Raw genomic sequence first — 85,746 nt, forward strand, 5'->3', positions numbered from 1 at the left:
GACCTTATCCAACTCCCCAGGTGTCACACACCATCAACGCGGCACAGCCCCGCAGGACACGCCACCAGCGCGTACACCTGACCAAGCACTACTAGTCCCGGGTCATGTCGACGAAGCGCGAGTAGTGGCCCTGGAAGGCCACCGTGATGGTGGCGGTGGGGCCGTTACGGTGCTTGGCGACGATCAGGTCGGCCTCGCCGGCGCGCGGGGACTCCTTCTCGTAGGCGTCCTCGCGGTGGAGCAGGATGACCATGTCGGCGTCCTGCTCGATCGAGCCGGACTCGCGCAGGTCGGAGACCATCGGCCGCTTGTCGGTGCGCTGTTCGGGGCCACGGTTCAGCTGGGAGAGCGCGATGACCGGGACTTCCAGCTCCTTGGCCAGCAGCTTCAGGTTTCGCGACATGTCGGAGACCTCCTGCTGGCGGTTCTCGGCCCGGCGGGAGCCGCCGGACTGCATCAGCTGGAGGTAGTCGATGACGACCAGCTTGATGTCGTTGCGCTGCTTGAGCCGGCGGCACTTGGCCCGGATCTCCATCATCGACAGGTTCGGGGAGTCGTCGATGAACAGCGGCGCCTCGCTGACGTCCGGCATCCGGCGGGCGACCCTGGTCCAGTCGTCGTCCGTCATGTTCCCGGAGCGCATGTGGTGCAGCGCGACCCGGGCCTCGGCGGACAGCAGGCGCATGGCGATCTCGTTGCGGCCCATTTCGAGCGAGAAGATCACGCTCGGCAACTTGTTCTGGATCGAGCAGGCGCGGGCGAAGTCCAGTGCCAGGGTCGACTTGCCCATGGCGGGGCGGGCCGCGATGACGATCATCTGGCCGGGGTGGAGGCCGTTGGTGAGCTGGTCGAAGTCGGCGAAGCCGGTCGGGACGCCGGACATCTGGCCGTTGCGGGAGCCGATCGCCTCGATCTCGTCGAGGGCGCCCTCCATGATGTCGGCGAGCGGCGCGTAGTCCTCGTTGGTGCGCTGCTCGGTGACGGCGTAGATCTCCGCCTGGGCGGCGTTGACGATCTCGTCGACGTCGCCCTCGGCCGCGTAGCCCATGCCGGCGATCCGGGTGCCGGCCTCGACCAGGCGGCGCAGGACGGCGCGCTCGTGGACGATCTGGGCGTAGTACTCGGCGTTGGCGGCGGTCGGGACGGAGTTGACCAGGGTGTGCAGGTAGGAGGCGCCGCCGACGCGCTGAAGCTCGCCGCGCTTGGTGAGCTCGCCGGCCACGGTGATCGGGTCGGCCGGCTCGCCGCGGGCGTACAGGTCGAGGATCGCGCCGTGGACCATCTCGTGCGCGGGCCGGTAGTAGTCGGCCGGCTTGAGCACCTCGACCACGTCGGCAATGGCGTCCTTGGAGAGCAGCATGCCGCCGAGGACGGACTGCTCGGCGGCGAGGTCCTGCGGGGGGACGCGCTCGAAGCCGTCCGCACCGCCCTGGCCCTCGTCGTCGCCGCGGCGCTGCCAGCCGCCCCCGCCCTGCGAACCCTCGCGCTGGGAGCCGCTCCGGCCGCCCTTGCCGCCCTTCTGGAAGCCACCCTCGCGGCCGCCGCCCTCGCGACCGCCGCCCTCCCGATTGCCGTCCCGGCCGCCACCGTTCTGGCCGCCGCCGTTCTGGCCGGAGCGGCTGCGGGAGACCGGGAGCCGGTCGCCGGGCCCGTCGGGGAAGGGTGCGCCGTCGAAGGCTCCGGCCGGGAAGGGGTCCTCGGCGGTCTGCCAGTCCTCCTCCGGCGGCGGGGCGTCGTGGTCGTCGTACTGGGGGCCGGTCACGCGTGTTCCCCGATCAGCGAGTGGTGCGAGTTGGAGCGGGCCTTGCCGGTGGCTGGGTGGAGCGGAGCCGCTCCTCTTTGTACGCCACGGCACCGACAAATCGGACGCCGGGGCGGGTGGGAGTGTCGGGCGGAGAGCCCACGCTAAGGCGCCGGGAGCCGTTCAGCCAAGGTGGTTATCCACAGGGGGTGTGGACGACCGGCCCTGGGCTGTGGAGAAGTGCCGCAAAGCTGTGGACACCCCTGTGGAAGGCCCTGTGGATAACCAGACCATCTGTCCACCGTCAACCTGCTGACCAGGTATTACCTCTTACCGGGCCTGTGCATGAGAAATTCTTCACACACAGCCGGACGCCCGCGGGCACGGAGCGTACCGAGCACCTCGCTCAAGAATTCGAGTAATGACCACCTGCCACTAGCAGTCATTACCTGTGGATGAGTAGCCTGGAGCCCATGACCGCCCCTCCCGCAGCCCCGACCCCCTCCAGACGCCGGCACGACCGGGAGATCCTCGCACTGGCCGTCCCGGCCTTCGGCGCGCTGGTCGCCGAACCGCTCTTCCTGATGGCCGACTCGGCGATCGTCGGCCATCTCGGCACCCCGCAGCTGGCCGGGGTCGGCGTCGCCGCCGCCGCGCTGTCCACCGCGACCGGCGTGTTCGTCTTCCTCGCCTACGCCACCACCGCCGCGGTGGCCCGCCGGATCGGTGCCGGGGACCGCCGCGGCGCCGTCCAGCAGGGCGTCGACGGCATCTGGCTCGCCCTCGGCCTGGCCGTCCCGGTGGTGCTGCTCACCGTGCTGCTGGCCCCCTGGGCGGCCGACGTCCTGGGGGCCTCGGAGACCGCCGCCCCCTACGCCGTGACGTACCTGCGGATCAGTGCCCTGGGCATCCCCGCGATGCTCATGGTGATGGCCGCCACCGGTGTGCTGCGCGGCCTCCAGGACACCCGCACGCCTCTGCTGGTGGCGATCGCGGGCTTCGCCGCCAACATCGGCCTGAACGCCGGCCTGGTGTACGGCGCCGGGCTCGGGGTGGCCGGCTCGGCCTGGGGCACGGTGCTGGCGCAGACCGGGATGGCCGCCGTCTACCTGGTCGTGGTGGTGCGCGGGGCGCGGCGCGAGCACGCCTCGCTGCGGCCGGACGCGGCCGGCATCCGGGCCAGTGCGAGGGCGGGCGGTCCGCTGCTGGTCCGGACGGTCAGCCTGCGCGCGGTGCTGATGATCGCCACCGCGGTGGCCGCCCGGCTGGGCGACGAGCAGGTGGCCGCGCACCAGATCACCATGACGCTGTTCAGCTTCCTGGCCTTCGCCCTGGACGCCATCGCGATCGCCGGCCAGGCGATCATCGGCCGCTACCTGGGCGCCGAGGACGTCCCGGGCGCCAGGGCCGCCACCCGCCGGATGGTCGAGTGGGGCATCGGCTCGGGCGTGCTGCTGGGCCTGCTGGTGGTGGCCGCGCGCCCGCTGTACGTCCCGCTGTTCACGCCCGATCCGGCGGTGCAGGGGCAGTTGGACACCGCCCTGCTGCTGCTCGCGCTCAGCCAGCCGGTCGCCGGCCTGGTCTTCGTCCTGGACGGGGTGCTGATGGGCGCCGGGGACGGCCCGTACCTGGCCTGGGCGGCGATCGCGACGCTGGTGGTGTTCACCCCGGCGGCGATCGCGGTGCCGGCCACCGGGACGGGGCTGGCCGGGCTGTGGTGGGCGATGAACCTGTTCATGCTGGTCCGCGCCGCCTTCCTGGTCGGGCGGGCGCGCGGCGGCCGCTGGCTGGTCACCGGGGCCGTCCGGAGCTGACGGCGCCGGGGCCGGATGCGCCGGAGCACGACCGAGGGCCGGACTCCCGGAGGAGTCCGGCCCTCGGGCCACTGCTACGGAACTCAGGCAGCGACGACGGCGACGTCGAGGTTGGCCTGAACGTCGGCGTGCAGCTTGACCGAGACCTTGTGGGTGCCCACGGTCTTGATCGGCGAGGCGATCGCGACGGCGCGCTTGTCCACGGCCGGGCCGCCGGCGGCCTTGATGGCCTCCACGACGTCGGCCTGGGTCACCGAACCGAACAGACGGCCGGCGTCACCCGAGCGAACGGCCAGCTTGACCTGGACGCCCTCGAGCTTGCCCTTGACCTCGTTGGCGGCCTCAAGGGTCTGGATCTCGTGGATCTTGCGGGCGCGACGGATGGCGTCGACGTCCTTCTGGCCACCCTTGGTCCAGCGGATGGCGTAGCCACGCGGGACCAGGTAGTTGCGGGCGTAGCCGTCCTTGACCTCGACGACCTCGCCGGCGGAGCCGAGACCCGGCACCTCGTGCGTGAGGATGATCTTCATTACTTGGTCACCCTCTCTTAGCGCGCGGTGCTGGTGTAGGGCAGCAGCGCCATCTCACGGCTGTTCTTCACGGCCGTGGCGACGTCACGCTGGTGCTGGGTGCAGTTGCCGGTGACCCGGCGGGCACGGATCTTGCCACGGTCGGAGATGAACTTCCGCAGCAGGTTCGTGTCCTTGTAGTCAACGTAGTTGACCTTGTCCTTGCAGAAGACGCAAACCTTCTTCTTCGGCTTGCGAGCAGGCGGCTTCGCCATTGTGTGCTCCATTTGGGGTTCACGGCCCGGCGGGCGTCCTCAGGACGCCGACGGCCGGGCCGCACGAAATCTGTCAGCTCTTAGAACGGGGGCTCTTCCGAGAAGCCGCCACCGGACGGGGCACCCCAGCTGCCGCCGCCCTGCTGGCCGCCGGACGGAGTGCTGGACGCCCACGGGTCGTCGGAGGGGCCGGACTGGCCGCCGCCGCCGGAGTTTCCACCCCAGCTGCCGCCGCCCTGCTGGCCGCCACCGCCGCCCCAGCCGCCCTGTTGGCCGCCGTTGCCGCCGCCCTGCTGGCCGCCGAAGCCGCCACCGGGAGCGCCGGACCGGTTGGCCCGGGTGACCTTCGCGGTCGCCGAGCGCAGGCTCGGACCGACCTCGTCGACCTCGACCTCGAAGACCGTCCGCTTCTCGCCTTCCTTGGTCTCGTAAGACCGCTGGCGCAGTCGGCCCTGCACGATGACGCGCATGCCGCGCTGAAGCGACTCGGCCACGTTCTCCGCCGGCTGCCGCCAGACGTTGCACGTGAGGAAGAGGCTCTCGCCGTCCTTCCACTCGTTCGTCTGACGGTCGAAGGTGCGGGGGGTGGACGCGATACGGAACTTCGCGACCGCCGCACCCGACGGGGTGAAGCGCAGCTCGGGGTCGTCGACGAGATTGCCGACGAGGGTGATGACGGTCTCGCCTGCCATGGTGGTGATGACCTCTCGGGAAGATGTCCGTTCACCGCTGTTTCACGTGAAACAGCGGACGCGAGCTACCCGAGACCCGAAGGCCTCAGAGGTGGCTCAGTGGGTGTCCGGGCGCAGGACCTTGGTCCGCAGAACCGACTCGCTCAGGCCCATCTGGCGGTCGAGCTCCTTGACGACCTCAGGCGTGGCCTTCAGGTCGATGACCGAGTAGATGCCCTCGGACTGCTTGTTGATCTCGTAAGCCAGACGGCGACGACCCCAGGTGTCGACCTTCTCCACCTTGCCGCCGGCGTTCCGGACGACGGTGAGGAAGTTCTCGATCAGGGGGGAGACAGCGCGCTCCTCGACCGAGGGGTCGAGGATGACCATCACCTCGTAGTGACGCATGGGTAACCCACCTCCTTTGGACTCAACGGCCACGGTCTCTCCGTGGCAGGAGGGTTGTGCAGCGTCGGCACCGGAGCAGTGACGACACCGGCCACCGTAGCGGCCGGGTCCGACAATCGGGCCCCGCTCACCCGACAGGGTGGTCGCCCGGAAGAGGGCGCAAGGGGGCACAACTACACCAGTGCAGACGGCACAGCCTACCCGCACCCGTACGGCCGAACAAAACGCATAGGGGTTGTGAGACGGGCCCAACCGCCGCAATCTGGACGGAACGGGATTCCTGCCCGTTCGTCTCCACGCCAGGAGGTGGGACTCATGGCCCAGTCCGTCCACCGCATGCCCGCGCTCACACTGAACACCGACGGCCACCCGCACCCCCGCGAGAACGCCCTGGTGGGCCTCACCGCCGTACTGGGCGTGATCGCCTTCGCCACCTCGTTCTTCCACAACCTGCACGTGCTGACCTCGTGGACCGGCCTGTTCGGGATCTTCACGGGGCTGCTCGGCATGTTCGTCTCGGTCACCACGGCCGAGCGCTTCGTGCTGATGATCACGCTCGGCGCCTCCGCCATCGGCTTCTACCTCGGCATCGCCCGCGGCGGCCTCTGGGGCTGAACCGCCCCGGTCGCACCCGCTCCGGAACCCTCGGCGCCCCCGTGGCGTATCTGCAAGGAGACAGGTACGCGACGGGGGTGCCGTCGTGCCCGCAGCGGCGGGTGCCCGGGCCCCGGACGATAGGGTCAAGCCCGAGAACCTGGGGCCCACCGCAGCCCGACCGACGAGGAGCACCGAGCAATGAGCCTGCGCCTGAGGACGATCACCCGCGAGGAGCACCTCGCCTTCATCAGGAGCCGCGCCTCGGCCAGCCACATGCAGGTGCCGTCGTGGGGTGACGTGAAGGCCGAGTGGCGCTCGGAGTCGATCGGCTGGTTCGACGAGGCCGACCAGCTCGTCGGCGCCGGCCTGGTGCTCTACCGGCAGCTGCCCAAGCTCAAGCGCTACCTCGCCTACCTGCCCGAGGGCCCGGTCATCGACTGGTTCGACCGGGACCTCGACCGCTGGCTCTCCCCGATGCTGGCGCACCTGAAGTCGCAGGGCGCGTTCTCGGTGAAGATGGGCCCGCCGATCGTCATCCGCCGCTGGAACGCCCCCACCATCAAGGAGGCCATCGCCGGCAAGCAGGCCAAGCGCCTGCGCGACGTCGAGGCCGACTGGTACGAGGCGCGCGCCTTCGAGGTGGCCGACCGGCTGCGCAAGGCCGGCTGGCTGCAGGGCGAGGACGGCGGCGCCGGCTTCGGCGACGTCCAGCCGCGCTACGTGTTCCAGGTGCCGCTGGCCAACCGCTCGCTGGACGACATCCACAAGAACTTCAACCAGCTCTGGCGCCGCAACATCAAGAAGGCCGAGAAGAGCGGCGTCGAGGTGTACCAGGGCGGCTACGACGAGCTGCCGATCTTCCACCAGCTCTACCTGGTGACCGCCGAGCGCGACAAGTTCACCCCGCGCCCGCTGTCCTACTTCCAGCGGATGTGGAAGGCCCTCACCGCCGAGGACCAGAACCGGATGCGGCTCTACATCGCCTACCACGACGGCGAGCCGCTGGCCGCGACCACGATGCTGGTGGTCGGCGAGCACGTCTGGTACTCCTACGGCGCCTCGGCCAACCACAAGCGCGAGGTCAAGCCGTCCAACGCGATCCAGTGGCGGATGATGCGCGACTCCTACGCGCTCGGCGGCGGCGTGTACGACCTGCGCGGCATCAGCGACACCCTGGACGAGAACGACCACCTGTTCGGCCTGATCCAGTTCAAGGTCGGCACCGGCGGCCAGGCGGCCGAGTACCTCGGCGAGTGGGACTTCCCGCTCAACAAGCTGCTGCACAAGGCCCTCGACCTCTACATGTCCCGCCGCTGAGGAGGCTGACCCGATGACGCTGTCGCTCTACCTCGACACCGAACGCTGGCGCACCCACCAGCGCTCCGTCCTCGCCGAGTTCCCCGGCCTGGTGCCGGTCGCCAAGGGGAACGGCTACGGCCTGGGCAACCACCGGCTGGCCGAGGAGGCGACGCTGCTGGGCACCGGTGTGCTCGCCGTCGGCACCGCGTACGAGGCGGCCGACGCCGCCGAGTGGTACGGCGGCGAGCTGCTGGTGCTCACCCCGTACCGGGTCGGCGAGGAGGCGCTGCCGCTTCCGCACGCCCGGGTGATCCGGACGGTGGCGAACCTGGACGCGCTGCGGGCGCTGCACGGCGCCCGGGTGGTGGTGGAGTGCATGACCTCCATGCGCCGCCACGGGGTGAGCGCCGCCGACCTCGCGGGCGTCGCCGCCGAGCTGGACGGCGTCGCCTTCGAGGGCCTCGCGCTGCACCTGCCGATGGACCGGCCGGACGGTTCCAGCCCCACCGAGGAGGTCGTCCACTGGGTGGAGACCGCCCGGGCGGCCGGGGTGCCGGTGCACACCGTGTACGTCAGCCACCTCGGCGCGGCCGGCATGGAGCAGCTGGCCCAGCGCTACCCGGACATCGTCTTCCGGGCCCGGATCGGCACCCGGCTCTGGCTGGGCGACCACGGCGCGCTGGAGGTCCGGGCCACGGTGCTGGACGTCACCCCGGTGCGGAAGGGCGACCGCTACGGCTACCGCCAGCACCCGGCGCCGACCGACGGCCACATCGTGGTGGTGGCCGGCGGCACCGCGCACGGCATCGGCCTGGAGGCGCCCAAGTACGTGCAGAGCATGGCCTCGCGGGCCAAGGGCATCGCCCGGGCCGGCCTGGCGACCGTCAACAAGACCAAGTCGCCGTTCCACTGGGCCGGCAAGCAGCTCTGGTTCGCCGAGCCGCCGCACATGCAGGTCTCGCTGCTGTTCCTGGACGGGGAGACCAAGCCCCCCGCGATCGGCGAGGAGCTCGGCCTCCAGGTGCGGCACACCACCACGCACTTCGACCGCGTGGTGGACCGCTAGGGCCTGTCCGGCTACGCCTTCTCGGCCGGCTCCGACGGTTCTGGCTCGTCCAGCCACTGCTCGGAGCCGGCCGGCGCGTATCCGGCGTAGCTCTCCTCCTCGCGCAGCGTCCGGGCGGTGCCGAGCACGAACGCGTCCGGGGCCCGGTCGAGCACCCCGCCGGACGGGTCGTCGCTGCCGTCCCAGCGCACCGGGTCGCGGTCCGGCTGCAGGACGTCGCGGACCACCATGACCACCAGGTAGAGCGTGCCCAGCAGGTGCAGCACGACCGCGAAGTGGTACCAGGCCTCGCCGATCCCGTGCTGTTTGGGCCCGGTGACGAAGCCCAGGTGGGACCAGATGCCCAGGGTGTACAGCACCTCGCAGGCCTGCCACATCAGGACGTCCCGCCAGCGCGGCCGGGCCAGCACCGCGAGCGGCAGCAGCCAGAGCGCGTACTGCGGCGAGTACACCTTGTTGACCAGCACGAACAGGGCGACCACCAGGAAGGCCAGCTGCGCGAAGCGCGGGCGGCGGGGCGCCGAGAGGCCGAGCCACGCTATGGCCAGGCAGCCGAGGACCATCAGCACGCCGATGTAGAGGTCGAGGTCGGCCAGCCCCGCACCCCGGCTCTGCATCAGGATCAGCCAGAACGAGCCGTAGTCCTCGGCGCGGTGTTTGCTGAACACGTAGAAGGTCGACCAGCCCTGCCAGTTGACCGCCATGATCGGCAGGTTGACCAGCAGCCAGGAGCCGACCGCGCCGCCCAGCATCACCCGGAACTCGCGCCACTTCCCGGCCCGCCAGCAGAGCACCAGCAGGGGGCCGATCAGCAGCACCGGGTAGAGCTTGGCCGCGGTGGCCAGACCGATGAAGACGCCCGCCCAGCCGGGCCGGGAGCCGGACCACCAGGCCATCGCCACGGCGGCCAGCGCGACCGCGAGCAGGTCCCAGTTGACCGTGCCGTTCAGCAGCAGGACGGGCGCGAGCGCGAACAGCAGGGCGTCCCAGGGGCGGCGGCGGTGGGTGCGCGAGAGCGCCACCACGGCGACCACCGCGCAGGCCATCAGCAGCCCCGCGTTGATCGCCCAGAACCACCGCTCCTGGTCCTGCGCGGTGCCGGCACCGGGCGTCAGCCAGGCCGCGACCTGCATGAACAGGCCGGTCAGCACCGGGTATTCGAGGTACTGCAGATCCCCCGAGGTGCCCGGGATGCGGTCCACGTACGGGTGCAGCCCGGCCGAGAAGCCGCGGCCGGAGAACAGGTGCGGGATGTCGCTGTAGCAGGCGTGGATGTACTGCGGCGAACCGGGCTGGAACCAGGCCTGGTTGTAGCAGGGCGCCTTCTGCACCATGCCGAGCACCGAGACCACGATCACCGCCAGCGCCAGGAAGCGCGCCGGGATCCACCAGGAGACGCCCAGCAGCGCCCGGCGGCCCGGCGGGCCGCCGATCACCTCGCTGCCGGCCGCCGCCACCGGGTCCTCGTCGGCCGGGACGACCACGGTGTTGACCGGCGGCGCGGCCGTGGCGACGGCCGGCCCTGCGGCGTCGCCGGGCCCGACCGGGCCGGCGGATTCGTCACGATCGCTCGACGTCATGCCGGACATCCTGCCGCACCGGCCCCACCGGGACGAGGAGGACCCCGCACCGGGCCCGGCCTCCGTCGCCCGGCGGCACGGCGAATCATGACGAAACGGCGGTGACGGTCCTCCGGGGAGGGCCGTCACCGCCGTTCGGTTCATCCGCTCAGCGGGTCGTGGTCAGGGCAGCAGCCCGTTCTGCCCTCCGCTGGTCGAGGACGGTGTCGGCGGCTTGCCGCTCGGCTTGCCGCTCGGCGGCGGGGTGTCCGTCGGCGGCGTCGTGGGCGGGCCCGTGTTGCAGCCGAAGATGCCGCAGGTGCCCGTCGGACCGGGGCTGGTGTGCGTGCGCGTCGGCGGCTGGCTCGGCTGCGTGCCCGGGCAGTCCACACCCGGGGCACAGGCCGGGCTGGACGCGGGCGGCTGCGGCTGGTTGTTGCCGGTCGGCGGGGGCTGGTTGCCGCCCGGCTGGGTCGTGGGCGGGGCCGACGGGGTGTCGCTCGCCGTCTGCGAGGGCGTCATCGTCGGCGAGACCGGGGCGCCGGAGGAGTCCACCTCCGTGCCGACCGGCTGCGGGGTCGGGAAGTCCATCTTCTTCTCGTTGGCCAGCGCGGCCTTCATGTACCGGGTGAAGACGTCGGTCGGGATGTCACCACCGTGGATGGACTCCTTGCCGCCGGTGCCGTTGAGCGACAGCCGCTCGTGCTTGCTCGGGTCCTCGCGCCACATCGCGACGCTGGTCACCAGCTGCGGGGTGTAGCCGACCCACCAGGCCGACTTGTTCTGGTCGGTGGTACCGGTCTTGCCGGCCACCGGGCGGCCCAGGGTCTTGGTCTTGGTGCCGGTACCGTTGCTCGCCACGTTCACCAGCACGTCGGTGACGTTGTCGGCGACGGCCGGCTCCAGCGCCACCCGGGGGTCCTTCTTGCCGAAGCCCGGGCGCTCCTTGCCGTCCACCTCGACCTTGGTGACCGAGTAGGGCTCGGTCTCCTTGCCGCTGGCCGCCAGGGTGCCGTAGGCGGTGGCCATCCGGATCGGGCTGATGGTGGAGGTGCCGAGGGCGAAGGTCGGGGTCTTCGGGTCGGCGAAGCCCTCCTTCTTGATGCCCATCTGCTCAGCGATGTTGGCCACGTTCTGACCGCCGACGTCCTGGTTGAGCTGGACGAAGGGGACGTTGTACGAGAACTGCATGGCCTGCCGCAGCGAGACGTAACCGCGCTTGCCGGCGTCCTCGTTCTTCTGCCGGTAGGGCTTGCCGTCGTCGCCGATCACCAGCGAACCGTCCGGCTTGCGGATCTCGGACATGTCGTCGGACAGGTAGCGGCTGTCGGCGTTGATCCGCTTCGGCTTGCCCTTGTCGTCGGTGGCCGTCTGGACGCCGATCTGCATGGCGGTGGCCAGGACGAAGGGCTTGAAGGTCGAGCCGACCTGGACACCGATGGCGTCGGCGTTGTTGTCGAAGTGGCCGTTCTCCACGCCGTCGCCGCCGTAGAGGGCGACGATCGCGCCGTCGCCGGGGCGGATGCTGGCGGAGCCGAACTGGATGAAGGTGTCGTTGTTGGGGCGCTTCTGGGCGTTGAGGTTCTCGCCCTTGACGTCGTCGACCGCCTTCTTCAGGGCGTCGACCTTGTCCTTCTCGAAGGTGGTGTAGACCTTCAGGCCGCCCTTGTCGATCACCTGCGGGGTGATCGTCTTGTCCGTGGCCATCAGGTACTTGTTGGCGGTGTCGACCAGGTAGCTGATCTCACCGTTCATGCTGGAGTTGGTCTTCAGCGGGATCGGGTCGGGGAAGGTGGTGCACTTCGCCCGCTCCTCCGGGGTGATCGCCTTGGTCTTCACCATCTGCTCGAGGATCCAGGACCAACGCCCCTGGGCCCGCTCCTTGTTGGCCGGGTTGCTGGGGTCGAAGTACGTCGCCCCCTTCAACAGGCCTGCCAGCATGGCGCTCTGACAGACGTCGAGGTCCTTGGCGTCGACCCCGTAGTAGGCCTGGGCGGCGGCCTGGGCGCCGTTCGAGCCGCGACCGAACCAGCTGGTGTTGAGGTACCCCTTGAGGATGTCGTCCTTGCTCGTCTGCTGGTTGACCTTCAGCGTGATGAAGAACTCCTTCAACTTGCGGCTGAGGGTCTGTTCCTGGCTGAGGTAGGCGTTCTTCACGTACTGCTGGGTGATCGTCGAGGCGCCCTGGGTCTCGCCGCCCTTCGCCATGTTGTAGACGGCGCGGAGCATGCCCTTGGGGTCGATGCCGCTGTCGGTGCGGAAGTCCTGGTTCTCCGCGGCGATGACGGCGTTCTGCAGGTTGGGGCTGATGTCCTTGAGCTCGACGATCTGACGGTTGGTCTCGCCCTTGCGGGTCATCTCCGTGTTGTCGGCCCAGTAGTAGATCGTGTTCTGGTCCTTCATCAGCTCCTTGAGCGTCGGGACCTGGGTGCCCTGGTAGAGGTAGTAGACCCCGCCCACGCAGGCGGCGAAGACGATCAGGAAGCCACTCAGCCACTGCTTCCAGGACGGCAGCCAGCGCCGGACGCCGGTCTTGCCGAACCGCGGGTAGTCGATGAACCGCTTCTTGCCGGGGCCCGCGGCGGCGGCCGCGGACGCGGCGGCGGCACCGCGCCGACCGCCGCCCTTGCCACCCTTCTGCCCGGCCTTGCGCATCTCGGCGCGGGTCATCCGGGGCTGCTGGGCGGTCTCCCGTTCGCCCGGGGGGCGCCGGCGGGCGATTCCGTCCGATCTCACCTCGTCGCGGCCGGGTCCGCCTTGACGGCCTCCACCACCCGGGGGCTGCTGCCCGTCACCGCCCGGGCTGGGCGTCCTTCGCCGTCGATCACTCATGTTGCAGCCACTCCTCGCCAGGCGGTTCCAGCCTGAAGGCAGGGTTCACGTCCGATGCCCGCCAACCGCCCTAACCCCGGAGGTGGTCCTCGTGCACACGCGACAGCGTACGCAGCCGGGAATCCCAACTAATCGGGCATCAGTCCCCAATGTCCGCAAAACGGCAACAGATCATTACACGCCCGTTGCCAACCACTGCTGCGCGTCGGCTTGTGATCACATTCACGCGTGCCCCCCTTGCCCGTTCCGAGGGCCCGGTTTACTGTTCTCGATATATCGAGCCGATACATCGACGCGGCATACCGCGGGATGCAACGGCCCGGACAACGGTCGAGAGGAAGGAGGACGACGGCAATGGGCAGGCGCTCAGGAGTGCTGGAGTTCGCCGTTCTCGGCCTGCTCCACGACGCCCCGATGCACGGCTACGAGCTGCGCAAGCGGCTCAACGTCCTGCTCGGAACGTTGCGGGCGTTCTCCTACGGAACGCTCTACCCGTGCCTGAAGAGCCTGGTCGCCCAGGGTTTCCTGGTCGAGGACAACCCGGACGTCGAGTACGTCCCGGCCACCGCGCTCAACGGCAAGCGGTCCAAGACCGTCTACCGGCTCTCCCCCGAAGGCAAGCAGCGCTTCGAGGAGCTGCTCGCCGACTCCGGGCCCGACGCCTGGGAGGACGAGCACTTCGGCGTCCACTTCGCGTTCTTCGGCCAGACCGACCGGGCCGTGCGGATGCGCGTCCTGGAAGGGCGTCGCAGCCGACTGGAGGAGCGCCTGGAGAAGATGCGCAACTCGCTGGCCCGGGCCCGCGAGCGGTTCGACGACTACACCGTCGAGCTGCAGCGGCACGGACTGGAGTCGGTGGAACGCGAGGTCCGGTGGCTCAACGAGCTGATCGAGACCGAGCGGGCCAACCGCACCGGCCGGACCGGGCCCGCCACCGGCGGCAACACCACCGCCGTACCCCCCAAGACTTCGGACGGCCGCGGCCAGGAGGAAGGGTCCCTGGACCCGCCCGGGCCACCGTACGACCGCCCGGGGCGCTCCGCCCAGGAGCGCTGACACCGCGTCAGCCCTGTGCCGCGCGGCAGGAGTGGGCGCCTCGCGCCCGTACAAGCAGTCATCGAAGAAGCAGGACGAGTGCCGTCGACCCCGGCGGCCCTCATGAGATCACAGGGAGCAACCGGAATGGGTTCGGTTCGCGTAGCCATCGTGGGCGTGGGCAACTGCGCCGCGTCGCTGGTGCAGGGTGTCGAGTACTACAAGGACGCCGACCCGGCCGGCAAGGTCCCCGGGCTGATGCACGTCCAGTTCGGCGAGTACCACGTCCGTGACGTGGAGTTCGTCGCCGCGTTCGACGTCGACGCCAAGAAGGTCGGCTTCGACCTGGCCGACGCCATCGGCAGCAGCGAGAACAACACCATCAAGATCTGCGACGTGCCGCCGACCGGCGTCACCGTCCAGCGCGGCCACACCCTCGACGGCCTGGGCAAGTACTACCGGGAGACCATCGAGGAGTCCGACGAGGCCCCGGTCGACGTCGTCCAGGTCCTCAAGGACCAGCAGGTCGACGTCCTGGTCTGCTACCTGCCCGTCGGTTCCGAGGCCGCGGCCAAGTTCTACGCCCAGTGCGCCATCGACGCCAAGGTCGCCTTCGTGAACGCCCTGCCGGTGTTCATCGCGGGCACCAAGGAGTGGGCGGACAAGTTCACCGAGGCCGGCGTGCCGATCGTCGGTGACGACATCAAGTCCCAGGTCGGCGCCACCATCACGCACCGCGTGATGGCCAAGCTGTTCGAGGACCGCGGTGTCGTCCTCGAGCGCACCATGCAGCTGAACGTCGGCGGCAACATGGACTTCAAGAACATGCTCGAGCGCGAGCGCCTGGAGTCCAAGAAGATCTCCAAGACCCAGGCCGTCACCTCGCAGATCCGCGACCGCGAGCTGGGCGCCAACAACGTCCACATCGGCCCGTCGGACTACGTGGCCTGGCTGGACGACCGCAAGTGGGCGTACGTCCGCCTGGAGGGTCGCGCGTTCGGCGACGTCCCGCTGAACCTGGAGTACAAGCTCGAGGTCTGGGACTCCCCGAACTCCGCCGGTGTCATCATCGACGCCGTGCGCGCCGCGAAGATCGCCAAGGACCGCGGCATCGGCGGCCCGATCCTGTCGGCCTCCTCGTACTTCATGAAGTCCCCGCCGGTGCAGTACTTCGACGACGAGGCCAAGGAGAACGTCGAGAAGTTCATCCGCGGTGAGGTCGAGCGCTGAAGGTCGAGCGCTGAGGTCGAGCGCCGGAGCTGACGGCGGGTGACCGCCGTCAGACGCGCCCTGACCGCGCCGAAGGGTCCACGATCTCCGGATCGTGGGCCCTTCACCGTTTCCCGGCGAATGTTTCACGTGAAACAGCGACCGGTTCCATGGCACTCTGGGCGAGTGGCGATCACCGAGAACGGCAGCACCCACCAGTCCGCGCACCGTGCCACGCTTCTCGGCCTGCTCCGCGGCCGGGACTTCCGGCGGCTGCTGACCGCCCGGGTGCTCTCCCAACTCTCGGACGGCGTCTTCCAGGTCTCGCTCGCCGCCTACGTCGTGTTCTCCCCGGAGAAGCAGTCCTCCCCCGCCGACATCGCCTCGGTACTGGCCGTGATGCTGCTGCCGTTCTCGGTGATCGGCCCGTTCGCCGGGGTGCTGCTGGACCGCTGGCGCCGCCGCCAGGTGCTCTACTACGGCAACCTGGCCCGCTTCGGGCTCGGCCTGGGCACCGGCGCCCTGCTCCTGGCGGAGGCGCCGACCTGGCTGTTCTTCGCCTCGGCGCTGCTGGTCACCGCGCTCAACCGGTTCATCCTGGCCGGCCTGTCCGCCGCCCTGCCCCGGGTGGTCGAGCAGGACCAGCTGGTCACCGCCAACGCGCTCTCCCCCACCCTCGGCACGGTCGCCGCCGCCTCCGGCGGAGGGGTCGGCTTCCTGCTGCACCAGGTGATGACCCCCGGGCCGAAGGCCGACGCCGCGCTGGTCACCGTGGCCGCGCTGCTCTACCTGTCGGCCGCGCTGGCCGCCCGCCGGATGGACCGCGACCTGCTCGGCCCGGAGAAGCACGGCGACCGCCCGGCACTCGGCCAGGCACTGGTCCGGGCCGCCGTCGAACTCGGCGCCGCCGTACGGCACTTGGTGCGGGACTGCCGGCCCGCCGTGCACGCGCTGGCCGCCGTCACCGCGGCCCGGTTCTGCTACGGCGTGCTGATCGTGGTCGTGGTGATGCTCGCCCGGTACACCTTCAACGACCCGACCGACAGCGCGGCCGGGCTGGTCACGCTCGGCCAGGCGGTCGGCCTGTCCGCCGCCGGGTTCTTCGTCGCCGCGGTGGTCAGCCCCTGGTGCACCCGGCGGCTCGGCCTGGCCGGCTGGATGACGGTCTGCCTGGCGGCCCCGGTGGTCTTCGTCCCGGCGCTCGGCCTGAGCTTCACCCTGCTGCCCTGCCTGATCGCGGCGCTGCTGCTCGGGGTGGTCACCCAGGGCACCAAGATCTGCGCCGACACCGTGGTCCAGGAGTCGGTCGAGGACGAGTACCGCGGCCGGGTCTTCGCGATCTACGACGTGCTGTTCAACGTCGCCTTCGTGACCGCCGCCCTGGTCACCGCGCTGGTGCTGCCGCTCTCCGGCCGCTCGGTCACGGTGGTCGTCGGAGTCGCCGCGGTGTACGGGCTCGCGGCGGTCCTCTACCTGCGCGCCGCCCGGCGGTACGGGCCGCTCCCCGGCGACCAGGCCGCCTGAAGGCCCTCGGACCCTCGGGACGGGTGGCGTCCGACCGAGTCGCTAAGGTACGTCAGACCTGTCGGAGCGACAGCACTCGGTCTCGGGGGACGAACTGATGAGCACACCGCCAGGCCCGTACGGGCCACCTCCGCCGTACGGGGCCCCACCGCAGCCGGCCCCGCCGTACGGGGCCCCACCGCAGCCGTACGGGCAGGTGCCGTACATCCCGTCGCAGCCCCAGCCCGGACCGCCCGGTTTCGGGCCGCCCCCGGCCTACGGCCAGCAGCCGCAGCCGCAGCCCGGCTACGGCGCCCAGCCGCCGTACGGGCAGCAGCAGCCCCCCGGGGCGTACGGCTACCCGCAGCCCGCCCCGGCCGCCGCCGCGCCCGCCCGCAAGCGCGGTGTCAAGGCGAAGCTGCGGATCGTCGGCGTGGTCGGCGGCTGCCTCGCCCTGGCCGTCGGCTACTTCGTCAGCGGTCCGAGCGTCAGCAGCGCCAAGCCCGGCGACTGCGTCCGAGTGAACGGCACGCGCGACGTCGAGATCGTCGAGTGCGCCGATGCCAAAGCGAATTACCGGGTGCTGTCGACGTTCGACGACACCACCGACGTGAACCGCTGCCGACAGACGCCGCAGACCACCAGCGCCGTCTCGGGCAAGAGCGGACGCCGCTGGAACAAGAAGCGGTACGTGCTCTGCCTCGGCCCGATGACCCCGGCCGGCGCCCCGCTGCCGGGGAAGTCCTGACCTCTCCACCACCACCGCTTCCCGGGGGACCTCTTGTCCGTTCCGCCACCCCAGGTGCCGTACGGCGCCCAGCCGCCCAACGACGGCAACCCGTACGCCGCCGGAAACCCCTACGGCCAGCCGGCCCCGCCCCCGCCGCCGGGCCCGCCGCCCGGCTACGGCTACCCGGCCGCCCCGCCGCCGCCCGACCAGCCGTACGGCTACCCCCCGCAGCCCGCGCCCGGCTACGGGTACGGGTACGGGTACCCGCCGGCGCCGCAGGACGGGCCCGCCTGCCGCTTCTGCGGCGGCTTCCCCGCCGTGGACACCACCGTCCGCGGCCACCAGGGCCTGCTCCTGGCCTACCGGATGCTGCGGATGCCGGGCCCGTTCTGCCGCACCTGCGGGACGGCGACGGTGCGCGACATGTCCGCCCGCACCCTGGTCCAGGGCTGGTGGAGCCCGGTGTCAGTACTGCTGGCGCCGATCACCCTGCTGTTGAACCTCGTCTCCAACGGCAAGGTCAAGCGGCTGCCGCCGCCCGTCCCGGGCAGCCACGGCCCCCAGCTCGACCCCGGCGTCCCGCTGGGCCGGCGGCCGCACGCGCTGATGCTGCTGCTGCCGCTCTCGGTGGTCGTCACGCTGGTCCTGGCCGCCACCGGGGTGCTCGGCCCGAAGAAGGACGACCCGGCCTCGCCGATCGCAATACCGACGGTGACGGTGCCCCCGGTGACCACCTTCTCGCCGCCGGCCTACTCGCCACGGCCGTTCCCCACGCCGACGTTCACCATGCCGCCGGTGCCCACCATCACGCTGCCGCCTGCCGACCCCAGCACCCCGGCGAACACCATCGACCAGGCCAAGCCCGGCGACTGCCTGCGCAACGAGAACGGCACCGGCGCGACCCACGACGCCAACCCGAAGATCACCCTGCTGCCCTGCGGCGACTCCCGCGCCCAGTACAAGGTGGTCTACAAGTACCTGGCCACCTCCGACGAGAAGGTCTGCGAGAAGCAGCCGAAGTCGGACAGCACCTACACCCGCACGTACTCCAACCTGCCGTCCCTCAGCTACGTGCTCTGCCTGCAGAGCGTCCACGGCTGACCCGGCACGCCCGAGGGGTGGGGGGGGGCGCCGCCCCCGGCCCCCCCCCCCCCCCCCCCCCCCCCCCCCCCCCCCCCCCCCCCCGGCGGGGGGGGCCCCCCCCCCCCCCCCCCCCCCCGCCCCCCCCCCCCCCCCCCCCGCCCCGCCCCCCCCCCGGGGGGGGCGCCCCCCCCGGGGCCCCCCCCGGCCCCCCCCCCCGCGGGGGGGGGGCCCCCCCCCCCCGCCGCCCCCACCCCTCGGAGCACCTCTCAGCCCTGCTGCCCGGCCCACCAGGCCCGCAGCGCGGCCACCGCCTCGTCGTGCTCCATCGGGCCGTGCTCCAGCCGGAGTTCGAGCATGTGCTTGTACGCCTTGCCGACCTGCGGGCCGGGCTTGAGGCCGAGCAGCTCCATGATCTGGTTGCCGTCCAGCGCCGGGCGGACGGCGTCCAGCTCCTCCCGGGCCTTCAGCTCGGTGATCCGCTGCTCCAGGCCGTCGTAGGTGCGCGACAGCGCCGCCGCCTTCTTCCGGTTGCGGGTGGTGCAGTCGGAGCGGGTGAGCTTGTGCAGGCGCTCCAGCAGCGGTCCGGCGTCGGTGACGTAGCGGCGCACCGCGGAGTCCGTCCACTCGCCGCCGCCGTAGCCGTGGAAGCGCAGGTGCAGCTCGACCAGGTGCGAGACGTCCTCGGTGAGCTCCTTGGAGTACTTGAGCTCGCGCATCCGCTTGCGGGTCATCTTGGCGCCGACCACCTCGTGGTGGTGGAAGGAGACCCGGCCGTCCGACTCGAAGCGGCGGGTGCGCGGCTTCCCGATGTCGTGCAGCAGCGCGGCCAGTCGCAGGGTGAGGTCCGGGCCCTCCTGCTCCAGGTCGACGGCCTGCTCCAGGACGGTCAGCGAGTGCTCGTAGACGTCCTTGTGCCGGTGGTGCTCGTCGTGCTCCAGCCGCAGCGCGGGCAGCTCGGGCAGCACGTGGTCGGCCAGACCGGTGTCCACCAGCAGCCGCAGGCCCTTGACCGGGTGCTTGGCCAGCAGCAGCTTGTTCAGCTCGGCCTGGACGCGCTCGGCGGACACGATGGTGATCCGCTCGGCCATCGCGGTCATCGCGGCGACGACCTCGGGGGCCGGCTCGAAGTCGAGCTGGGCGGCGAAGCGGGCGGCGCGCATCATCCGCAGCGGGTCGTCGGAGAAGGACTCCTCGGGGGTGGCGGGGGTGCGCAGCACCCGGGCCTCCAGGTCCTCCAGGCCGTGGTGCGGGTCGATGAAGCCGCGGCCGGGCAGGTCGACGGCCATCGCGTTGACGGTGAAGTCCCGGCGGACCAGGTCCTGCTCGATGGTGTCGCCGTAGGTGACCTCGGGCTTGCGGGAGGTCCGGTCGTACGCCTCGGAGCGGTAGGTGGTGATCTCGATCAGGAAGGAGCCCTCGGGGGTGTCCTTGCGGGCGCCGACCGTGCCGAAGGCGATGCCGACGTCCCAGACCGCGTCCGCCCAGCCCTTGACCAGCCTGAGCACCTGCTGCGGGCGGGCGTCGGTGGTGAAGTCCAGGTCGTTGCCGAGCCGGCCGAGCAGGGCGTCCCGCACCGAGCCGCCGACCAGGGCCAGCCGGTGACCGGCCGCCTCGAACCGACGGGCGATCTCGTCGGCCACCGGCGACACCCGCAGCAGCTCTTGCAGCCCCAGGGTCTGGGCCTCGCTCAGGCCTGGGACGGCCTGGACGGCGGTGCTGGAACGGTCGAGGTGCGCGGTGGACTCATTGGCAGTGGACACGGCTCACAAGAGTACGTGGCCCGACAGGTCAACCGCCCGCGCGTTTTGGGCGTCTCACCCCAAGGCCCGCAACACTGCACCCCGGGCTGCATCGTTACCATGCCGGTGGACGAGTCTCGGGCACCGGACAGGGGATGCGGTGTCGCGTGCCGCCGTGGCCGGCGGAGCACCCGCGGCACCAGCGCGGCGGACAGCGTCAAGCGAAGAGCGTCATGCGAACAGCATCAGCAGCGAGCGATCGAGAACGGCGAGGGCGGAACGAGTGAGTGAGCCGGCACGGCACTCGGTCCTGGGGGCGGACCGACGGCCCGGAAGGACCGAACGCCCCGTCGAGGGGCGCGGCACGGGACGGAACGCGGGACGGGCGGCCCGCCGCTTCGCCGCCGTCTGCGGGGCCGCCCTGGCCCTGTTCTCGGCGGTCGCCCCGGCCGAGGCGCTCCCCGCCGGGGGCAGCGTCCGGCCGACCACCGACAACGGCGCCTCGGCCGAGTACCCGGTGGAGATGACCATCGAGTCGGTGGCGCCGCAGGTGGCCAGCCCGAACGGCATCGTGAAGATCACCGGGCACGTCACCAACACCGGCAAGTCGGCGCTCAAGAGCGCCCACGCGGCCGTCCGCAAGCCGCTGTCCGGCAAGCCGCTGCAACGGCGCAGCGACCTGTCCCTGGTGACCACCCGCAACGGCCCGAGCGGCTATGACGGCGTGGAGCTGGACAGCCCGCAGTACGCCCTGCCGGAGCTGGGCCCGGGCCAGAACCAGCCGTACACCCTGAGCGTCTCGGTGAGCGACCTCGGGCTGTCCGAGAGCGGCGTCTACGAGCTCGCGGTGGACGCCTGGGGCTCGACCGCCGACAACCAGCGCGACCGGCCGCTGGGCATCGCCCGGACCTTCCTGCCGTACAACCCGGGCGGCGCCGAGGCCCAGCCCAGCAAGATCACCACGCTCTGGCCGCTGGTGCACGCGCCGGTGCTGGCCGCGCAGACCTACTCCGACAACGACCAGCCCGTCCCCGTCCTGCGCGACGACAGCCTGACCGCCGAGTTCTCCCCGGGCGGCCGACTGTACGAGCTGGTGGACACCGGGGCCAAGCTGACCGAGCTGACCTGGGTGGTCGACCCGGACCTGCTGGACACCGCGTTCGCGATGACCAAGCAGTACCGGGTGCAGAAGCCGGGCCAGGACGCCGTCGGCAAGCCGGCCAAGGACGACAACACCGTCGCCGGCGGCGGCCAGGCCGCCGCCACGGCCTGGCTGGACAAGCTGCGGGCCGCCGTCGCCAAGCCGGGCAGCCAGGTGGTGTCGCTGCCCTACGCCGACCCGGACCTCGCCTCGATCGCGCACAACGGCGCCGACCTGACCGGGATGGGCACCGCCCTGGGCAAGGCGGCCACCGCCGGCCGACTCACCGTCGAGGGGCGGCTGTCCGTCGACACCCGCTCGGACGTGGCCTGGCCGTACCAGGGCTACCTCGACCGGCAGATCGCCGGCATCGCCCAGCAGGCCGGCGACGGCCTGGTCCTGGTCAACGGCGCGAGCATGCCGGAGCCGGACGCGATGAACTACACCCCGACCGCGGTGCGCCCGATCGGCAACGGGCAGAACGCGGTGGTCGCCGACGAGACCGTCTCCTCGCTCTTCCAGACCGACCTCGCCACCCCGCAGGCGCAGTCCAGGGCGAGCCAGCGCTTCCTCGCCGAGACCTACACGATCACCCACGAGCAGCCGCAGAACCAGCGCGGCCTGCTGGTGATGCCGCCGCGCGACCTGACCGCGAACACCGCCAAGGTGCTGGCGGACGCCCTGCAGACGGCCTCCGACAACAAGTGGCTCTCCCCGGTCAAGCTGGACGCCCTGGCCCAGGCCGCGCCCGACCCGAAGGCCAACACCACCGTCCCGACGGCCTCCGACTACCCGGCCCAGGCCCGCGCCTCGGAGCTGTCCGCGGCCGAGCTGAGCAGCACCGACGACATCCAGCAGAACCTGGACACGCTGATGCGGGTGCTCACCCTGCCGCAGCGGGTGCGCGGCCCGTTCAGCGCCGCGATGGTCCGCTCGCTGTCCACCGAGTGGCGCACCAACGCGGCGGTCGGCAGCACCTACCGCGAGGACGTCGCCAAGTACCTGGACGAACTGACCGGGGCCGTCCGGGTGACGAAGAAGAACGTGGTCACCCTCGCCGGCGACACCGGCCTGGTGCCGGTCAGCGTCCGCAACGACCTCACCCAGACCGTCACCAACCTCAAGCTGGTGCTCACCTCGACCCAGCCGAACCGGCTGCGGGTGGGCAAGGAGGAGGAACTGGTCATCCCCGCCGCCCAGAGCGCCACCCTCCGGTTCCAGGCCGAGGCGCGCAACAACGGCCCGGTCACCATGACCGCCCAGCTCTGGACCACCGGCCCCAACCCGCAGAAGTACGGCGCGCCGCAGCAGTTCACGGTGGAGGTCACCTCGGTGACCAACGGCGTGCTGTACGTCTTCGCGGCCGCCGCCGCCCTGCTGCTGCTGGCCGCGCTGCGCTTCATGCGCCAGCGCAAGCGGCGGGCCGGGCAGCCGCACGCCGACGGCGACCAGCCGGTCGACGGCCCGGCCGCGGGCGGCGCCCCGGCCCCGGCCCCGGCGGCGGACGAGGCTCCGGACGCGGCCGGGGACGAGACCGGGGAGAAGGCCGAGGAGAAGGCCGGGGACGAGGGCGGCTCCGACAACGGCTCCACCGAGGCCGGCCCCGCGCAGACACCGCGCGGCAGCAGCGCGGATGGCCGGGATCGGACCGCCAGTGATGAGAAGGTTGGTCCTTGATACCGCCGACCCCCCGCAACGCCGGGCCGGCCTCCCCCACGACAGCGAAGAGGTGACATGACCGGGCGCAGCGAGGAGCGGCCGCCGGGCCGCGGTGAGAACCGGCCGGGCGCCGAGTCGCCGTCCGGCGACTGGTACGTGGCCGACACCTACGCCCAGGATCCGTACGCGGCCGACGCGTACGGGAACCCGCAGGCCGGCCAGGACCCGTACGGTCTGCGGGCCGACCGGCCCGCGGCACCTCAGCCGCCGGCCACCGCGTACGACGTGCCGCCGCAGCTGCCGCCGCAGGGCGGCGGCTACCCGATGCCGGTGCCGCCGGCGCAGTACTCGGCGCCGACCCCGTACGCGGCCCCGGTGCCGCCCGTACAGCCCGGCTGGGACACCCCGGTGCCGCCCGTGCAACCCGTGCGACCCGTACCGCCCGTGCACCCCGTGCAGCCCGGCTGGGACACCCCGGCGCAGGCCGGCTGGCAGGAGGCGCCGGCTCCGGCCGGCGGCGGCCAGTGGGGCGGCCCGGAGCAACCCCGGCCGCAGTGGGAGCCGGGCCCGGCGCACTCGGCCTGGGACAGCGAGACCACCGAGTACGTCGGGGTGGACGCGCTGTTCGGCGGCCACCCGGCACAGGCCACGGCCCAGCCGCCGGTGCCCCCGCCCGCCCCGGTGCACCCGATGGCACCGCCGGTCGCGCCCCCGCCCCCCGCTGCCGCCGTGCCGCCGGTCGCCCCCGCGCCGTACCCGCCGACGGGCGGCTACCCGGGGCAGCAGCAGTACGCCGGCCCGGACGGGCACCGCCCCTTCGTCCCCCCGATCGAGTTCGACCCGCCGCTCTCCGAGGAGGAGGCCACCATGCAGGTGGCCGCCGTGGCGGTGCCGCCGGCGGTGGAGCCGCTGGCGGACCTCGTCGCCGAGGAGCGCGCCGCGCAGTACGCGCCCGCGGCCGAGCCCGCCCCGGCGGCCGGCGGCGGCGGCAAGGTCGCGAGCCTGCTGAACTCCAGCGCGATCATGGCGGCCGGCACGCTGGTCTCCCGCGGCACCGGCTTCGTCCGGACCATGGTGATCACCGCGGCCATCGGCGTCGCCGTCATGGGCGACTCGTACAACGCCGCGTACACCCTGCCCACCCTGCTGTACATCCTGATCGGCGGCGGCGCGCTGAACGCCGTCTTCGTGCCGCAGCTGGTGCGCAGCATGAAGAACGACGAGGACGGCGGCACCGCGTACGCCAGCCGGCTGCTCACCCTGGTGATGGTCGGGCTCGGCGGCGTGGTGTTCCTCGCGGTGCTCGGGGCACCGCTGCTGGTGCAGCTGATCTCGCACCCGATGATGGAGAACGCGGAGCGCGCCGAGACCACGGTCGCGCTGGCCCGGTACTGCCTGCCGACCATCTTCTTCATGGGCGTCCACGTGGTGATGGGGCAGATCCTCAACGCCCGCGGCCGGTTCGGCGCGATGATGTGGACCCCGGTCCTCAACAACATCGTGGTGATCTTCACCTTCGGCGCCTACATCTGGGTGTACGGCGGCTACAGCGGCACGCACGTGACCCCCGAGGGCATCTCGCCCGAGGGCGTCCGGCTGCTCGGCCTCGGCACCCTGCTCGGCCTGGTCGTCCAGTCGCTGGCGATGATCCCGTACCTGCGGTCGGCTGGCTTCCGCTACCGGCCGCGCTTCGACTGGCGAGGCCACGGCCTGGGCAAGGCCGCCCGGCTGGCCAAGTGGACCTTCCTCTTCGTGCTCGCCAACCAGGCCGGCTTCCTGGTCATCACCCAGCTGGCCACCGCCGCCGGCAGCGCCGCCGAGAAGGGCGGCCACGAGGGCGTCGGCCTCGCGGCGTTCTCCAACGCCCTGCTGATCTGGCAGCTCCCGCAGGCCGTGATCACCGTCTCGATCATGAGCGCGGTGCTCCCCCGGCTCTCCCGGGCGGCGGCCGACGAGGACGCCGGAGCCGTCCGCGACGACCTGTCGTACGGGCTGCGCACCAGCGCGGTGGCGGTCGTCCCGGGCGCCTTCCTGTTCCTGTCGCTCGGCCCGGCGATCGCCCGCTCGATCTACGGGATCGGCGGCGGTGACCGGGCCCTGGACAACGCCACCAACGTCGGTCTGATGCTCTCGGCCTTCGCGCTCGGGCTGATCCCGTACTCGGCCCAGTACGTGATGCTGCGCGGCTTCTACGCCTACGAGGACACCCGGACGCCGTTCTCCAACACCGTCTGGGTCGCGGTCTGCCAGGCCGGGTTCTCGGTGCTCTGCTGGTTCATGCTGCCCGCCCAGTGGACCGTGATCGGGATGGCCTTCGGCTATGGTCTGGCCTACGCCGTCGGGGTGGCGGTCGCACTGCCGAAGCTGAAGAAGAAGATCGGCGGGCTGGACAGCAAGCGGATCGGCAAGACCTACAGCCGACTGGCCACCGCCGGCGTGCCGGCCGCGGTGGTCGGCCTCGGCGTCAGCCTGGCGGTCCAACAGGTGCTCGACGGCTGGATGGGCAGCGCGCTGTCCCTCGTCGCGGGCGGCGGCCTCCAGCTGGCCGTGTTCGTGCTCATCGCGAAGCGCCTGCGGATCGAGGAGCTCAACGCCATGCTCGGCATGGTGCGCGGCCGGCTGGGCCGCTGATCCACCACACCGACCGACCGGACGAGCGGGCGCCCTGACCGGGTGTCAACGGGAGCCACCGGCTCCTCCGCCCGTCCGGCCGGGTGCCGGGCCGCCGCCCGCGCCCGGCTCCGCCCGGGCCGCGAGATGGCGGCCCGGTGTCGGATCTGCACCACATCTCTCCACCAGCACGCAACCGAGCGCGCCCCTCAGCGGTCGTACTCGGTGGAGAAGAGTGGGCACAATTGTCCTGGAGCACGTGGCCGCCAACCCGCGGGCTCCAGCGACTCTCTCAAGCCGGGGCGACACAAGGGGAGGCAGGACCACGGTGGCTGATGGCACCAAGGCGGTCGTCGACACGTCAGCAGCTGACGCGGCGGCGGACGAGGCCGCACTGGCCGCGGCGATCGACGAGCTCACGGCCGGGAAGGCCGCCCGAGCGGGCGCCGCCGACGCCTCCTCCAAGGACGCCTCCAAGGCTTCCAAGACCTCCAAGGACGCCGCCAAGGACCAGGGCGCCGCCCTGGACACCCCGGTGGCCACCGACGCGGGCACGGACACCGACGCCCCGGACACGGACACGGACACCGACGCCTCCGACGCCGGCCAGGACACCCCCCGCGGCGAGGAGACCTCGGAAATCACCGCTCCGCTCTCGGTCCACGAGATCGCCGCCGAGCTGGCCGCCGGCACCGCCCGGCGCAAGCCCGCCGCCCCGGAGCCCGCGGCCGCCAAGCGCCGCCCCACCGACCCGCAGCCCACCGTCGACCCGCGCGACACCGCCACCCTGCCCCGCACCCTCCCCGCCCCGCTGCGGCACAGCGGCGACACGATCGGCCACCGGTACCGGCTGGAGGAGTGCATCTCCCAGACCGAGACCTTCAGCAGCTGGCGCGCGGTCGACGAGAAGCTGCGCCGGGCCGTCGGCGTCCACCTGATGGCCTCCGGCCACCAGCGGGCCCGCAAGGTGCTCGCCGCCGCCAAGTCCGCCGCCCTGCTCGGCGACCCGCGCTTCGTCCAGGTCCTGGACGCCGTCCAGGAGGGCGAGCTGGTCTACGTCGTGCGGGAGTGGCTGCCGCACGCGTCCGACCTCGCCAAGCTGCTCGCCGACGGCCCGATGGAGCCGCACGAGGCGTACCAGATGGTCCGCCAGGTGACCGACGCGGTCGCCGCCGCCCACCGGCGCGGTCAGGCCCACCTGCGGCTCACCCCGCGCTGCGTGCTGCGCACCGACAGCGGCCAGTACCGGATCAACGGCATCGCGGTGGACGCCGCCCTGCGCGGACTGCCCGGCGAGGACGCCACCGACGGCGCCGAGCGCGCCGACACCCGTGCGATCGGCGCCCTGCTGTTCGCCGCGCTCACCCACCGCTGGCCCTACCCGGAGGACCGCTACGACCTCCAGGGCCTGCCGAAGGGCCTCCAGAACGCCGCGCCGGACCAGGTCCGCGCGGGCGTCCACAAGGGCCTGTCCGAGCTGGCCGCACGGGCCCTGTTCGACCATCCGCCGCACCACGCCGAGCCGATCACCACCCCGGAGGAGCTGACCCGGGCGATCGCGCAGATGCCGCGCATCCGCCAGCCCGAGCCGGAGCTGCCCGCCTTCCCGGCCCCGCCCCGGCACAACACCCACGCGCTGCCGACCGCGCCCAACCCGACCCGGGTGGCCGACCCGGCCGTCGCCCCGCTGCCCGCCTCGTCCCGGCCGACCGCGAGCCGGCGCACCCGGCGGCGGCTGCGCCGGGTGGTCAAGGCGACGGCCTGGACGGTCGCCCTGGGCGCCATCGGCGTCGCCTCCTGGCAGTTCGTCGACAACCTCCGCAACACCGGACCGACCACCGCCCCGCAGACCTCGGCCAGCAGCGCCGCGCCGAGCGCGCACGGGACCACGCACGCCCCGGTGCCGATCCAGATCAAGGACGCGCAGTCGTACAACCCCCTCGGGCGCAACGCCGAGGCCGAGGGCAAGGAGAGCCTCGCGAAGGCCTTCGACGGCGACCCGAGCACCGCCTGGACCACCAGCTGGTACGTCGACCAGCTCGGCCCCAAGCCGCCCGCCCTCAAGGCGGGCACCGGCCTGATGATCGACCTCGGCTCGGTGCAGAAGGTCTCGTCGGTGAACGTCCAGTTCCTCGGCGAGCACACCGCGGAGCTGCGGGTGCCCACCCCGGCCGCCGCCGGCAGCCCGATGAGCGCCAAGCCGGAGGCCTTCACCGTCCTCGACAAGAAGACCGGCAGCAACGTCGAGTACACCCTCAGCACCCCGGTCACCACGCGGTACCTCTTGCTCTGGCTGACCGCTCTGACGAAGGATGACGACGGCAACTACCGCGGCCACGTCGCCGAGGTCAAGGTCTCCGGCTGACCGGCGGTCCGGTCGTCGGAACGACGGCGAAGGGGGGCGAGGGGTGACGGTGGCGGAGGACGACGCGGCGCTGCTCGCCCGGCACGTCGCCGGCGACCCGGACGCCTTCGGCCTGCTGGTGAACCGCCACCGCGACCGGCTCTGGGCGGTCGCCCTGCGCACCCTGGGCGACCGCGAGGAGGCCGCCGACGCCCTCCAGGACGCCCTGGTCTCCGCCTTCCGCGCCGCCCCCGGCTTCCAGGGCCGCTCGGCGGTCACCACCTGGCTGCACCGGATCGTGGTCAACGCCTGTCTGGACCGCGCCCGGCGCAGCGCCACCCGCCGCACCACCCCGCTCGACGACGATCCGCGACGCCTGGACACCCTGGTCGGCGCCGCGGAACCGGCCGACTCCCCGGTGGTCCGGGCCGAGGTGCAGCGCGAGCTGACCGCGGCGCTCGCCGAACTGCCCGCCGAGCAGCGGGCCGCGCTGGTCCTGGTCGACATGCAGGGCTACCCCGTCGCCGAGGCCGCCGAGCTGCTGGGCGTCCCGGTGGGCACGGTGAAGAGCCGCTGCGCCCGGGGCCGGGCCCGGCTGCTGCCGCTGGTCCGCCACCTGCGCGAGAGCGGCGGCGGGCCGGATGTTTCACGTGAAACACCGAACGCCCCGGGCACGGCTCCGCCACCACGGCGGAACGCGCCGGGGAACCCGACGGGCACCCGTACCGTCACAGGGACAGGCCCGAACACCGGTCGGACGGTTCTGGAAGGAGACGCGAGCACGCGATGACGGCCCACCTCTCCTCCCCCGGCCCCGCCGGCCCCGCCGAGGCCCACCCCTCCGTCGACGAGCTCGCCGACCTCGCCGAGGGGCTGATCGAGTCGGCCGACGACGCCCGGACGCTGCACCGGCACCTGGCCGGCTGCGCCGAGTGCCGCGAGACCGCCGACGCGCTCGGCGAGGTCCAGGCGCTGCTCGGCGCCGTCGAGACCCCGCCGATGCCCGCCGACGTCGCCGCCCGGCTGGACGCCGCCCTCGCCGCCGCCTCCCCCGCCGCGACAGCGGAGGCCGAGAACGGCCCTCTCGCGGCCTCCCGGTCCGCCGCCCAGGCCCCGGCCGCGCGAGCCGCCACGGCGCCCGTTGCGCCCCCTTCCCGGCCCGCAGCGCCCACCGGCCCGGGCCGTCCCCGCCCCCGGCGGCGGCGCGTCGGCCTGCTGCTCGGCGCGGCCGCCGCCCTGGCCGCGATCGGCCTCGGCGGCGCCCTGCTGCTGCACCCCGCCGGCCAGGGCGACCAGCACCCGACCCTGTCCGCCGGCGCCCCCGCCTCCGCCTCCCTCGGCACCGGCACCGGCACCGGCCCCGGCGCAGCGCAGAGCTCCCGCGCCGACCACGCCGCGGGAGCCGGCCCGGTCTACCAGGACGACCAGCTCGCCACCCAGGTCCAGCAACTGCTGGCCCGGGCGGGCAGCCCCCCCGGGCTGCGCCCGACCGGGCCCGCCAAACCCTCCGCCGCGCTGCCCGCCGAGGGCCGCCAGGAGCTCACCACCCAGGCCTCCCCGCCGTCCTGCCCGGCCCCCGCCGAGGGCGTCCCGCTGGCCACCGACCACGGCAGCTACGCGGGCGCCCCGGTCGAGGTGCTGGTCTACCCGGCGCCCGGCCGGCCCGGGTTCGCGGACGTCTACCTGCGCTCCCCCGACTGCGGCCCGGTCGTGCTGGAGCGCACCGTGCCCACCCGTTGACGGCCCGGGGCGTGTCCTGGGAATCGGGGCTCCGTTCCCATGCGATCGACGAGCAGGGCGCCGCGCCGCTCCCACAGTGCGTTCGCCTGGTACTGATCCGCCTGGGAATGCGAGACACTGGTCAGTCGTTGTCCCGGGCGGCGGAGCAGAACCGCCCTCCCCGCACCTAGCGCGGGTCGCGATGCGAACCAGGAGATGCAGTGAGCGACGTCCGTAACGTGATCATCATCGGTTCCGGCCCGGCCGGCTACACGGCCGCGCTCTACACGGCCCGTGCCTCCCTCAAGCCGCTGGTCTTCGAGGGGGCCGTCACCGCCGGCGGCGCCCTGATGAACACCACCGAGGTCGAGAACTTCCCGGGCTTCCGGGACGGCATCATGGGCCCCGAGCTGATGGACAACATGCGGGCGCAGGCCGAGCGCTTCGGCGCCGAGCTGATCCCGGACGACATCGTCGCGGTCGACCTCACCGGTGACATCAAGACCGTCACCGACTCCGAGGGCACCGTGCACAGGGCGCGCGCCGTGATCGTCACCACCGGCTCCCAGCACCGCAAGCTCAGCCTGCCGAACGAGGACAAGCTCTCCGGTCGCGGTGTCTCCTGGTGCGCCACCTGCGACGGCTTCTTCTTCCGCGACCAGGACATCGCGGTGGTCGGCGGCGGCGACACCGCCCTGGAGGAGGCGACCTTCCTCTCCCGCTTCGCCCGCAGCGTCACGATCATCCACCGCCGGGACTCCCTGCGCGCCTCCAAGGCGATGCAGGAGCGTGCCTTCGCGGACGAGAAGATCCGCTTCGAGTGGGACAGCGCGGTCGAGGCCATCCACGGCGACCCGAAGCTGAGCGGCGTCACCCTGCGCGACACCACCACCGGCGAGACCCGCGAGCTGGCCGTCACCGGCCTGTTCATCGCGATCGGCCACGACCCGCGCACCGACCTGTTCAAGGGCCAGCTGGACCTCGACGCCGAGGGCTACCTCAAGGTCGAGGCGCCCTCGACCCGGACCAACGTCCCGGGCGTGTTCGGCGCCGGCGACGTCGTGGACCACACCTACCGCCAGGCCATCACGGCCTCCGGCACCGGCTGCTCCGCCGCGCTGGACGCCGAGCGCTACCTCGCCGCGCTGGACGACCTGGAGGCCAAGGCCGCCGTCGTGGCGGTCTGACCCCCCTCGCCACCGACCGACCCCCCGCGGGGGTGTGGCACCCGTTTCACGTGAAACACCCCCGCCCCGGCCAGGTAGAAACAGAACGGGCCCGCCCGTTGTTCACCTGGCAGCAGCCCTCTCCGTCCGAACCCGAGGAGTTCCCGTGGCCGGCGCCACCACCACCGTCACCGACGCGACGTTCAAGGCCGACGTCCTGGACAGCGACAAGCCCGTGCTGGTCGACTTCTGGGCCACCTGGTGCGGCCCGTGCCGCCAGGTCGCCCCGATCCTGGACGAGATCGCGGCCGAGCACAGCGACAAGCTGACCATCGCCAAGCTGGACGTGGACGCCAACCAGGCGACCGCCGCCCAGTACGGCGTCATCTCGATCCCGACCCTGATCCTCTACAAGGGCGGCGAGCCGGTGAAGTCCATCACCGGTGCCCGTCCGAAGGCCGCGCTGCTGCGCGAGCTGGACGGCTTCGTCTAGGTCGACCGGTCGTCGACCGTACGGCGGCGGGGCTCCCCACACCGGGGAGCCCCGCCGCCGTCGTTTCCACCCGCCTCAGAACGGCCGCAGCGCCGGCTCCTTGCGCGCCCCGCCGAGCAGCCGCTCCAGCGCCACCTCCACATCGCCCCGCCAGGACAGCGTCGTGCGCGCCTCCAGCCGCAGCCGCGGGTAGCGGTGGTGCGACCGGACGGTCTTGAAGCCGACCGCGAGCAGGTGGTCGGCCGGCAGCACGCAGCTGACCGGCTCCGGTCCGGCCGAGCCGAAGGCCTCGATCGCCCGCACCCCCCGCCCGAGCAGGTCCTTGGCCACGGTCTGCACCAGCACCCGACCGATCCCCTGCCGCTGGTAGCCCGGAACCACCCGGCTGACCATCAGCTGGACGGCGTCCGGCGAGACCGGACTGGTCGGGAAGGACTGCGACCGGGGGACGTAGGCGGGCGGCGCGTACAGCACGAAGCCGGCCGGCTGGTCGTCCACGTAGACGATCCGGCCGCAGGAACCCCACTCCAGCAGCACCGCGGAGATCCACCCCTCCTTCTCCAACTCCGGCTTCCCGGACTCCACCGCCGCCTTCCCGCTGACCGGATCCAGCTCCCAGAACACGCAGGAGCGGCAGGTCGTCGGCAGGTCGGCGAGGTTGTCCAGGGTCAGCGGAGCGATCCGGCGTCCCATGCCCCGCACCTCCTCCTCCACTTCACGGTCGAGCATGCCCCCACAGACGCCGATGGGTGCATGTTTCACGTGAAACAGTGCTCACGTGGAACATGCACCCATCGGGTGTCGTCCCCGGCCCGGCTCAGCCCTGCGACAGCCGCAGACCGCCCTCGCCCGGGGCCAGGCTGTCCAGGATGCGGTTCAGGTCCTCCACCGAGCCGAACTCCAGCACCACCTTGCCCTTGCCCAGCTTGCCGCCGCGCTGCGACACCACGACCTTGACCCGGGTGTCGAAACGGTCCGACAGCCGGCTCGCCAGATCGTTGAAGGCCGGGGAGATCAGCTTGCCCGCCTTCGGCACCTGGCGCTTCGGCTTCCGGTCCTCCTCCTCGCCCATCAGCGTGACGATCTCCTCGGTGGTCCGCACCGAGAGGCCCTCCGCGACGATCCGCTTGGCCAGCAGCTCCTGCCGCTCGCCGTCCGACACCCCGAGCAGCGCCCGGGCGTGGCCGGCGGTCAGCACCCCGGCGGCGACCCGGCTCTGCACGGTGGGCGAGAGCCTCAGCAGCCGCAGCGTGTTGGAGACGTGCGAACGCGAGCGGCCGATCCGGTCGGCCAGCTCGTCGTGGGTGCAGGAGAAGTCCCGCAGCAGCTGGTCGTAGGCGGCCGCCTCCTCCAGCGGGTTCAGCTCGGCCCGGTGCAGGTTCTCCAGCAGGGCGTCCAGCAGCAGCTTGTCGTCCTCGGTGGCGCGGACGATCGCCGGGATCTGCTGCAGCCCGGCCTCCTTGGAGGCGCGCCAGCGGCGCTCGCCCATGATCAGCTCGAAGCGGTCGGGCGCGACCTGGCGCACCACGATCGGCTGGAGCAGACCGACCTCCTTGATCGAGACGACCAGCTCCGCCAGCTTGTCCTCGTCGAAGACCTCACGAGGCTGACGCGGGTTGGGCTCGATCGCGTCCACCGGCAGCTCCGCGAAGAAGGCACCGGCCACCGACGCCGGCTGCGCCTGCTCGGCCTGCTTCTCCGCGGCCGCCCGGGCCGCCACCGTGCCGCGGCCGGTCGGCAGCGTCGGTACCGAGCTCGGCGACGCCGCGCCGGTCGCCCCCGCCGGTGCGGGCGTGGCCGTCGCGGGCTGCGCCGCCGCCCCGCCGTCCACCGGCACGGCGGGGCGGATCAGCGCCTCGAGCCCTCGTCCCAAACCCCTGCGACCACTCACCGATGACCCTCCGTCGTACCGTGCTGTGCCACCGGGGCTCCGTGCCCCGTACCGCTGCCGTGCCGCTGCTGCCCCAGGAGCGGGCCGCCGCCCATCCCCACCGCGCGCAGCCCGAGCTCGCGGGCGGCCTCCAGGTAGGAGAGCGCCCCGGTCGAGCCCGGGTCGTAGGTGAGGACCGTCTGACCGTAGCTGGGCGCCTCCGAGATGCGCACCGAGCGCGGGATCGCGGTGCTCAGCACCTCCTGCGGGAAGTGCGTCCGGACCTCCTCGGCGACCTGGGCGGCCAGCCTGGTCCGGGCGTCGTACATGGTGAGCAGGATGGTCGAGACGTGCAGCGCGGGGTTGAGGTGCGCACGCACCAGCTCGACGTTGCGCAGCAGCTGACCCAGGCCCTCCAGCGCGTAGTACTCGCACTGGATCGGGATCAGCACCTCCCGCCCGGCCACCAGGGCGTTGACCGTCAGCAGGCCCAGCGAGGGCGGACAGTCGATCAGGATGTAGTCCAGCGGCTGCTCGTAGGCGGCGATGGCGCGCTGGAGCCGGCTCTCCCGGGCCACCAGCGACACCAGCTCGATCTCGGCGCCGGCCAGGTCGATGGTCGCGGGGACGCAGAACAGTCCCTCGACGTCCACCACCGGCTGCACCACGTCGGCGAGCGGCTTGCCCTCGACCAGGACGTCGTAGATGGACGGCACCTCGGCGTGGTGGTCGATGCCGAGGGCGGTGGAGGCGTTGCCCTGCGGGTCGAGGTCGACGACCAGGACGCGCAGTCCGTGCATGGCGAGCGAGGCGGCCAGGTTGACGGTGGTGGTGGTCTTGCCGACCCCGCCCTTCTGGTTGGCGACCACGATCACCCGGGTGGCGGCGGGGCGGGGCAGACCCTCACCCGCTCGGCCGATCGCCTGAACCGCAGCCTGGGCAGCCCTCGCGATGGGCGTGTCATCGATCTGGCCGATGGTCTCCGAGTCCTGCATGGGGGTCAGTGTTTCACGTGAAACCGGAGCGGCAACAGTCGCCGCCCGGCTGCGGCCAAGGATTCCCGAGAGCAAGGAGCGACGTTTCACGTGAAACACCATGCCCGCTATGTCGGAAATCTGACGTTGCGACACTCCGGTGTCCTCCCGTCGACCGGCCGTCACCCCGACGGCCACCGGAACGCCGACGGGCGGGCGGCTCCCCCTCAGGAGGAACCACCCGCCCGTCGTCGCGTCCGTCCGGCGTCACCCGCCTCAGCGGCTGCGGCGCCGCCCGCCCCGGCTGCGCTCGCCGGTCCGGGTGCCCGCGTTCCGTCCGGCCCGGGCCGCCTTCGCCCGCCGGGTCGCGGCCTTCACGCCGCCGGGGCTCTCCCCCGCCTTGACCTGGACCACCCGGGTCGAGGTCTCCAGGGTGCCCTCGCCGACCGAGATCACGCTCCACTCGACCGCGCCCAGTTTGGTCAGCCCGGCCCGCGAGTCGGCCAGTTCCTGCTCGGCGCTGTCGCCCTTGAGCGCCAGCATCTGCCCGTGCGGGCGGAGCAGCGGCATCCCCCAGCCGGCCAGTCGGTCCAGCGGCGCCACCGCCCGGGCGGTCACCACGTCCACCGCGAGCTTGCCGACCATCTCCTCGGCGCGGCCGCGCAGCACCGTGACGTTCTCCAGCCCCAGCTCCCGGACGACCTCCTCCAGGAAGGTGGTCCGGCGCAGCAGCGGCTCCAGCAGCGTCACCGAGACGTCCGGACGGACCAGCGCCACCGGGATGCCCGGCAGGCCGGCGCCGGAGCCGACGTCGCACAGGGTGGAGCCGGCCGGCAGCAGCTCGGCGAGCACCGCGCAGTTGAGGACGTGCCGGTCCCAGAGCCGGGGCACCTCGCGCGGCCCGATCAGCCCACGCCGCACGCCCGCGGTGGCCAGCAGCTCGGTGTAGCGGACCGCGGCGTCGAAGCGATCGCCGAAGACCTCCCGGGCGACGGCCGGGGCCTCGGGCACCTCGGGCACCTCGGGCACCTCGGGCACCTCGGTCGCCTCGGTCGCCTCGGCGGCCGGCCCCGCAGCGGCCGGATTCACGTCGTCCGCCCCCGGCCGGCCAGCGGCCGCGTTCTCCGTGTCCATCTCGACCTCTCCGATCCCCGGATCCACCGACCCGCTCTCCGCACAGTTTCACGTGAAACATCTCGCGCCGGGCCAACGCCCCGCAAAGGGACGACGACCCCGCCCGCACGAGGCGGACGGGGTCGCGTCCGATGAAGCCCACCGGCCGCCGCGGCGGCCGGTCGTCGTACCGCCGGTCTCAGACCGGCAGCACGACCACGCACCGCTGGGGCTCCTCGCCCTCCGACTCGCTGCGCAGACCGGCGGCCGCGACCGCGTCGTGGACGACCTTGCGCTCGAAGGGCGTCATCGGCTGCAGCTTGACCTGCTCGCCACTGCTCTTCGCCCGCTCGGCAGCCTCGGCACCGAGCGCGGCCAGCTCGGAGCGCTTGCGGGCCCGGAAGCCGGCAATGTCCAGCATGAGGCGGCTGCGCTCGCCGGTCTCCCGGTGGACAGCCAACCGGGTCAGCTCCTGCAGTGCCTCCAGCACCTCGCCGTCCTGGCCGACCAGGCGCTGCAGCGCGCGGTCGTTGCCCTCACCGACGATGGAGACCAGGGCGCGGTCGCCCTCGACGTCCATGTCGATGTCACCGTCGAGGTCGGCGATGTCGAGCAGACCCTCCAGGTAGTCCGCCGCGATGTCGCCCTCCTGCTCCAGTCGGGCGATGACGTTCTCGTCGGTGCTGGCGGCGGCCTCGGCCTCGACGGCGGAGGTGGTGCCTTCCGTCACTGATGGACTCCTTCGGAGATGGGCCCAGATTGGTGGGCCGGGAACGAAGCTCTGCGCGCTGTCACAACAGGTCCAGGGCCGGTCAGGACTTCTTCTTCGGCCGCTGGCCGCCCCGCTTGGGCTGCTGCCGGCCGGTGCCCGGCTTGGCCGTACCGGGCTTGGCCGCGCCCTGCTGGGCGGCCGTCGGCTTGGCACCGGAGTCGGCCGGGACGGTGTCGGCGGGCTCCTCGGCCGGGGCCTCGGTGTCCTTGGCCAGGTCGGCGGCGGGCTGGCCGGCACCACTCTGCTGGCGCTGCGCCTTGGTCTGCTTGCGGGGCTGCTGGCGGCGGGTCTGCGCCGACTCCTCGACCACGGCGGCCGCGGCCGAGGCGGCGTCGAGGGTCGCCTTGGACGGGGGAAGCAGGCCCCAGAGCGCGCCCTTGATCTCCGAACCGTCCGGGTTCAGCCGGCCGGCCTTCTTCAGACGGACCTGCCGCTCGTCCCACGCCTTGCTGCCCGGGGTCGGGTTGTTGTGGATGACGATCAGCTGCTGGCCCATCGACCAGACGTTGGTGGTCAGCCAGTAGACCAGGACACCGACGGGGAAGTTGATGCCCATCACGGCGAACATCACCGGGAAGACGTACATCAGCATCTTCTGCTGCTGCATGAACGGCGTCTTGACCGTGAGGTCGACGTTCTTGGTCATCAGCTGGCGCTGGGTGACGAACTGCGACAGCGACATCATGATGATCATCACCGCGGTGACGATCTTGACGCTGGTCTCGGGGCTGCTGACGAAGGTCGCGGAGAGCGGGGCGCCGAAGATGTGCGCCTTGCCGGCGCTGGTCAGCAGGTCACCGTGGATGACGCCGATCTGCTCGCTCTTGGCGACCTTGGCGAGCACACCGTAGAGGGCGGTGAAGAACGGCGCCTGCACGATGATGGGAAGGCAGCTGGAGAACGGGTTGGTACCCGCCTCCTTGTACAGCTTCATCATCTCTTCGGACTGGCGCTGCTTGTCGCTCTTGTAGCGCTCCTGGATGGCCTTCATCTTCGGCTGGATCGCCTGCATGGCCCGGGTCGCCTTGATCTGCTTCACGAAGAGCGGGATCAGGCAGATCCGGATGACGACCACCATCGAGGCGATGGCCAGGCCCCAGGCCCAGCCACCGTCCGGGTCGAAGATGTTGCTGTACAGCGAGTGGAACTGGACGATGATCCAGGACACCGCTGTGTACAGGGGATTCAGGAAGGAGAAGGTCACCGGTCAGGCTCCTTGGACATGTGGATTGGCCCCTCAGGGCCAATGGTCGCCGGGCCCTCAGGGTCCGGACCGGCGGGGGTCGTGGTCACCGGCTGTCCGGTGGCGGACCGGCTGCTCAGCCAGTCTCGCAACCGCCGGTGCCACACCGGATGCTTACGCGGCGGAACGTGATCGACCCCGCCGGGCGTCCACGGATTGCAGCGCAGGATGCGCCACACGGTCAGCCCGCCGCCCTTGACCGCCCCGTGCACCTTCACGGCCTCGTAGCCGTAGTGCGAGCAGGAGGGGTAGTAGCGGCAGACCGGACCGAGCAGTGGGCTGATGGTCCACTGGTAGACCCTGATCAGACCCATCAGCAGGAACTTCATCGTCCTGCTCCCGTCGGCGCCGTCGTGGCGGGCTCCACCTTCAGCAACCGTTTCAGCGCCGCGTCCAGGTCACGTTCCAGGTCCTGGTACGAGGCGGTCGCGGCCTGGGGCAGCGCACGCACCACTATCAGGCTACCGGCGGGCAGCCTGGACAGACGATCACGAACGAGGTGCCGCAACCGGCGCTTGACCAGGTTGCGAACGACCGCCGGGCCGACGGCCTTGCTCACGACGAAACCCGCACGCGCCGAAGGAGTCCCCTCGGCGACGTGCGGGCGGGAGTCGCTGGTCCGGTCGGTCTGCCCCTTGGGGTCGCCTTCTCTGCTGAGATGGACGACCAGAAGGGGCCGGCCGGCCCGGCGACCGCGTTTCACCGCGGTCGCGAAGTCCTGGCGCCGCCGCAGCCGATTCTCGGAGGGCAGCACAACAGACTCTGTCGTGGATCAGGCGGACAGGCTGGTGCGGCCCTTGCCACGGCGGGCAGCCAGGATGGCGCGGCCGGCGCGGGTACGCATACGCAGCCGGAAGCCGTGGGTCTTCGCGCGACGACGGTTGTTCGGCTGGAAGGTGCGCTTGCTCACTCGGGGGCTCCTGAGGTGAATCGTAGGATGACGGGGAATCGCTTGGCCGTCACCGTGCGTCCGCGTGATCTCCCCATGATTCGGAAATCCGACCCATCGCCCCAGTTCGGCTGGGGTTCAGGGCAATCCACGGCGCCCGTGCTGCGCGCCTTATGGAGCGGGTGGACCCGCGGACATGCGGCAGCGGCCATCGACAACTCGACCTGGTTACGGTACGCGGGACGGGGCACGAGGGTCAAACCAGCTTCTTCGCGCCGCCCCCCGAGGGCGTCCGGAGCCCCCCGTTGCCCACAGCCTGTGGACAACGACTTGATCCGGCCCTGTTCGCTGACTACCGTTGCAGGACTTGTCTGGTTTGTTCTTCGTGTTCGTTCCTCGTGGGGTCGGTCCGCCGGAGACGGACCCGCCGATCCACAGTCTCCTGATCCACCACCCCTGCTGGAGCCGCGGGGAACCGAGAAAGCGTGCACCAGTGGCTGATGTCAACAGCGACCTCGTCCCGGTCTGGGCGAGAGTCGTCGAGCGGCTGGTCAGCGACCCGGACGTCGGGGAGATGGACAAGCAGTGGGTGCAGCGCACCCAGCCGATGTGGATGATGCACGACACCGCCCTGCTGGCGACCCCCAACGAGCGGGCCAAGCAGGTGCTGGAGGGCCGGCTGCTGCCGCAGCTCACCGAGGCCCTCAGCCGCGAGCTCAGCCGTCCGGTGCGGATCGCCGTGATGGTCGACGCCAACGCCGTCCCGACCGCCCCCGCCGCCCAGGCCCCGGCCGAGCCGTACCCCGGCCCCTCCGAGGAGGACAGCGGCGGCTACGGCGGCCAGGGCTACCAGCAGCAGCCGTACGAGCAGGACTACGAGCGGCCCCGCTACGACACCGGCGGCTACGAGCAGCGCCCCGCGCCGTACGGCTCCCCGGCGGCCGGGCCGGCCTGGCCGGGCTACCCCGAGCAGGGCGGCGGCTACCCCGAGCAGGGCGGCTACCAGGAACAGGGCGGCTACCCGGAGCAGGGCGGCGGGTACCAGGAGCAGCCGCCCGGCTACCGCGAGACCGACGAGCACTCGTCGCGGCCGGCGCCGCGCCCGATGCCCGGTCCGCCCGCGACCACCCAGGGCGACCTGTTCGGCGGCGCCTACGGCCCCGGCCCGAACGAGCAGCCCCGCGCCGGCGCCGGCCGCCGCTCCCCCGGCTCGCGTCCGGTCGGCGGCCGCCCCGCGGACAAGAACGCGCCGGAGCGCGCCACCGAGCGCCCCGGCGTCCCCGGCGTGCCCGCCCCGCCGGGCGCCCCTCCGGCCGGCGGCTCCCGCAAGGACGAACCGGCCGCCCGGCTGAACCCCAAGTACCTCTTCGACACCTTCGTCATCGGCGCCAGCAACCGCTTCGCGCACGCCGCGGCGGTGGCCGTCGCCGAGGCCCCGGCCAAGGCGTACAACCCGCTCTTCATCTACGGCGAGTCCGGGCTGGGCAAGACCCACCTGCTGCACGCCATCGGGCACTACTCGCGCAGTCTCTTCCCGGGCACCCGGGTGCGCTACGTGTCCTCGGAGGAGTTCACCAACGAGTTCATCAACTCGATCCGGGACGGCAAGGCGGACACCTTCCGCCGGCGCTACCGGGACATGGACATCCTGCTCGTGGACGACGTGCAGTTCCTCGCGAGCAAGGAGTCCACGCAGGAGGAGTTCTTCCACACCTTCAACACCCTGCACAACGCGAACAAGCAGATCGTCCTCTCCTCGGACCGGCCGCCCAAGCTGCTGACCACGCTGGAGGACCGGCTGCGCAACCGCTTCGAGTGGGGCCTGATCACCGACGTCACCCCGCCGGAGCTGGAGACCCGGATCGCGATCCTGCGCAAGAAGGCGATCCAGGAGCAACTCAACGCCCCGGCCGACGTGTTGGAGTTCATCGCGTCCCGGATCACCCGCAACATCCGGGAGTTGGAGGGCGCCCTGATCCGGGTCACCGCCTTCGCCAACCTCAACCGGGCGCCGGTGGACCTGGAGTTGGCCGGGATCGTCCTCAAGGACCTGATCCCGGGCGGGGACGAGGACGCCGGGCCGGAGATCACCGCGCAGGTCATCATGCAGCAGACCGCCGCGTACTTCGGGCTGGGTGTGGACGACCTCTGCGGATCCTCGCGCAGCCGCGTCCTGGTGACGGCACGTCAGATCGCGATGTACCTCTGCCGGGAGCTGACCGACCTCTCGCTGCCGAAGATCGGCGCGCAGTTCGGCGGCCGCGACCACACCACGGTGATGCACGCGGACCGCAAGATCCGCTCGCTGATGGCCGAGCGCCGGTCGATCTACAACCAGGTCACCGAGCTGACCAACCGCATCAAGAGCTGAGGCCCGTCCGGCCGCAGGGCCGGGCAGGGCCTGGGCCAGGACGGCCGGAAAGGGCGTCAGGAGCGATCCTGACGCCCTTTCGGCACATCCACAGGTGTGTATCGGGCGCCGGCTGGGCAGACATGCCCTCGACGGACGCTGCGCCAGTCCACAGCCCGCGCCGAACATCTGACCGGTGATTCGAAAACCGGGGCCGCGCAGGGCAGTTGTCCACAGGACGAGCGCCTTCCCCGTGGTCCACAGGCCGGGGAGTCCGAAGTTATCCAGAATTCGTCCACAGGCGTGTCGCCGCTACGCTCTTCCGCGCAGGTCAGGTGCCTGTGGACTTGTGCACAACCGTTATCCACAGGGTGTGGACAATTGAGGGGCCGCCAGTGGGCCATCCGGGTTATCCACCGGTTGTCCCCAGGGGAGGGGCGGTTATCCCCAGGTTGTCCACAGCATGATCCACAGTTCGACAAGCGTGGGTTCGCGTTCATGCCCTGGTGTGAAAGGCGTCACGTAAAGTTGACCGGGGCCCGTGGATAACCGGGTCTGAATCTGGGGATAGCCCTGGGGATAACCTGTGGATACCCAGCGTGCCCTGTGGGTAACGCTCCGCTGTCCACAGCACGGCCTGTCCGTCCACAGCCGCCGTCCACACCCGCTGTGGACAAAAAAGTGGGCCTGACCTGCGGAAACGGGGTTATCCACGGTTTCCACAGGCCCTACTACTACCACTACACATTTAGACCCATCGACTCGCTTGAAAGTGGGTGGGCCCCGAATCTGTGGACAACCGCGCCCCGACATCTGTTCGGCTTGCTTCCGCCCGTCTGCCCCGTCTGTCGGCGGAGTACGTCAGACTGTCCTCGGCGACTGGAAGCGGAGTGGCAGAGCTCGGTGGACAGCCCGACCGACGATCAAGATCAGACGAACCAGAGTGCGAGCGGGAGCGCTCGATCCAGGAGGCGGTTACCGGTGAAGTTCCGGGTGGAGCGTGACGTCCTCGCGGAGGCGGTGGCCTGGGCTGCCCGCAGCCTCCCGGCACGGCCGCCGGTGCCGGTGCTGGCCGGCCTGCTGCTGACGGCACAGGACGGCAGCCTGGCGCTGTCCGGCTTCGACTACGAGGTCTCGGCCCGGGTCGAGCTGGAGGCCGACATCGAGGAGGCCGGCACCGTCCTGGTCTCCGGTCGGCTGCTGAACGACATCTCGCGCAACCTGCCGAACCGGCCGGTGGAGATCTCCACCGACGGCCAGCGGGTCAGCGTGGTCTGCGGCAGTTCCCGCTTCACGCTCCCCACCCTCCCGGTGGACGAGTACCCGGCGCTGCCCCAGATGCCGACCGCCACGGGCACCGTCTCCGGCGACGTGTTCGCCTCCGCGGTCAGCCAGGCCGCGGTGGCCGCCGGCCGCGACGACACCCTCCCGGTGCTCACCGGTGTCCGGGTCGAGATCGAGGGCGACCGGATCACCCTGGCCGCCACCGACCGCTACCGCTTCGCGGTCCGCGACCTGCTGTGGAAGCCCGAGCAGTCGGACATCTCGGCCGTCGCCCTGGTGCCCGCCAAGACCCTGCAGGACATCGCCAAGTCCCTGGGCAGCGGCGACACCGTCTCGATCGCGCTCTCCTCGGGCGGCGCGGGCGAGGGCCTGATCGGCTTCGAGGGCGCCGGCCGCCGGACGACCACGCGGCTGCTGGAGGGCGAGTTCCCCAAGTTCCGCAGCCTGTTCCCGACGGAGTTCAGCGCCGTCGCCGCGATCCAGACCCAGCCCTTCCTGGAGGCGCTCAAGCGCGTCTCGCTGGTCGCCGAGCGCAACACCCCGGTCCGGCTCAGCTTCGAGCAGGGCGTGCTGACCCTGGAGGCCGGCTCGGGCGACGACGCCCAGGCCACCGAGCGGATCGACGCCGACCTGGAGGGCGACGACATCTCGATCGCCTTCAACCCGGGCTACCTGGAGGAGGGCCTCAAGGCCATCGACTCCGCCTACGCCCAGCTGAGCTTCACCACCCCGACCAAGCCCGCCCTGCTCAGCGGCAAGGCCTCGGTGGACGCCGAGGAGGACAAGGCGTACCAGTACCTGATCATGCCGGTCCGCCTCTCCGGCTGACCTCGCGGCCGCTGCCCGCAGGCCGTCACCCACAGGCTGTGCACACCGGCTGTGCACAGCCGGTGGGCGCCCTCCCCCGGTCGGCCCGACCACAGGGAGCCGTCACCGCCGCAGCGCGTAGGCTCGGGGCGTGCGGCAACGGCGCCGCCGGCAGGCACGTCACCACAGGTAAGGACTTGGTCATGGAGCTCGGCCTCATCGGTCTCGGCAAGATGGGCGGCAACATGCGCGAGCGGATCCGCCGCGCCGGCCACACCGTCATCGGCTACGACCGCAATCCGGACATCTCCGACGTCGAGAGCCTGCAGGAGCTCGTCTCCAAGCTCCAGGGCCCGCGGGTGGTCTGGGTGATGGTCCCGGCCGGCGCCGCGACCCAGGCGACCGTCGACGAGCTCGCCGAGCTGCTCTCCCCCGGCGACGTGGTGGTCGACGGCGGCAACTCCCGCTGGACCGACGACATCAAGCACGCCGAGGCGCTGGCCGCCAAGGGCATCGGCTTCGTCGACTGCGGCGTCTCCGGCGGCGTCTGGGGCCTGGAGAACGGCTACGCCCTGATGTACGGCGGCGACGCCGAGCACGTGGCCCACGCCCAGCCGGTCTTCGACGCGCTCAAGCCCGAGGGCGACTTCGGCTCGGTGCACGCGGGCGCCGTGGGCGCCGGCCACTTCGCCAAGATGGTCCACAACGGCATCGAGTACGCGATGATGCAGGCCTTCGCCGAGGGCTGGGAGCTGCTGGAGGCCGCCCCCGAGGTCACCGACGTGCGCGAGGTCTTCCGCAGCTGGCAGGAGGGCACCGTCATCCGCTCCTGGCTGCTGGACCTGGCCGTCCGCGCGCTGGACGATGACGAGCACCTGGCCAAGCTGCGCGGTTGGGCCGCCGACTCCGGTGAGGGCCGCTGGACCGTCGAGGCCGCGATCGACCACGCGGTGCCGCTGCCGGCGATCACCGCCTCGCTGTTCGCCCGCTTCGCCTCCCGCCAGGACGACTCGCCGCAGATGAAGATGATCGCCGCGCTGCGCAACCAGTTCGGCGGCCACGCGGTCGAGTCCAAGTAACCCGCACCTCCACAGAAGGCGAGCGCAGTCCACAGCCATGCACGTCGCGCATCTGTCGCTCGCCGACTTCCGGTCGTACGCCCGGGCCGAGGTTCCCCTCGACCCGGGCGTGACGGCCTTCGTCGGGCCCAACGGTCAGGGCAAGACCAACCTGGTCGAGGCGATCGGCTACGTGGCCACGCTGGGCAGTCACCGGGTCGCCACCGACGCCCCGCTGATCCGGCTGGGCGCCGAGCGGGCGGTGGTCCGCACCTCGGTGGTGGACCGCGGCCGCACCACCCTGGTCGAGCTGGAGCTGACCCCGGGCAAGGCCAACCGGGCCCGGATCAACCGCTCCGACAACGTCCGCCCGCGCGACGTGCTGGGCTTGCTGCGGACCGTCCTGTTCGCCCCCGAGGACCTCAGCCTGGTCAAGGGCGACCCGGGTGAGCGCCGCCGTTTCCTGGACGAGCTGCTGACCGCCCGGGCCCCCCGGCTGGCCGGGGTCCGGCAGGACTACGAGCGGGTCCTCAAGCAGCGCAACGCCTTGCTGAAGACCGCCGCGATGGCCCGCCGGGCCGGTGGCGGCAAGGGCGCCGACCTCTCCACCCTGGAGGTCTGGGACGGCCATCTGGCCCGGGCCGGAGCCGAGTTGACGGCCTTCCGGATCCAGTTGGTGGCGACCCTCCAGCCCTTGGTGGTGGCCGCGTACGGGCAGCTGGCCCCGGGCGGCGGCGAGACCGTCCTGGAGTACCGCAGCTCCTTCGAGGGCGGGCTGCCGACCAGCCGCGAGCAGGCCGAGGAGCAGCTGCTGAACGCGCTGCAGACGGTCCGCAAGCAGGAGGTGGATCGCGGCATCACCCTCGTCGGCCCGCACCGCGACGAGCTGGTGCTCAGACTCGGCCCGCTGCCCGCCAAGGGCTACGCGAGCCACGGCGAGTCCTGGTCGTTCGCGCTGGCGCTGCGGCTGGCCTCGTACGAGCTGTTGCGCGCCGACGGCGGCGAGCCGGTGCTGATCCTGGACGACGTGTTCGCCGAGCTGGACGCGGCCCGCCGGGAGCGGCTGGCCGAACTGGTGGCCGGCGGCGAGCAGGTGCTGGTCACCGCGGCGGTCGCCGAGGACGTGCCGAAGGCGCTGGCCGGCGCCCGGTTCGCCGTCGCCGACGGCGCCGTCCGCCGGATCGACGCCTGAGTCCCCCGTACCTGCGCAACCGCCGCCCGCGTACTCCCGTAGGCTGGACGGCTCACCGGCGCGCGTCCGCGACCGTTGTCCACAGGCTGGGGAAAGGAGATCGTCGTGAGCGAGCCGGCGGAGCACTCCCCCCGGCCGGGCGACGCGGCGCCGACCGGCGCCGACCTCGCCCGCTCCGCGCTGCGGGCGGCCCGGGCCCAGGCGCGGCAGCGCGGCGAGCAGGTCCGGGAGAAGCGCGAGGCGAAGCGGCACGGCCTGCGCAGCGGAGCCCGGTCGGACGGCCGCGACCCGGTCCCGCTGGGGGCGGCGCTGAACCGGCTGCTGACCGAACGGGGCTGGGAGTCCTCGGCCGCGGTCGGCGGGGTGATGGGCCGCTGGCCCCAGATCGTCGGCCCGGACATCGCCGCGCACTGCCACCCCTCCTCCTACGACGACACCGCAGCGGTGCTCACCGTGCAGTGCGACTCCACCGCGTGGGCCACCCAACTGCGCTGGCTGGCACGGCAGTTGGTGGCCCGTCTGAACCACGAGCTGGGCCACGGCACGGTCCGCACCATCAAGGTGCTCGGCCCGGCGGCGCCCGCCCGCGGCTACGGCCGGCTGCGCGCCCCGGGGAGCAAGGGGCCGGGCGACACCTGGGGCTGACCGGGTTGCCGGTCCGGCGCCGCGGGCGGGGAGCGGACCACGATCTTCCGGAACCCCTGACAGCCCTTCCAGGCGCTCTGGGCCCCCCGGGCGAGTATCGGGACATGTCCAGAGGGGATTCAGGGCGGCATATCTGCCTTCAAGGGCTGCCAAACGCCCATCTCTGTCAGTCGTACCGGTAGACTGAGAGCCAAACACTGTTGCTAGTGGCAACCGAGTCGAAACGCCGTGGTCGCACGCCCGCCCACACGGGGCGGGAATGCGGCCCGTGCTGTGCCAGAGAGGGCGCTTCGTGGCCGATTCCGGCAACCCCAGCCAGACCCCAGACCAGACCGACCAGTCTTCCTACACCGGTAGCAACATCCAGGTGCTGGAAGGCCTCGACGCCGTCCGCAAGCGCCCCGGCATGTACATCGGCTCCACCGGCGAGCGCGGCCTGCACCACCTGGTGCAGGAGGTGGTGGACAACTCCGTCGACGAGGCGATGGCCGGGTACGCCGACACCATCGACGTCACGCTCCTCGCCGACGGCGGGGTCCGGGTGGTGGACAACGGCCGTGGCATCCCGGTCGACATCGTCCCCGGCCAGGAGAAGCCGGCCGTCGAGGTCGTGCTCACCGTCCTGCACGCCGGCGGCAAGTTCGGCGGCGGCGGCTACGCCGTCTCCGGCGGTCTGCACGGTGTCGGCGTCTCGGTCGTGAACGCGCTGTCGACCCGCCTGGCGGTGGAGATCCACCGCGACGGCTCGCGCTTCACCCAGGACTACAAGGCCGGTGCGCCGACCGCGCCGCTGGCCACGCACGAGGGCTCGGAGCAGACCGGCACCACCGTCACCTTCTGGGCCGACCCGGAGATCTTCGAGACCACGGTCTACTCCTTCGAGACGCTGTCCCGGCGCTTCCAGGAGATGGCCTTCCTCAACAAGGGCCTCTCCATCTCGCTCACCGACGAGCGCCCCGAGCACGTGGACGAGGAGGGCAAGCCGCTCACCGTCACGTACAAGTACGACGGCGGCATCGCCGACTTCGTCGCCCACCTCAACTCCCGCAAGGGCGAGGTGATCCACCCCTCGGTGATCGACTTCGAGGCGGAGGACAAGGACAAGGCGATCTCGGTGGAGATCGCGATGCAGTGGAACTCCTCCTACACCGAGGGGGTCTACAGCTTCGCCAACACCATCCACACGCACGGCGGCGGTACCCACGAGGAGGGCTTCCGCGCGGCGCTGACCGGCCTGGTCAACCGCTACGCGCGGGACAAGAAGCTGCTCCGCGAGAAGGACGACAACCTCTCCGGCGAGGACATCCGCGAGGGTCTGACCGCGATCATCTCGGTCAAGCTCGGCGAGCCGCAGTTCGAGGGCCAGACCAAGGACAAGCTCGGCAACACCGAGGCGAAGACCTTCGTCCAGAAGGTCGTCCACGAGCACCTCAACGACTGGTTGGACCGCAACCCCAACGAGGCCTCGGACATCATCCGCAAGTCCATCCAGGCCGCCACCGCGCGCGTCGCCGCCCGCAAGGCCCGCGACCTCACCCGCCGCAAGGGCCTGCTGGAGTCCGCCTCGCTGCCGGGCAAGCTCTCCGACTGCCAGTCCAAGGACCCGGCCGAGTGCGAGATCTTCATCGTCGAGGGTGACTCCGCCGGCGGCTCGGCCAAGCAGGGCCGCGACCCGCGCACCCAGGCCATCCTGCCGATCCGCGGCAAGATCCTGAACGTCGAGAAGGCCCGGATCGACAAGGTGCTGCAGAACACCGAGGTCCAGGCGCTGATCTCGGCCTTCGGCTGCGGCATCCAGGAGGACTACGACGAGTCCAAGCTCCGCTATCACAAGATCGTCCTGATGGCGGACGCCGACGTCGACGGTCAGCACATCCGCACCCTGCTGCTCACCCTGCTGTTCCGCTTCATGCGGCCGCTGGTCGAGTCCGGGTACGTCTACCTCGCCATGCCGCCGCTGTACAAGATCAAGTGGGGCCGCGACGACTTCGAGTACGCCTACTCCGACCGCGAGCGCGACGCGCTGATCGCGGCCGGGGCGGCGGCCGGGCGCCGGCTCCCCAAGGACGACGCGATCCAGCGCTTCAAGGGTCTCGGCGAGATGAACGCCGAGGAGCTCCGGGTCACCACCATGGACGCCGAGCACCGGCTGCTGCTCCAGGTCACCCTGGAGGACGCCGCCCGCGCCGACGAGCTGTTCTCCGTGCTGATGGGCGAGGACGTCGAGGCACGCCGCTCCTTCATCCAGCGCAACGCCAAGGACGTCCGCTTCCTGGACGTGTGACGCCGCCAGACCGGCAGCGCACCACGTACCAGTCCGCGTGAAAGGAAACTGACCACCAGTGGTCGACGACAACCGTCCCGAAGGCGAACAGCCCGAGACCCCCGCCACCGCCGAGGCCACCGCCCAGGCGACCATGCGGATCGAGCCGGTCGAGCTCGAGACCGAGATGCAGCGCTCGTACCTCGACTACGCGATGAGCGTGATCGTCAGCCGGGCGCTCCCCGAGGTCCGCGACGGCCTCAAGCCGGTGCACCGGCGCGTGCTCTACGCGATGTACGACGGCGGGTACCGCCCCGAGAAGGGCTACTACAAGTGCGCCCGCGTCGTCGGCGACGTCATGGGCAACTACCACCCGCACGGCGACACCTCCATCTACGACACCGTGGTCCGCCTGGCCCAGCCGTGGTCGCTGCGGATGCCGCTGGTGGACGGCAACGGCAACTTCGGTTCCCCGGGCAACGACCCGGCCGCGGCCATGCGCTACACCGAGTGCAAGATGATGCCGCTCGCCATGGAGATGATGCGCGACATCGACGAGGAGACCGTCGACTTCGCGTCCAACTACGACGGCCGCTCGCAGGAGCCGACCGTCCTGCCCGCGCGCATCCCCAACCTGCTGATCAACGGTGCCACCGGCATCGCGGTCGGCATGGCCACCAACATCCCGCCGCACAACCTGCGCGAGGTCGCCTCCGGCGCGCTCTGGGCGCTGGAGCACCCGGACGCCTCCAACGAGGAACTGCTGGAGGCCCTGCTCGAGCGGATCAAGGGCCCCGACTTCCCCACCGGCGCGCTGATCGTCGGCCACCGCGGGATCGACGACGCCTACCGCACCGGCCGCGGCTCGATCACCATGCGCGCCGTGGTCGAGGTCGAGGAGATCCAGGGCCGCCAGTGCCTGGTGATCACCGAGCTGCCGTACCAGGTCAACCCGGACAACCTCGCGCTGAAGATCGCCGACCTGGTCAAGGACGGCAAGGTCGCCGGCATCGCCGACGTCCGGGACGAGTCCTCCTCGCGCACCGGCCAGCGCCTGGTGGTCGTGCTCAAGCGCGACGCGGTCGCCAAGGTCGTGCTGAACAACCTGTACAAGCACACCGAGCTGCAGACCAACTTCGGCGCCAACATGCTGGCCCTGGTCGACGGCGTGCCGCGCACGCTGTCGCTGGACGCCTTCATCCGGCACTGGGTCAACCACCAGGTCGAGGTCATCGTCCGGCGCACCACCTTCCGGCTGCGCAAGGCCGAGGAGCGCGCCCACATCCTGCGCGCGCTGCTGCGCGCGCTGGACATGATCGACGAGGTCATCGCGCTGATCCGGGCCTCGGCGAGCGCCGACGCGGCCCGCAGCGGCCTGATGGGGCTGCTCTCCATCGACGAGCTCCAGGCCAACGCCATCCTGGAGATGCAGCTGCGCCGCCTGGCCGCCCTGGAGCGCCAGCGGATCATGGACGAGCACGACGAGCTGCAGCGCAAGATCGACGAGTACAACGCGATCCTGGCCTCGCCGACCCGCCAGCGGGAGATCATCTCCGAGGAGCTCACCGCGATCGTCGACAAGTACGGCGACGAGCGGCGCTCCACCCTCATCCCGTCCGACGGCGACCTCTCGATCGAGGACCTCATCGCCGAGGAGGACATCGTCGTCACGATCACCCGTGGCGGCTACGTCAAGCGGACCCGCTCCGACCTCTACCGCTCGCAGAAGCGCGGCGGCAAGGGCGTGCGCGGCGCGCAGCTCAAGCAGGACGACATCGTCGACCACTTCTTCGTGACGACGACCCACAACTGGATCCTGTTCTTCACCAACAAGGGCCGGGTCTACCGCGCCAAGGGCTACGAGCTCCCGGACGCCGGGCGCGACGCCCGCGGCCAGCACGTGGCCAACCTGCTGGCCTTCCAGCCGGAGGAGCACATCGCCCAGGTGATGGCCGTGCGCACCTACGAGGACAAGCCCTACCTGGTCCTCGCCACCCGCGCCGGCCTGGTGAAGAAGTCCGCGCTGAAGGACTACGACTCGCCGCGCTCCGGCGGCCTGATCGCGATCAACCTGCGCCAGGACGAGGAGGGCCGGGACGACGAGTTGATCGGCGCCGAGCTGGTCTCCTCCGAGGACGACCTGCTGCTGGTCTCCAAGAAGGCCCAGTCGATCCGCTTCACCGCGACCGACGACGCGCTGCGGCCCACCGGCCGCGCCACCTCCGGCGTCAAGGGCATGGCCTTCCGCGAGGACGACGAAATGCTCTCGATGAACGTCGTCCGCCCGGGAACGTACGTCTTCACCGCCACCGACGGCGGGTACGCCAAGCGCACGGCCGTGGACGAGTACCGTGTCCAGGGGCGCGGCGGCTACGGCACCAAGGCGGCGAAGATCGTCGAGGGCCGGGGCTCGCTGGTCGGCGCGCTCGTGGTCGACGACACCGACGAGATCATGGCGATCACCCTGTCGGGTGGGGTGATTCGCACAAGGGTTTCCGAAGTTCGTGAAACCGGACGTGACACCATGGGCGTCCAACTGATCAACCTCGGAAAGCGCGATGCGGTCGTGGGCATGGCCCGCAACGCGGAAGCCGAGGACGAGGAGACGGTGGAGGACGAGGTCACGGACACCGCGTCCACCGAGACGGCTGAGGGTACGGAGACGACGGTCGGCGGCGACGCCGAGGTCTGAACCGAACCACGGGCCGGTGCCGTCGCGTCCTGAGAGAGGGCGTGGCGGCACCGGCCGCCCACCAGTTCCGGGCAATCCCGCCGGGCGCTGGACGACGAGTGACGAAGCAGGACGGTGCCGCCGTCCTGGTGGGAAGTGCGGGAGGACCAGGTGAGTGGAGCCACGGGTGCTGCGGGAGGGCCCTCCGGCGGCCGTCCGGGCGCGCAGGGCGGGGGTGGGTACGGTGTGCCGCAGACGCCGCCCGAGCACTCGGCCGCGTCCACCTCGCTGATGCCACCGGTCGGCGGAGCGGGCCAGGGCGGCGCGACGTACGGCGGTCAGACGCCCCCGCCCCCGCCCCCGCCGGGCGCTCCGGCGGCGGGCTCGGGAGGTTTCTCGCAGCCGACCACCTACGCCAAGGGGCAGCCGACCCCGGCCAGGGGGACCCGGACCAGCGGCAACACCCCGCCCGGCGGCACGCCCGTCCCGGGCGCGGCGCGCCGGCCGGCCCCGGCCGCCCCCGCGGCGGCCGCCGGTGTCGGCCTCGGCCGGACCCGCAAGGCCCGGCTGCGGGTGACCAAGGTCGATCCGTGGTCCGTGATGAAGGTCAGCTTCCTGCTGTCGCTGGCGGTCGGGATCATCATCATCGTGGCCGCGGCGGTGCTGTGGATGACGCTGGACTCGCTCGGCGTCTTCGACTCGCTGACCAAGACCCTCAAGGACGTCACCGGTTCGGACAGCGCCGGCGGCCTCAACCTGATGGACTACGTGGGCTTCGGCCAGGTGATGACCTTCACCTCGCTGATCGCCGTGGTCGACGTCGTGCTGCTGACCGCGCTGTCCACGCTCTCGGCGTTCATCTACAACGCGGCGGCCGGCTTCACCGGCGGCGTCGAGCTGACCCTGGCCGAGGAGGACTGACCCCGGTCGGATCCTGACCCCGGGTCAGCTCGCCGTCCACGGACGGAATGGACGGGCCCCGCAGGCTGTTGCAGCCTGCGGGGCCCGTCGGCATTTCGGGTGACAGCCGGCCGCCCGCGGCGTGCCGCCCGGAAGCGGGCCGGCCGCGGTGGGATTAGCTGGGTGGCGCCCGGTCCACGCCTGGGAGTGCCGCAGGCCGCCCCCCGGTCCGCCCGACCGGGTCGGATGACGTTCCGCAGGACGGCTGGACGGAGGCGCGCGGTGGCGAAGCTCGCAGGTCAACTGGTCGAGGCCCTGGACGGGCTGTTGGGGGTTCCGGTACCGCTGCGGGTCCAGGCCTGGGACGGCAGCGTCGCCGGGCCGCCGGGAGCCCCCGCGGTGGTCCTGCGCAACCGCCGGGCGCTGCGTCGCCTGCTCTGGCAGCCGGGCGAGCTGGGCCTGGCCCGGGCGTACGTCGCGGGGGACTTGGAGATCGCCCCCGGCACCGACCTCTACGAGGTGCTCTCGGCCGTCGGGCGGTTCGCCGAGCGGCCGGAGATCCGTCGCCTCGACCTCGGCCCGCGGGACGCGCTCGGTGCCAACGGGCGCCGCGTCCTCGCGGCCGCGCTGCGGGCCGGGGCGCTCGGTCTCGAGCCCACGCCGCCCCCGGAGGAGGTCCGCAGGGCCCGCGGGCGGCTGCACAGCCGCAGCCGGGACCGCGCGGCCATCAGCCACCACTACGACGTCGGAAACGACTTCTACGGGCTGGTTCTGGGCTCCTCCATGGTCTACTCGTGCGCCTACTGGACACCGGAGGCGAAGAGCCTGGAGGCCGCCCAGGAGGCCAAGCTCGACCTGATCTGCCGCAAGCTCGGCCTACGGCCCGGGATGCGGCTGCTGGACGTCGGCTGCGGCTGGGGCTCGCTGCTGCTGCACGCGGCCGAGCACTACGGCGTCACCGCCGTCGGCGTCTCCATCTCGCGGGAGCAGGTCGCGCTGGCCCGCCGGCGGGTCGAGGAGGCCGGCCTGGCCGGGCGGGTGGAGGTCCGGCTCCAGGACTACCGGGAGATCGCCGACGGCCCGTTCGACGCGATCTCCAGCGTCGGGATGGCCGAGCACGTCGGCTCCGAGCAGTACCGGGTCTACGCCGAGGGCCTCCACCGGCTGCTGGTCCCCGGCGGCCGGCTGCTCAACCACCAGATCGCCCGCCGCCCCGACCTCCCCGGGGTCCAGCACCACACCAGCCCCTTCATCGACCGCTACGTCTTCCCCGACGGCGAGCTCTCGCCCGTCGGCTCCACCGTGGCCCGGCTGGAGGAGGCCGGCTTCGAGGTCCGGGACGTCGAGTCGCTGCGCGAGCACTACGGGCTGACCCTGCGCGAATGGGTGGCCAACCTGGAGGCGCACTGGAGCGAGGCGGTCCGGCTGGTCGGCCGCGGCCGGGCCCGGGTCTGGCGGCTGTACATGGCCGCCAGCGCGCTCGCCTTCGAGCAGAACCGGATCGGGATCAACCAGATCCTCGCCGTCCGCAGCACCGAGGAGGGCGCGGCGGGCCTCCCGTCGACCCGCGCGGAGTGGCTGCTGCGCCCGGCCGCCGGAGCGCCGCCGCAGGTCGCCGGGGTGTCCGCCGGGAACCCCGCCGACCCGGATTTGGGAGATCGGCCATCGGTCCGCTAATCTTTCAGTGCGGCAAGGGCCTATAGCTCAGACGGTTAGAGCGCTTCCCTGATAAGGAAGAGGCCACAGGTTCAAGTCCTGTTAGGCCCACCACCGCGAAGGGTCCGGAGTGATGCACTCCGGGCCCTTCGGCGTTTCCCCCGCCGTTGCGGGAACCGCGCGTCCCGCCGGGCTGTTCTCCGGGGAGGGAACGTGTGGAGGGATGGTGACGACATGGCGGTCTTCTGGGCGATGAGCATCCCGGGACTGGTCTGCGCCCTGGTGGTGCTCGCGGTGGTCGACCAGCTCGCGCTGCGGGCGCGCCGGTCACGCTGGGTGCCGTGGCGGGGGACCGGCCGGGAGGGGCAGATCTCGGCCACCGGCTTCGAGCAGCTGCACGCGCAGTTCGCCGCCGGCAAGCAGCACGAGCTGGACGAACGCGGCACGACCCTGATGCTGCGCGACGAGGAGGGCGAGGGGGCGCCGCCCCGGACGAAGGTCGACCTGGCGGGCGGGAAGGCCGTGGTGGTGACGCCGTCGAACCGCCCGGCCGACCGCCCGTCGAACCACCCGTCCAGCGCCCCGCCGGGCACGCCGTAGGGCCCGGCCCGTGCCGGCCGACCGTACGACAGGAGGTGCGGCGTCAATCCTCCGCCCGGACCGCCGGGTTGGCCGCAGCGGTGGCTGGTCACGATTGGGACACCGGTGTGTATCATCGGCCGCAAGGGCAGTCTGGCACCCGGCAGCCCGCTCGCGCTCGAAACACATCTGGACTCGTCGGCCCGGTCACTCCGGCCGGAGCACCGGCTCTTGAGTCCACCAACGCAAGAAGGACGAGGTCCCGCGGTGAAGAAGCTTCTCCTGGTCGCCCTGGTCGCCCTCGGCGGCTTCTTTGTCTACCGTCAGGTCCAGGCGGACCGCGCCGAGCAGGACCTGTGGACCGAGGCCACCGACCCGGTTCCGGCCGGTCGCTGAGCCCGGACGATCCGACGATCGACGATCTTCGGAGGCGCTCGACCGCGCCTCCCGGGCCGGCCGGCCCGGTCACCCGACCGGATCGGCCGGACCCCAGGCACCGCCCGGACGCCGCCTCGGCGGCAGGTCCGGTCGGCCCGGGGGGAGGGCGCTGGGAACGGTGCCGGAACCCGGTACGCTAGTGCCCGTCGGCACCTGCGGTGCCGTCGAGGGGCATTAGCTCAGTTGGTAGAGCGCTGCCTTTGCAAGGCAGATGTCAGGAGTTCGAATCTCCTATGCTCCACAGTTCATCGCAGTCGTGACGCCGATCGGCCGCTGACCTGAATCCCGGTCAGCGGCCGATCGGCGTTTTCGTGCCCTGGGGGCCCGGGCGCCGGGTCAGTGCGGGTCGTGCGGCTCGGGGCCGTCGTCGCCGGGTCGGCCGGGCGGCGGGGCGGGCTTGGTGTCCGCGTCCCCGGCCCGGGGCCCGGCGGGGGCGCCCGGGGCGCTCTGCGGGGCGCCGGCGGCGTCCGCCGGGGTGGTGCCGTTGACCGGTTCGGGGGCCGTCCCGCCGGCGGCGTGTGCCCCGGCGGGCCGGTCGGGCCGGTCGGCCCGGTCGGTGGGGGGTTCGACCAGCCACTCCGGGTTGCTGTGCCGGCGCCACCACTGCCAGGCCAGGATGCCGCCGCCGATCGCCAGTGCGCCGGCCACGGCGAGGCCGGTGGCCAGGCCGTTGCACTGCTTCTTCCGGGCGTTGCGGGCGGCGAGGTCGCTGATCTCGGCCGAGGTGACGTTGCCGTGCAGCGCGGTCAGCGCGGCGGCGCCCCGGGTCTGGGCCTCCTGGGCGACCGGGGTGACGGCGGCGCGGGCCTCCTCGACGGCCTGGGCGACCCTGGGGCCGACCGTGGAGCGGGCCTGGTCGGCGGCGCGGGCGGCGGAGAGACGGGCCGCCAGGGCGGCCTCCTGGGCGCGGTGGAAGGCCTTCAGGGCGTTCTGCTGGGCTTCGGGCGGCAGGCTGGCGAAGGCGTGACCGAACTGCGGGGCGATGTGCCGGTCGTACTGGACGCGGAGGCTCTGGGCGGCCTGGGCGGCTTTCGGCCCGAAGGTGTCCAGGGCCGGGCCCAGGCGCTGCTTGGCGCCGTCCGCGAGCTGCGCGGCGGTGTCCCGGGTCTTGGTGGCCGTCTCACGAGCCGAGTCCGAAAAGGTCACGAGTCTCTCCTCCTGGGTGGCGTCCTTTATGCACATATCCACCTGAATGCTGATCATGCATGCTGATGTGTCCACCGGCACGTCGGAGTGGGCCGTACGCGGGGTGCGGGAGCGGCCGGGGAGAAGGCCCGGTGCCGGGCCCGCCGCAGTAGGCTGGCGATTTCGGCGGTCCCGTACGGGAGGGGAAGAACCTCATGCTGACCGGCTGCTACCGGCACCCGCAGACGGCCACCGGCGTCGCCTGCACCCGTTGCGAGCGCGCGATCTGCCCGCAGTGCATGGTGGCCGCCGCGGTGGGCTTCCAGTGCCCGGAGTGCGTCGGCGACGGGCACGCCGGGACGCGGCGGGCGACCACCCGGTTCGGCGGGGCGATCGCCCAGGACGGCGGGCTGGTCACCAGGGTGCTGATCGGCGTCAACGTGGTGGTCTTCGTGCTGGCCGCCTACGTGCTCACGCCGCGGCTGGGCCAGGTCTGGGAGCTGTACAGCGCCGGGCGGTCCGTCCTGGGCGGTCCGGACGGCGTCGCCGACGGCCCCGCCCAGTGGTACCGGCTGCTGACCTCGGTGTTCCTGCACCTGCAGTGGTGGCACATCGGCACGAACATGCTGGTCCTGTTCTGGCTCGGCCCCACGCTGGAGGCGGCGCTCGGCCGGCTGCGCTTCCTGGCCCTCTACCTGCTCTCCGGCCTGGGGGGCAGCACCTTCGCCTTCCTGATCGACGGCGAGTCCTTGCGGTCGGTGGGGGCCTCCGGCGCGATCTTCGGGCTGATCGGTGCCACGGTGGTGCTGCAACTGCGGAACCGGGGCCCGCTCGGCCCCGTGATGGCGTTCCTGGTCTTCAACCTGGTCATCACCTTCTCGCGGGCGGACGTCATCGACTGGCGGGTGCACATGGGCGGTCTGGTGGTGGGCGCGCTGACGGCGGCCGGTCTGATGTACGCCCCGCGCGAGCGCCGCGGCCTGGTCCAGGGGCTGGCGTTGACGGGGTCGGTGGCCGTGGTGGCGGCCATGCTGGTGATCGGGATGGCCCGCTACGGCGCGTGACGCCGCGGGTGTTTGTCCACAGCGGGTGCGGGGTTGTGCACAGGCTGTGCGCCGCCCCGGGTGTGGACTGCTGTTCTACGCGTGTCCTGCTGTGCGGTTTTCCCGTTTCCAGGAAGTTGTGCAGGACTGCGGAAGGCTCGTGGCGGGAAAGTTATCCACAGGCCGGGGAGGCTTTTCCCCAGTGTGGATAACCATGTGGATAAGCACGACAGTCCGATTGTGGGGATAGCCGACCGGTTTCCCGTCCGCGCCCGGGCACGCCTGACCGCCGCCCGGCACCAGCGATCCGAAGCGGCGGAGGCGGCTCGACCGGAGCCTCAGGAAGAGCGGGAGGTCACTTCCACTGAGTGGAGACGCCGAACCCTGCGGCGATGAAGCCGAAACCGACCAGGATGTTCCAGTTCCGCCAGCTCTCGACCGGGTAGCTGCCGCTGGTCACGTAATAGGTGACGATCCAGACCAGGCCGATCAGGAACAGTGCCAGCATCAGTGGTGCGACCCAACCGCGGCCCGAACTGATCTTCACCGCGGCCGTGGTCGGCGGGGTGTAGTCGGACTTCTTGCGGAGTCGAGACTTCGGCACGAGGAGCTCTCCTGTCGATGCGCTGTGAGACCGCGCAGAGGTGCAGCGGGGGTCGGTCGGCCGGCGACGGGCGGTGCGGAACGCATGGGGACCGTTCCCGCACGCGCCACCGGCGTCCGTTAGCGTAGTGGCTCGGTGGGTCTTAAGGAGATAAGGGTACGGTGCCTAATTTGTCGATTCCCCCTCGGCCGACCAGTACCCGCCGCTCCGGCACCCGAATTGTCGGGCGTGCCCTGACCTGCGCGGTCTTCGCGCTCGCCGGACTGCTCTTCTACATCAGCGCGCAGACCGCCCGCGGCACCGACCTGCGGACCGACAACTCGCTGCTGAGCCTCGGCGACGTGATACGCCAGCGCAGCTCGCAGAACCAGCAGTCGCAGGCCCAGCTGGCCGACCTCCAGGCCCGTGCGCAGGAGCTCACCGGGCAGCAGGGCGGCAACCCCGCCGACGCCGCCCGGCTGGACGCCCTGCGGCTCGGCGCGGCCCTGGAGCCGCTCCAGGGCGGCGGTCTGACCGTCACCCTCAACGACGCCCCGCCGAACGCCACCGCGCGCATCCCGGGCGTCCCCGAGCCCGGCGTCAACGACCTGGTCATCCACCAGCAGGACATCCAGGCCGTGGTCAACGCGCTGTGGCGGGGCGGCGCCGAGGGCGTGCAGGTGATGGACCAGCGGCTGATCTCCACCAGCGCCGTCCGCTGCGTCGGCAACACCCTGCTCCTGCAGGGCCGGGTCTACTCGCCGCCGTACGTGGTCCGGGCGGTGGGCCGGACCGACGCGCTGAAGGCCGCCGTGGACGGTGACCCGACGATCCGCAACTACCTGCAGTACGTCCAGGCGTACGGGCTCGGCTGGAAGGTCCAGGAGAGCGGCGACCTGACCCTCCCCGGATACTCCGGCACCACCGAACTGCGGTCGGCGGGCGGGCAGCAGTAGCGGACCGGCCTCGCGGTCGTTGATCCCGGGTCTACTCTTGACCCCAGTCCGCTACGTCGAGGGAGCACCATGTACGGCTGGATCTGGCGTCACCTCCCGGGGAACACCCTGGTCCGCGCCGTCATCTCGCTGCTCCTCATCGTGGGGATCGTCTATCTCCTCTTCACCTACGTCTTCCCGTGGGCGGAACCGTTGCTCCCCTTCGGTGACGTCACAGTGGACGGCGGCGACGGTGCCGCGGCCGGCTGAACCGGCGGCCCTGCTCCTCCACCCTGCCGACCCCGCCCCGCATCCCACGGAGACCACGCGAGAATGACCACCCAGCCGACCGCTCCCCGCATCCTGGTCGTGGACAACTACGACAGCTTCGTCTTCAACCTGGTCCAGTACCTGTACCAGCTCGGTGCCACCTGCGAGGTGGTGCGCAACGACGAGGTGACCGTCGAGCACGCCGTCCGCCGGTCCGGCGGCGAGGACGACCGGGGCTTCGACGGGGTGCTGCTCTCCCCCGGGCCCGGGGCGCCGGAGGAGGCCGGGGTCTGCATCGGGATGGTGCACCACTGCGCGGGGATCGGGCTGCCGGTGTTCGGCGTCTGCCTGGGCCTGCAGTCGATCGCGGTCGCGTACGGCGCGGTGGTCGACCGGGCACCGGAACTGCTGCACGGCAAGACCTCGCCGGTCGAGCACGAGGACGGCGGGGTGTTCGAGGGACTGCCCTCGCCGCTGACCGCCACCCGGTACCACTCGCTGGCGGTCGAGCCGGCCACCGTGCCGGACGAACTGGTGGTCACCGCGCGCACCGACAGCGGCGTGATCATGGGCCTGCGGCACCGCGAACTGCCCGTCGAGGGCGTGCAGTTCCACCCCGAGTCGGTGCTCACCGAGGGCGGGCACCGGATGCTCGCCAACTGGCTGGCGGAGTGCGGCTACCCGCAGGCCGTGGACCGGTCGGCCGGGCTCGCCCCGGTGATCGGCCGGGGCTGAGCGGCGTGACCGCGCTGCGTCCGGAGGGGCGTTACCAGCCGGAGGCGGGCCCGGGCGACGGACAGCCGTACGGCGGCGCGCAGTACGACGGCAGCCCGTACGGGGACGGCCGGTACGGCGGCGGACAGCACTACGGCGACGCGGCGGAGCACGGCCGGGGGGCGTACCCGCGGCCGTACCCGGCCCAGTCCGGGCAGGGCACCGCCGAGGACGCCTGGGGCGTGTACGAGCAGGCCGAGCAGCCCGCCGCGTCCGGGCCCGAGTACCCGTGGCTGCCCGACCAGACCCTGCAACTGCGCCTGCCCCTGGACGTCGGCGGGCCGGCCGCGGAACCGGCTCCGCCCACCGGCGGCCGGGCCGAGCGCCGACGGGCCGCCCAGGGCCGGACCGCCGTCCGCGCGGGTGCCGGGCGGCGCCGGGCGGGCGGCCGGGGCGCCGGGGCGAAGGTGCGGCCCAAGGAGTCCGCGGTCGTGGTGGCCGCGCGGCTCGTCGGCGAGCTGTGCATCACGCTCGGCGTGGTGATGCTGCTCTTCGTCTCGTACCAGCTCTGGTGGACCAACGTGCAGGCCGACGCGGCCGCCGACGGCGCCCGCAACCGGCTGGAGCAGCAGTTCGACGCCGCCCAGGCGCCGCCGAAGCCCGGGCAGCCGGCCCCGGACCCGGCCAAGCCGGAGTCGTTCGAGCCCGGCAAGGGCTTCGCCATCATCTACCTGCCCAAGCTGGGGCTGAAGTTCCCGATCGCGGAGGGCACCTCCAAGCCGGCGGTGCTCGACAAGGGCCTGGTCGGCCACTACACCGGCACCGGGATGCCGGCCGACAAGGCGGGCAACTTCGCGCTGGCCGCGCACCGCAACACCCACGGCGAGCCGTTCCGGTACATCAACCAGCTCGGCAAGGGCGACAAGATCGTGGTGGAGACGGCCACCGCGTACTACACCTACGAGATCACCGGCGGCATCCCGGAGACCTCCCCCACCAACGTGAGCGTGATCAAGCCCGTCCCCAACGGCGCCGGTTACGCGGGCGCCGGCCGGTACATCACGCTGACCACCTGCACGCCGGAGTTCACCTCCAAGTTCCGCCTCATCGTGTTTGGCAAGATGACCGAGGAACGGCCGCGCAGCCAGGGCAAGCCGGCCGCGATCGCGGGCGGGTGAACCGCCCGGGCACCCGGCACGAAGGGGGAGCACCGGAGATGACGGACGAGACCGCGCAGTCGGCCCAGCCGCGGGAGGAGGCCTTCCCGCCGTCCGAGGCTGGCCCCGCGCCCGCCCGCCGCGGCCGCGACCGGGCGCTGGCCGCGCTGGGCGTCTTCGGCGAGCTCCTGATCACCCTGGGACTGGTGCTCGGCCTGTTCGTCGCCTACTCGCTGTGGTGGACCAACGTCGAGGCGGACCGCTCGGCGGCCGCGGCCTCCGACCGGCTGCGCAACACCTGGGCCGCGAGCCCGACCGGCACCCCCTCGGCGGCCCCCGGCGGGGCGCCCGCCCCCGCCGCGCCGTTCGCGGCCGGGGACGCGGTCGGCTTCCTGCACGTCCCGGCGATGGGCAGGGACTACCAGGTGCTGATCCGGATGGGCACCGACAGCGACACCCTGGCCGAGGGCGTGGCGGGGGTCTACGAGCAGCCCTACCGCGCCGCGATGCCCTGGGACCAGACCGGCAACTTCGCGCTGGCCGCCCACCGGGACGGCCACGGCGCCAAGTTCCACGACCTGGACGCCGTCCACCGGGGCGCCGCGATCGTCGTCGAGACCAAGGACAAGTGGTACGTCTACCGGGTCGACGGCACCCTGCCGGAGACGTCCAAGTACGACACCGGCATCGTCGCGCCCGTCCCGGTCGGCTCCGGCTACACCGGCCCCGGCCGGTACATCACGCTGACCACCTGCACGCCGGTGTACACCTCGCGCTACCGGATGGCGGTCTGGGGGAGCCTGGTGCGGGTGGACGACGTCGACGCCAAGCGCACCCCGCCGCCGGAGCTGCGCCAGCCCTGAGCACGCCCCGGGGCGTGTCCGTCGGCCCTGAGCACACCCCAGGGCGGGTCCGCCGGGGCCCGGCACCGGGAACGCCCGAGGGCCCGTCGCAACCGCTGCGACGGGCCCTCGGGCGTACGGCCGGACAACTCCCACCAAGCCTCAGATCCAGGGGAACCAGGGCTTAGTTGTTGTTCCCCCCTTTGGTGTTGGAGGGTGAGGGGGGGAAGGGGTCGCCCCCTTTGGGCGGATCGGCCGGCTTCGTGATGAGCTGCACCTGGGTGTTCGGGTCCAGCTGGGTGCCGGCGGGCGGGTTGGTGCTCATGACGATGGCGTTCGGGTCCGACGGACCGGAGACCACCGTGTAGCCCAGCCCGGCCTTGCCCAGCTGCGAGATGGCCTCCGACAGCTTGACGTTCTGCAGCGGCGGGACCTGGGGCTTGTCCTGCATCTTGAAGATCGTCAGCGTGATCTTCGTGTTGGCCGGGACCTTGGTGTTGGCCTGGACCGACTGCGTGGCGACGGTGTTCGCCTTGCTCTGGTCGGTGGTCTGCACCGTCTTCGAGGCGTCGACCTGGAGGCCCAGGCCCTCCAGCTGGGCCTGCGCCACCTCCTTCTGCGCGCCGGCCACGTTCGGCACGGTCACCTTCGACTTGCCCTGCGAGACGGTCAGCTTGACCGGGGCGGTCGGGTCGCCGGCGGTGCCCGCCGGCGGGTCCTGGGCGGTGACGTTCTCCTGCGGAGCGGTGTCGTCGTCCTTGTACTCGGTGGTGACGTTGGTGAAGCCGAGGTCGCTGAGCGCCTTGGTCGCCTGGTCCTTGGTCTTGCCGACCACGTTCGGCAGGGGGGCCTTGGCCGGGCCGGAGGACAGTTGCACCGTGATGGTGGTGGTCTCCGCGACCTGGCCGCCGACGGCCGGGTTCTGGGTGCAGACCTGGTCCTTCTTGACGTTGGCGTCCGGGCAGGCGATCTTGTCGCCCTCGGTCACCACGAGCTTGGGACCGGCCGCGGCCGCGGCCGTCTTGGCGTCCGCCAGGCTCTTGCCGACCAGGTTCGGCACGGAGACCTTCGGGGTCTCCGTACTGCCGCCGCCGTTGCCGTTGAACATGGCCTGGGCCACGAAGAAGGTGCCGACCAGGACCAGCACGGCGGCCACCGCCAGCACGATCCAGGAGGTGTTGCTCTTCTTCGGCGGCTCCTCGCGGCGCCGGCCGCCGTCCCGGCCGTAGCCGTCGTCGTGGCCGCCGCCCGCCGGGCCGTCGGCGTAGGCCTGGCCGTAGCCGTCGTCCTGGTAGCCGCCCTGCGGGCCGTAGCCGGGCTGCGCGCCGGCCTGCGGCAGGACGGTGGTCGGGCCGCCGCCGGGCTGCTGCGGCAGCACGTTGGTCTGGCCGTACGGGTCGTGCTGCTGCGGGTAGCCGTTCTGGTCGTAGCCGTACCCGGCGCCCATGCCGTACGCGGCGGCCTGCTGGGCGGCGGCCACCGGCAGGCCGTCGAGGAAGCGCTCGATGTCGTCGCGCATCTCGTCGGCGCTCTGGTAGCGGTAGTCGCGCTCCTTGGCGAGGGCCTTCAGCACGATCGCGTCGATCTCGGGGCGGACCTCGGGGTCGAAGACGGACGGCGGCTGCGGCTCCTCCCGGACGTGCTGGTAGGCCACCGCGACCGGGGAGTCGCCGACGAACGGCGGGCGGACGGTCAGCAGCTCGTAGAGCAGGCAGCCGGTGGAGTAGAGGTCGGAGCGGGCGTCGACCTGCTCGCCCTTGGCCTGCTCGGGGGAGAGGTACTGGGCGGTGCCGATGACGGCCGAGGTCTGGGTCATGGTCATCCCGGCGTCGCCCATCGCGCGGGCGATGCCGAAGTCCATGACCTTGACGTTGCCCTGCCGGGTCAGCATCACGTTGGCCGGCTTGATGTCGCGGTGCACGATGCCGGCGCGGTGCGAGTACTCCAGCGCCTGCAGGATGCCGATGGTCATCTCCAGCGCCCGCTCGGGCAGCAGCCGTCGGCCGGAGTGCAGCAGCTCGCGGAGCGTGGACCCCTCGACGTACTCCATCACGATGTACGGGATGGAGATGCCGTCGATGTAGTCCTCGCCGGTGTCGTACACGGCGACGATCGCGGGGTGGTTCAGGGACGCCGCGGACTGCGCCTCGCGGCGGAAGCGGGCCTGGAACGACGGATCCCGGGCCATGTCGGCCCGGAGCGTCTTCACTGCGACGGAACGGCCGAGCCGGGTGTCATGGGCGAGGTACACCTCGGCCATGCCGCCGCGTCCGAGGACGCCGCCGAGCTCGTACCTGCCGCCTAGGCGACGAGGCTCTTCCATAGTTCCGACCCTCTCCCTCACCTGTCGGCGAGGTTGTGACGTAGGTGTCCCCGCACGCTCTGGGTGACGCCGAGCGGGCCTCGACCGGTTCTCCGGCCGGGCCGTGCGCCGTCTCGCGGGCGGCAACGGGCACACCCGCTGCTGGCGGATACGCTACCGGTCGCACCGTGTCGGACCGGAGTCGGCCGTCGGCCGATATCAGACCGGTATCCGGACGGGGGTGTCGATCGTGACATTCCACTCACTGCCGGGCCCCCTCCTCACTTGCCGAGGACGGCCTGCATCACCGCCTTGGCGATCGGGGCGGCCAGCCGGCCGCCGCTGATGCCGTCGCGGTTGTTGGAGCCGTCCTCGACCACGACCGCGACCGCCACCGACTGGCCGTCGGTGGTCTTGGCCCAGGAGGTGAACCAGGCGAACGGCAGCCCGGCGTTGTCCTCGCCGTGCTGCGCGGTACCGGTCTTGCCGCCGACCTGGAGGCCGGGGATCTTGGCGTTCTTGCCGGTGCCGTTCTCCACCACCGAGACCATCAGGTCCTGCATCTTCTGCGCGGTGGCCGGGCTCATCGGCTGGGAGAACTGCTTCTCGGTGTGCTTGGAGATGGTGGTCAGCGAGGCCGAGCGCTCCTGGTCGACCAGGTACGGCTGCATCAGGCTGCCGTTGTTGGCGATCGCGGCGGACACCATGGCCATCTGCAGCGGGGTGGCGCGGGTGTCGTGCTGGCCGATCGAGTCCTGCGCGGTGCCGTCCAGGCTCGCGCTGTTCGGGAAGATGCTCTTCTCGGAGCGGACCGGGGTGTCGATGGTGCTGTTGAATCCGAACTTCTCGGCCTGCGCCCGCATCTTGTCCTTGCCGAGGTCCGCGCCCATCTTGGCGTAGACGGTGTTGCAGGACTGGTCCATCCCCGACTTGATCGTGGCGTTCCCGCACTTCTCGGTCGGAGACTCGTTGTTCAGCACCGTCTGGGTGCCCGGCAGGGTGTACGGGTCCGGCGTCGAGGTCTGGTCGTCGATGTTCTGGTACAGGCCGTTCTCGAACGCGGCGGTCGCGGTGACCAGCTTGAACGTGGAGCCGGGCGGATAGGTCTCCTTCAGCGCCCGGTTGAGCATCGGCTTGTTGGGGTCGGCGTTGAGGTCCGTCCAGGCCTTGGAGTCGCCGCTCTCGCTGCCAGCGATGGTGCCCGGGTCGTAGGACGGGGTGGAGACCAGCGCCAGGATCGCGCCGGTCTTCGGGTCGATCGCGACGGCGGCGCCCTTCTTGTCCCCGAGGCCGTCCCAGGCGGCCTTCTGGGCCTTGGCGTTGATCGTGGTGACGACGTCGCCGCCGCGCTGCTGCTCGCCGGTCAGCATGTCCAGGGTGTTGCGGAAGAACAGCCGGTCGTCGGTGCCGGACAGGATGCCGTCCTCCAGGTTCTCCAGCTGGCTGGAGCCGAAGACCTGGGAGGAGTACCCGGTGACCGGGGCGTACATCGGGCCGTCGACCCAGGAGCGCTTGTACTTGTAGCGCAGGCCGTTGACGAAGTCGGACTTCGTGACCGGCTGGCCGCCGACGATGATGTTGCCGCGCGGGTGCGCGTACCGGTCGTACTGCTGGCGCTTGTTGTTCTTGTTGGTGGCCCAGGACTCGGCCTGGACGCCCTGCACCCAGTTGGTGCGCACCATCAGGGCCAGGATCAGCACGAGGCAGAAGATCGAGACCCGGCGGATCGGCTTGTTCATCGGGTTGGTCCTCCCTGGCCCTCGGTGGCCGGGGTCGGTTCGACCCCGGGTCGGCGGGCGCTGTCGCTGATCTTCAGCAGGATCGCGACCAGCGCCCAGTTGGCGACCACGGACGAACCGCCCTGGGCGAGGAACGGCATGGTCATACCGGTGAGCGGGATCAGCCCGGTGACCCCGCCGGCCACGACGAAGACCTGCAGCGCCATCGCCGACGAGAGACCGACGGCGAACAGCTTGCCGAACGGGTCGCGGGCGGCGAGGGCGGTGCGCAGGCCGCGCTGCACCAGCAGCGCGTACAGCAGGAAGATCGCCATCAGGCCGGCCAGCCCGAGCTCCTCGCCGAACGAGCCCAGGATGAAGTCGCTCTTCGCGGCGAAGTTGATCAGCCAGGAGCGGCCCTGGCCGAGGCCCGAGCCGGTCACCCCGCCGGAGCCGAGCGCCATCAGCGACTGGCCGATCTGCTCGGTGGCGCCCTTCGGCGGGTGCGCTCCGAAGGCGGCCATCGGGTCGAGCCAGGCGTCGATGCGGACCTTGACGTGGCTGGTGGTCATGGCGACCGCGACCGCGCCGCCGATCGACATCAGCAGGCCGAACAGGATCCAGCTGGTCCGCTCGGTGGCGACGTAGAGCATCACCACGAACAGCCCGAAGAACAGGAAGGACGTGCCGAGGTCGTTCTCGAAGACCAGGATCAGCAGGCTGAGCAGCCAGATCACGATGATCGGGCCGAGGTCGCGCCCGCGCGGCAGGTACAGGCCCATGAAGCGGCGGCTGGCCAGCGCGAGGGCGTCGCGTTTGACCATCAGGTAGCCGGCGAAGAACACCGTCAGGATGATCTTGGCGAACTCGCCGGGCTGGATGGAGAAGCCGCCCATCCGGATCCAGATCTTGGCGCCGAAGTCCTCCGCCCGGGCCGGGAAGAAGGCCGGCGCGGCGAGCAGGACGAGCGCCGCCACCATCGAGATGTAGGTGTAGCGCTGGAGCACCCGGTGGTCCTTCAGGAAGACCATCACGGCGATGAACAGCCCGATCCCGAGGGCCGACCACATCAGCTGGTTCCGGGCCGCGGGGAAGTTGGCGCTCAGCAGCTTGCCGGCCTTGTCGAGCCGCCAGATCATCACCACGCCGAGCCCGTTCAACAGGGTGGCGATCGGCAGCATCAGCGGGTCCGCGTACGGCGCGTAGCGGCGCACCAGCAGGTGCGCGACCAGCGCCAGCGCGCCCATGCCGAGCCCGTAGCCGAGCATGCCGCCCGGCAGTGCGGAGTCCATCGCGAGGCCCACGTTGGCGTACGCGAGGATCGGCAGCACGACGGCGAAGGCCAGTAGGGCCAGCTCGGTGTTGCGCCGGTTCGGCGCGCCCTGCGGGGAGATGGTGGTGTTGGCCCGGCGCCGGGCGGTGGCGCGGTCGGTCGCCGTCCGGCGCCTGCCGGCCCGGCCGGTGTCGTCGCTCAGGTCGTAGGTGCTCACGTGGTGACCGCTCCCTGACGGCCGGCTGCCCCGCTCGGGGCGGGCCTATGTCGGATCACGGAGGTCACTGCTTCGGGCAGGAGTCGGCCCGGCTGCGCTCCTCCTCGGTCAGCCCGGACAGGTCGCCCGGCGAGCCGGCGTTCGGCGCGGTGGCGTTCGGTGCGGGGGCGGGCGTGCTCGGGGCGGGCGTGGTCGGGGCGGGCGAGGGCGTGGTGCTGGGGGCCGCCGGAGCGCGGGTCTTCTCGCCCGGGGTGGGCGTGGCGGCCAGGAACGCGGCGTGGGTGGCCTGCGTCGTCTGGGTGCCCTGGGCGGCCGGGTTGGCCCGGGCGTCGGCGACCTTCTTGCAGAGCTTGACCCAGCCGTCGAGCTCCTGGACGGTCGCGGTGGCGGCGCCCAGGCTGTCGGCCGAGATGGTCTTGTTGAGGTGCTCGGCCTGGTCCTGCGGCAGGTACTTGAGCTCGACGTCCTTGTACGCGGTGTGCACCGAGGACAGGCTCAGACCGGCCAGGTTCTGGTTGATGCCCTGGTAGACCGCGACGTGGTCGCCCTGCTTGGCGACGTAGTACTGGTCCTGGGTCCACTGGTAGCCGAAGAACCCGGCGCCGCCGAGCAGGCCGAGGGTGACCAGGACGGCCACCGAGACGGCGAGGCCCTTGCGCTTGCGCTTCGCGGGCGGCTCCTCGTCGAACTCCTCGGCGCCGTACACCGAGGGCTCGCCGTAGCCGTAGCCGTACTCGCCCTCGTAGCCCTCGGCGGGGCCGAAGCCGCCCTGGGCGGCGCCGTAGCCCTCGGCCGGGCCGAAGGCGCCCTGCGGGGCGCGGCCGAGGCCGGCGGCGCGGCCGGCCGGGGTGTCGGCGATCGAGCGGTCCGCGGCGGCCGAGGACGGCGGGGTGTCGGCGACCGCGCCGACCACCACCGGGACGTCGTTGAACTGGCCGCTCATGGTGTCCGTGGCGCCGACGTCGATGACGTCCGCCACGATGCAGGTGATGTTGTCCGGACCGCCGCCGCGCAGCGCGAGCTGGATCAGCTCCTGCACGGTCTGTTCGGGCGAGTAGTAGCTGCCGAGGGTGTCCTGGAGGGTCTGGTGGCTGACCGGGCCGGAGAGGCCGTCGGAGCAGATCAGGTAGCGGTCGCCGGCGCGGACCTCGCGGATCGACAGGTCGGGCTCGACCTGGCCGCGGCCGTCGAGCGCCCGCATCAGCAGCGAGCGCTGCGGGTGGGTCTCGGCCTCCTCCGGCGTGATCCGGCCCTCGTCGACCAGGCGCTGCACCCAGGTGTGGTCCTGGGTGATCTGCACCAGCGAGCCGTCGCGCAGCAGGTAGGCCCGGGAGTCGCCGACGTGCACCATGCCCATCCGCTGGCCGGTCCAGAGCATGGCGGTCAGCGTGCAGCCCATGCCCTCCAGCTGCGGGTCCTCCTCGACCATCTGCCGGAGCCGGTCGTTGGCGCCCTGGACGGCATCGCCCAGCAGGGTCAGCAGGTCGGCGCCCGGCACGTCCTCGTCCAGTCGGACGATCGAGCCGAGCACCTCGGAGGACGCGACCTCGCCGGCCGCGGCGCCGCCCATGCCGTCGGCCACGGCCAGCAGCCGCGGCCCGGCGTAGCCGGAGTCCTCGTTCCCCTCCCGGATCAGTCCCTTGTGGGAGCCGGCGGCGAAGCGCAGCACCAGGGTCATGCGACCTGTGCCCCCCTCTGGGTCATGGACGGGATGCTGTCCCTCATGCGCTACTACTTCCGCAGTTCGATGACGGTCCTGCCGATACGGATCGGCATGCCCGGCTGGAGCGGAGTGGGCGCGGTCAGGCGCTGCCGGTCCAGATAGGTGCCGTTGGTGGAGCCTAGATCCTCGACCGTCCACTGCCCAGTCTGATCCGGATAGATCCTGGCATGCCGGGAGGACGCGTAGTCGTCGTCCAGCACGATGGTGGAGTCGTGCGCGCGGCCCAGGGTGATGGTCTGGCCCTGGAGCGCGACGGTGGTGCCGGCCAGCGAGCCCTGCACCACCACGAGCTGGGTCGGGGCGCCGCGACGGCGGCCGCCGCCCTGGGTCTGGCCCGCCGGGGGGCCGGCGGCCGGGGCCGGTGCGGCGCGTCCGGCGGCCGGGGTGGCGGCGGCACCGCCCGGGGCGGCGTTGGCGCCGCGACGGGAGGGGCGGGGGTTCACCTTGGTCCCGAACAGGTCGCTGCGGATCACCTGGATCGCGACGATGACGAACAGCCACAGCACGGCCAGGAAGCCCAGCCGCATGACCGTGAGGGTCAGTTCTGACATGGCCGGCCCGCCTGTCGGTGAGCGAGGCGCGCGAACAACTCGGACACTACCCTTCGACCTGTCGGTAGACGATGGTGGTGGAGCCCACGACGATGCGGGAGCCGTCGCGGAGCGTAGCGCGCTGGGTGTGCTGTCCGTCCACCACGATGCCGTTGGTGGATCCCAGGTCGAGAACCATCGAAGGGGTGCCGGGGCGGATCTCGGCGTGCTTGCGGGAGACCCCGGGGTCGTCGATCCGCACGTCCGCCTCGGTCGAGCGGCCGAGCACGCAGGCCGCGCCGGTGATCTGGTGGCGGGCGCCGTTCACCTCGATCCAGCGGCGGACCGAGGCGCCGTGGCCGGCGCCGGGGAAGGCGCGGACGTTGCCGCCGGACGTCGCGGGCGGGCCCGGGGGCACTGCCGGGGGCGCGGCCGGCGGCGGGGGCGCGCCGTACTGGCCGGCGCCGGTCTGCTGCCACGGTGCGCCGGGGGCCGGGGCGGCCGGCTGGCGGTCGTAGCCGGGCTGCTGCGGGGTGTACTGCTGGGGCTCCTCGGCCGCCAGGGTGCGGCTGCGCACCCGGTACAGGCCGGTGTCCAGGTCGTCGGCCTTCTCCAGGTTCACCTGGAGCGGTCCCATGAAGCTGTACCGCTGGGCCTCCGCGTACTCGCGGACCATGCCGGCCAGCTCGGCGCCCAGCTGCCCGGAGTAGGGGCTGAGCCGCTCGTGGTCGTGCGGGCTCAGCTCGACGATGAAGTCGTTCGGCACGACGGTGCGGTCGCGGTTCCAGATGCTCGCGTTGTTGTCGCACTCGCGCTGCAGCGCACCGGCGATCTCCACGGGCTGGACCTCGGACTTGAACACCTTGGCGAAGGTGCCGTTGACGAGACCCTCAAGTCGCTGCTCGAACTTCTTCAGCACTCCCATGGGGCACCCCCTTCCAGGGTTCGTTCGCCTGCCTGCCGACCGGATCCCACCCGGGAGTCGGTCGTGCCTACTTGCGGTACTTCCGTACTGATCGTATCCACGCCGGGCCCTTCCGTACGGTTCCCGGACAGCGTGGTGCCCGGGGGTGGGCTCGGACACACAGGGTGACGCATACCGGGTACGGCACGCCAGATGTGCCCGCCCGGGTGGGCTCCCATCCGTCGCTCACCCGTTCGTCGCGCATCCGTTCGGATGTGCTTCGTCCCGCCGAAGAACGGATTCGGAGCCGCCCCCCGGGTCGTGCTACTGTTTTCCACGTCGGAAGGGCCGCCCACCAGGGAGGCCGGTCCAGAGGAAACGCGAAGACCATATGGTACCGAGCGGTTCGGAAGATCGGTCGGCAACGAAGACGACACCCATGCGCGGGTGGCGGAATAGGCAGACGCGCTGGATTCAGGTTCCAGTGCCCGAAAGGGCGTGGGGGTTCAACTCCCCCCTCGCGCACAGTGAAGCCCCGCAGATCTACGGATCTGCGGGGCTTTCTCGTTGCCCCGGTCAGGAACGGGTGGCGGGCAGTTCGGCGCGGACCTCGAAGCCGCCGTCCTGGGTGGGCCCGGCGGTGAGCGAGCCGCCCAGCAACTGGGCGCGCTCGCGCAGGCCGACCAGGCCGTGGCCGCCGCCCGGCAGGGTCTCGTCCGGGTGGACCGGCGGCGCGTCGTTGCGCACCTCGACCCGCAGCCGGCGCCCCTTCGCCCGGATCCTCACGTGCACGGCCGCCTCCGGGGCGTACTTGGTGATGTTGGTGAGCGCCTCCTGGACGGTGCGGTAGGCGGCCCGCTCGACGGCCTCCGGCCACGGGCGGTCACCGGGGTTCAGTTCGGTGTCGGCGGCCAGCCCGCTCTCCGCGATCAGCCGGGGCAGGTCGGCCAGCCGGGGCTGCGGGGCGAGCGGGGCGTCCGGGCGCGGGCCGGCGGTGCTGCGCAGCACCCCGACCATCTGGCGCAGCTCTTCGAGGGTGCGGACGGCCAGTTCGCGGATGGTGCGGGCGGTGGTCGCGGCGGTCGGGTCGGTGGTGCTCACCTGGAGCGCGCCGGCCTGGATGCTGATCAGGCTGACCTGGTGCGAGACCACGTCGTGCATCTCCCGGGCGAGCCGGCCGCGCTCGCTGATCAGCACCCGCTCGGCGAGCAGCCGGCTCTCCCGCTCCTGGCCGCGGGTCAGCTCGTCGAGCCGGGCGGCCAGCTCCCGCCGGGTGCGGGCGAGCAGCCCGGTGGCGGCCGGGCCGGCGGCCAGCATCACCGACTGGATGGCGTAGAGCGCGGTGTCCCGGCTGAGTTCGAGGGTCTGCTCGGACAACGGCCAGTGGAAGAACTCGACCAGCGTGAACAGGGCCGCGCAGGGGATGACGACCCGCGGCCGGGGGCGCTCGGCGGCCACCGTGTAGACGGCGGTGATCGGGGCCAGCCAGATGTCGTCGATGTAGCTGCCGGGCATGGTGAGCAGCAGCACCGCCACCGGGAAGCGACGGCGCCAGAGCAGCGCGACGGCGGCCAGCGCGGAGAGCGCGACCTGCCACCACGGGGAGTTCCGGGCCACCAGGGCGGCGTCCAGGAGGGAGTAGAGGGCGGGCAGCAGCAGCATCAGCCAGGGGGCGGTGCACCAGGCCGGGAGCCGTCTGGACGGCAGCTCGTCGGTGGTCGTCATGCCCCGTCGCCGGGTTTCGGCCGGACCAGCCCGGCCCGGTGGGCGAGCACCGCCGCCTGGACCCGGTTGGCCGCGCCGAGCTTGCCGAGGATCGCGCTGATGTGGTCCTTGACGGTGCCGGTGCCGAGGAAGAGCCGGTCGGCGATCTCGGCGTTGGACAGGCCCTCGCCGAGCAGGGCCAGCACGTCGAGCTCCCGGCCGGTGAGGGAGCGGGCGAGCGCGCTGGCCTCGGCGTCCGGGCCGCCGCCGTCCACGTAACCGCCGATCACGGTGCGGGTGACGGTCGGGGACAGGATGTTGCCGCCGGCCGCGAGCACCCGGACGGCGTGGACCAACTGCTCGGGGGCGGTGTCCTTGAGCAGGAAGCCGGCGGCGCCGGCCCGCAGTGCGGTGCCGATGTACTCGTCGCTGTCGAAGGTGGTGAGCATCGCCACGGCGGGCGGGTCCGGCAGGGCGCGCAGCCGGCGCAGCACCGAGATGCCGTCGAGGTCCGGCATCCGGATGTCGAGCAGCACCACGTGCGGGCGCAGGCGCTGGACGTGCTCCTCGGCCTGGCCGCCGGAGCAGTCGCCGACGACCTCCAGGTCGGGGGCGGAGCCGACGATGAGGCCGAGGCCGGAGCGGACCAGGATCTCGTCGTCCACGATCAGCACGCGGGTGTCGGTGATGGTGCCTCCTCGGTTCTGGCGGCCGGGATCGGGCGGTCCGCGCGGGTCGTTTCGAGGGTAGGGGTAGCCGGGGTGGGGCGCCGAACGGATGGCGGTCCGCACCCCCGCCACATGGCGGGGGTCGGAATCCGCTACCCGGTTCACGCAATTCTCAGGCCGAGTGGGGAACCATGGAGTCGGCTGCCCTTTGTCGGCCTGCTCCATTCAGTGGGCGCCCGGTCGAGGTGAGGGGCCGCCGGTCAGTCCGTCGGGCCCGTGCGGGCGCCCGTCGCCGGGCCGTGTGCGGATGCGCCCCACCATCTGATCGTTTGGAATTGAGCTGTGTCGTCCACTGTGAAGTCGGAGCCTTCCGCCACGTCCACCGGGCCCCGGCCCGTCGGCGTGCTCGACCGCTGGCGCCCACGGGCCGCCGCCGTCTCCGTCTGGTACCTCCGGCTGCTGGCGTTGCTGAACGTGGCGACGGTGCTGCTGGTGCCGTGGGGGAACCAGGTCAGCGAGCACAACGAGGGTGAGTACTTCACCCCGTACCTGATGACCTCGGGCCTGGCCAGCGCGGTGCTGGCGGTCTTCCTGGCCATCGCGATGCGGCGGCGCAAGCGGGCCGCCTGGATCTTCAACGCGGCCCTGGCCAGCATGTTCGCGATGCTGTACCTGCTGGCCATGGTGCTGCCCGGCGAGCGGTTCAAGGACCACCCGCTCAACTACATCTCCACCGTGCTGACCTGCCTGTTCGTCCTGGCGCTGATCATCGGGCGGAAGGACTTCACGTCCAAGGGCGACCGCTCCAACCCGAAGACCGCGGCGGCCACCTTCGTCGGCGGGCTGCTGTTCGGCGGTGCGGTCGGCGCGCTGCTGGTCTGGCTGACCAACGGGCTGAGCGGGGCGGGCTTCTGGGACCTCTTCCGCTTCTCCGTCGGCCGGATGATCACGATCAACCCCTCGGAGCACCTGCGCTCGGTCATCTCCTCGCCGACCTGGGTCAACGCGGCGATCAACGCGATGGGCGCGGTGCTCTTCCTGCTGGTGCTGTACGTGGCCTTCCGCAGCCCGCGCGGCAAGGAACTGCTGAACCCCGAGGACGAGGCGAAGCTGCGCTCGCTGCTGGACAAGCAGGGCGAGCGGGACTCGCTCGGCTACTTCGCGCTGCGCCGGGACAAGGCGGTGGTCTTCTCCCCCAGCGGCAAGGCGGCGGTGACCTACCGGGTGATCGGCGGGGTCTCGCTCGCCTCGGGCGACCCGATCGGCGACCCGGAGGCCTGGCCGGGCGCGATCGAGGCCTGGCTGTCCGAGGCCCGCGAGCACGCCTGGGCGCCGGCCGTGATGGGCGCCTCCGAGGAGGCCGGGGTGATCTACGCCCGGCACGGGCTGGACGCGCTGGAGCTGGGCGACGAGGCGATCGTCGAACTGGACGAGTTCTCGCTGGACGGCCGGGCGATGCGGGTGGTCCGCCAGGCGTACAACCGGGTCAAGCGGGCCGGGTACACGGTGCGGATCCGCCGGCACGAGGACATCCCCGAGTGCGAGATGGCCGAACTGGTGGCCAAGGCCGACCAGTGGCGCGACGGGGCGACCGAACGCGGCTTCTCGATGGCGCTCGGCCGGCTCGGCGACCCGGGCGACGGCCGCTGCGTGATGCTGGAGTGCCACGACGGCGACGGCGAGCTCAAGGCGCTGCTGAGCTTCGTCCCGTGGGGCCCGGACGGGCTCTCGCTGGACCTGATGCGCCGGGCCCGGGACACCGAGAACGGCCTGATGGAGTTCATGGTCATCGAGCTGCTGCAGCGCGCCGAGGAGGTCGGGCTGAAGCGGGTGTCGCTGAACTTCGCGATGTTCCGCTCGGTCTTCGAGCGCGGTTCGCGGCTCGGTGCCGGACCGGTGCTGCGGCTGTGGCGCTCCGTCCTGGGCTTCTTCTCGCGCTGGTGGCAGATCGAGTCGCTGTACCGCGCGAACGCCAAGTACCGGCCGATCTGGGAGCCCCGCTACCTGCTTTTCGAGAAGAGCAGTGAGATCCCGCGGATCGGCATCGCCAGCGCGCGGGCCGAGGGCTTCATCGTCGCGCCGAGCCTGCCCGCCCTGTTCCGCCGCCGGCACGCCGGGGCCGCCGTGGTGGCGCCCCGGCGCCCGATCGCGGCGCAGGACGGGAAGGGGTAGCCCTCCGCCGGGGGGCGGAGGGGACCGGACGGTCGAATGGGGGTGACGTCGGGGATATCCCTCCCCCCAGAGGATGACCCTGATCCGCATCTATGCCGATGTGGATTTGTTAAGAGGCTTCTAATGTGGGAGTAGCTCAGAAAGTTCGGGGATTCGGGAGTAACGGTTGTGATGGACAGGACCCACGCGGGGGGCGTGCGAAAGGGGCCGCTGGCACTAGCCAGATCGGCCGCTGTCGCCGAGTGGGGGACGTTGTACGCGACGGTGCGGGACGCGGCGGTGCGCAGGAAGTTCGCCGCCGTTCCGATGGCCACGGCGGCGACGTTTCTGATCCTGCTGTTCAGCATCACCCAGCACCTGCCGGGCGGTGAGCACTTCGTCAACCGCATCGGGGTGGTGAAGGCGGCGCTGCCGCTGGACGTCTCGCTGCTGCGGACCCCGCTCTCGCTGTACGTGCCGGCGCTGGACCTGCCGGTCTGGGGCGCGCTGGCCCAGGTGTTCGTGGTCTTCGGCATCGCCGAGATCGTGCTCGGCCGGCGGATGACCCTGGTGGTGGCCTACACCTGCACCCTGGCGGGCACGCTGTTCGCCCGGATCGGCGTGGCGCTCGGCCCGGGTCACCTGTTCGGCTTCCCGAAGTGGGTCGCCTACGTGCGGGACACCGGGCCGTCGGCCGCGGTGGTGGCGCTGGCGATCTGCGTCGCGTTCCGCTGCCGGGCCTGGTTCACCGCCGGCCTGGTGGTGGTCATGATGGTCGGTGAGGCGGTCGTGCTGCCGAACCTGGCCGGTCTGGAGCACGTGGTCGCGGTGATCACCGCGCTGCTGCTCGCCGTCTCGGCCGAGGTGTTCGGGGACTTCTGGCCGCGGGTGCTGGCCGGGGTCGGGGCCGCCACCTCGGTGGCCGCGGTCGCCTCGCGGGAGGTCGCGGTGGACGCCCGCCGGCGCCCGGCGGGTGCGCTCATCCCCTGACGGACCCGCCGTCCGACGGTCGTCGGGCAGCCGGCCGTCAGGCGTGCGGCAAGGGGAGTTCGAACCAGACGACCTTGCCGACCGCCTTGCGGGCGGTGCCCCAGCGTTCGGCGAGCTTGGTCACCAGGGTGAGGCCGCGGCCGGTCTCGCCCAACTGCTCGGCCGGTTCCAGTGACGGCAGGTTGTGGTTGTCGTCGCTGACCTCGACCAGCAGCTTGTCCACCCGGATCAGCTGGAGCTGGACGCGGTCCCGGGCCACCCGGACGGCGTTCGTGACCAGCTCGCTGACCAGCAGCTCGGTGATGTCGCTGAGCGCCTCCAGGTGCCAGTTCGCCAGCTGCTCGCGGACCAGTGAGCGGGCCCGGCGCACCTCGCGGTGGTCCACCCTGAGGTCCCAGGTGGCCACCTCGGACGGGGCGACCCCGTCGAAGCGGGCCACCAGCAGGGCGACGTCGTCCTTCCGGTCGTCCGAGTGCAGCCGCTTGAGCACCACGTCGCAGGCCTGCTCGGGGCTCTGCCGCGGATCGATCAGATTGCCGCAGAGCGCGGCCAGGCCGGCTCCTATGTCACCGCCCCGGACCTCGACCAGGCCGTCGGTGCACAGCACCAGCATCGAGCCGTCCGAGACGTCGATGGTCTTGGCGACGAACGGCACCCCGCCGACCCCGATCGGGGCGCCGGCCGGGATCTCCAGTAGTTCGCCGGAGCCGTCCGGGTGCACCAGCACCGGCGGGACGTGGCCGGCGCTGGCCAGCTCGCAGGTCCGGTTGATCGGGTCGTAGACCGCGTACAGGCAGGTGGCGAGGTGGTCGTCGCCGAGCTTGTGGGCCAGGTTGTCCAGGTGCCGCAGCAACTGGCCGGGCGGCAGGTCGAGCGCGGCGAGGGTCTGCATGGCCGTCCGGAAGCGGCCCATCGCGGCCGCCGAGTGCAGGCCGTGGCCCATCACGTCGCCGACCACCAGGGCGACCCGGCTGCCGGGCAGCTGGATCGCGTCGAACCAGTCGCCGCCGACCTCGGCCTTCGGGTCGCCCGGCAGGTAGCGGTGGGCGATCTGGACGCCGGGGATCTGCGGCGGGCGGGTCGGGATCATCGAGCGCTGGAGGGTGGTGGCCACCCTGGCCTCGGCGCGGTGCAGCCGGGCGTTGTCCAGGGAGAGCGCGGCCCGGACGGCCAGTTCCTTGAGCGTGGCGGCGTCGCTCTCGTCGAAGGGGGCGCGGTCCGGCAGCCGGAGCAGTTTGAGGATGCCCAGCACGGTGCCCCGGGCGGACAGCGGCACCACCAGCATCGAGCGGCCGGAGACCACCGGGGCCAGCCGGGCCGCGCCGAGCGCGATCGCGTAGTCGACCGCGACGTCCGCGTTGATCACCGGGACCAGGACCGGCTGGTTCAGCTGCAGGGCCATCCCCGGCGGGGTGTGGCGCGGCATGCTGACCAGCGAGCCCTCGGACAGCACGTGGTCCCAGGCGCCGCCGGTCTCGTTGTAGACCAGGGCGACCCGGCGGAGCATGGTGTCGTCGTCCGGACGGGCGGCCGGCAGCTCGGAGTCGGAGATCAGCCCGTCCACCAGGTCCACGCAGGCGAAGTCGGCGACCCGGGGGACCAGGACCTGGCAGAGCTCGTGCGCGGTGAAGCCGAGGTCCAGGGTGGTGCCGACCTTGCCGCCGACCTCGTTCAGCAGGGCCAGTTGCTCGCCGGCCTGCCCGTTGGTCAGGAACGGGCTGAGCCGCCCGGACCGGCAGCCCTCGGCGCCGGCGGGGGCTGAAGGGGCCTGTTCGGCGTGGCGGGCCGGACGGCCGTTGGCGGACGGTTCGACGGCGGCCGGCTCGATGGCGGGTCCTCCTCCGGTCGGGGACGGGACGGCCAGGGACGGGAGGGTCGGGGACGGGACGGTCGGGGGGACGCCCGCCGGGGTGCCGGTCGGCTGGGCGGCGGACCGCTCGGCGGCCTCGCGCTGGGCCGGCATCGGGCCTGGCGGCCGCCCCCGGACGGTCCGGGCCGCGGGCGCGGACTGCTCGGGCTGCGGCGGCGGGCCGACCCGGGCGGCGCGCTGCTGGGCGGTCGGGTAGCGGCGGCCGAGCCCGGCGGCGGCGTGCGCGGCGGCGGCCTGCGGGTCGGCGGGCAGGACCGGCAGCACGGTGGCCGGGTCCAGCCGCAGGGCGGGCAGACCGGCCTGGTCCAGCACGTCGAGCAGCAGCGCCCGGCGGTCGGCCGAACCGGTCGGCAGCAGCCCGGTCAGCCGGTCGCCCGGTAGGAGGCCGGCGCGCAGCCAGCCGGGCGGGGTCAGGGCCGCGCCCAGCCGGTGGAAGCCGCCCCGGGAGGGCGGGGCGGCGGCGAACGGCAGCAGCCGCTCGCCGAGCGCGAGTCGCGGGCCGGTGGTGCGCAGCGGCCGGGCGTCGGCGGCGAGGGCGAGCAGGCCGCCGAACGGGTCGGGCAGCGGCCAGGCCCACCAGAGCACGTCGCGCAGGTGCTCCTCGCGGTCGGTGACGGCCATCTGGCCGGCCCAGGGGCGTCCGTCGGCGGTCAGCGCGGCCAGGGTGTCCAGGGCGTCGCGGCGGCGGCGCACGACGGGCCCGGTGGTCGGGCCGGGAATGGCGAGCGGCTCCACGGCGGGCAGCAGTCCGCTGGCCGGCCGGTCGTGGGCGACCTCGGCGCGGTGCCCGAACAGTTCCTCGGCGGCCCGGCTCCACTGGGCGATCCGTCCGGTCCGGTCGACCAGGACGAGGGCGAGCCGGACCAGGGCGGCCACGCCGGTCGGGTGGTCACCCGGCACGGCCTCGGCGCCCGCCGGACGCGGTGTGGAGTTGGACTCGGCCACCATGGATTCGGTCTGCTCCCGCCTGGCCGCCGCGCCTGGAGGCGGCCGTCTCTCCGGAGGAAGGCACGCTGCGCGGATACCCGGGGCGTGTCTTGTGGATCGTGCCGGGCTTGAGGGCGTGTCTGAACGGTTCCCACCGGGTGCCTGACGCCGCACGCTGATCCGACGCGAATCATCAGACACGCCCTAGCGAAGCACGGACCGGCCCGGGCGTGATAGCGAAACGGGGAGATTCCTCAGGATCGGTTGTGTGTCGTGTGGCGCGCGCCGGTTCGCACTCCCCGTTCACCCGGGCGGGGCTTTCGCGCGCGAGGGTAGGGTGGCAGGCCGGGCCACCCCGCGAGGCGGGTCCGCAGGACGCAGCCGGCCGGACGAGACAGAGGCGAGAAGTGACCGCGCAGAGCCCCGTCCGCTGGACGGACCCGCAGCAGCAGGAGCTGGAGGAGCGGGTCGCCGCCGCCGAACTCGCCTGGCTCAGCATGGACGTCGACGTGCAGACGCTGCGGGTCGAGATCGACAACTTCGCGCTGATCCACCATCAGCTGCTCGGCCCGCTCTACGCCCGGCTGGACGAGCTGGAGGCGCTGGTCGCCGAGGCCGTCGCGGCCCGGACCGGGCACCCCGAGGACCTTCGCCGGGCCGCCGAGGCCCGCCGGCAGGTCGACGAACTGCCCGACCTGGACGCGCTGTTCGACTCCGTCCGGGAGCAGGAGGCGGCCCCGCCGCCGCCCGCCGCGCCGGCCCGGGTGCGCCCCGGGCGGGACGCCCAGCGGATCTACCGCGAGCTGGTCCGCCGGGCCCACCCCGACCTCAGCACCGACCCGGCCGAGCAGCAGCGCCGGGCCGCGTTCCTGGCCCGGGTGAACGAGGCCTACGCGCTCGGTGACGCCGCCGCGCTGGAGGGCCTGTCCGCCGAGTGGTCCACCGCGCCCGAGGCCGCGCCCGGCGCCGACTCCCCCGACCGGCTGGAGTGGCTGCGCCGCCGGCTGGAGTGGCTGACCGCCAAGATCGCCGAGACCGCCACCGAGCAGGTCCGGCTGGAACAGACCCCGATGGGCCAGTTGCTCGCGCTGGCCCCGCAGGACCCGGACCGGCTGCTGGAGCAGCTCGCCGAGGAACTGCTCGCCAAGGCCGCCGCCCAGCAGGCCGAACTGGAGCGGCTGCTCGGCGCCCCGGCCGCGGCGGGCGACGGCCACCGGCCGCCGGTGGGCGACAATGGCACTGACCCGACCCACCCCCAGGAGAGCCACACGATGTTCGCGCAGATCCCCTCCACCACCGCCGCCGCAGTGCCCGCCGACGCAGCCCTGCTGGACGTGCGCGAGCAGGACGAGTGGGACGCCGGCCACGTGGACGGTGCGCTGCACGTCCCGCTCGGCGAGGTGATCGCCCGGATCGGCGAGCTGCCGGACGGGAAGCTGTACGTGCTCTGCCGGGTCGGCGGCCGCTCCGCGCAGGTCGTCCAGTACCTGGTGCAGCAGGGCCGGGACGCGGTGAACGTGGACGGCGGCATGTACGCCTGGGAGGGCGCGGGCCGTCCGATGGTGAGCAGCACCGGCCAGGACGCCTTCGTCCTGTAGTCCTGTAGTCCTGTAGTTCCGCGGCCCTGTGGTCCTGTAGTCCGGCCCGGCGTCCCGGTGTTCGCCCGGTAGGGCAGGATGGGCGCGCGACCGCGCCGGGACGGGACCCGGGCGGCGCGCCGACCGGGCCGGGGAGGCCATGACGGAGACGACGGACCGCCCGGCCGCCGGACGGGTCTGGTCGACGCCCGCGCAGCTCGTGCTCGGCCTGGTCGCGGCGGTGCTGGTGGTCGGCACCGGGCTCTTCCTCGCGGCGGTGTTCCTGCACGTCGCGCCGGCCAACTCGCTGTCCCGGCAGTACCGGGACGAGGTCGACGGCCTGGTGTACCCGGAGTTCGAGCAGAACTGGCGGCTGTTCGCGCCCAACCCGCTGCAGCAGAACGTCGGCCTGGACGCCCGGGTGCGCACCGCCGCCGACGACGGCACCACCCGCACCCGCGACTGGACCGGGCTGACCGCGCGGGACGTCGCCGCGATCCGGGGCAACCCCGCCCCCAGCCACGTCGACCAGAACCTGCTGCGCCGGGCCTGGGACTTCTACGACGGCTCGCACAACCCGCAGGACGAGGGGCTGACCAACACCCGCGGCCGGCTCGCCGAGCAGTACCTCAAGCGGATCGCCCTGCAGCGGATCGGCCGGGAGGTGGCGGGCGAGCGGATCCTGGAGATCGAGTTCCGGGCCACCGCGGTGACCGTCCCGCCGCCGTCCTGGAGCGGGGAGGCCGCGCCGCCGGCGCCGAAGGTGCGGGAGCTGCCCTGGTGGCCGGTGGACGACGAGGACTACCGGGGGCTCGGGTGAGCGAGGTGTCGCCGGAGGTCTCGCAGTCGGCCGAGCAACGGCGGTTGGAGGGCATTCCGCGCCAGGCCGGGCAGCTGCCCGCCGACGGCCCCGGGCCCGCCCCCGATCCGGCGCCGCGCGGGCCCGGCCCGGCCGACCTGGCGGCCCGGGCGATGGCCGCCTTCACCGGCCGGGTGCTGGGCCGCCACCAGGCGGCCGTGGTGCGGATCGGCTTCGGGCTGGTCTGGCTCGCCTACCTGCTGCGCGAGTGGCCCAACCGGCGGGTGCTGTACGGGGACCGGTCGCCCTGGTCGACGGACCTGGCCGAGCGGCTGCTGACCGACAACGGGGCGCTCACCGTGCTGCCCTGGTTCGGCGGGCGGCCCTGGTTCGAGCTGGTCTACCACCTGGCGGTGCTGGCCGCCGTCGCGGTGGTGCTGGGCTGGCGGACCAGGGCGAGCGCGGTGCTGTTCCTGGTCACCGTGCTGTCGCTGCAGAACCGCAACGTCTTCCTCGGCGACGGCGGCGACAACGTCGTCCACCTGATGGCGGTCTACCTGGTCTTCACCCGCTGCGCCGAGGTCTGGTCGCTGGACGCCCGGCGGGCCCGGCCCGGGCGGGCCGGGGTGGTGCTCTGGGGGCTGCTCGGCGCCGTCCTGGCGGTCTGCCAGTTCGGCGGCTTCTCCGGTGAGAGCCTCACCTGGACGGCCCGGACCTTCCCGTACGCCGGCTGGGCGCCGCTGTTCTGGGGGCTCTGGGCGGTGGCCGGGCTCTGGTGGACGCTCGGGCGGCTGCGGCCGGGCGGCGAACCGCGCGCGGTGCTCGACGCGCTGGCGAACATGGTGCACAACTGCGCGATGCTGGTGATCGCCGTCGAGGTGGTGCTGGTCTACGCGACGGCCGGCTGGTACAAGGTGCAGGGCTCGCGCTGGCAGGACGGCACCGCGCTGTACTACCCGCTGCACCTGGACTACTTCACGCCCTGGCCGTGGTTGTCCGGGCTGGTCGGCTCGGCGCTGCTGCCGGTCTTCCTGATCTCGTACGGCACGGTGATCGTGCAGGTCGCGTTCCCGTTCACGCTGCTCAACCGGCGGGTCAAGAACGTGCTGCTGGCCGTGCTGCTGGCCGAGCACCTGGGGATCGCGCTGCTGCTCGGGCTGCCGGTGTTCTCGCTCGCGATGATCGCGGCGGACGCGGTGTTCCTGCCGACCGGCGCGCTGCTCTGGGCTGCGGCGCGGCTGCGGCGGATCCGGCGGTCACGGAAGCCGGTCGCCTAGGCTGACCCGTATGTCCTGGTTCGCCGCCCTTCGCGACACCGCGCGGACCGGACTCACCCTCGACCGGGCGCTCACCGATCCCAAGCGGGCCCTGCGCGGGGCCGTCGCGGTGGCCCTGGTGCTCTTCCCCACCCTCGCGCTCGGCGGGGTCGCGCTCGCCACCTCGGCCGCGATGGGCGCCTTCATCGCCGGCACGGCCACCTTCCAGCGCAGCTTCCGGCCCCGGGCCAGCCTCGCCGTCGCGGCCGGGGCCGGGCTCGGGATCAGCACCTTCCTCGGCTACCTGGCGGCCGGGGTCCCCGGGCTGTTCCCGGTGCTGCTCGCGGTGTGGGCCTTCGGCGCCGGGCTCGCCTGGGCGATCGGGCCGACCGCCGGGGTGGTCGCGACCAACACCGTCTCGGTGATGCTGATCGTCGTCCAGCTGCCGGTCAGCGCGGCCGCCGCGCTCGGACACGGACTGGTCGCCGCGCTCGGTGGGGTCGTCCAAGCCGTCGTCATCACCCTGTGGCCGATCGGGAGCTGGAGCGCCCAGCGGGACGCCCTCGCCGACACCTACGCTGAACTCGCCGACTACGCACGCCGGTTGAGGCAGGATCCGACCGCGCACGTCGATCCGGCGCCGTTCATGACGGCCCGGTACGCCGCCGCCCTGACCCCCTGGCAGGACCGCCACCGGCCGGCCGAACTGCGCGGCCTGCGCGGCCTCGCCGAGCGCATCCGGCCCACCCTGGCCGCGCTCGCCGACCCCAAGGTGGGCGCCCCGGAGGAGGGGCCCGAACGCGACCGGGCCCGCGAGGTGCTGGCGGCCGCCGCCGAGGTCATGGACGCCCTGGCCCGGGCCGTCCGCACCGGCGACCCCGTGCGGCTCCCCCGCTCGGCGCCCACGCTCACCCTGGTCCCGCCGGACGAGGGACCGCGGTTGCAGGGGGCGGCCCGGCGTTCGGCCCGGCGGCTGGGCGGGCTGCTGCGGAAGGCCGCGGACACGCTGGAGCGGGGTGACGCGGACACCATCACCACGCCCGTGGTCGGCGCGGGCGGGGCGCTGCACCGGCCGTCGATCCTCCGGATGCTGCCGGTCGCGCTGCGGACGGTGCGTCGGCAGCTGCGGCCGCGCTCGGCGATCTTCCAGCACGCCGTCCGGCTCGCCGGGGTGGTCACCGTTGCCTACCTGCTGGCCCGGTTGGTCGGGTTCCACCACGGCTACTGGGCGCCGATGACCGCCGCGATGGTGATGCGGCCGGACTTCGCCCAGACCTACAGCCGGGGTGTCGCCCGGCTGGCCGGGACGGTCGTCGGGGTCGCCGTCTCGACGCTGGTGGTGCAGCTCACCCACCCCGGGCAGTGGGTGCTGGCCGCGCTGGCCGTGCTGTGCATCGGCGGGTCGTACCTCGCGTTCCGGACCGGGTACGCGCTGACGACGGTCGGCATCTCGACGTACGTGGTGTTCCTGCTCGGGCTCCAGGCCGGGAACCCGCTCACGACGGCCTTCGAACGGGTCGGGCTCACGCTGCTCGGCGGGTCGGTGGCGCTGGTGACGTACGCGCTGTTCCCGACCTGGCAGACCGCCAGGCTCGGGGAGCGGCTGGCCGAGTGGCTCGCCGCCGCCGGGCGGTACGCGGCCGCGGTGATCGCCGGCTACGAGGACCCGGCCGCGCCGCGCGGGCGGGCGGTGCGGGCCGCGCTGCTGGACTCCCGGGAGGCCCGCTCGGAACTGCTCCAGGCCATGCAGCGCGCCGACGCCGAACCCGGCCGGCACGCCTCCGGGCTGCCCGGGGTGTCCCGGCGCCAGGTCGACCGGGCCCGGGCGGCCGTCGGGCACCTCGGGCGGGTCGCCGTCCTGCTGGAGGCGCACCTGCCGGCCGCCGACGCCGACCCGGTGCCGGGGACGGCGGAGTACGCGGAGGAGCTGCGGCTGGCCACCGCGCTCGCGGCGGCGGCGCTGCTCACCGGGCAGCCGGTGGAGTTCGGCGGCGTGCGGGAGGCGCAGGCGCGGCTGGAGGAACGGCTGGCGCAGGCGCCGGCGGGGGTGCAGCGGGACGTGGTGCGGGCGGGGACGCGGCTGCTGGGGCAGGCGCTGAAGGACCTGGAGCGGGCGTTGCGGGGGCGGGAGGACGTGCGGGGGGCGCCGTAGGCGCCGCCCCCCGGGAGGCGGCGCCGGGGCGTCAGGCGGCGCGGGCGGCGGCCTCCAGCCAGTTGGCGAACTCGCAGGCGAAGTGCCACTGGTGGCCGGTGCCGAGGGCGGCGGGCGCGGCCTCGGGGAACTGGACGGTGAGGCGGATCCGCAGGCCGTCCGGGGTGTCGGCGAACTCGTGCATCACCCGCAGCACCTCGGTGCCGTCGGCGAGGGTGCCGGTGCCGCCGATGCGGACCGGGAAGGCCTGGTGGCCGGGCCCGGCGATCGGGACGTCGTCGTGGAAGCGAAGGAAGAAGCGGGCCGGGCCGACGCCGAGGGTCTCGATGATCTCGACCCGTTCGCCGGTGGAGTCGGCCAGGTAGTGCTCGGGGTTGGCGGCGAGCAGGGCCTCCCGGTCGGGGGCGTGCAGGCGGCCCTGCCACCAGGTGAGGAAACGCGCGGCGTCGATGCCGGGGGCGGTGATCTCGGTGACGGCGGTGCGCCACCGGCCGCCGGAGGCGTGGGCCCAGGCGGCCAGGGCGGTGTCGGCGGCGGTGGTGTCGGGGGTGAGCAGTTCGCGCATCCGGTCGTCGCCGAGGCGCTGCTTGAGCAGGCGCAGGGCGGTACGGGCGCGGTCGAGCTCCCAGGCGAGGACGGCCTCGCGCGGGTGGCCGGTGCCGTCGATGTCGGTGTGGACGGTGAGCGCGGTGGTGGTCACGGCGTCACTCCTCGGCTCCTCAACGATACGGAGAGATTTTCTCCGCTTCGCTGACGCTAGCATAGGGGGAGAGAATTTCTCCGGTTAGGGAGTTGCCGATGAGGGCCGACGCGGAACGCAGCCGGCGCAGGATCCTGGACGCCGCCTGCGAGGTGTTCCTGGAGCGGGGGCCGGACGCCCCGCTGGACGCCGTGGTCCGGCGGGCCGGCGTCGGCCCGGCCACCCTCTACCGGCGCTTCCCCGACCGGGAGGCCCTGGTCCGCGCCCTGGTCACCGACCTGCTGGCCCGGCTCACCGAGGCCGCCGAACAGGCCCGCCGCGACGAGGCCGACCCGTACCGGGCGCTGCGCCGCTTCGTGCACGCCGCCGCCGACCTGCGGATGGGCGCGGCGATCGTGGTGCTGCTGGAGCGGCTGGTGGTGGACCAGGACCTGGTCGCCGTCCGCCGGGGCACCGTCACCGCGGTCGAGGCGCTGTTGCGCGCCGCCCGGGACGCCGGGCGGCTGCGGGCCGACGTGGGGATGGGCGACCTGGTGCTGCTCTGCGTCCGGGTGTCCCGCCCGCTGCCGGGCGCGCTGGCCGCGCTCGACGCGGACGGCTCGCTGGTCCACCGGCACCTGGACCTCGCGCTCGCCGGGCTGGCCGCCGATCCGGGCGGCCCGACCGGCCGGCCGCTCGGCTTCGACGAGGTGATCGCCGCCGCCGGGCGCCCCGGCGAGCCCGACCCGGGCGGGGTGGCTCCGGGCGGGGTGGTCGTGGGCGGGGTGGCTCCGGGCGGGGCGGTTTCGGACGGGGTGGCAGAGTGAACGCCATGGACGACGAGGTGCTGCGGGCGTGGCGGGCGGCGGAACGGGAGCCGGGGGCCGTCCTGCTGGACGGGTTCCACCCGCTGAAGCACGCACTGCGCTTCGGCGGGGACGTCCGGCGGGTGCTGACCGCCGACCGGGCGGCGCTGCTGGCCCTGGCCGGGGAACTGGCACCGGACGTCGCACCGGCGCTGGACGCACTGGCGGTGGAACTGCCCGAGGAGCGGCTGCGGACGCTGGCGCCCCGGCTGCACCCGACCGGGGTGGTCGCCCTGGCCGCCCGGCCGTCCGTCGCGGCGAACCTGGCGGCGCTGGCCCGGCGGCCGCGCCCGGCGCCGGTCGTGCTGCTGGAGAACCCGCGCAACCTGGGCAACGTCGGGGCGGTGATCCGGCTGGCGGCCGGCTTCGGCGCCACCGGGGTGGTGACCACCGGCGATCTGGACCCCTGGCACCCGACCGTGCTGCGCGGCAGCGCCGGCCTGCACTTCGCCACCGCGGTGGAGCGGCTGGCCCTGCCGGAGCTGCCCGCCGGGCCGCTGTACGTGCTGGACCCGGAGGGCGCGGACATCCGGACGCTGCCGTTCCCGGACGACGCGCTGCTCGCCTTCGGCACCGAGCGGCACGGCGTCTCGGCGGAACTCAAGGAGCGGGCGGACCACCTGGTCTCGGTGCCGATGCAGCCGGGGGTGTCCAGCTTCAACCTGGCCACCAGCGTCGCGATGGGGCTCTTCCACTGGATGTCGTCGAAGCCGCAGGGGTGAGGCGTGGGGGCCCCCCCCCCCGGCGGGGGGGGGCCCCCCCCCCCCGGCGGCCCGCCCCGAGCCCGCCCCCCGCGGGCGGGGCCGGGGGGGCCGCGGGCGCGGCGCCGGGCCCCCCCCGGGCCGGCGGGGAGGGCCGGTCGGCC

70 protein-coding genes and 3 tRNA genes are annotated in these 85,746 nt (G+C 72.4%); 44 read left to right on the top strand and 29 right to left on the bottom strand.

The features are described from left to right. Positions 1 to 91: 91 nt before the first annotated feature. A complete protein-coding gene (gene dnaB, locus ACIPLC_RS27780) occupies positions 92 to 1,762 on the bottom strand; it encodes a replicative DNA helicase (protein ID WP_400475749.1) in 1,671 nt (556 codons plus the stop codon). 452 nt (positions 1,763 to 2,214) lie between these two features. Between dnaB and ACIPLC_RS27785 the strand changes: the two genes are divergently transcribed. After that, on the top strand, positions 2,215 to 3,555 hold the full coding sequence (locus ACIPLC_RS27785) for an MATE family efflux transporter (RefSeq protein ID WP_400475750.1): 1,341 nt from the start codon (positions 2,215 to 2,217) through the stop codon (positions 3,553 to 3,555). 83 nt (positions 3,556 to 3,638) lie between these two features. Here ACIPLC_RS27785 and rplI read toward each other — a convergent pair whose 3' ends face one another. From rplI to rpsF, 4 genes are all read right to left on the bottom strand, one after another. Continuing rightward, a complete protein-coding gene (rplI, locus tag ACIPLC_RS27790; protein WP_063348488.1) occupies positions 3,639 to 4,085 on the bottom strand; it encodes a 50S ribosomal protein L9 in 447 nt (148 codons plus the stop codon). Between the two features lie 17 nt (positions 4,086 to 4,102). Then, positions 4,103 to 4,339, bottom strand: coding sequence for a 30S ribosomal protein S18 (rpsR, locus tag ACIPLC_RS27795; protein ID WP_030304537.1), 237 nt, complete (start codon positions 4,337 to 4,339; stop codon positions 4,103 to 4,105). Between the two features lie 80 nt (positions 4,340 to 4,419). Beyond that, complete coding sequence (locus ACIPLC_RS27800) at positions 4,420 to 5,031, bottom strand: single-stranded DNA-binding protein (protein ID WP_400475751.1); 612 nt, start codon at positions 5,029 to 5,031, stop codon at positions 4,420 to 4,422. A gap of 96 nt (positions 5,032 to 5,127) precedes the next feature. Then, a complete protein-coding gene (gene rpsF, locus ACIPLC_RS27805) occupies positions 5,128 to 5,418 on the bottom strand; it encodes a 30S ribosomal protein S6 (protein WP_063348486.1) in 291 nt (96 codons plus the stop codon). A 315-nt stretch (positions 5,419 to 5,733) separates the two neighbouring features. Between rpsF and ACIPLC_RS27810 the strand changes: the two genes are divergently transcribed. The 3 genes from ACIPLC_RS27810 to ACIPLC_RS27820 all read left to right on the top strand — a co-directional run bounded on the left by ACIPLC_RS27810 (position 5,734) and on the right by ACIPLC_RS27820 (position 8,380). Further along, a complete protein-coding gene (locus ACIPLC_RS27810) occupies positions 5,734 to 6,033 on the top strand; it encodes a hypothetical protein (protein WP_400475752.1) in 300 nt (99 codons plus the stop codon). A gap of 180 nt (positions 6,034 to 6,213) precedes the next feature. Next, positions 6,214 to 7,332, top strand: coding sequence for a lipid II:glycine glycyltransferase FemX (locus ACIPLC_RS27815; RefSeq protein ID WP_400475753.1), 1,119 nt, complete (start codon positions 6,214 to 6,216; stop codon positions 7,330 to 7,332). Positions 7,333 to 7,345: 13 nt separating this feature from the next. Further along, the gene (locus tag ACIPLC_RS27820; protein WP_400475754.1) at positions 7,346 to 8,380 is read left to right on the top strand and encodes an alanine racemase; all 1,035 of its coding nucleotides are present in this window, start codon (positions 7,346 to 7,348) and stop codon (positions 8,378 to 8,380) included. A gap of 11 nt (positions 8,381 to 8,391) precedes the next feature. Here the strand turns inward: ACIPLC_RS27820 and ACIPLC_RS27825 are convergent, their stop codons facing one another. Further along, positions 8,392 to 9,960 (bottom strand): glycosyltransferase family 87 protein, encoded by a 1,569-nt coding sequence (locus ACIPLC_RS27825; protein WP_400475755.1) that lies wholly within the window; start codon positions 9,958 to 9,960, stop codon positions 8,392 to 8,394. 162 nt (positions 9,961 to 10,122) lie between these two features. Further along, positions 10,123 to 12,609 carry a transglycosylase domain-containing protein gene (locus ACIPLC_RS27830; RefSeq protein ID WP_400475756.1) on the bottom strand — a complete coding sequence of 829 codons (2,487 nt, stop codon included), beginning with the start codon at positions 12,607 to 12,609 and terminating at the stop codon, positions 10,123 to 10,125. Between the two features lie 516 nt (positions 12,610 to 13,125). On the opposite strand from ACIPLC_RS27830, the gene ACIPLC_RS27835 reads away from it, so the two are divergent. The 5 genes from ACIPLC_RS27835 (at position 13,126) to ACIPLC_RS27855 (ending at position 18,349) form a co-directional block, all read left to right on the top strand. Beyond that, positions 13,126 to 13,827 (top strand): PadR family transcriptional regulator, encoded by a 702-nt coding sequence (locus tag ACIPLC_RS27835; protein WP_400475757.1) that lies wholly within the window; start codon positions 13,126 to 13,128, stop codon positions 13,825 to 13,827. A 126-nt stretch (positions 13,828 to 13,953) separates the two neighbouring features. After that, positions 13,954 to 15,036 carry an inositol-3-phosphate synthase gene (locus tag ACIPLC_RS27840; protein WP_400475758.1) on the top strand — a complete coding sequence of 361 codons (1,083 nt, stop codon included), beginning with the start codon at positions 13,954 to 13,956 and terminating at the stop codon, positions 15,034 to 15,036. A 165-nt stretch (positions 15,037 to 15,201) separates the two neighbouring features. Further along, a complete protein-coding gene (locus ACIPLC_RS27845; RefSeq protein ID WP_400475759.1) occupies positions 15,202 to 16,539 on the top strand; it encodes an MFS transporter in 1,338 nt (445 codons plus the stop codon). Between the two features lie 97 nt (positions 16,540 to 16,636). Continuing rightward, a complete protein-coding gene (locus tag ACIPLC_RS27850) occupies positions 16,637 to 17,266 on the top strand; it encodes a hypothetical protein (protein WP_400475760.1) in 630 nt (209 codons plus the stop codon). Positions 17,267 to 17,299: 33 nt separating this feature from the next. Beyond that, complete coding sequence (locus ACIPLC_RS27855) at positions 17,300 to 18,349, top strand: hypothetical protein (RefSeq protein ID WP_400475761.1); 1,050 nt, start codon at positions 17,300 to 17,302, stop codon at positions 18,347 to 18,349. Positions 18,350 to 18,597: 248 nt separating this feature from the next. On the opposite strand, the gene ACIPLC_RS27860 is transcribed toward ACIPLC_RS27855, so the two are convergent. Continuing rightward, positions 18,598 to 20,022 (bottom strand): CCA tRNA nucleotidyltransferase, encoded by a 1,425-nt coding sequence (locus ACIPLC_RS27860; RefSeq protein WP_400475808.1) that lies wholly within the window; start codon positions 20,020 to 20,022, stop codon positions 18,598 to 18,600. 331 nt (positions 20,023 to 20,353) lie between these two features. Here ACIPLC_RS27860 and ACIPLC_RS27865 point away from each other — a divergent pair, with 331 nt between their 5' ends. The 7 genes from ACIPLC_RS27865 (at position 20,354) to trxA (ending at position 31,202) form a co-directional block, all read left to right on the top strand. Continuing rightward, the gene (locus tag ACIPLC_RS27865) at positions 20,354 to 22,888 is read left to right on the top strand and encodes a DUF6049 family protein (protein ID WP_400475762.1); all 2,535 of its coding nucleotides are present in this window, start codon (positions 20,354 to 20,356) and stop codon (positions 22,886 to 22,888) included. A gap of 57 nt (positions 22,889 to 22,945) precedes the next feature. Beyond that, complete coding sequence (gene murJ / locus ACIPLC_RS27870; RefSeq protein ID WP_400475763.1) at positions 22,946 to 25,501, top strand: murein biosynthesis integral membrane protein MurJ; 2,556 nt, start codon at positions 22,946 to 22,948, stop codon at positions 25,499 to 25,501. Between the two features lie 307 nt (positions 25,502 to 25,808). After that, positions 25,809 to 27,845 carry a protein kinase family protein gene (locus ACIPLC_RS27875; RefSeq protein WP_400475764.1) on the top strand — a complete coding sequence of 679 codons (2,037 nt, stop codon included), beginning with the start codon at positions 25,809 to 25,811 and terminating at the stop codon, positions 27,843 to 27,845. A gap of 43 nt (positions 27,846 to 27,888) precedes the next feature. Beyond that, positions 27,889 to 28,614, top strand: a complete 726-nt coding sequence (gene sigM, locus ACIPLC_RS27880) for an RNA polymerase sigma factor SigM (RefSeq protein ID WP_400475765.1) — start codon at positions 27,889 to 27,891, stop codon at positions 28,612 to 28,614. After that, positions 28,611 to 29,564, top strand: a complete 954-nt coding sequence (locus ACIPLC_RS27885) for a hypothetical protein (RefSeq protein ID WP_400475766.1) — start codon at positions 28,611 to 28,613, stop codon at positions 29,562 to 29,564. The genes sigM and ACIPLC_RS27885 overlap by 4 nt, the downstream gene beginning before the upstream one ends. Before the next feature lie 200 nt (positions 29,565 to 29,764). Further along, positions 29,765 to 30,730, top strand: coding sequence for a thioredoxin-disulfide reductase (gene trxB / locus ACIPLC_RS27890; RefSeq protein ID WP_400475767.1), 966 nt, complete (start codon positions 29,765 to 29,767; stop codon positions 30,728 to 30,730). 145 nt (positions 30,731 to 30,875) lie between these two features. After that, positions 30,876 to 31,202, top strand: a complete 327-nt coding sequence (gene trxA / locus ACIPLC_RS27895) for a thioredoxin (protein WP_400475768.1) — start codon at positions 30,876 to 30,878, stop codon at positions 31,200 to 31,202. A gap of 75 nt (positions 31,203 to 31,277) precedes the next feature. On the opposite strand, the gene ACIPLC_RS27900 is transcribed toward trxA, so the two are convergent. From ACIPLC_RS27900 to rpmH, 9 genes are all read right to left on the bottom strand, one after another. Further along, positions 31,278 to 31,895 carry a GNAT family N-acetyltransferase gene (locus ACIPLC_RS27900; protein WP_400475769.1) on the bottom strand — a complete coding sequence of 206 codons (618 nt, stop codon included), beginning with the start codon at positions 31,893 to 31,895 and terminating at the stop codon, positions 31,278 to 31,280. A gap of 124 nt (positions 31,896 to 32,019) precedes the next feature. After that, positions 32,020 to 33,075 carry a ParB/RepB/Spo0J family partition protein gene (locus ACIPLC_RS27905; RefSeq protein ID WP_400475770.1) on the bottom strand — a complete coding sequence of 352 codons (1,056 nt, stop codon included), beginning with the start codon at positions 33,073 to 33,075 and terminating at the stop codon, positions 32,020 to 32,022. A 14-nt stretch (positions 33,076 to 33,089) separates the two neighbouring features. Then, positions 33,090 to 34,040, bottom strand: a complete 951-nt coding sequence (locus tag ACIPLC_RS27910; protein ID WP_400475809.1) for a ParA family protein — start codon at positions 34,038 to 34,040, stop codon at positions 33,090 to 33,092. Between the two features lie 282 nt (positions 34,041 to 34,322). Then, complete coding sequence (gene rsmG / locus ACIPLC_RS27915) at positions 34,323 to 35,180, bottom strand: 16S rRNA (guanine(527)-N(7))-methyltransferase RsmG (protein WP_400475771.1); 858 nt, start codon at positions 35,178 to 35,180, stop codon at positions 34,323 to 34,325. A 178-nt stretch (positions 35,181 to 35,358) separates the two neighbouring features. Continuing rightward, positions 35,359 to 35,889, bottom strand: a complete 531-nt coding sequence (locus ACIPLC_RS27920; RefSeq protein ID WP_400475772.1) for a protein jag — start codon at positions 35,887 to 35,889, stop codon at positions 35,359 to 35,361. 82 nt (positions 35,890 to 35,971) lie between these two features. Continuing rightward, positions 35,972 to 37,135, bottom strand: a complete 1,164-nt coding sequence (gene yidC, locus ACIPLC_RS27925) for a membrane protein insertase YidC (RefSeq protein WP_400475773.1) — start codon at positions 37,133 to 37,135, stop codon at positions 35,972 to 35,974. Then, positions 37,132 to 37,503, bottom strand: a complete 372-nt coding sequence (gene yidD / locus ACIPLC_RS27930; protein WP_063348465.1) for a membrane protein insertion efficiency factor YidD — start codon at positions 37,501 to 37,503, stop codon at positions 37,132 to 37,134. Before yidD ends, yidC begins: the two co-directional genes overlap by 4 nt. Then, positions 37,500 to 37,928, bottom strand: coding sequence for a ribonuclease P protein component (gene rnpA / locus ACIPLC_RS27935; protein WP_400475774.1), 429 nt, complete (start codon positions 37,926 to 37,928; stop codon positions 37,500 to 37,502). The genes yidD and rnpA overlap by 4 nt, the downstream gene beginning before the upstream one ends. Before the next feature lie 18 nt (positions 37,929 to 37,946). Next, the gene (rpmH, locus tag ACIPLC_RS27940; RefSeq protein ID WP_030392420.1) at positions 37,947 to 38,084 is read right to left on the bottom strand and encodes a 50S ribosomal protein L34; all 138 of its coding nucleotides are present in this window, start codon (positions 38,082 to 38,084) and stop codon (positions 37,947 to 37,949) included. Between the two features lie 472 nt (positions 38,085 to 38,556). On the opposite strand from rpmH, the gene dnaA reads away from it, so the two are divergent. From dnaA to ACIPLC_RS28005, 13 genes are all read left to right on the top strand, one after another. After that, positions 38,557 to 40,434: a chromosomal replication initiator protein DnaA gene (gene dnaA, locus ACIPLC_RS27945; RefSeq protein ID WP_400475775.1), complete on the top strand. Its 1,878-nt coding sequence runs from the start codon at positions 38,557 to 38,559 to the stop codon at positions 40,432 to 40,434. Between the two features lie 960 nt (positions 40,435 to 41,394). Beyond that, positions 41,395 to 42,525 (top strand): DNA polymerase III subunit beta, encoded by a 1,131-nt coding sequence (gene dnaN / locus ACIPLC_RS27950; protein ID WP_063348462.1) that lies wholly within the window; start codon positions 41,395 to 41,397, stop codon positions 42,523 to 42,525. 182 nt (positions 42,526 to 42,707) lie between these two features. Then, entirely contained in the window at positions 42,708 to 43,583 is an 876-nt protein-coding gene (gnd, locus tag ACIPLC_RS27955; protein WP_400475776.1) for a phosphogluconate dehydrogenase (NAD(+)-dependent, decarboxylating), read from the top strand. A gap of 37 nt (positions 43,584 to 43,620) precedes the next feature. Then, positions 43,621 to 44,754 carry a DNA replication/repair protein RecF gene (recF, locus tag ACIPLC_RS27960; protein WP_400475777.1) on the top strand — a complete coding sequence of 378 codons (1,134 nt, stop codon included), beginning with the start codon at positions 43,621 to 43,623 and terminating at the stop codon, positions 44,752 to 44,754. Positions 44,755 to 44,859: 105 nt separating this feature from the next. Next, the gene (locus tag ACIPLC_RS27965; RefSeq protein WP_400475778.1) at positions 44,860 to 45,399 is read left to right on the top strand and encodes a DUF721 domain-containing protein; all 540 of its coding nucleotides are present in this window, start codon (positions 44,860 to 44,862) and stop codon (positions 45,397 to 45,399) included. A 268-nt stretch (positions 45,400 to 45,667) separates the two neighbouring features. Beyond that, positions 45,668 to 47,683 carry a DNA topoisomerase (ATP-hydrolyzing) subunit B gene (gyrB, locus tag ACIPLC_RS27970; RefSeq protein ID WP_400475779.1) on the top strand — a complete coding sequence of 672 codons (2,016 nt, stop codon included), beginning with the start codon at positions 45,668 to 45,670 and terminating at the stop codon, positions 47,681 to 47,683. A gap of 133 nt (positions 47,684 to 47,816) precedes the next feature. Beyond that, positions 47,817 to 50,354: a DNA gyrase subunit A gene (gene gyrA / locus ACIPLC_RS27975; protein WP_400475810.1), complete on the top strand. Its 2,538-nt coding sequence runs from the start codon at positions 47,817 to 47,819 to the stop codon at positions 50,352 to 50,354. A gap of 225 nt (positions 50,355 to 50,579) precedes the next feature. Beyond that, positions 50,580 to 51,254: a DUF3566 domain-containing protein gene (locus ACIPLC_RS27980; RefSeq protein WP_400475780.1), complete on the top strand. Its 675-nt coding sequence runs from the start codon at positions 50,580 to 50,582 to the stop codon at positions 51,252 to 51,254. 261 nt (positions 51,255 to 51,515) lie between these two features. Continuing rightward, complete coding sequence (locus tag ACIPLC_RS27985; RefSeq protein WP_400475781.1) at positions 51,516 to 52,910, top strand: class I SAM-dependent methyltransferase; 1,395 nt, start codon at positions 51,516 to 51,518, stop codon at positions 52,908 to 52,910. A 16-nt stretch (positions 52,911 to 52,926) separates the two neighbouring features. Beyond that, positions 52,927 to 53,003, top strand: a tRNA-Ile gene (locus ACIPLC_RS27990). Positions 53,004 to 53,123: 120 nt separating this feature from the next. Continuing rightward, positions 53,124 to 53,489, top strand: a complete 366-nt coding sequence (locus ACIPLC_RS27995) for a DUF6191 domain-containing protein (RefSeq protein ID WP_400475782.1) — start codon at positions 53,124 to 53,126, stop codon at positions 53,487 to 53,489. Between the two features lie 246 nt (positions 53,490 to 53,735). After that, entirely contained in the window at positions 53,736 to 53,864 is a 129-nt protein-coding gene (locus tag ACIPLC_RS28000; protein WP_014137031.1) for a DLW-39 family protein, read from the top strand. A 210-nt stretch (positions 53,865 to 54,074) separates the two neighbouring features. Next, a tRNA-Ala gene (locus ACIPLC_RS28005) sits at positions 54,075 to 54,147 on the top strand. Positions 54,148 to 54,242: 95 nt separating this feature from the next. On the opposite strand, the gene ACIPLC_RS28010 is transcribed toward ACIPLC_RS28005, so the two are convergent. Then, positions 54,243 to 55,052 carry a DUF5324 family protein gene (locus ACIPLC_RS28010; protein WP_400475783.1) on the bottom strand — a complete coding sequence of 270 codons (810 nt, stop codon included), beginning with the start codon at positions 55,050 to 55,052 and terminating at the stop codon, positions 54,243 to 54,245. Between the two features lie 194 nt (positions 55,053 to 55,246). On the opposite strand from ACIPLC_RS28010, the gene ACIPLC_RS28015 reads away from it, so the two are divergent. Next, positions 55,247 to 56,095 (top strand): rhomboid family intramembrane serine protease, encoded by an 849-nt coding sequence (locus ACIPLC_RS28015; RefSeq protein ID WP_400475784.1) that lies wholly within the window; start codon positions 55,247 to 55,249, stop codon positions 56,093 to 56,095. Between the two features lie 334 nt (positions 56,096 to 56,429). Here the strand turns inward: ACIPLC_RS28015 and crgA are convergent, their stop codons facing one another. Next, the gene (gene crgA / locus ACIPLC_RS28020; RefSeq protein WP_270145659.1) at positions 56,430 to 56,678 is read right to left on the bottom strand and encodes a cell division protein CrgA; all 249 of its coding nucleotides are present in this window, start codon (positions 56,676 to 56,678) and stop codon (positions 56,430 to 56,432) included. 170 nt (positions 56,679 to 56,848) lie between these two features. On the opposite strand from crgA, the gene ACIPLC_RS28025 reads away from it, so the two are divergent. The 5 genes from ACIPLC_RS28025 to ACIPLC_RS28045 all read left to right on the top strand — a co-directional run bounded on the left by ACIPLC_RS28025 (position 56,849) and on the right by ACIPLC_RS28045 (position 60,596). Further along, positions 56,849 to 57,613, top strand: coding sequence for a DUF881 domain-containing protein (locus tag ACIPLC_RS28025; RefSeq protein WP_400475785.1), 765 nt, complete (start codon positions 56,849 to 56,851; stop codon positions 57,611 to 57,613). A gap of 69 nt (positions 57,614 to 57,682) precedes the next feature. Continuing rightward, positions 57,683 to 57,862 carry a hypothetical protein gene (locus ACIPLC_RS28030; protein ID WP_400475786.1) on the top strand — a complete coding sequence of 60 codons (180 nt, stop codon included), beginning with the start codon at positions 57,683 to 57,685 and terminating at the stop codon, positions 57,860 to 57,862. A gap of 63 nt (positions 57,863 to 57,925) precedes the next feature. Continuing rightward, the gene (locus ACIPLC_RS28035; protein ID WP_400475787.1) at positions 57,926 to 58,597 is read left to right on the top strand and encodes an aminodeoxychorismate/anthranilate synthase component II; all 672 of its coding nucleotides are present in this window, start codon (positions 57,926 to 57,928) and stop codon (positions 58,595 to 58,597) included. 5 nt (positions 58,598 to 58,602) lie between these two features. Continuing rightward, positions 58,603 to 59,754 (top strand): class E sortase, encoded by a 1,152-nt coding sequence (locus ACIPLC_RS28040; protein WP_400475788.1) that lies wholly within the window; start codon positions 58,603 to 58,605, stop codon positions 59,752 to 59,754. A gap of 38 nt (positions 59,755 to 59,792) precedes the next feature. Next, on the top strand, positions 59,793 to 60,596 hold the full coding sequence (locus ACIPLC_RS28045; protein ID WP_400475789.1) for a class E sortase: 804 nt from the start codon (positions 59,793 to 59,795) through the stop codon (positions 60,594 to 60,596). Between the two features lie 163 nt (positions 60,597 to 60,759). Here ACIPLC_RS28045 and pknB read toward each other — a convergent pair whose 3' ends face one another. From pknB to ACIPLC_RS28075, 6 genes are all read right to left on the bottom strand, one after another. Then, positions 60,760 to 62,898 (bottom strand): Stk1 family PASTA domain-containing Ser/Thr kinase, encoded by a 2,139-nt coding sequence (gene pknB, locus ACIPLC_RS28050; protein ID WP_400475790.1) that lies wholly within the window; start codon positions 62,896 to 62,898, stop codon positions 60,760 to 60,762. Between the two features lie 260 nt (positions 62,899 to 63,158). Next, entirely contained in the window at positions 63,159 to 64,616 is a 1,458-nt protein-coding gene (locus ACIPLC_RS28055) for a peptidoglycan D,D-transpeptidase FtsI family protein (protein ID WP_400475791.1), read from the bottom strand. Next, the gene (locus ACIPLC_RS28060; RefSeq protein WP_400475811.1) at positions 64,613 to 65,989 is read right to left on the bottom strand and encodes an FtsW/RodA/SpoVE family cell cycle protein; all 1,377 of its coding nucleotides are present in this window, start codon (positions 65,987 to 65,989) and stop codon (positions 64,613 to 64,615) included. The genes ACIPLC_RS28055 and ACIPLC_RS28060 overlap by 4 nt, the downstream gene beginning before the upstream one ends. 160 nt (positions 65,990 to 66,149) lie before the next feature. Further along, positions 66,150 to 67,763: a PP2C family protein-serine/threonine phosphatase gene (locus ACIPLC_RS28065; RefSeq protein ID WP_400475792.1), complete on the bottom strand. Its 1,614-nt coding sequence runs from the start codon at positions 67,761 to 67,763 to the stop codon at positions 66,150 to 66,152. Positions 67,764 to 67,816: 53 nt separating this feature from the next. After that, positions 67,817 to 68,359 carry an FHA domain-containing protein gene (locus ACIPLC_RS28070; protein ID WP_400475793.1) on the bottom strand — a complete coding sequence of 181 codons (543 nt, stop codon included), beginning with the start codon at positions 68,357 to 68,359 and terminating at the stop codon, positions 67,817 to 67,819. A 46-nt stretch (positions 68,360 to 68,405) separates the two neighbouring features. Continuing rightward, complete coding sequence (locus ACIPLC_RS28075) at positions 68,406 to 69,263, bottom strand: FhaA domain-containing protein (RefSeq protein ID WP_400475794.1); 858 nt, start codon at positions 69,261 to 69,263, stop codon at positions 68,406 to 68,408. 420 nt (positions 69,264 to 69,683) lie between these two features. Here ACIPLC_RS28075 and ACIPLC_RS28080 point away from each other — a divergent pair. After that, positions 69,684 to 69,767 (top strand) — tRNA-Leu (locus tag ACIPLC_RS28080). Positions 69,768 to 69,818: 51 nt separating this feature from the next. Here ACIPLC_RS28080 and ACIPLC_RS28085 read toward each other — a convergent pair. Together ACIPLC_RS28085 and ACIPLC_RS28090 are read right to left on the bottom strand one after the other, a co-directional pair. Further along, the gene (locus ACIPLC_RS28085) at positions 69,819 to 70,967 is read right to left on the bottom strand and encodes a sensor histidine kinase (protein WP_400475795.1); all 1,149 of its coding nucleotides are present in this window, start codon (positions 70,965 to 70,967) and stop codon (positions 69,819 to 69,821) included. Further along, a complete protein-coding gene (locus ACIPLC_RS28090; RefSeq protein ID WP_400475812.1) occupies positions 70,964 to 71,614 on the bottom strand; it encodes a response regulator in 651 nt (216 codons plus the stop codon). Before ACIPLC_RS28090 ends, ACIPLC_RS28085 begins: the two co-directional genes overlap by 4 nt. 342 nt (positions 71,615 to 71,956) lie before the next feature. On the opposite strand from ACIPLC_RS28090, the gene ACIPLC_RS28095 reads away from it, so the two are divergent. Next, on the top strand, positions 71,957 to 73,786 hold the full coding sequence (locus tag ACIPLC_RS28095) for a phosphatidylglycerol lysyltransferase domain-containing protein (RefSeq protein ID WP_400475796.1): 1,830 nt from the start codon (positions 71,957 to 71,959) through the stop codon (positions 73,784 to 73,786). 279 nt (positions 73,787 to 74,065) lie between these two features. After that, positions 74,066 to 74,755, top strand: a complete 690-nt coding sequence (locus ACIPLC_RS28100; protein ID WP_400475797.1) for a hypothetical protein — start codon at positions 74,066 to 74,068, stop codon at positions 74,753 to 74,755. A 37-nt stretch (positions 74,756 to 74,792) separates the two neighbouring features. On the opposite strand, the gene ACIPLC_RS28105 is transcribed toward ACIPLC_RS28100, so the two are convergent. Then, entirely contained in the window at positions 74,793 to 77,573 is a 2,781-nt protein-coding gene (locus ACIPLC_RS28105; protein WP_400475798.1) for a SpoIIE family protein phosphatase, read from the bottom strand. Positions 77,574 to 77,959: 386 nt separating this feature from the next. Between ACIPLC_RS28105 and ACIPLC_RS28110 the strand changes: the two genes are divergently transcribed. The 4 genes from ACIPLC_RS28110 (at position 77,960) to ACIPLC_RS28125 (ending at position 83,336) form a co-directional block, all read left to right on the top strand. After that, entirely contained in the window at positions 77,960 to 79,150 is a 1,191-nt protein-coding gene (locus ACIPLC_RS28110; RefSeq protein ID WP_400475799.1) for a rhodanese-like domain-containing protein, read from the top strand. Between the two features lie 139 nt (positions 79,151 to 79,289). Next, positions 79,290 to 79,949 (top strand): DUF5819 family protein, encoded by a 660-nt coding sequence (locus ACIPLC_RS28115; protein WP_400475800.1) that lies wholly within the window; start codon positions 79,290 to 79,292, stop codon positions 79,947 to 79,949. A 152-nt stretch (positions 79,950 to 80,101) separates the two neighbouring features. Beyond that, positions 80,102 to 81,205 carry an HTTM domain-containing protein gene (locus ACIPLC_RS28120; protein ID WP_400475813.1) on the top strand — a complete coding sequence of 368 codons (1,104 nt, stop codon included), beginning with the start codon at positions 80,102 to 80,104 and terminating at the stop codon, positions 81,203 to 81,205. Between the two features lie 10 nt (positions 81,206 to 81,215). Then, the gene (locus tag ACIPLC_RS28125) at positions 81,216 to 83,336 is read left to right on the top strand and encodes an FUSC family protein (RefSeq protein WP_400475801.1); all 2,121 of its coding nucleotides are present in this window, start codon (positions 81,216 to 81,218) and stop codon (positions 83,334 to 83,336) included. Between the two features lie 31 nt (positions 83,337 to 83,367). On the opposite strand, the gene ACIPLC_RS28130 is transcribed toward ACIPLC_RS28125, so the two are convergent. Then, a complete protein-coding gene (locus ACIPLC_RS28130) occupies positions 83,368 to 84,036 on the bottom strand; it encodes a hypothetical protein (protein WP_400475802.1) in 669 nt (222 codons plus the stop codon). Positions 84,037 to 84,134: 98 nt separating this feature from the next. Here ACIPLC_RS28130 and ACIPLC_RS28135 point away from each other — a divergent pair, with 98 nt between their 5' ends. Together ACIPLC_RS28135 and ACIPLC_RS28140 are read left to right on the top strand one after the other, a co-directional pair. Beyond that, entirely contained in the window at positions 84,135 to 84,842 is a 708-nt protein-coding gene (locus tag ACIPLC_RS28135; protein WP_400475803.1) for a TetR family transcriptional regulator, read from the top strand. A gap of 5 nt (positions 84,843 to 84,847) precedes the next feature. Continuing rightward, positions 84,848 to 85,603 (top strand): TrmH family RNA methyltransferase, encoded by a 756-nt coding sequence (locus ACIPLC_RS28140; protein WP_400475804.1) that lies wholly within the window; start codon positions 84,848 to 84,850, stop codon positions 85,601 to 85,603. Positions 85,604 to 85,746 lie beyond the last annotated feature (143 nt).

Source organism: Kitasatospora sp. NPDC086801, from assembly GCF_044745805.1.
In the GTDB taxonomy this organism is placed as follows: Bacteria; Actinomycetota; Actinomycetes; order Streptomycetales; family Streptomycetaceae; genus Kitasatospora.

Coding starts and splice junctions, on each gene's coding strand:
- ACIPLC_RS27785 (WP_400475750.1), top strand. CDS start 2,215: ATGACCGCCCCTCCCGCAGCCCCGACCCCCTCCAGACGCCGGCACGAC.
- rplI (WP_063348488.1), bottom strand. CDS start 4,085: ATGAAGATCATCCTCACGCACGAGGTGCCGGGTCTCGGCTCCGCCGGC.
- rpsR (WP_030304537.1), bottom strand. CDS start 4,339: ATGGCGAAGCCGCCTGCTCGCAAGCCGAAGAAGAAGGTTTGCGTCTTC.
- ACIPLC_RS27800 (WP_400475751.1), bottom strand. CDS start 5,031: ATGGCAGGCGAGACCGTCATCACCCTCGTCGGCAATCTCGTCGACGAC.
- rpsF (WP_063348486.1), bottom strand. CDS start 5,418: ATGCGTCACTACGAGGTGATGGTCATCCTCGACCCCTCGGTCGAGGAG.
- ACIPLC_RS27810 (WP_400475752.1), top strand. CDS start 5,734: ATGGCCCAGTCCGTCCACCGCATGCCCGCGCTCACACTGAACACCGAC.
- ACIPLC_RS27815 (WP_400475753.1), top strand. CDS start 6,214: ATGAGCCTGCGCCTGAGGACGATCACCCGCGAGGAGCACCTCGCCTTC.
- ACIPLC_RS27820 (WP_400475754.1), top strand. CDS start 7,346: ATGACGCTGTCGCTCTACCTCGACACCGAACGCTGGCGCACCCACCAG.
- ACIPLC_RS27825 (WP_400475755.1), bottom strand. CDS start 9,960: ATGACGTCGAGCGATCGTGACGAATCCGCCGGCCCGGTCGGGCCCGGC.
- ACIPLC_RS27830 (WP_400475756.1), bottom strand. CDS start 12,609: ATGACCCGCGCCGAGATGCGCAAGGCCGGGCAGAAGGGTGGCAAGGGC.
- ACIPLC_RS27835 (WP_400475757.1), top strand. CDS start 13,126: ATGGGCAGGCGCTCAGGAGTGCTGGAGTTCGCCGTTCTCGGCCTGCTC.
- ACIPLC_RS27840 (WP_400475758.1), top strand. CDS start 13,954: ATGGGTTCGGTTCGCGTAGCCATCGTGGGCGTGGGCAACTGCGCCGCG.
- ACIPLC_RS27850 (WP_400475760.1), top strand. CDS start 16,637: ATGAGCACACCGCCAGGCCCGTACGGGCCACCTCCGCCGTACGGGGCC.
- murJ (WP_400475763.1), top strand. CDS start 22,946: ATGACCGGGCGCAGCGAGGAGCGGCCGCCGGGCCGCGGTGAGAACCGG.
- ACIPLC_RS27885 (WP_400475766.1), top strand. CDS start 28,611: ATGACGGCCCACCTCTCCTCCCCCGGCCCCGCCGGCCCCGCCGAGGCC.
- ACIPLC_RS27900 (WP_400475769.1), bottom strand. CDS start 31,895: ATGGGACGCCGGATCGCTCCGCTGACCCTGGACAACCTCGCCGACCTG.
- rsmG (WP_400475771.1), bottom strand. CDS start 35,180: ATGGACACGGAGAACGCGGCCGCTGGCCGGCCGGGGGCGGACGACGTG.
- yidD (WP_063348465.1), bottom strand. CDS start 37,503: ATGAAGTTCCTGCTGATGGGTCTGATCAGGGTCTACCAGTGGACCATC.
- gnd (WP_400475776.1), top strand. CDS start 42,708: ATGGAGCTCGGCCTCATCGGTCTCGGCAAGATGGGCGGCAACATGCGC.
- recF (WP_400475777.1), top strand. CDS start 43,621: ATGCACGTCGCGCATCTGTCGCTCGCCGACTTCCGGTCGTACGCCCGG.
- gyrA (WP_400475810.1), top strand. CDS start 47,817: ATGCGGATCGAGCCGGTCGAGCTCGAGACCGAGATGCAGCGCTCGTAC.
- ACIPLC_RS27995 (WP_400475782.1), top strand. CDS start 53,124: ATGGCGGTCTTCTGGGCGATGAGCATCCCGGGACTGGTCTGCGCCCTG.
- ACIPLC_RS28015 (WP_400475784.1), top strand. CDS start 55,247: ATGCTGACCGGCTGCTACCGGCACCCGCAGACGGCCACCGGCGTCGCC.
- ACIPLC_RS28030 (WP_400475786.1), top strand. CDS start 57,683: ATGTACGGCTGGATCTGGCGTCACCTCCCGGGGAACACCCTGGTCCGC.
- ACIPLC_RS28035 (WP_400475787.1), top strand. CDS start 57,926: ATGACCACCCAGCCGACCGCTCCCCGCATCCTGGTCGTGGACAACTAC.
- ACIPLC_RS28045 (WP_400475789.1), top strand. CDS start 59,793: ATGACGGACGAGACCGCGCAGTCGGCCCAGCCGCGGGAGGAGGCCTTC.
- pknB (WP_400475790.1), bottom strand. CDS start 62,898: ATGGAAGAGCCTCGTCGCCTAGGCGGCAGGTACGAGCTCGGCGGCGTC.
- ACIPLC_RS28055 (WP_400475791.1), bottom strand. CDS start 64,616: ATGAACAAGCCGATCCGCCGGGTCTCGATCTTCTGCCTCGTGCTGATC.
- ACIPLC_RS28065 (WP_400475792.1), bottom strand. CDS start 67,763: ATGACCCTGGTGCTGCGCTTCGCCGCCGGCTCCCACAAGGGACTGATC.
- ACIPLC_RS28070 (WP_400475793.1), bottom strand. CDS start 68,359: ATGTCAGAACTGACCCTCACGGTCATGCGGCTGGGCTTCCTGGCCGTG.
- ACIPLC_RS28075 (WP_400475794.1), bottom strand. CDS start 69,263: ATGGGAGTGCTGAAGAAGTTCGAGCAGCGACTTGAGGGTCTCGTCAAC.
- ACIPLC_RS28085 (WP_400475795.1), bottom strand. CDS start 70,967: ATGACGACCACCGACGAGCTGCCGTCCAGACGGCTCCCGGCCTGGTGC.
- ACIPLC_RS28105 (WP_400475798.1), bottom strand. CDS start 77,573: ATGGTGGCCGAGTCCAACTCCACACCGCGTCCGGCGGGCGCCGAGGCC.
- ACIPLC_RS28115 (WP_400475800.1), top strand. CDS start 79,290: ATGACGGAGACGACGGACCGCCCGGCCGCCGGACGGGTCTGGTCGACG.
- ACIPLC_RS28120 (WP_400475813.1), top strand. CDS start 80,102: ATGGCCGCCTTCACCGGCCGGGTGCTGGGCCGCCACCAGGCGGCCGTG.
- ACIPLC_RS28125 (WP_400475801.1), top strand. CDS start 81,216: ATGTCCTGGTTCGCCGCCCTTCGCGACACCGCGCGGACCGGACTCACC.
- ACIPLC_RS28135 (WP_400475803.1), top strand. CDS start 84,135: ATGAGGGCCGACGCGGAACGCAGCCGGCGCAGGATCCTGGACGCCGCC.
- ACIPLC_RS28140 (WP_400475804.1), top strand. CDS start 84,848: ATGGACGACGAGGTGCTGCGGGCGTGGCGGGCGGCGGAACGGGAGCCG.